The following is a 113,970-nucleotide window of genomic DNA, read 5'->3' as shown; positions in this document are numbered from 1 at the left end:
GCCAGGCGTTTGCGGCCAGACCAGCGACACCGTCTCGGCGAGATCGCCGACATAGTCGTAGGAATAGCCGAACAGCACCGGGTCCATGCGTTCGATGACCAGCGTGCGCAGCATGGCCGGCTTGACCGCGGCAATCCTGAGATCGCCGGTGATGGCCGCCAGCGCCAGGCCGCGATCGGGATCCTCGACGCTGCGGAAATAATCGGTCAAAAGCGTCAGCTTGCCGTTGCGCGACGGCGTCAGCACCAGGCGGTCGAGAAGTTCGGCGAAGCGGTTCATGGCGATGAGGACCGCATGAAGGGGAGAGGTCTGCGCGAGGCACCCCCCTCTGTCCTGCCGGACATCTCCCCCTCCAGGGGGGAGATCGGATGTTGTGACGGCTTTCGCCAATCCTTAACGCAGAAGCAAGGGCGCAGCCGCCAAAACTGCCAATCTCCCCACTCGAGGGGGAGATGTCCGGCAGGACAGAGGGGGGCGCCGTAGGGCGCGGCGTCGATGGATGTCATCCTCAATCGCCCTCGTCCTCGTAGCCCACCAGATGCAGCGGTCTGGCCGCTATCCCTTCCAACTCGCACCAGCGCACCAGCGCTTCCTCTCGGCCGTGCGTGACCCAGATTTCCTCGGCGCCGGTCTCCTTGATGGTGATGATCAGTTCGTCCCAGTCGGCATGGTCCGAGATGATCAGCGGCAGCTCGACGCCGCCTTGCTTGGCGCGCTGGCGGATGCGCATCCAGCCCGACGCGAAGCACGAGATCGGATCGGGAAAGCGCCGCGCCCAGCGGTCGGCGAAGGCCGATGGCGGGCCGACCACGATGGCGCCGGCGAAATCCTGCTTGGCACCGCTCTCCACCGTCGCCGGCTCGAGTTCGCCGAGATCTATGCCTTGGCTCTGGTAATATTCGCTGAGCTTGGCCAGCGCGCCATGGATGTAGAGCGGCTTGTCGTAACCGGCGTCGCGCAGCAGCCGCATCACCCGCTGCGCCTTGCCCAGTGCGTAGGCCCCGACCAGATGCGAACGCTCCGGGAATTGCGCCGCCGATTTCAAGAGGCGGGCGATCTCTTCCGTGTCGGGCGGATGGCGAAACACCGGCAGGCCAAAGGTCGCCTCGGTTATGAAGACGTCGCAGACGACCGGCTCGAATAGTGCGCAGGTCGCGTCCTTCTGCCGCTTGTAGTCGCCGGAGGCGACGATGCGCCTGCCCTGGTGCTCGACCGATATCTGCGCCGAACCCAACACATGGCCGGCCGGATGAAAGCTGACATCGACGCCGTCGATGGCAATCGTCTCGCCGAACGCAGCTGCCTGCGTCGTCCCGGCAAAGTCCTCGCCATAGCGCAGCCCCATGATATCGAGCGTCTGCTGTGTCGCAAGCACCGAGCCGTGGCCGGAACGCGCATGGTCGGAATGGCCGTGCGTGATCAGCGCCCGGTTCACCGGCCGCACCGGGTCGATGAAGAAATCTCCCGGCGGGCAATAGAGGCCTTCGGGCCGGGGATGAAGCAGGTCGCTGGCGCGCATGATGCCAAGATAGGATATAATTCCGCTGCGGGAAGCCTGTTGCCCGAGACTGCTGACTCCCGGGCGAAGCCTGCTCAATTCGGTTCAGCTTCGGCATGCTTTGCTCTACAGAGATGGTGGCCGGCTACCCTGCCGGTGGAACCATCATCATGAAACCGCTTCAGACCTCGTCGGGCGACCCGAACGCCGATCGCCGTGCAGATTATGCCGAAATGCTCTTTGCCTCCGGTGATCACACTGCCGCGGCCGAGTTGCTGCTCGGCGCGCTGGAACTGGCGCCGCAATGGGCAATGGGCTGGTTTCGTCTCGGCGAGATGCAGGAGGCATCAGGCAGGCTCGATCTGGCGGCGCAGGCCTGGACGACGTCGATGAAACTCGATCCGGCCGATCGCCAGGGCGCGGCTCTCAAACTGCAGCTGATCGGCAAGGGTCCGGCCTCGATGGCGCCGCCCAGCGCCTTTGTCGAGACGCTGTTCGACCACTATGCCGAGACGTTCGAGGAGATGCTGGTCGGTAAGCTCGACTACCGGCTGCCCGAGGTGATCGACGCCGCCATCCGCAAGGCAAGGCCGGGCCGCTTCCGCCTGGCGCTCGACCTGGGCTGCGGCACCGGACTGATGGGCGAGAGGCTGAGGCCGATCGTCGACCGGCTGGAGGGCGTCGATATCTCGGCAAGGATGCTGAGGAAAGCGCGGGAAAAAAATATCTATGACGCGCTGACAAAAGCGGATTTGCAGGATTTTTCCTATTCGGGCGACAAGGCCGATCTGGTGATGTCGGCCGATGTGCTGATCTACATCGGCGGGCTCGAAGGTTTTGTGGGAACGGTCGCCGGCCTGCTCGCCGAGGGCGGCCTGTTTGCCTTTTCCGTCGAGAGCCTGACGGATGGCGGCGACCTGGCACTGCAGCCGTCGCGGCGCTACGCTCATTCGGATGGCTATGTCAGGCGGACCCTCGAGGCCAACGGCCTCTCGATCGTGGCGTTGGAGCCAACAAGCATCCGCCAGGATCGCCGCGAGCCCGTCAAAGGCCTGGCCGTCGTGGCACGGAAGGCGGACGCGGCTTGAAGTCTGATGATACTCGGTGATTCCGACACTGCTTTGTACTGCTGCGAAAAAGTCCGATTTGCGTGCGCGATTGATATTTGCGATCTGGTCGCATCAGGGCGGAATACCAGAAGGAGCACTTCGATGCGCTGGAAGATGATGATCTTGGCGTCTTGCCTGGCAACCGCCGGCTGCGTCGGCAATTCAGCGTCCGAGCGGCAGGACGCCAACATCGAATCCTCGCTGCAATATGACAGCGTGCCATGCGATCAGTTGCTGGCGCAGCGCAACGGATTGGCGCAGCGATATAATCTCCCGACCACCGCCAAGCCGACCTTCTCCAATCCCGCCATGGGATTCGGCCCGTTCACGCCCGACATGCGCTCCAAGGCCCAGCGCGACAGCGACAAGGCGTCAGGCGAAATCGATGCCATGAACCGGTCCATCGGCCGCCGCGACTGCGGCAAGCCGGACAAGCAGACGAAGTTCGCTCTACCCGGCTGATGACCAATCGTCCATCTTGCTAGGATCCATCCGGTGAAGCTCTCGGACCTCGGCGATCGCATCTGTATTTTGGGGCCGTCCAACAGCGGCAAGTCGACGCTTGCCGACGCGATCGCGCGCAAGCGTGGCCTGACGCTTATCCATCTCGATCTGCTCTTTCATCTGCCCAACACGGATTGGGAGCAGCGTCCGAGGGACGAGTTCATTGCCTTGCATGACGCCGCGATCGCCGGTGAGCGGTGGGTGATGGACGGAAATTACTCGGTCTGCATGCCGCAACGCTTTCAGCGCGCGACGGGATTGATCCTGCTGGACATCTCCACCTCGGCAAGTCTGCTGCGTTATTTCAGGCGAACCCTGTTCGAGAGGGAGAGGCGCGGTGGCTTGGAAGGCGGGCGCGACAGCATCAAATGGGACATGATCCACCACATCGCCGTGGCCACGCCGAAAAACCGGCAGAGATACAGGGCGATGTTGGAGCGGATCGACCTGCAGAAGCTGCAGCTGTCTTCGGTTCGGGCGATCAAGAAATGTTTTCAGGACTGGGACTTGGCCAGGTGACGACAATGTCTGGTTAATATCCCGCCTTGCGGTCCACCAGATTGTCGAGCTTCTCGCCGCGCTCGAAAGCGTCCATCTGGCGCAGCATGATCGGCGCCAGGTGCACGGGATCGGAGGTCGCCGCGGCATGCGGCGTCACGAACACTTTCGGATGGCGCCACAGCGGACTGGTCTTCGGCAGCGGTTCGACCTCGAACACGTCGAGGCTCGCTTCCTTCAGCGTACCGTCGTCCAATGCCCGCACGATGTCGGCGTCCTTCTGCAGGCGCCCACGCCCGGCGTTGATCAGCACCGAGCCGCCAAGTCCGTTGCGCTTGCGCAACTCCTTCAGCACGCCGTAATTGATGATGCCTTGCGTATCCGGCGTCAACGGCAGAAGCACCACCAGAATGTCGGTGGCATTGAGGAACGGGATCAGGCCTGCTTCGCCGGAATAGGTTGCCACCCCGTTCATCGGCCGGTCGCTGCGCGACCAGCCATTGACCGCGAAGCCGAGCGACAGAAGTACCGAGGCCGCGGCCCGGCCGAGACTGCCGAGACCCATGATGCCGACGGAAATGTCGCCGGCCGGCCTCTGTTGCGGTTCGTGCCAGATCTTCTTTAGCTGCTGCGACCTGTAGAGCAGGCCCTGCCGATGATGGTCGAGCACCCGCCAGACGACGTACTCGGTCATGTACTGCGTGAGGTTGTCAGCGACGACCTTGACGATCGGCACGTCGGGCAGGCCGGGATCGGCGAAGATATGGTCGACGCCGGCGCCGATCGAGAAGATGGCGCGCAGATTGGGCAGCGACGACATCAGGTTGGGCTTGTGCTTCCAGACCACCGCATAGGTGATCGAGGGATCCTTGGCGCCGTCCGGCTCCAGCACCACCTCGCGCTCGGCCGACAACAGGTCGCGCCAGCGCTGCGGATGAAAGCCGGTGACGGCAAGCAGGATACGGCCTTTTTCCATCGCGGTTCGTTCAGTCCTTCCTTATGCGGATCACTCGCTGACCACGCCTGTCGGCGCCGTCTCGATCTTGAAGGCGGCCGAGATCAGCGCCCGAGTATAGTCGGTTTGCGGATTTCCAAAAATCTGTTCGGACGGGCCGGCTTCGACGATCTGGCCGTTGCGCATGACGATGACGTCGTTGGCCAGCGCCCGGATGACCTTGAGGTCATGGCTGATGAAGAGATAGGCAAGGTCGTGCTTGGCCTGCAAATTGCGCAGGAGATCGACGACCTGCGCCTGCACGCTCATGTCGAGCGCCGATGTCGGCTCGTCCAGCATGACGAAGCGCGGGTTGAGCACCATGGCGCGCGCGATGGCGACACGCTGGCGCTGGCCACCGGAAAATTCGTGCGGATAGCGGTTTCGGGTCGCCGGGTCGAGGCCGACTTCCTTCAGCACGGCGGCCACCTTGTCGTCACGCTCGTCGGGCGACAGCTTCGGCTCGTGGATCTTCAGGCCTTCCTCGATGATCTCGGCAATCGACATGCGCGGGCTGAGCGAACCGAACGGGTCTTGGAAGACGATCTGCAGTTCGCGCCTGAGCGGCCGCATGGCGTTGAAGGTGAGCTGGTTGATGTCGCGGCCGTTGAACTTGATGGTTCCGGTCGACGAGATCATGCGCGCCAGCGCCAGGCCGAGCGTGGTCTTGCCGGAACCGGATTCTCCGACCACGCCCAGCGTCTGGCCGGCGCGCACCGTGACGTCGATGCCGTCGACCGCCTTCACATGATCGACAGTGCGCCGGAAGAAGCCCTGCTTGATCGGAAACCAGACCTTGATGTCCTTGCCGGTCATGACAGGCTTGGCTTCGGCATTGGCGGCTGGTGGCTTGCCTTTCGGCTCGGCCGCCAGAAGATGACGCGTATAGGGGTGCTGCGGGCTGGCGAAGATGTCCTTGGTCGGTCCGGTCTCGACGATCTTGCCCTTGGTCATCACGCAGACCCGGTCGGCGATCTTGCGTACGATGCCGAGGTCATGAGTGATGAACAGCATCGACATGCCCTTGCGGCTTTTGAGGCCCGCGAGCAGTTCGAGGATCTGTGCCTGCACAGTGACGTCGAGCGCCGTCGTCGGCTCGTCGGCGATCAACAGTTCCGGCTCGTTGGCGAGCGCCATGGCGATCATGACGCGTTGGCGCTGGCCGCCCGAAAGCTGGTGCGGATAGGCATCGAGCCGTTTTTCCGGATCGCGGATGCCGACCTCTTTCAGCAGGGCCAGCGTGCGCGCCTTGGCCGGACGGTCGCTCATGCCTTGATGCAGCTTCAGGATCTCGACGATCTGGTGCTCGATCGTGTGCAACGGATTGAGCGAGGTCATCGGCTCCTGGAAGATCATGGTGATCTTGTTGCCGCGCACCTGCCGCAATTGCTTCTCGCTCATGGCCAGCAGGTCGGCGCCCTGGAACAGGATCTTGCCCGATGGGTGGCTGGCGCTGGGGTAGGGCAGCAGCTTCAGCACCGACAGCGCCGAGACCGATTTGCCGGAGCCGGATTCGCCGACAAGCGCCACCGTCTCGCCCCTGGCGATGTCGAACGAGATATGGTCGACGGCGACAGACTGGCCGCCGTCCTGGCTGAAGGCGACGCTGAGGTCCTGGACGCTGAGCAAGGGGGCTTCGCTCATTTGAACGTCTTGCGCGGATCGAAGGCGTCGCGCGTCGCCTCGCCGACAAAGACCAGCAGCGACAGCATCAGCGAGATGACGACGAAGCCGGATATGCCGAGCCAAGGCGCGTTGAGGTTGCGCTGTGCCTGCTTGAGCAGTTCGCCGAGCGAGGCGGAGCCGGGCGGCAGGCCGAAGCCGAGATAGTCGAGCGAGGTCAGCGTCGAGATAGATCCGCTCAGCAAAAAGGGCAGGAAGGTCAATGTCGCCACCATCGCGTTGGGCAGCAGGTGCCGGAACATGATGGTGCGGTTGCGCACGCCGAGCGCGCGCGCCGCGTTGACATATTCGAAGTTGCGGGCGCGCAGGAACTCGGCCCGCACCACGCCTACCAGCGCCACCCAGGAGAACAGCAGCATCAGGCCAAGCAGGATGAAGAAGCCCGGCGGCAGGATGGCGGCGACGATGAGCAGCAGATAAAGCACGGGAATTGCCGACCAGATCTCGATGAAGCGTTGGAACAGCAGATCGGTCCAGCCGCCGAAATAGCCCTGCAACGCACCGGCGCCGACGCCGATCAGCGCCGAGCCCGCGGTCAGGATCAGGCCGAACAGCACCGAAATGCGGAAGCCGTAGATGACGCGCGCCAGCACGTCGCGCGCCTGGTCGTCGGTGCCGAACCAGTTCCAGTTGCCGACATTGCAGGCCGGGTCATCGGCTCCTTGTGGATATTGGTTGCAGCGCGTCTTGGCGTCATATTCCCACGACGGCTTGGCGGGTGCCGCTTCGGGAATGGCGTTGTTGACGGTCTGGTAGGAATAGCGGATCGGCGGCCAGATCATCCAGCCATGGGCATTGATCTCGTCCTGGATCACCGGGTCGCGATAGTCAGTGACTGCATAGAAGCCGCCGAATTTTTCCTCGGGGTAAGCGACCATCACCGGGAAAAGGATTTCGCCCTTGTAGGAAGCGATGATCGGCTTGTCGTTGGCGATGAATTCGGCAAACAGCGACAGCACGAACAGAACGAGGAAAATCCACAGCGACCAGTAGCCGCGCCGGTTGGCCTTGAAATTCTGCAGGCGACGCTTGTTGAGCGGCGACAGGAACGGCCGTGGGAGCCGCTCCGGCAAGACACCGGCGGTAACGCTTGCCTCCGACATCAGACGTCTCTCCGCTCGAAATCGATGCGCGGATCGACCCAGGTGTACATCAGGTCGGACAGCAGCCCGACGAACAGGCCAAGCAGCGAGAAGATATAGAGATTGGCGAACACCACGGGATAGTCGCGCTCGACCACCGACCGGAAGCCGAGCAGGCCGAGCCCGTCGAGGGAAAAGATGTTCTCGATCAGCAGCGAGCCGGTGAAGAAGGCCGAGATGAAGGCGCCCGGGAAGCCGGCGATGACGATCAGCATGGCGTTGCGGAAGACGTGCCCATAAAGCACCTGCCGTTCCGACAGGCCCTTGGCGCGCGCCGTCACCACATACTGCTTGCGGATTTCCTCCAGGAACGAGTTCTTGGTCAAAAGCGTCGTCGTGGCGAAGGCCGACAGCACCAGCGCCGTCAGCGGCAAGGTCATGTGCCAGAAATAATCGGCAATCCTGGCCGGCCAGGACAACTGGTCCCAATTGTCGGAAACGATGCCGCGCAACGGGAACCAGTCCCAGAACGAGCCGCCGGCAAACAGCACCATCAAAAGGATGCCGAACAGGAAGCCCGGAATGGCATAGCCGACAATGACGACGCCGCTGGTCCAGACGTCGAAGGGGCTGCCGTCCTTCACAGCCTTGCGGATGCCGAGCGGGATCGAGATCAGATAGGACAACAACGTGATCCAGAGTCCGATCGAAATCGACACAGGCATCTTCTCAAGGATCAGGTCGAGCACGGAAATATCGCGGAAATAGCTGTTGCCGAAATCGAACCTGGCGTAATTCCACAGCATCATGCCGAAGCGTTCGAGCGGCGGCTTGTCGAAGCCGAACTGCTTCTCCAGCTTCTTGATGAATTCGGGGTCGAGACCCTGGGCGCCGCGATATTTCGAACCGACATCGCCGGCAGCATCGAAATTGGAGCCGCCCGCGTCGCCGCCACCACCACCGAGGCGGTCGCTGCCGCCCTGGTTGGTCAGCTTGGCGATGACCTGCTCGACCGGGCCGCCAGGCGCGAACTGGATGACGGCGAATGATATCGCCATGATGCCGAACAGGGTCGGGATCATCAAAAGGATACGGCGCAGTATATAGGCGCCCATCAGGCCTCGCGTCCTGCTCGTGCGAACATCTCAGCCTTTGCCAATTTTTGCCGCCTTGCCCTTATCGAACCACCACAGCGTCTCGACCGGAAAGTCGAAATCGGGCTTTTGCTCGACAAAGCCGAACATATCCCAATAGGCGACGCGGTGATTCGCCAGATAATATGTTGGAATCCAGTCTAGCCGCGCGCGCAAGACCCGGTCGAGCGCCCTGAGCGCGGTGACGAGTTCTGCGCGGCTTTGTGCCTTGCCGGCCGCCACGATCAGCGCGTCGATGGCCTTGCTTTTCGTACCCGGATAATTGCGCTGTCCCGGTGTATCAGCCATCCGGGAATCATAGAGCATTTCCAGCCCGTCATCAGTCGGTGTCGCTCCGATCGACCAATGCAGCATGTCGAGATCGAAGTCGAAATCGCTCTGCCGCTGTTCATATTGCGCTGAATCGACTTGCCGGATCGATGCGTCGATTCCGATCGCCTTCATATTCTCGGACCAAGGGGTATAGATGCGAACGATGCCGTCATCCTCCGCCAGCATTTCAACCCGCAGCCGCTCACCCTTGTCGTTGACGAGAAAACTGCCCGCACGCTTCCAGCCGGCTTGCGCAAGCAATCGCGAAGCCTCGCCCAGCTGCTTGCGGTCATGGCCCGATCCGTCTGAGAGGGGCTGCGTTACGGCTTCACCGAAGACCTCTGGCGGCAACTCGGCCCTGAACGGCTCCAGCAGGGCCAATTCCTCGGGCGAGGGCAAGCCCTCGGCTTTGTAGTTCGAGCGTTCGAAATTCGATTGAGCGCGTTCGTAAGAGCCGTAAAACAGCGCCCGCTTCATCCATTCGAAATCAAAGCATCTGGCGATCGCCCGTCGCACCCGTTCGTCCCGGAACTGCGGGCGACGCTGGTTCAAAGCGACGCCCTGCATGTCCGGGGTCTTCTCGCCGGGAAATTCCCGTTTGACGACCTTGCCGTCCTTCAACGCTGGAAAGTCGTATCCGGTCGCCCATACACGCGCGGTGAATTCCTCGCGAAAATGCGTGTCACCTTTCTTGAACGCTTCGAAGGCCGCCTGCCGGTCGAGATAGAAATCGATGCGGATACGGTCGAAATTGTACAGGCCGCGGTTCACCGGAAGATCGCGGCCCCAATAGTCGGCCACGCGGTCATATTCGACAGTCTGTCCGGCCGCCACGCGCCCAATTCTGTAGGGTCCCGAGCCAAGCGGCGGTGTCATCGTCGAGGCATCGAAATTGTTGGCCGAATAAAAGGCCTTGGACACGATCGGCATACCCACGACCGCCAGGATGTTTTGCGCCGACTGTTCGCCATTGAAGGTCAAGGCAAGGGTGACGGGATCGACCGCGACCGCTTCCGTCATATGCCGCAGCGCCTTGGAAAGGTTCGGGTGGCCTTGGTCCTTGTAAAGTTTCAGCGCGAAGGCGACGTCCTCGGCGGTCAGCGGCGAGCCATCGTGGAAACGCGCTTGCGGTCGAAGCGCGAAGCGGAAGCCGTTGCGGTCTTGCGACAGCGTGACGGACTCGGCAAGCAAGCCGTAGACCGCATCCGGCTCATCGAGCGCGCGGGTCATCAGGGAATCGAAACAGAGTTCGGCGCGCGGCGGTGCCTCCCCTTTCAACACCAGGAAATTCAGTGTGTTGAAAGTCAGGAAGCTCTGATTGAGGGTTGCGTTGGGCGGCGCGAAATTCATCTGGCCGCCCTTGGGCGCGTCCGGATTGACATAGTCGAAATGGGGGAAATCAGGCTTGTATTTGAGATCGCCGAAGGCGGACAGACCGTGCAGCTTGGTGCCGGTCGCTATGTTTGCGAAGGCTTTGCCCGGCATGAAGGCGGCGGCAGCGGCGGCGCCGCCCAAAGCCAGGAAATCGCGGCGGGGCAGCACCGCCATCAATTCAGACCCTTGTACTTGGCCGCCAGCGCTTTTTCCTTGTCGAGATCAACCCACCAGGAATCGATATCGGCGCCCACATAGGCAGGCTGCTTGTCGGGGAACTTGAACTTGTTCCAATAGGCCAGCCAGACCGCGGAACGGTAATATTGCGGCACCACATAGAAGTTCCACAGCAGGACGCGGTCGAGTGCGTGTGTGGCGGCGACGAGATCATCGCGATCGGTGGCGAAGATGATGCGATCGACCAGCGCGTCGACGATTGGATCCTTGATGCCCATCAGGTTGCGCGAACCAGGCGCATCGGCCGCCTTGGAACTCCAGAAATCGCGCTGCTCGTTGCCGGGCGAATCCGACTGGCCGAACAGACCCGTCACGACATCGAAATCAAAGTTGTTGACGCGGTTGATGTACTGCGTCTGGTCGATGATGCGCAGAGTAGCGTCGACGCCGATCTTGCGCAGGTTGGCTATATAGGGGCTGGCGATCACCTGGTCTGTGTCATTCCAGCCGAGGATCTCGAACTTGAACGGTGCGCCTGTCTTGGCGTTGACCATCTTGCCGCCCTTGATGACCCATCCGGCCTTGGCGAAGAGATCGACGGCCTGCTTCAGGTACTTTCGCTCCGCTTGCGGAGAGTCGTAGACAGGCAGCTTGAATTCCTGGGTGAAGAGTTCCGGCGGCAGCTTGTCCCGGTATTTTTCCAGGATTTCCAGTTCCTTGCCCTGCGGCAATCCGCTGGATGCTAGTTCGGTACCCTGGAAATAGCTTGATGTTCGGGTATTGAAACCAAAGAACAGCGTACGATTCATGCTTTCGAAATCGAACGGTATGGTCAGTGCTTCGCGGACCAGCCGGTCTTGGAACAGCGGCCGCCTCTGGTTGAGAGCAAAGCCCTGCATCGGCTGTGGCGAGTGGGTCTGGAAGTCCTTCTTGATGACGTCGCCGGCCTGGATGGCCGGGAAATTATAGGCCGTCGCCCATTTGCGGGAACTGTATTCACGGTTGATGTCTTCCAGACCGCCCTTGGTGAAGGCAAGCCAGGCGGCATTGTCGTCGAGGATGTAGGTGTATCGGCGCGTGTCGAAATTCTCGCGGCCGACCTTCACCGGCAGCTTGGCCGCCCAGTAGTCCGGTACGCGCTGCCAGACGATCTCCGAACCCGGCTTGAAGCTGGCGATCTTGTAGGCGGCCGAGCCGAGCGGGATTTCCAACGTCGGCCTGGTGACGTCGCGCTTCTTGCCGCTGGCGTCCGTGCCTTCCCACCAGTGTTTCGGCAGCACGGCAAGGTCGCCCATGATCTTGGGCAGTTCGCGGTTGCCCTTCTGGTTGAAATGGAATTCGACCTCGCGGTCGGAGATTGCCACCGCATCGGTGACGTTCTCGAAATAGCGGCTGTATTGCGGGCTGTTCGCCTTCAGCACCTTGAACGACCAGATCACGTCGTCGACGGTGATCGGCTGGCCGTCATGCCATTTGGCGCGCGGATCGAGCCGGTACGTCGCCGAGGAATAGTCAGCCGGGTATTTGTAGGCGTCGGCGATCAGGGGATGGCTGACGCTGCCCTCATCGGTCGCCTGCTCCATCAGCGTGTCGTAGAGCAGCCCGCCGCCGAATCCGACGAGGCCCGCCGCCGGCGATCCCTGGACGATATAGGGATTGAAGCTGTCATAGGTGCCAAGCAGCACCGAACTCAGCGTGCCGCCCTTGGGCGCGTTCGGATTGACGTAATCATAGTGCTGGAAATTATCGCCGTATTTGGATTCGCCGATCAGCGATGAGGTGGTCCGCCACTCGTCGGCCCGGGTTGCCTGCAACCCCGCCGCCAGCAGGGCCGCCGCCAACAACGACTTGAGAAGCGTTCGGCCAACCGTCATGCACTATCCTCTTCGCCATGCCTGCGGATCATCCAGACGCAATCTAGATGATTTGACGCTCGTGAAAACCGCCATGCGCGGCTTTGTCGCCGCACCATGCTTTTTCCCTAACGAAAAAGCCGGGCAGAACCCGGCTTTTTCAAGATGACCACGGTATTTCCGGTTATTTTGACGGTGCGGCCGGCGCAGGCGCGGCGGGAGCGGCAGGCGCAGCCGGTTTCGCCGGAGCGGCTCCATCGGCGGGCTTGGCCGGCGCGCTGGCGTCCGCGGCGGCGCCCGGCGCCGGCAGCGGCTTGGGGTTGTCCGACAGCGTGCGCAGATAGGCGATGACGTTGGCGCGGTCTTCTTCCTTCGGCAGGCCGGCAAAGCCCATCGCCGTGCCCTTCACGTCCTTCTTCGGCGAGGTGATGAAGTGGTTGATGTTATCGTAAGTCCACTTCTCGGTGCCGCCCTTGGAATATTCCTTCATGCCGGCCGAATAGGCAAAGCCCTCGTGAGAGGCGACCGGACGGTCGACGATGTCCCAAAGATCGGGACCGACCTTGTTGGGGCCGCCCTTTTCACCGGAATGGCAGGCCTGGCATTTCTTGAAGATGGCAGCGCCCTGTTCGACGCTGGCCTTGGCCAGCAGGTCGGCGATCGGCGTTTCGGCCGCTGCCGGCGCAGCCGCGCCGCCTTCGGCAGGTTCGGTCGCCTCGATGGCGAAGCCGGGCTTTTCCGGCGCCGGCGAGGCAAACAGCGCGTCCGACACCAGGCCGACCGAGAAAACGACGAAGACAGTTCCGAGCAATCCGGCGAGCAGTTTGTTGACTTCGTTGGAATCCATTCGCCCCTTGCTCCCTTTTCCGGCGGACTGATCCGTCCATTCCGTCCGTCGGTATCGAGACCTGCCCTCCAGAGCCGGTCAAATCGGGCGGAAACTAGGTCTTTTGCTCGGGCGTTGCAACACCTATAAGGGCGCTGCCAGTGAGACCTTTTGCCACTTTTCCCCTCCTCGTTTCGGACGCCTGCCAGACCGATGTCCACCTTGATCCTGATACCGGCCCGCATGGCCTCGACCCGCCTGCCGGGCAAGCCGCTGGCCGATATATCAGGCGCGCCGATGATCGTGCATGTCGCCCGCCGCGCGGCCGAGGCCGGCCTCGGCCGGGTGGTGGTGGCGACCGACACGCAGAGCGTGGCCGAGGCGGTGCGCGCGCATGGTTTCGAGGCGGTGATGACGCGCATGGATCATGAGTCCGGCTCGGATCGTATCCACGAGGCGTTGGTTGCTCTTGATCCCCTGGGCAAGGTCGAAACGATCGTCAATGTGCAGGGCGACCTGCCGACCATCGACCCCGCCATCATCGCCGCCTCGCTCAGGCCGTTCGAGGACGCCACGGTCGATATCGCCACGCTCGGCGTCGAGATCGTCCGCGAGGAGGAAAAGACCAATTCCAACGTCGTCAAGATCGTCGGCTCGTCGCTCTCCGGCACGCGGTTGCGGGCGCTCTATTTCACCCGCGCCACGGCACCGTGGGGCGAGGGGCCGCTTTATCACCACATCGGTCTCTACGCCTATCGCCGCGCCGCGCTCGAGCGTTTCGTCGCGCTGAAGCCGTCGCCGCTGGAGCGCCGCGAGCGGCTGGAGCAGCTGCGGGCACTGGAAGCCGGCATGCGCATCGACGCCGAGATCGTCCAGTCGCTGCCGCTTGGCGTCGACACGCCGCATGACCTGGAACGCGCCAGGGAAATTCTTTCAAACTGAGATATCAGCATGCCTGAAAAGACCAACAGAATATCCTTCCAGGGCGAGCCGGGCGCCAATTCCGACACCGCCTGCCGCAACGTCTATCCCTCGATGGAGCCGTTGCCGTGCCCGACCTTCGAGGACGCGTTCAATGCCGTCGAGACCGGCAAGGCCGATCTCGCCATGATCCCGATCGAAAACACCATCGCCGGACGCGTCGCCGACATCCACCATCTTCTGCCCGAATCGAGGATGCACATTGTCGGCGAATATTTCCTGCCGATCCATTTCCAGCTGATGGTGCTGCCCGGCGTCAGGCGCGACGAGATCAAGACCGTGCACACCCACATCCACGCCCTCGGCCAGTGCCGCAAATACATTCGCAAGAATGGCTGGAAGGGAGTAGTCGCGGGGGACACGGCGGGCGCCGCCAAGATGGTCTCCGAGGTCAAGGACCGCACCATGGCCGCGCTGGCCCCGGCGCTGGCCGCGACGCTCTACGGGCTCGACATCATCGAGGAGAATGTCGAGGACACCGACAGCAACGTCACCCGCTTCGTGGTCCTGACCAAGAGCAAGCAATGGGCCGAGCGCCCGGCACCCGACGTCAAGATGATGACGACCTTCATCTTCCGCGTCCGCAACGTGCCGGCCGCGCTCTACAAGGCCATGGGCGGCTTCGCCACCAACGGCATCAACATGACCAAGCTGGAGAGCTATCAGCTCGGCGCCTTCACGGCGACGCTGTTCTACGCCGACATCGAGGGCCACCCCGACGATCCGCTGGTCAAGCTGGCGCTGGACGAGCTTCGCTTCTTCTCGCGCGAAGTGCGGATCCTCGGCGTCTATCCGGCCAGTGAGTCGCGCGAGCAGTGGAAGGTGGCGGATTGAGCTACCAGCCCAGCGGCACGTAGTCGATTTCCATGAAGGTCTCGACCTCCGGTACCCAGCGGTCGCGCACGAAGGCGACATGATCGGGATGGTCGTTGTACCTGGTGTAGGCGGCCTGGTCGGCGAACTCCATCGAGAAGCCGAACCGATAATCGTTCTTGGGGCTGACCTGCCGCAATTGCTCGAAATGCGTGACGCCCCGGATCGCCGAGAGGATTTTCCTTGCATCGACGAGAAATCGCTTTTCCTCCAGCGAATGCGGCGGGTGCTTCAGCGTGAAGACGACTGTGTGACGGATCATCTGTCTCTCCTGCAATGACTTCGATATTCACAATTCGCTGTCGACCCAGGCGCGGATGAGGTGATGCGCGATGGCGCCTTTCGGCGGCGTCACCAGGGCGTGGGGGTGCGCACGATCCAGCATCAGGCGCACCTCGTCGCGCAAAAACCAGCGGCAGTCCTCCAACTCGTTGAGATCGGCCTGGATGTCTTCGTTGAGCGGCTCGCCGAAGCAGCCGATCATCAGCGAATAGGGAAACGGCCAGGGTTGGCTGGCGTGGTAGACGACGCGGCCGAGCCGTATTCCGGCCTCCTCCAGCGTTTCGCGGCGCACCGCCGCCTCGATCGTCTCGCCCGGCTCGATGAAGCCGGCAAGCGCCGAATACATGCCCGGCCCAAAATGCCGGCCGCGCCCGAGCAGGCACTTCTCCCGCGTCGCCGTCAGCATGATCGCCACCGGGTCGGTGCGCGGAAAATGCTCGGTGCCGCAATTGGGGCAATGGCGTTTGTAGCCACCCGCCCGCATCTGCGATTCGGTGCCGCATTTGCTGCAGAAGCGGTGGCTGGCGTGCCAGGCGAGCAGGGCCGCCCCTTGCGCCATCGCGCCGGCGGCGGCCTCGTCGATCAGCCCTTGCATATAGACCGAGCGGTAATCGATCGCCTTGACGGTTTCAGGCAACTGTTCGGCATCGATGCCGGCCAGGACCGCCAGCACCGGCCCCTGTTCGGAAAACCCGAGCAGGACGCCCTGGGTGAAGCAAGGGCTGAAGGGCTCGCTCTCGGCGACGCGGTACCAAGGGTCGAAACCGCCATCCGCCAGTTTCAGGTGGAGCCGGCCGCCATTCATCAAAAGCAGCCGTGTCGTCGGATCGGCCAGCGCTTTGTCGACCGAATCGTCTGCGCGGTTCTCGGATTGCCGGTCGATCGTGTTGCCGGCAAAGCCGACGAACTGGCTCGGCTCGCGCAGGGGCGCGTCAAACAGGCGGAAGCTCATAGGGACTCTGGTGCTTTGGGATGGACATGCTTGGGATGGACACGGGGAAGGCTTATAGCGCCGCCCTTATCGTTTCGGCAAACCGGCGCAGGTCGGAAGGCTCATAGGGCACGCGCAGGCCATGTCCCCACACGGGGCCGGGCCAGCCGGGGTCGCCCTCGGACCGTGCGATGATGTGGACATGCAGTTGGCGCACGATGTTGCCGAGCGCGCCGGTGTTGATCTTGGTGCAGCCGCTCACCTTCTTCAGCGCCTGCGCCACCATGTTGGTCTCGAAGGTCAGCATCGCCTGGTCGAGCGGCGTCATGTCGTGGATCTCCTCCGCGCCCGGCCGCTGCGGCACGAGGAGCAGCCATGGCCAGCGGCGGTCGTTCATCACCCGCAATTCGCACAGCCCAAGCCACATCAACTGCTCGCTGTCAGCCTCCAGCCGGGCATCCAGCGTGAATCCGGCCTTCAGGCCCGGCAGCATTGGCGTTTCCCTTGCTTTTCTTGGCTTCCTCAAACCTTGAACGCTAAAGCGGCTGCTTCGGGGCTGCAAGCGAATCTCGTGGTTGGCGGTGCCGATTTGCCTGCGCACTTGCATTTCGTCGCGCAATTGCCGATATGGACAGCGGGAGGTTGGTGGTGGACGATCCACTCGCCAACCGGGTCAGGTCCGGAAGGAAGCAGCCCTAACGAGCCCGGAACGGGTCATTGTTCCAGCCTCCCACCTCATCGGCCCTCCTCGCGACATTGACGACGCATTGCAGCGCGGGCGAGACTATGCGCAGGAATCGGCGCCCTTGGGCGGCCTTTTGGAGCTTAACGGGCGAATGAGCGAAGCCGGAAATTCGGGGCCCGATAGTCTGGCGACGGGCAAGGCCGCTGCCTATCGCGTGCTGGCGCGCAAATACCGTCCGTCGAATTTCTCCGAGCTCGTCGGCCAGGAGCCGATGGTGCGCACCCTCACCAACGCGTTTGCCACTGGCCGCATTGCCCAGGCCTGGATGCTGACCGGCGTGCGTGGCGTCGGCAAGACCACGACGGCGCGCATACTGGCGCGAGCCCTGAATTATAAAACCGCCACCGTTGACCAGCCCTCGGTCGACCTCGCCGTGCTTGGCGAGCATTGCCAGGCGATCATGGAAGGCCGCCATGTCGACGTCATCGAGATGGACGCCGCCTCGCACACCGGTATCGACGACATCAGGGACATCATCGAGCGCGTGCGCTATGCGCCCGTCTCGGCCCGCTACAAGGTCTACATCATCGATGAAGTGCACATGCTGTCCACGCAGGCCTTCAACGGCCTGCTGAAGACGCTGGAAGAACCACCGCCGCACGTCAAGTTCATCTTCGCCACCACCGAGATCCGCAAGGTTCCGATCACCGTCCTGTCGCGCTGCCAGCGTTTCGACCTGCGGCGCATCGACGCCGGCGCGCTGGTCGCGCATCTCTCCTCGATCGCCGGCAAGGAAGGCATTTCAGTCGACGATGACGCGCTGGCCATGATCGCGCGCGCCGCGGAAGGTTCCGCCCGCGATTCGCTCTCCATTCTCGACCAGGCGATCGCCCATGGCGCCGGCTCCGTCAGCGCCGAGGCCGTGCGCGCCATGCTGGGGCTCGCCGACCGTGCCCGCATCGTCGATCTGTTCGAATATGTGATGAAGGGCGATGTGGCGGCAGCACTCGGCGAATTCCGCGCGCAATACGACACCGGTGCCGATCCGGCCGCCGTGCTCACCGATCTGGCCGAGTTCAACCACCTCGTCACCCGTTTGCGCTTCGTGCCGACCGCCATGGACGATGCCTCGCTGTCGCAGGACGAGCGCCAGCGCGGCGCCGATTTCGCCAGGGCGCTGTCGGTCCGCGTGCTGTCACGGACCTGGCAGATGCTGCTCAAGGGCATTCCCGAGGTGCAGTCCTCCAACCGGCCGGTCAGTGCCGCCGAAATGGTGTTGATCCGGCTGGCGCACGCCGCCGACCTGCCGACATTGGACGAGGCGCTGAGATCGCTGGAGAGTGGTGCTTCGACGACTGGCGCGGCGCCGCGCCCGAACGGCGCGCCCGTGAACCCCGGCAATGGCGGTGCAGGCGGCAATGGCGCCAGCGCCGTGGCGCAGGCGCGCATGCCTGGCGGATCGGGCGGCGCGCAGACCATGCGGCTGGTCGAGGCCACGCCCGCTCCGGCCGCCTTCGTAGCGCCCCCGCAACCTGCGCCGGAGACGCAAGCCGTACCGCTGAAATCGCTGGCCGACATCGTTGCCCTCGCCGACGCGCAGCGCGACATCGCCTTCAAGGTGCTGGTCAAGCGCTGCATCCGTCTGGTGCACATCGAACCCGGCCGCATCGACGTCAGCCTGACCGATGACGCGCCCAAGATGCTGCTCAACGAGCTGACGACGAAACTGCGCGCCTGGACCGGCCGCAGTTGGCTGGTGTCGCTGTCGAAGGAAGACGGCGGCCAGACGCTGGCCGAAATGGAATCGACCAAGCGCGAAAACGCCTTCCTCGACGCCAGGAACGACCCGACCGTGGCCGCCATCCTGGCCCGCTTTCCCGGCGCCAAGATCATCGATGTGCGAATTCCCGATACCCCGGACGCCGACGCGACCGACGCCGAAATGCCGGTCGAGCCGCCGGCCGATGACGACGAACCCTGATATCCAGCACTAATCCGCAAAGGATCGGACCATGAAAGATCTTCTCGGCCTGATGGGCAAGGCGAAGGAAATGCAGGCCAAGTTCCAGGCCATGCAGGATGAGATCGCCACGGTCGAAGCCGTCGGCCAGGCCGGCGGAGGTCTGGTCAGCATCACGTTGAGCGGAAAGTTCGACATCAAGTCGCTGAAGATCGACCCGTCTTTGTTCAAGGAGGACGAGGTCGAAATCCTCGAGGATTTGATCCTTGCTGCGCACAATGACGCCAAGGCCAAGGTCGAGCAGATCATGCAGGAAAAGACCAAGGCGTTGACCGCTGGCCTGCCTATTCCGCCGGGAATGAAACTGCCCTTCTAGGCGTTCGGTGCGCCCGTGATCGGCGAGCCATCCGAAAGACTGATCGAGCAGCGTATCCGCAACAGGATCTATGAGATTCTGGAAATCCTCGCCGATTGCGATGCGGGTGTCGATCTCGTCGGCATCAAGGGCTACTTCAATCTCTTCGAGGATTTCGTGCACCGCCCGTCGATCGAGGCCGGCACGTCGGCGCTTTCGAAGGATGAACGCGCCATCGTGCTGGAAATCGCCGAGTTCCTGGAGGCGGCCTCCGAGACAAATCCTGATTTCACCAAGGCCGAGTTCATCGACAGCGACTGGCCGGGCAAGATCGCGCCGACGGCCAGGGAGGCGCGGACGCTGTTTCTCAGGCGGGGCCTGTTTTCAGACACGGTCGAAGAGATTGAACCCGGTTGGCCCGCAGCAATCGCCGCCGGGCGGTAGACTATTCTGGGAAGCCGTGGCGCGCTCTTCCCGGCAAAAGCGCATGGCGTTTACCCCAGCGGAATTGCGGCAAAACGAAGAAAAGGCGGTCATCGTCCGTGTGAAACGACGGCCCGATCCATCTGGAAAGCCTCGATTTGTGTCAATTCGGCAACAGTCCGCCGTTAATAACGTTTTGGCCATCATTTTGCCCGAAAGTGTCTCATTCTTGCCGCAGCCTGGGGGCGGGCATTGAAGTGAGAGGGTTACCTGTTGATAGCCACGCGATGGAAGACGCCGCTGTTGCTCGGCGTCGTCACGTCTCCCCTTTTCTTGGCCGCTTGCAGCCAGACCACCTCGCACGGCATGTCGGTCGCCAGCCTGACCGACGCCATCACGCCGAGCTTCCTGAGTTCGCGCGCCTACAGCCATACGCCCAAGGACAGGGAATGCCTGGAACGGGCGATGTTCTTCGAATCCAACCGGTCGAGCCGCGACGGCATGGTCGCCGTCGGCACGGTGGTTATGAACCGGCTGCGCTCGGGCAATCATGGCAGCACCATCTGCCAGGTGGTCGGCGAGCCCGGGCAGTTCGCGCCGGGCGTCATGACCAGGCCGATGAACTCGCGTGCAATGCCCGATGTCGAGGAGGCCGCCGACGCCGTGCTCAAGGGCGAGCGCAAGGCCAAGCTCAAGAACACGATGTATTTCCACACCGCCGGCCTGCGCTTCCCCTACAAGAACATGCACTACACCATGGTTGCCGGCGGCAATGCCTTCTACGAAAAGCGCGGCCGCAACTGGCAGCCGCTGCCGGATGAGCCGATGGTCGCGTCGGCCGAGCGGCCAGCCGCGTTGCCGGGAGTACCCGCGACGCGTGTCGCGTCCCTCGAGATGGCGCGCCCGGCCAAGGCGACCGCCCGCAATGCTCCGGCAGAACAGGTCTACATGACCGCAGCGGCGGAACCGGCGGCCAAGCCGTCGCCCGCCCGCACTGCCCCCGCGCAGCAGACCTATCTGACCGCATCCGCGGCGCCGTCGGCAAAGTCCGCGCGAGTCCAGGCGAAGCCGATCGAAATTGCGATGCAGGAGCCGATGGAAGAGCCTGATGCCGCCCGTTTTGGCGGAACCTTGAACAGCGGAACCTCGAACAAAAGGGTCATCTCCTCGGTCCAGGACGCTCCGCAGGAAGCATCGATGGGATTCCAGTCGACGCCTGAGAACACCGACGCCATAGGCGCGATGATCGTCAGCCAGGGTCGCCCGCTCGAAACCAACTGATTCTCGCATGGCAGCATGGCGGACCGTGCGTCGACAGGGATGTTTCAAACCGCTCTGAAAAATCCTAGATCAGTGCGATGTCCAAGCGAATCGCCGGTCCCGAGATCGAACGCCTGATCCAGCTTCTGGCCAAAGTGCCGGGGCTTGGCCCCCGTTCGGCCAGGCGCGCGGCGCTGCACCTGATCAAGAAGAAGGAACAATTGCTGTCGCCGCTCGCCGCCGCCATGGGCGAGGCCGCCGACAAGGTGCGCATCTGCTCGACCTGCGGCAATGTCGACACCTCGGACCCCTGCACGATCTGCACCGACCCTCGCCGCGATGCCGCCACCCTGATCGTCGTCGAGGACGTCTCGGATCTCTGGGCGCTGGAGCGGGCGGCGGCGATGAATGTTCGCTACCATGTGCTCGGCGGCACGCTGTCGCCGCTCGACGGCATCGGCCCCGATCAGCTCAACATCCGCTCGTTGGTCGACCGCATAGCCGGCGGCGAGGTCAAGGAGGTCATCCTCGCCGTCAACGCGACGGTCGAGGGCCAGACCACCGCGCACTATCTCACCGATCAGCTCTCCGGCTTCGAGGTCAAGATAACGCGTCTGGCGCACGGCGTGCCGGTCGGCGGTGAACTCGACTATCTCGACGAAGGCACGCTGGCCGCCGCGCTGCGCTCGCGGACGGCGTTTTGACCAGATCCGCGGAGGGGATGCGCACGATGATTACCTCTCCGCCAAAGCTGGTGCGAAACACCCCCCTCTGTCCTGCCGGACATCTCCCCCGCAAGGGGGGAGATTGGCTGTCATCTCTGCTTTCGCAAATCGCCAGCGTTGTAGGATTGGCTGCAAGGCCAAAACTGCCGATCTCCCCCCTTGCGGGGGAGATGTCCGGCAGGACAGAGGGGGGTGTGAAGGAACGCCAACCTCTCAGTTTGGCTTTGCTTTCCTTTCTGGCCGTACTCCTCGCCGTCTTCCTCACCATCCCCGCATCCGCCGCCAACATCGGCGACCAGTTCCGCGCATGGCTCCAATCCGACCTCTGGCCCGACGCCAAGGCGAAAGGCATTTCCAAAAGCACGTTCGACGCCGCGTTCAACGGCATCAAGCCCAATCTCGATCTTCCCGACCTTGTCTTGCCGGGCGAGAAGCCGAAGACGCCGCAAAAACAGCACCAGGCCGAGTTCGGTTCGCCCGGTGCCTATTTTGCCGAGAAGACGGTTCGTGCGGTGACATCGGGTGGACGCACCCGCGAAGCCGCCAATGCCCGCACGCTTGCCGCGGTCGAAAAGCGTTACGGCGTGCCGGGTGAAATCCTTCTGGCGATCTGGGGCCGCGAGACTGGATTCGGTGCGGCGAAGATGCCCTACGACGCCTTCGAGGTGCTGGGCACCAAGGCGTTCATGTCGATGAAAAAGGATTTCTTCCGCACCGAGCTGCTGGCGGCGCTGGAAATCGTCGAACGCGGGCTGGCCCCGGTCGGCGCGATGAAATCGTCGTGGGCCGGTGCGCTCGGCCAGCCGCAATTCATGCCGACCTCTTTCCTGAAACATGCCGTCGATTTCGACGGCGACGGCCGCGTCGACATCTGGAATTCGACGCCTGACGTGCTGGCCTCGATCGCAAATTACCTTGTCCATTATGGCTGGGTGAGGGGACGCGGTTGGGGTTTCGAGGTGACCGTACCTCAGAGCGTCTCCTGTTCGCTGGAAGGCCCGGACCAGGGCAAAAAGATTTCGCAATGGGCCGCCATGGGCATCAAGCGCGTCGGCGGCAAAGCGTTCCCGGCGAGCGAGCTGAGGACGGAAGGCTTCCTGCTGATGCCGGCCGGCCGCAGCGGCCCGGCCTTCATCGCCACCCCCAATTTTTACGTGCTGAAGGAATACAACACCAGCGACCTCTATGCGCTGTTCATCGGCCACGGCGCCGACCGCATTGCCCATGGCGATCAGAATTTTTCCGGTGGCTGGGGTCCGGTCGGCGATCTCCACCGCTCCGACATCGCCGCCTTGCAGAGGACCCTGGAAGCCAAGGGCTATGATGTTGGCAGCGCCGACGGCCTGCCCGGCTTCAAGACCCGCCGCTCGATCGGCAGATGGCAGGAAAAGAATGGTCAGGCGGCCACCTGTTTTCCTGATGCCGGTCTGGTCGCCGCGCTGAAATAGCTTCGAAATTTTAGCAGATTTTTCACGATCCGCAGCGTCATTTGGCCGGCGCATGCGTCGACACGCCGCCGTGCATTCTGCTCCACTGAGGCCGTCTCGCAAATCCTCGTTGCCGGGCCGGGTGTCGCCGGATAAGGTATTGACCAACTGGACAAAAACCACGACGTTGGTGGCTCAGAGGCTCTCGTCGAGCCTTGAAAGAACACCGTAACCCTGAGCCGGGAACTCAGGTCAACAAACAACAAAACAGGGAACAATCATCATGATGATGGAAAAGCTTGCTCTACGATCCCGCACCTTGCTTGCGGGCGCCGCCATGTCGGCGCTGCTTCTGGCCGGCGCGCCGGCTGGCGCGGTCACCCCCGCCGACACGCTTGTCGAAGGTTTTGCCATCGACGACATCATCTCGATGGATCCGGGCGAGGCGTTCGAGCTGTCGACCGCCGAAGTCACCGGCAACACCTATGACCTTCTTGTCCGCCTCGACCTCAGCGACACCTCAAAGGTCAAGCCCGATCTCGCCGAAAGCTGGACCGTCTCCGACGATGGCCTGACCTATATGTTCAAGCTCAAGCCGGGCCTGAAATTCGCTTCCGGCAACCCGATCAGCGCCGCCGACGTCGCCTGGTCGTTCGAGCGTGCCGTCAAGCTGGACAAGAGCCCGGCCTTCATCATCGATCAGTTCGGCATCAGCGGCGACAACGTCACCGAAAAGGCCAAGGCGGTCGACGACACGACCTTCCAGTTCACCGTCGACAAGGCTTACGCGCCAAGTTTCGTCCTGAACTGCCTGTCGGCCACCGTCGCCTCCGTTGTCGACGCCAAGCTGGTCAAGGAACATGTCGCGGCGGTGACGCCGAGCGCCGACTACAAATGGGATAATGACTTCGGCAATGCCTGGCTGAAGACAGGCTATGCCGGCTCGGGCGCCTACAAGCTGCGTGAATGGCGTGCCAACGAGGCGGTCGTCATGGAGCGCAACGACAATTATTACGGCGAAAAGGCCAAGCTCGCCCGCGTCATCTACCGCAACATGAAGGAAAGCTCGGCCCAGCGCCTTGCGCTTGAAGCCGGCGACATCGACGTTGCCCGCAACCTCGAGCCGAACGACCTCGACGCCATCGCCAAGAACGCCGACCTCACCACCACCAGCGCGCCGAAAGGCACCGTCTACTACATCAGCCTCAACCAGAAGAACCCGAACCTCGCCAAACCCGAGGTCCGTCAGGCCTTCAAATACCTTGTCGACTATGATGCCTTGAGCTCGACCATCCTCAAGGGCATCGGCGAAATCCACCAGACCTTCCTGCCCAAGGGCGTGCTCGGCGAACTGGACGAAAACCCGTTCAAGCTCGACGTCGCCAAGGCCAAGGAACTGCTGGCCAAGGCAGGCCTGCCCGACGGCTTCAGCGTCACGATGGATGTACGCACCGGCCAGCCGACCACCGGCATGGCGGAATCGATCCAGCAGACGCTCGGCCAGGCTGGCATCAAGCTGGAGATCATTCCGGGTGACGGCAAGCAGACGCTGACCAAATACCGCGCCCGCAACCACGACATTTATATCGGCAATTGGGGCCAGGACTATTTCGATCCGAACTCCAACGCGCAGACCTTTGCCTCGAACCCGGACAATTCGGATGCAGGCAAGTCCCACACGCTCGCCTGGCGCAATAGCTGGGACATTCCGGATCTGACCAAGGAAACGGAAGCGGCACTCCTGGAGAAGGATTCGGGCAAGCGCGCCGATATGTACAAGGATCTTGAGAAAAAGATTCTCGACACCAGCCCCTTCGTCATCATCCACCAGCAGCTGGAAGTCGCGGGTCTGCGCAAGAACCTCAAGGGCTTCGCGCTCGGTCCGAGCTTCGACACCAACTTCGTCGGGCCGGTTTCCAAGGAATAGTGTTCGCTGACACGCCGCATGAGCGCGATTGAAAACGAGGGCGGGCGCGGCAGCGCCCGCGCCGTCGCCCTTGCATCATCGCTCGGCCGTTTCCTGGTCATTGCGGTGACGACCTATCTTGGTCTTCTCGCGGTCACCTTCTTCATTGGCCGCGTCATCCCGATCGACCCGGTGCTCGCCGTTCTGGGCGACCGGGCACCCGCCAATGTCGTGGAGCGCACGCGCCGCGAGATGGGCCTCGACCTGCCGTTGATCGAGCAGTTCTATATCTATGTGAAACACGCGCTGAGCGGCGATTTCGGTATCTCGGTGCTGACCACAAATCCTGTCATGACCGACATCCGCCGCGCTCTTCCCGCGACGACGGAACTTGCGACATTGGGGACACTGATCGGCGCGCTGTTCGGTGTGCCGCTCGGGGTGCTGGCCGCGGTCAAACGCGGCAGTCTCATCGATCAGATCGTGCGCGTCATCGGCCTGATCGGCTATTCCGTACCCATCTTCTGGCTGGGTCTGCTGGGTTTGGTGCTGTTCTACGCCAAGCTGCAGTGGGTGGCCTTCCCTGCACGGCTCGACATCGTCTACGAATACACTTTCACGCCGATCACCGGTTTCTACCTGCTCGATTCCGCGATGCAGGGACAGTGGGACGTCTTTTACGACGCCTTCCGTCACATCATCCTGCCGGCCTCGCTTCTCGGCTATTTCTCGCTCGCCTATATCAGCCGCATGACGCGATCGTTCATGCTCAATGAGCTCGCCCAGGAATATGTCGTCGCGGCGCGCGCCAAGGGCCTGTCGGAAACGCGCATCATCTGGGGCCACGCGTTGCGCAATGCCGCCGTGCCGATGGTGACCGTGATCGCGCTGTCCTATGCCGGGCTGCTCGAGGGCTCGGTACTCACCGAGACCGTCTTCTCCTGGCCGGGCATCGGCCTCTACATCACCAACTCGCTGCAGAACGCCGACATGAACGCGGTGCTCGGCGGTACCATCGTCATCGGCTCGGTGTTCATCGGAATCAACCTTCTGTCCGACCTGCTCTACCGTGTGCTCGACCCGAGGACCAAGACAGGATGAGTAGAGGTATTTCGGGCTTGGCTGCGGCTAGTCACCCTCACTCCGGCCCTTCGGGCCACCTCTCCCCCTGCCCGGGGGAGAGGAAAAGGCGGTCGCATGCTTGGTTCCTTTCCTCTCCCCCGTCGAACGGGAGAGAGGTGGTCTGGGAAGCAGACCGGAGTAGGGGTCTACAGCTTCAAGGGGCATCGTCATGACCGTCTCCGACGCCCGCCCGTTCTCCCGTCGCGCATGGTTGCTGTCGGAGCGGCCGGCATCGCGCATGCAGGCAAGGCTCGGCCGCGCCTATGTCGCGTGGCGGCGCTTTTCCGCCAATCGTCTGGCCTTTGTCGGTCTGCTGATCATCATCGCCCTGCTGCTCGTCGCCGCACTTGCCGGTATGCTGGCGCCGTATTCGCCGACCTTCGGTGACCTGAAGAACGCGCGGCTGCTGGCACCGAGTGCGCAACACTGGTTCGGCACCGACGACCTCGGCCGCGACATCCTTTCGCGCATTCTCTACGGTTCGCGTTGGACCCTCTATGTGGTCATCCTGGTCGCCATCATCGCGGCTCCCATCGGTCTTCTGGTCGGCACCGTCGCCGGCTATGCCGGCGGCTGGACCGATGCCATCCTGATGCGCATCACCGACATCTTCCTCGCTTTCCCCAAGCTGGTGCTGGCGCTGGCCTTCGTCGCCGCCCTTGGCCCCGGCATCGAGAACGCCGTGCTCGCCATCGCCATCACCTCCTGGCCGCCCTATGCGCGCATTGCGCGTGCGGAAACGCTGACCGTGCGCAACTCGGACTACATCAAGGCAGTGCAACTGATGGGCGCCTCGCCTTTCCGCATCGTGCTGCGCCACATCATGCCGCTCTGCATCTCTTCGCTCATCGTCCGCGTGACGCTCGACATGGCCGGCATCATCCTGACGGCCGCGGGCCTCGGCTTCCTCGGCCTTGGCGCGCAGCCGCCGCTGCCGGAATGGGGCACGATGATCGCTTCGGGCCGCCGCTTCATCCTCGACCAATGGTGGGTGGCCGGCGCGCCTGGCTTCGCCATCCTCTTCGTCAGCCTCGGCTTCAACCTGCTTGGCGACGGCCTGCGCGACGCACTCGACCCCCGGAGCGGTGACCAATGAGCGGCCAGACGGGGACACTGCTTGAGGTGGATGATCTGCGGGTCACCTTTCCGACCCGTACCGGCATGATCGAGGCGGTGCGCGGCGTCTCCTTTTCGCTCGGCCGCGAGCGGCTCGGCATTGTCGGGGAGTCCGGCTCGGGCAAGTCGCAGACGGGCCGCGCCATCATGGGCCTGACACCGCCGCAGGCCCGGATATCGGCCAGCAAATTGACCTTCGACGGCATCGACCTGCTCGGCGTCTCGCCACGCCAACGCCGGGCGCTGCGCGGCAACCGCATCGCCATGATCCTGCAGGATCCGAAATATTCGCTCGACCCGGTGATGAGCATCGGCCGCCAGATCGTCGAGACTTTGCGCACCCATGAAAAGGTCGGCAAGGCCGAGGCGCGCGAGCGCGCGCTGGCCATGCTGGAGGCGGTGCAGATCCGCGACCCCAAACGTGTCTTCGACCTGCATCCGCACGAAGTGTCCGGCGGCATGGGCCAGCGCGCCATGATCGCCATGATGCTGATCGCCGGGCCGGAAATGATGATCGCCGACGAGCCGACCTCGGCGCTTGATGTCACGGTGCAGCTCGACGTGCTCGGCATTCTCGACAGGCTGGTCGCAGAGCGCGGCATGGGGCTGATCTTCATCTCGCACGACCTGCGCCTGGTCTCGTCCTTCTGCGACCGCGTCATCGTCATGTATGCCGGCAAAGTGGTCGAGCAGCTCAAGGCTTCGGAACTCAGCCAGGCGCAGCATCCCTACACGCGCGGCCTGCTCAACTGCATGCCCAAGATCGGCGCCGACCGTCACCCGCTGCCGGTGCTCGACCGCAAGCCGGAGTGGGCGGCATGACTTCCGCGATTGCCGTCGACAGGCTGGAGGTGCTCTTCGACCGCTTCCGCGCGTTGAAGGGCGTCAGCCTCGATGTGCAGCCGGGTGAATCCTTCGGCCTGGTCGGTGAATCCGGCTCAGGCAAATCGACATTGCTGCGAGCCATAGCCGGCCTTGCGCCGGTCGCATCGGGCAGCATCACCGTCAACGGCAAGACGCTCGGCACGCGCCGCGACAAGGCTTTTTACCGCGAAGTGCAGATGGTTTTTCAGGATCCGTATGGCTCGCTGCATCCGCGCCAGACCGTCGACCGCCTGCTGCAGGAGCCGCTTGCCATCCACGGCTTTGCCGATGGCGAAAGGCGGATTGAACGCGCACTCGACGAGGTCGGCCTCGGCAACGGTTTTCGCTTCCGTTACGCGCACCAATTGTCGGGCGGCCAGCGCCAGCGCGTGGCGATCGCGCGCGCGCTCATCCTCGAGCCCTCGATCCTGCTGCTCGACGAGCCGACCTCGGCGCTCGACGCCTCGGTGCAGGCCGAAGTGCTCAACCTGCTGGAGGAAGTCCGTCGCCGGCGCAAGCTGACCTTCCTGATGGTCAGCCACGACCTCGCCATCATCACCCACATGTGCGAGCGGCTGATGGTGATGCAGGGCGGCGAGGCGGTGGAGAATCTGGTGGCGAACGACCTCGTCGAGCGCCGCGTGACGAAGGATTATACGCGCAACCTGCTCAGGGCGAGCGACGGGTTTGTGAGAACCGCCTCCGAGCAAGTTTGACGATAGTTGTCCGACGCAAAGTGTATTTCCCGCCTCAGACCGTTCCGCTTTCCGGCAGGACCTCACCCTGTTGCGCTTCGCCTAGCGCCGCGTCTTTCGGCTCCTTGATCCTGAACCACGCCACATAAAGTGCCGGCAGGAACAGCAGCGTGATTGCGGTACCCGCAATGATGCCGCCCATCATCGCGTAGGCCATCGGCCCCCAGAACACTTCGCGGGCGATCGGGATCAGGGCCAGGCTGGCCGCGGCGGCGGTCAGTGCGATCGGCCGCATGCGGTGCTCTGTCGCTTCGATGACGGCGGCCCAGCGATCCCTGCCCTCGGCGACAAGGTCCTCGATCTGCACGATCAGAATGACCGAGTTGCGGATCAGGATGCCGATCAGCGCCAGCACGCCGAGGATGGCGACGAAGCCGAGCGGCGCGCCGCTTGGCACCAGGGCCGCCACAACGCCGATCAGGCCCAGCGGCGCCACCGCCACCACCAGGAACAGGCGCTGGAAACTCTGCAACTGCACCATCAGGATGGTCGCCATGACGAACAGCATCAGCGGCACCACGGCCGCGATTGGTCCCTGGCTCTTGGCGCTTTCCTCGACCGAGCCGGCGGTCTCGACCGAATAGCCAGGCGGCAGCTTGGCGATGAAGGCGTCGACCGACGGCTTCAACTCGTTGACGACGGTCGCCGGCAGTACGTCGCCAACCAAGCCGGCGCGCACCGTGATAGTCGGGATGCGGTCGCGCCGCCAGACGGTGGGCTGCTCCAGATCGTAGCGAAAATTGGCGACCGCGGCGAGGGGGATTGCCTCGCCATTGCCGGTCGGCAGCTGGATGTTCTGCAGCGTCTCGATCGAGCCGCGCTCGGCTTCGCGCGAACGTGCCACGACGTTGATGAGGTATGTCGCGTCACGCACCTGCGTGATCGTCGCGCCGCCCACCGTGCTGTTCAGCGTGCTGGCGATGTCGGACGAGGTGATGCCGAGCTGGCGCGCCTTGTCCTGCAGCACGTCGACCCTCAGCACACGCTGCGGTTCATTCCAGTCGAAGGTCGGTGCTGCGAGCTTCGGATTGGCTGAGATCACGCCGGCGAATTGCTGCGCCAGTTCTCGAACCGTCCGGATGTCAGGGCCGCCGACGCGGTACTGCACAGGCCGTCCAACCGGCGGTCCGAGCTCAAGCGGCTTGACGAAGGCGTCGGTGCCGACAAACTCCGCGCGCAGCAGCTTCTCCAGCGCCGGCTTCACCCGGTTGCGTGCCTCGATGCTCTTGGTGACGATCACCGTCTGGCCGAAATAGGGATTGGCCGGCTGCACGTCATAGGCCAGCACGAAGCGCACCGCGCCCTGACCGATATAGGAGGAAAAGTGGTCGATGTCGGGATTGCCGACCAGCGCCCGCTGTTCGAAGCGCTCCATCTGGTCGCGCGTTTCGGCAATCGAGGAGTTCTGTGGCAGGTTCCAGTCGACGATCAGCTCCGGCCGATCGGAAGGCGGGAAGAACTGCTGCTGGACGAACCCGAAGCCGGCGATCGAGGCAGCGAACAGAAGCACGGTCACGATGATCGTCAGCCAATGCCGGCGCACCGAGCCGACAAGCACGCGCCGGAACAGTGACGTGAAGCGGCCCGGCCGGTCGTGATGCTTGGTCTTCATTGTCGCCGGCAGGATGGTGACGCCGAGCAGCGGCGCGAACAGCACCGCCACGATCCATGACACCAGCAGCGATACGGCGATGACGACGAACAGCGTGAAGGTGTATTCGCCGGCAGCACTCGAGTTGAGCCCGATCGGAATGAAGCCTGCGACCGTCACCAGCGTGCCGGTCAGCATCGGGAAGGCGGTCGAGGTGTAGACATAGGTCGCCGCCTTGCGCAGATTGTCACCAACCTCCAGCCGCGCCACCATCATTTCGACCGCGATCATCGCATCGTCGACCAGCAGTCCGAGCGCGATGATCAGCGCGCCCAGTGAAATGCGCTGCAGCGATATCCCCAGATACTCCATGACCGTGAAGGTGATGGCCAGCACAAGCGGGATCGACAGCGCCACGACGAAGCCGGCGCGCATGCCGAGGCTGATGAACGACACCGCGAGTACGATGGCCACCGCCTCGAACAGCGCATGCGTGAAACCTGAGACCGCCTCCTCGACGATGACAGGCTGGTCGGCGACCAGATGCACGCCGACGCCGACCGGCAAGTCGGCCAGCACCTTGTTCATCTCCTCGTGCAGTGCCTCGCCGAATTTGAGCAGATTGGCATTGGGCTTCATGCCGATGGCAAGCCCGATCGCGTTTTGGCCGTTGAAGCGGAACAAGGCCGTCGGCGGGTCGACGTAACCGCGTGTGATCGTCGCCACGTCGCTCAGCCGGAAGAACCGATCGTTGACGCGCAGATTGATGGCGCGCAGGCTCTCCTCGGAAGTGAATTGGCCGCCGACGCGCACGCTGATGCGCTCCGGCCCGGACTGGATCACGCCGGACGGCGTGATCGCATTCTGCGCCTGCAGGCTGGCGACGATTTGCTGCTGGTTGAGGCCAAGCGCCGCTATCTGGCGCGTCGAGAATTCGAGATAGATGGCCTCGTCCTGCGCGCCGACCAGATCGACCTTGCCGGCATTGGGCACGGTCAGGATTTTTGTCCTGATATCCTCCACATAGTCGCGCAATTGACGTTGTGTCAGCCCGTCTGCGGTGAAGGCATAGATGTTGCCGTAGACATCGCCGAAGCGATCGTTGAAGAACGGGCCCTGCACGCCTTGCGGAAACTGCGCCTTGATGTCGTTGACCATGTTGCGCACCTGAAGCCAGTTCGGCACGACGTCGCGCGCCTTGGTGGTGTCCTTCAGGTTGACGAAGATGACAGTCTGGCCGGCTGTGGTGACTGATTTGGTGTAGTCGAGGCTGTCGAGTTCCTCGAGCTTCTTCTCGATGCGGTCGGTCACCTGCCGCACCGTCTCGTTGACCGATGCGCCCGGCCAGTTGGCCTGGATGATCATCGTCTTGATGGTGAAGGCTGGATCTTCCTCGCGGCCGAGATTGAGATAGGAAAACACGCCGGCCACCACGAAGACCAGCATGAAATACCAGACCAGCGAGCGGTGGTTGAGCGCCCAGTCGGAGAGGTTGAAGCCTTTCATGAGGCCCCTCCCTCGGGCACTTTGACTTTCTGGCCCTCGCTCAGGTTGTGGACGCCCGCCGTGACGACGCGCATCCCGGCCTCGAGCCCTTCGGCCACCGTGAAGGTGCCGCCGGCCTTCGACGCGACCTTGATGTCGCGCATGCTCACGCTCGATGTCTGTGGTTCGACGATCCACACTTTTTCGGAACCATTCTTGTCGAGCAAGGCCGAGATGGGCAGTTCGATCGTTGGTACGACCTTGGTCATGCGGGTCGCCGTTACCGTCGAGCCGAGCCTGAAGGCCTGCGGCGGATCGGTCAGCGTCAGCTTGACGCGGCGCGTTCGGGTCGAGCCCTCGGCCTGGGGCGCGATCTCGCGCAGCTTGGCCTCGGTCTGGATTGTCGGCAGCGACTGCAGGATGACCTGGAACGGCGTGCCGGCCGTTAAGTCGCCGGTCAACTGGTCGGGAATGTCGACGACTGCCTCGCGCGGGTCCGAGCGCGCCACGGTGACGACCGTCTGCCCGGGTGAGACCGTCTGGCCGACCTCGGCACCGACGGCGGTGACGACGCCATCGAAATCCGAGAACAGCCTGGCATAGCCGAGTTGCTCCTGGGATTTGGCCAGCGAAGCCTTGGCCCGCTCGACACTGGCTTCCGCGGCTTTGCGTGCCTGCTGCGCGGCATCGAAGACCGATTGCGACGTATTGGCAGACGTGAGCAACTGGCGCTGGCGCTCCTCGCTGGCGGCGGCATTGGCGAATTGCGCCTCGGCATTGGAGAGTTCGGCCTTGGCCGCCTGGACGGCCAGTTCCAGCGCGGTTGGGTCGAGTGCAGCGATCGTCGCGCCCTTGCTGACGATGTCGCCGACCTTGACGTCGCGCGAGACGACGCGACCGAGCAGGCGGAAGGCAAGATCGGCGCTGACCTGCGGTTCGACCGATCCGGCGAAACCGAAGGTTTGCGTGGTGCGCGGCTCGACCACCACCGACAACACCGGCCGGACGATCTCCGGCGGCTTCTCGTCCGATTTCGAACAGGCGGCAAGCGCGGCAAGGCCAAGCAGGACGGGTAGCAGCCGCTTCATTGCGCCGCTCCCGATATCTCGACCGTCTGGCCGGGGCTGAGCAATTGCCCGCCTGACGTAACGACGCTCTGGCCTTCGTTCAGTCCCTTGGCAATGACGACGGTACCCGAATCGAACGCCAGCACCTCCACCGGCGTCGTCGCGACTGCCTTGGACGCGGGATCGACGATCCAGACCGCCGGTTTGCCGGCGCTGGATGTCAGGGCCTGCCAAGGCAACAGGATCGCCTTCGCCGGCTTGGCGCCGACCGAGCCGATCACGGCTGCCCCGAGCGGCATGCCGGCGGGCGTGTCGGGAATGGCGACCTTGACCCTTATCGAGCCTGAAGCCGGGTCGACCGCCGGCGAGATTTCGCGCACCTTGCCTGTTGCCCTGACCTGCGGGTCGGACAACAGCGTGATCGTCACCGCCGGAGAGGCCGGCGTCCTGGCGACCAGCGTCTCCTGCACATTGAACACCGCGTCGCGGTCGCCATCCTCGGCGACGGTGAAGACGGTCTGCGCCGCCTGCACCACCTGGCCGGTTTCGACCTGCCGGGCGGTGATCACGCCGGCCGCACCGGCCTTGAGTTCGGTGAAGGACAGGTTCTGCTGGGCATTGGTGAGCGCGCTCCGCGCGGCATCGACGCTGCCTTGCGCCACCTTCAGCGTCTGGTCGGCCACGTCATAGTCGCGCCTGGTGGTGAAGCCCTGGGCAAGCAGCGTCTTTTGCCGCTCGAAAGTGGCCGCGGCCTGTGTCAATTGCGCCTGCGCGGCATCGAGATCGGCCTGCGCCGAACGCAGATCGGATTCCTGCTCCTGCGGATCGATGCGGGCAAGCACTGTCCCCTGATCGACATGCTGGCCGACATCGACAAGCCGCTCCGCGACGCGTCCACCAACCCGGAACGAAAGATTGTTCAACGTACGCGCCGCGATCACCCCGGTCAGCGAGGTTCTCGGCGCATAATCGGCCATCGCCACCGTCTCGGTGCGCACCATGACCGGCAGCTTTTTTTCCGCCGCCTCCTGCTTCTGGCAACCGGCGAGCAGCACCAGGGCCGTGCAGGCGAGAATCGAAGCGGCTGGACAAGACAAAGCGGCTGGACAAGACAAAGGGCTGGGAGTTTTGGCGGATCGCGGCGAGATGGACGATGTCGCGTTCCTGCTCATGGTTCCCTCGCTCGCGCGCCGGTCGCTGATCGCGATCCCCTCGCGGATATCGGGAGGATAATCGATCCCGAAGAAAAGGAAACCGGTGTATCGCCGGACTGGTTAAGTCAGGCCCAATCGACCCGGTGACGGTGCCGACTTGAGGAAAGTCTGAAATAAGGCCAGAAGGGGAATTCAACGACATCAAACAGAACGGGCGCCGGCCCGGTGAGGGATATCATGAAGAACTCCGCCATTTCCGAACGCAAGAACCAGTCGATCTCGCGCGGCGTCGGCATGACCACGCAGATCTATGCCGATCGGGCTGAAAATTCGGAAATCTGGGATGTCGAGGGCCGCCGCTATATCGACTTCTCCTCGGGCATCGCCGTCGTCAACACCGGCCACCGCCATCCCAGGGTGATCGAGGCGGTCAAGGCGCAACTCGACCGCTTCACCCACACCTGCCACCAGGTCGTGCCTTATGAAAGCTATGTGCGGCTGGCCGAACGGCTGAACGCCATGCTGCCCGGCAAGTTCGAGAAGAAGACCATCTTCGTCACCACCGGCGCCGAGGCGGTGGAGAATGCCATCAAGATCGCTCGCAACGCCACCGGCCGCCAGGCCGTCATCGCCTTTGGCGGCGGCTTCCACGGCCGCACCTTCATGGGCATGGCGCTGACCGGCAAGGTCGTGCCCTACAAGGTTGGCTTCGGAGCCATGCCGGGCGACGTCTACCACGTGCCGTTCCCCGTGCAACTGCATGGTGTCTCGGTCGCCGATTCGCTGGCCGCGCTCGACAAGCTGTTTAAGGCGGATGTCGATCCGGCCCGCGTCGCCGCGATCATCATCGAGCCGGTTCAGGGCGAGGGCGGCTTCTACGACGCGCCGCGTGAACTGCTGACGGCGCTGCGCAAGCTCTGCGACCAGCACGGCATGCTGCTCATCGCCGATGAAGTGCAGACCGGCTTTGCCCGCACCGGCAAGATGTTCGCCATGGACCACCATGAGGTGGCGGCCGACATCACCACCATGGCCAAGAGCCTCGCCGGCGGCTTCCCGCTGTCGGCGGTCACCGGCCGCGCCGAGATCATGGATGCGCCTGCTCCCGGCGGCCTCGGCGGCACCTACGGCGGCAGCCCGATCGGCGTCGCCGCGGCACATGCGGTTCTGGATGTCATCGAGGACGAAAAGCTCTGCGACCGCGCCAACACGCTGGGTGCGAGGCTGAAGCAGCGTCTGCAGTCGATCCGTGACGACGTGCCCGAGATTGTCGACATCAGGGGTTTGGGCTTCATGAACGCCGTGGAGTTCAACGATGTCAAGAAAGGCCTGCCGTCGGCCGAGATCGCCAACGCGATCCGCCTGAAGGCGCTCGACAAGGGCCTGATCCTGCTGACCTGCGGCGTCTATGGCAACGTCATCCGCTTCCTGGCGCCGATCACCATCCAGGACGAGGTCATGAACGAAGCGCTCGACATTCTGGAAAGCTCGATCCGCGAAGTCTGCGCCGCCTGAAAAGGCGGCGCCTCATTTCTCCTGACGGCTTGCATCAAAGCTGGTGAACGTGCCGTCAGGAGCTCGGATTCTGCAACCAGGCTGGGATGTCCATTTTGGCGTGTAGCACTCGCCACACATCGATATGATCGGCCTGCTCAAGATAGAAGATCAGATATGGGTAGCGCTTGAGTTGCACACTACGAAGACCAGGCAATCCGATTTCGTAGCCATATCTCAAATCTCAAAGAGCCCGATGCCGGATGGTCGGCGATCAGTTTGTAGGCGTTTTGAAGATCGTCGACATAGCCCAACGCTGTATGAGAACCAACTTCGCGCGCATAATAATCAACAGCGTTCTCGATATCTCGCAGAGCAAGGTTTCGAGGAATAATCGCCTTTGCGGCCACCTAATTTATTGGCCTTGGGCTCGTTTTCGCAGCAAGGCGAAATAGTCATCGTCAATGGGAGCGCCCGGCGCGGAAGATGCGCCTTCGAGGAGCAAACCGCGCAGAAGCTGACGATCCTGATCGTGGTGGATCAATTCACGCACATACTCGCTGCTTGTGCCATAGCCGCGGTCCGTCACTTGCTGATCGACAAAATGCTTCAAGCTGTCCGGCAGCGAGATATTCATGGTGCTCATTCGGGCATTTTATTGCCTATGACAAAACTTGGAAATCCTACGCACGGGCCTTGGCTGGCTCCATGTTCTGGAATGCCGCCAGTGCCGCCTTCAGCCCGTCCGGGCCTGCGGCCACCATCTGCGGCGTCGGCGAAAAACCGGCGCCGAGCATCTTGCGGCCAAGCATGTGGTCGCCAGGGCGGTTGACGGATTCGATGCCGAGCAGGCGGTCGCCGGCATAGTGGTAGATCGAGAATTTGTTGTCGGGCAGGTCGCCCAGAACGACATGGTTGTCGCCGCCGGCGGTCAGGCCGACCATCTGCAATTTAATGTCGCCAATGTCGGACCAGAACCATGGCACCGCCGAGTAGGCGTCGGTGTGACCGGCAATTGTCCGGGCGGCAAGTCGCGCCTGGTCGGTGGCGTTCTGCACCGATTCCAGCCGCACGTCGCCGCCGGTGAACCAGTGCTGGTAGGAGGCGGCGTCGCCGATGGCCAGAATCTCCGGCACCGAGCTGCGCATCTGGTGATCGACGCGAATGCCGTTGGCGACATGAAGGCCCGCGGCTTGCGCCAGTTCGACATTCGGCACGGCGCCGATGCCGACCACGACCATGCGCGCCGGCAGCCTTTCGCCTGACGAGGTGATCGCGGCCGTGACATGGCCGTTTTCGCCTTCGAGCCTTGAAATCGAGGTTCCGGTGAGGATGCGCACGCCTGTCGCTTCCAGCCTTTGCCGGACATGGCTCGCCACCATCGGCGCCACGGCGCGTCCGAGCAGCCGGTCGACGGCTTCGACGACCGTCACGGTGCGGCCGGCCGCCCGCAGCGTCGCGGCGATCTCCAGCCCGATGAAGCCGCCGCCGAGGATAACGACGTCTTCGCTCCGCGCGCTCAACTCCCGGATCAGCCGCGCATCGGCCAGCGAGCGCAGCGACACCACGCCGGATAGATCCGCGCCGGGCAGCGGCAGGGCGCGCGGGCGCGATCCGGTCGCCAGGATCAGATGGTCGAAGGCAAGTGCGCCGCCGCCGGCAATGTCGAGACTATGGCGGCCGGCATCGATGCGCTCGATCCGCATCCCCGGCCGGTAGTCGATGGCGCTACCGGTGTAGAACGTCTCGCCCCGAAGCGGTTGAGGCTTGGCCTCGGCATCCTTGATGAAGGTCTTCGACAGCGGCGGCTTGTGGTAGGGCAGTTCGTTCTCGTCGCCGACCAGGATCACCGGCCCGTCATAGCCATCCTCGCGCAGGCTGGCGGCCGCCTGCACGCCCGCATGACCCGCACCGACAATGACCACGCCGTTCTTCATCGCATTCCGATCCCGCTCGATCCTAGGACGTCTCGCCAAGTGGCGATTGTCTGGCGCCGCCGCAAGGGAGGTTTGCGGGTCGCACCCGGGACGGCGGCTGTCAATCGTACAGTTCGGTGCAAATGCCCGCGCAACGGCGCATAAAGTTGACTATTGCAGTTTAGAATAATTCTAAACTATTGTTTCGATTGGGTTTTCCAGCAATTCCCATTGACTTTCATCGGACTCGAAGCTTTAAGGAGGCTCGCGCATTGGCGCATCCCTTTGATGTCTGGGCCTTGAACCCGTTCGATTGGAGGCATTTTGGTGTCTGTCTTCCCCGAGCCGCGCGATCACGCGGCATGTCTTGCGCCCAATGGCATGAATGTGGCCTGGCGCGGGTTGGCGCGCGCGCCGCTTAGAAAATTTCCGAGGAACTGGAGAGCGATAATGACAGCACGATATGGCGGCAGGCTGGCGGCGATCGGCGCCACGGCGCTGCTGACGGCAGCGGTATTCGTGCTGCCTGCCAGGGCGGAAACCGACGCGAAGGCGGTCATCAAGACTTACGCGGATATCGGGCTTGCCAAATATGAGGATTCGCTGACCACGGCGCAGGCGCTCGACAAGGCGGTCGACGCACTGCTTGCCAACCCGTCGGCGGAAACGCTCCATGCTGCCCGCGACGCCTGGAAGGCGGCGCGCGTGCCCTACCAGCAGACCGAGGTCTACCGCTTCGGCAACAAGATTGTCGATGACTGGGAAGGTGAGGTGAATTCCTGGCCGCTGGACGAAGGCCTGATCGACTATGTCGCCAAGAGCTACGGCACCGAGTCCGATGCGAATTCGCTCTATACCGCCAATGTGATCGCCAACAAGGAGATCGAGATCAACGGCAAGAAGGTCGATGCGTCGAAGCTTTCGCCGGAATTCCTGTCCGGCACGCTGCAGCAGGCCGGCGGCGTCGAAGCCAATGTCGCCACCGGCTATCACGCGATCGAATTCCTGCTCTGGGGCCAGGACCTGCACGGCACCGGCCCGGGCGCCGGCGAGCGCCCCTACACCGACTACGATCTCAAGAACTGCACCGGCGGCAATTGCGACCGCCGCGCAGAGTACCTGAAGTCGGCGACTGGCCTTCTGGTCTCCGACCTGCAGAAGATGGTCGACGACTGGAAGGAAGACGGCGCCGCGCGCAAGAACCTGCTCGATGGCGAGCCGAACACCGCCATTTCGGTGATCTTCACGGGCATGGGCTCGCTCTCCTACGGCGAACTGGCGGGCGAACGCATGAAGCTCGGCCTGTTGCTGCATGACCCGGAAGAGGAGCATGACTGCTTCTCCGACAACACCTACAATTCCCATCTCTATGATGCCGTCGGCATCCGCGCTGCTTACCATGCCAGCTATACCAGGCTTGATGGCACCGTCGTTTCAGGTCCCTCGGTGTCCGATATGGTCAAGGTCGCCGATCCGGCGATCGACAAGGAATTGACTGATAAACTCGATGTCACCGTCGCCAGGATGGAGGCGATCAAGGCGCGCGCCGAGGCCGGCGAGGCCTATAACCAGCAGATCGCCGAAGGCAATACGGCGGGCAATGCCACCGTTCAGGCGGCGATCGACGCGTTGATCGACCAGACCAAGTCGATCGAGCGCGCGGTCGGTTCGTTGAAGTTGAACGCCATTGCCTTCGAAGGTTCCGACAGCCTCGACGCACCCGACAAGGTGTTCAAGTAGGCCTACCCAAGCCAAACGGCGCCGCACCGGCGCCGTCAGCCAGAGCGACGAAATGCTGATCTGCCATTGCAACATCATCACCGAGAAGGAGATCGAGCAGACGATCATCGGCCTGCTGGATCAGGATCCCTGGCAGCTCATCGTGCCGGCGAAAGTCTATCACGCCATGCACAAACGGGGTCGGTGTTGCGGCTGCTTCCCAAATGTGGTCGAAACGATCATTCGGGTCACCGAGAACTACCACGCCCGCTCGCAGGCGAGCGGCGTGGACATCGTTTCACATCTGGATCGCGTCAGAGGCCTGCGCGTCCAATACGGGAGCAGAACCCATGAAAGGCGAACCACAGGTCATCGAGCGGCTTAACGAGGCTCTTTTTCTGGAACTCGGCGCCGTCAACCAATATTGGGTGCATTTCCGTCTGCTCGAGGATTGGGGATACGCCAAGCTGGCCAAGAAGGAGCGTGCGGAATCGATCGAGGAGATGCACCACGCCGACAAGCTCGTGGCCCGCATCATCTTCCTTGAAGGCCATCCCAACCTGCAGTCCGTGGCGCCGCTGCGCATCGGCCAGAACGTCAAGGAAGTGCTCGAATCCGATCTTGCCGGTGAATATGACGCGCGCACTGCCTACAAGCGCTCGCGCGAAATCTGCGATGAAGCGGGCGACTACGTATCGATGAAACTGTTCGAGGAACTGCTGACCGACGAAGAAGGCCACATCGACTTCCTCGAGACGCAGCTCGACCTCCTGGCCTCGATCGGCGAGGAGAAGTACGGCCAGCTCAACGCCGCATCGGCGGACGAGGCGGACTAAGGATATGCGGGAATGCGGCGCCTCTTAGACGTCCTGCGCCGCTTGCGGCGGGCCAAGGGCCCGCTGCGCCTTCGGAAAACGCCAGCCATACCGGCTGGTCGGCATGGCCTTATTCTCGTGCTGGCGCTGACATCCTCCGCGATCGCCGGCGACTTTCAACCGGCTGGCCTCGCCACCACGCGCACCGATCTCACTGCCAAGGATCAGGCGCGCGTCACCGCCGTCAGCAGGCCGACCAAGGACTTCTCCAAACCCGAGCCTTTCGAACTGATGCAAGGTGGCGCCGGCACCTCGCGGAAGGACGTCAGCCGTGATTCCTTCTCGCAATCCTCGGCCAACATCAGCTTCGAGGAAGAAGGCACCTTCAAGCTCGGCAACGCGCTTTTCCGCAAGAACTGGGTGTCGTCGCCATCCTCGACGCAGGCCTCGGATGGGCTTGGGCCCCTGTTCAACGAACGCGCCTGCCAGAACTGCCACCTGAAGGATGGCCGCGGCCGGCCGCCGCAAGGCGATGCCGGCACCACCTCGATGTTCCTGCGGCTGGCGCGTGACGCACGCAGCGCGGAAGAGAAGGCGGCGCTCGCCGACCATAGGCTGCTCAATCTCCCGGACCCGGTCTATGGCACGCAGTTGCAGGAACTGGCCGTGCCTGGCCTCAAGGGTGAAGGCAGGATGCGTGTCGACTATAAGGAACGTAAGGTGGAACTGACGGACGGCACCGTCATTTCCCTGCGCAAACCCACCTACGCGGTCGACGATCTTGCCTATGGACCGCTCGATCCGCGCACCACGCTGTCGCCGCGCCTGACGCCGCCGATGATCGGCCTTGGCCTGATCGAACAGATTGCGCCGGCCGACATTCTGGCCCATGCCGACCCGGACGACAGGGACGGCGATGGCATCTCCGGCAAGCCGAACATCGTGCGTGATGGCCCGAGCGGCGAGCTGACGCTTGGCCGTTTCGGCTGGAAGGCGCAGGCGGCGTCGATCCGCCAGCAGGCCGCGGATGCCTTTGCCGGCGATATCGGCATCTCGACGCCGGAAGAGCCGAAACACTCGGGTGATTGCACCGCCGCGCAGGAAAAATGCCTCGCAATGCCAAACGGCGTGCAGGCGCGCCTCGGCCCGGCCGAGGCGCCGGCGCCGGTAATGGATCTCGTCACCTTCTATTCACAGAACCTGGCTGTGCCGGCGCGGCGCGGCCTCGCTTCGCCTGATGTGCTCGCCGGCAAGAAGGTCTTTTACGAAATCGGCTGCGTCGCCTGTCACACGCCGAAATTCGTCACCCGTCGCGATGCGCCTGACAAGGCGCAGGCGTTCCAGTTGATCTGGCCTTATTCCGATTTCCTGCTGCACGACATGGGGCCGGATCTTGCCGATGGCCAGGCCGTGGGCGAGGCGACCGGCAATGAGTGGCGCACCCCGCCGCTATGGGGCATCGGCCTCACCGAAACGGTCAACGGCAATTCCTTCTATCTGCACGATGGCCGTGCGCGCTCTTTGGTCGAGGCTATCCTGTGGCATGGTGGCGAGGCGCAGAAGGCGCGCGACCGCTTTGCCGCCACCGGCGCCATCGAGCGCGATGCATTGGTCAAATTCCTGGAGTCACTTTGATGCCGAAGCGTTTCGCGCTGGTCCTCGTTCTCCCATTGACCCTGCTGGGGGCCTTGCCCGCATCGGCCGCGATGAAAGCCTCTGACGTCATCCAGCGCGCGATCGACGGCTTTATCCGACCGGCCTATGAGGACCTGCACCAGCATACGGAAGCCCTCGTGAAAGCGATGCACAAGCTCTGCGAGGCGCCGTCGCAAGGGGAGCTTGATGCGGCGCGGGCCGAATTTTCGGCCACCATCCATGCCTGGTCATCGGCCGAGATCATCGGTTTTGGGCCGATCAAGGAGAACAACAGGCTGGAGCGCATGCTGTTCTGGCCGGACCGCAAGAGCATCGGTCTGAAACAGGTTCAGGCGGCGTTGTCGGACAAGGATCCAGCCGCCACCGACCCTGTCCAGCTTGCCGGCAAGAGCGTTGCCATGCAGGGACTCGGCGCGCTGGAATTCGTGCTTCACGGCGACGGCGCCGATGTCTTGACGGGCAAGGACGAACCCTATCGCTGCGCCTATGGCGAGGCTATTGCCGGCAATATCGAGACCATCGCAGCGGAGGTCAGCGCGGCCTGGAACAAACCGGACGGTTTCGCCGCACTCTGGGCCAATCCGGGGCCGCAAAATGCGCTCTATCGTGATGGCAACGAGGCGGTCACCGAACTGGTCGGCGTCTTCATCAACGAGCTGGAAATGGTCCGCGATGTGCGCCTGAAGGGTTTTCTGGGCGCCGGACCCAACGCCGACAAGCCAAAACAAGCGATCTACTGGCGTTCACAAAACACCACCAAAGCGCTGGCTGGAAATCTGGCCGGCGTCGATGCGCTGTTCCAGGTGTCGAAGCTTGGCGACGCGCTGCCGCCGGATGCGCATTGGATGGCGGACTCGATCCACATCCAACTGGTCAACGGCGTGGCGACCGCCAAGGCCGTCCAGGGCCCGATCGACAAGGCGCTCGCCGATCCGGCGCTACGCGAAAAACTCGAGCATTTCGCCCTGATCACCTCCAGCCTGTCGACCTTGATCGGCACCAGACTGACCGCCGAATTCGGCCTGACCGCCGGCTTCTCGTCGCTGGATGGGGACTGAGCATGAAGAGATTGCTCATCGACCGCCGCGATTTCTTGAGGGCCGCCGGCATCGGCTTCGCCGCCGCCGTGACGCCCTCCGTCTGGGCAAACACGCTTGCTGCTGACGCGGTCTTCGCCACCGCCTTCGTCAAGCGCGACGGCAGTTTTGGCGCTGCCGTTCTATCCGAGGCCGGCAAGCTTCTGCATGCGATCGACTTGCCCGATCGCGGCCATGACGTCACCTTCGATCCCATATCGAAGCGTTCGGTGGTCTTCGCCCGCCAGCCCGGCACCTTCGCCGTCGTTTTCGACCACACGGGGCGCGACGCTCCGCAAACCATCGCCAGCATCACCGGCCGGCACTTCTTCGGTCACGGCGTGTTCTCGCCCGACGGCGCTCTGCTCTACGCCACCGAGAACGATTTCGACAACGCGGCCGGCGTGGTCGGCGTCTACGATGCGCGGGCGAAATTCAGTCGCATCGGCGAATTCCCGACCTACGGCATGGGTCCGCACGAACTTCTGCTGCTGGGCGACGGCAAGACGATCGCGGTCGCCAATGGCGGCATCGAGACCCATCCCGACTATGGCCGCGCCGAGCTTAACATTGCGACGATGAAACCCTCCTATGTCCTTGTCGACCGCGTCACCGGCGACCTGGTCGAAAAGCACGAATTACCGGCTGCACTGCACCAATTGTCGATCCGCCACATGGATACCGACCAGACCGGCGCCGTCTGGTTCGGTTGCCAGTACCGGGGCCCCGGCACCGATCGTCCGCTGCTGGTTGGGCGGGCGGCGCGGGGCAAGGAGTTGGCTTTGCTCGACATGCCGCAGGACGTGCTGTCCGGTTTCCGCAACTATATCGGCTCGGTCGCCACCAATCCTGTTGCCGGTACCGTCGCCGTCTCCTCGCCGGAAGGTAATTCGCTGGTCGTGATTGATGCGGGCAGCGGCCGGGTCGTCTCCTCCAGCGCGCTGGTAGAGGTCTGCGGCGTGGCGCCCGACGGGGCCGGCTTCATGGCCACCACGGGTGCCGGCGAGATCATCGAGGGCAATGGTGGGACGCGGTCGGAACCGGCCTATGTCTGGGACAATCACATGCTGCGCATAGAGCAGGCGGCATAAGCCGTTCTGCCAGGCCAAACCGAAGCCGCTTAACAAATTGTGCACTATACCCTTGCGGTTGCGCGCTATGGCGGGCACAGGGAATTGTTTCTCGAACCGGTCGTTTCATGAAAGTTCTCGCCATCGACTGTGCCGCCAGCCTCTGCGCCGCCTGCGTCTACGACGCGGCGGTCGGGCGGGAGCTCGGCCGTTCGGTGCTCGATCTGGGCAAAGGCCATGCCGAGCACCTGATGGCCGTCATCGCCGAAGCGTTGAAGGCCGGTGCGACCGACTACGCCGGCCTTGGCGCCATTGCCGTTTCCGTTGGCCCCGGCTCCTTCACCGGCCTGCGCGTCGGTGTGTCGACCGCGCGCGGCCTGGCGCTGGCGCTCAAGGTGCCGGCAATCGGGGTGACGACCGTCGAGGCGCTGGCCGCCGAGGCGGCCACCGCATTTCCAGGCCGTGCCGTGCTGGCGGCGCTCGATGCCGGACGCGAGGAAATCCATGCCGCACTCTATGATGAAATGTCAGTTTTGACTTACGGTCCGGCGGTGGCCACGCTTGCGAACGCGGTAGCCATGGCGTCGGAGCATTCCGCGGTGCTCGCCGGTACGGCAGCGACGCTGATCGCTGAAGCGGCCGGCCGCACCTTCGACATCGGGCCTCGGACAGCAACCGCCGACATCCTCACCTACGCCCGGCTGGCTGCCGCAAAGGGACAGGGCGAAAGGCCGAAGCCGCTTTATCTGCGCGGTGCCGATGCCAAGCCACAGGCCGGATTTATACTTTCGAGGCAAAGACCATGATCCCGAAAAGTGGAAGCCGGTTTTCGCGGACAAACGGTCCCGTTTGTCCACAGATCATGGTCAGGCGAGAAAACGAGAATTGATGCGTATACCCTTTCTTCAATCGCGTCGCCGGGACTACGCGCTCGAGCCGCTCAGGGTCACCGACAGCCCCGCTGTCTCGGTGCTGCACCGCGAGGACTTTGTCCGCCCATGGACCGACGGTGAGTTCGCTGCCTTGCTCGAACAGGACACCGTCTTTGGCTATGCCGCGCGCGAAACCGGGCAGGGCGACAAGCCGCCTGTTGGCTTCGTACTCGCCCGGCTGGCCGCGGGCGAGGGTGAAATCCTGACCGTCGCGGTGGCGCGATCGCATCGCCGCCAGGGCCTGGGCTGGCAGTTGATGGACGCGGTGCTGCGCGAACTGCATTCGCAGCGTGCCGAAGCCCTGTTCCTCGAGGTCGATGAGACCAATGCCGCCGCGATCGCCCTCTATCGTCGGCTGGGTTTTCGGGAAGTCGGCAAGCGCCCGGATTACTACAAGTCGCCTGATCGCGGGCCGACCGGCGCGCTTGTCATGCGCCGCGATCTTCGCTAGCGAGGGATCGGGTAGGGCCAGGACATATGATCGGAAAAATCAGGATTTTCCTGGCGCTGGGCCTTGTCGTCGCCGGGTCGCTGGTTCTCGTGCCGCTGCAGATCCTGTCGATGAAGACGGGCTGGTGGCCGGAAGCCTTCGTCCTCAAGATCTGGCACAGGCTGATCATCCGGGCGCTCGGCATGCGCGTTCATGTCAGGGGAACGCTGTCGGCCAAGCGGCCCTTGCTGGTGGCCTCCAACCACATTTCCTGGACCGACATCATGGTGCTGGGCTCTTTTGCCGATGTGAAGTTCATCGCCAGGGCCGACATGGAAGGCTGGCCGCTGATCGGCATGCTGTCGAAGCTGCAGCGCACCGTCTTCATCGAGCGCGAGCGCAAGCGCTCCTCGGGCGACCAGGCCAGCGAGATCGCCAATCGCATGGCCAAGGGCGATGCCATGGTGCTGTTCGCGGAGGGGTCGACTGGTGACGGCAATGTCGTCCTGCCCTTCAAGAGCACCCTGTTCGGCGCCGCCTCGATGGCGATCTCGGAAGGTGCCGCGCAGGAAGTATTCATCCAGCCGGTGGCGATCGCCTACACGCGGCTGCACGGCGTGCCGCTTGGCCGCCGCCACCGCCCGATCGCCGCCTGGATCGGCGACGAAGACCTGATGCCGCATCTCAAGGTGCTGATGGCCGAGGGCGCCCTCGACGTGGAGGTGCATTTTGGCGAACCGATCGCCTTTGCCAAGGGTTCCAACCGCAAGGAAACGGCCAAGCTGATGGAAGGCCGGGTGCGCGAGATGATGCAGGCGGCCCTCGCCGATCCGCTCCCGAGCCGTTAGCCGCTGGCATGCGCCGGCTGACGCATGCCAGAATCGTCTGTTTTTTGTCACGGAAAGGCGTTAGAAGCCGCCGGATGGACTTGAACACGATTGAAAGCGACGACATCGGCACCGTGGCCGGACAGCCGGCGGTGCGCACCACGGCAGCGAAGAAGGTCTTCATCAAGACCTATGGCTGCCAGATGAACGTCTATGATTCGCAGCGCATGACCGATGCGCTGGTCGCCGACGGCTATGCCGCGACCGATGCCATCGGCGAGGCCGATCTGGTGCTGCTCAATACCTGCCATATCAGGGAAAAAGCCGCCGAAAAGGTCTATTCGGAACTTGGCCGCATCCGTGACATGAAGGCCGAGCGCGCCAGCGCCGGCCGCGAGATGCTGATCGGCGTCGCCGGCTGCGTGGCGCAGGCCGAGGGCGCCGAGATCATCCGCCGGTCGCCGGCCGTCGACCTGGTCATCGGGCCGCAGACCTATCACCGTCTGCCCGACGTGCTGGCGAGAGTGCGCGGCGGCGAGAAGATCGTCGAGACCGAATACGCCATCGAGGACAAATTCGAGCATCTGCCGCAGCCTAAGCGTGCCGAGGTGATCAAGCGCGGCGTCACCGCCTTCCTCACCGTCCAGGAAGGCTGCGACAAGTTCTGCACCTTCTGCGTCGTGCCTTATACCAGAGGTTCGGAAGTGTCGCGGCCGGTGGCGCAGATCGTCGCTGAGGCCGAGCGCCTGGCCGAGGCCGGGGTGCGCGAGGTGACGCTGCTTGGCCAGAACGTCAACGCCTGGCATGGCGAGGGCGAGAACGGTCAGGAATGGGGTCTAGGCCGCCTGCTGTTCCGGCTGGCCGGAATTCCCGGCCTGGCGCGGCTGCGCTATACCACCAGCCATCCGCGCGACATGGACGACGAACTGATCGCGGCGCACCGGGACCTGCCGTCGCTGATGCCCTATCTGCATCTGCCGGTGCAATCCGGCTCGGATCGCATTCTGAAGACGATGAACCGCAGGCATACTGCGCGGGACTATCTGGCGCTGCTCGACCGCATCCGTGCTGCCCGCCCCGATATCGCGCTGTCGGGCGACTTCATCGTCGGTTTCCCCGGCGAGACGGAAACCGATTTCGAGGCGACCATGGAACTGGTGCGCCAGGTGAACTACGCCTCGGCCTTCTCGTTCAAATATTCGCCGCGTCCCGGCACGCCGGGCGCCGACATGCCCGACCACGTGCCGGAAGCGGTCAAGGATGAGCGCCTGCAGCGCCTGCAGGCACTGCTGTTGAAACAACAGCAGGATTTCGGCTTGAGTTTGGTCGGCAGCACCATAGATACATTGATCGAGAAGCCCGGCCGCCAGGCCGGCCAGAAGGTTGGTCGCTCGCCTTGGCTGCAGCCGGTTATTGTTGATGAAATGGCCGGCGAAATCGGTGACATTATCAAGGTGCGAATCACGAAGACGGGCTACAACAGCCTGTTCGCCGAATTGGCCTGAGGGTCTCGGCAGATGAGGAGAGACGGTTGAGCGCAGCGGAGCTGAAGAATCTGCCCCCGGTACCGGCATCCGGGGCTTCTGACATGGCGCACATCGTTCTGACTTTCGACAACAACAAGCTTGCCAGCGCCCTTTACGGCCAGTTCGATGAAAACCTCGCCCGGCTGGAGCAGAAGCTCGGCGTCGACATCCGCTCGCGCGGCAACCAGTTGACCATCAAGGGGTCCGCTTCTGCCGCCGAACAGGCGCGCCGCGCCTTGGACAATCTCTACGGCATCCTGCAGAAGGGCGTCGATATCGGCCAGTCCGATGTCGACGGTGCCGTTCGCATGGCTGTCGCCGCCGATGATCAGCTCACGCTGCCGACATTGGAGCGCAAGGGCAAGGTCTCCGCCGCCCAGATCGCTACCCGCAAGAAGACCATCTATGCCCGCTCGCTGAACCAGGACGCCTATATGCGGGCGCTGGAGCGGTCCGAGCTGGTGTTCGGCATCGGTCCGGCCGGCACCGGCAAGACCTATCTGGCGGTGGCGCATGCGGCGATGCTGCTCGAGCGCGGTATGGTCGAACGCATCATTTTGTCGCGACCGGCCGTCGAGGCCGGCGAACGGCTGGGCTTCCTGCCGGGCGACATGAAGGAGAAGGTCGATCCGTATCTGCGCCCGCTCTATGACGCGCTCTACGACATGATGCCGGCCGACAAGGTCGAGCGTGCGATTGCCGCCGAAGTGATCGAAATCGCGCCGCTTGCCTTCATGCGCGGCCGTACGCTGGCGCATGCCGCCGTCATTCTCGACGAGGCGCAGAACACCACGCCGATGCAGATGAAGATGTTTCTCACCCGTCTCGGCGAGAACTCGCGCATGATCGTCACCGGCGATCCCACCCAGATCGATCTTCCCCCGAGCACCAAATCAGGCCTGGTCGAAGCCTTGCGTGTGCTCGACGGCGTGGCAGGCGCGGTAACCGTGCGCTTCAACGACGTCGACGTCGTTCGCCATCCGCTGGTGGCCGAAATCGTCAGGGCCTATGACCGGGACACCAAGCTGGCGCGTGGCCTTGGCGCCGAGAATTGATGTGACGATGCGGCCTCATGCCTGAGGACAGCACATCCGGCGGCGGGAGCTTTCCGGTTCCCGTCGAGATCGATATATCGATTGAGGCGGGCAACTGGCCCGATGAAGCAAGCCTGACGCGGCTGGTCGATCGCGCGGTTCACGCCGCCTTCGCCGAGACCGGTGTGACGGGTCGTTCCGAACTCAGCATTGTTTTTTCCGACGATGCCCATGTCCGTACCTTGAATGCGGACTGGCGCGGCAAGGACAAGCCCACCAACGTCTTGTCTTTCCCGGCTTTTCCGCATGTGAAGGGTGGTCCGCTGCCGCCGATGCTCGGCGACATCGTGCTTGCCGCCGAAACCGTGGCGCGCGAGGCGGCACTGGAAGACAAGCCGCTGGAGAACCATATCTGCCATCTCGTCATCCATGGCCTGCTGCATCTCATGGGTCATGATCACGAGACCGACGCCGAGGCCGAGGAGATGGAAGCCATCGAGCGCGCCGCGCTTGCAAGGCTTGCCATTCCCGATCCCTACGCGTAACTAAAAAGATCAATTGACCGGACGACGATGAACGACAAACCAGAGACTGCCGCCCGCCCCGATGCCGGCAGTGCGATCAAGGCTTCCGATACGTCGGAAGAGGGATCAAGTCCCAGTACCGTTACCGCTGGTGTTGCCAACACCGGCAGCGCCGCCATCGGCCCGTCGCCTGCCGGTCCCTCCCTGTTCAACCGCGTGCTGGGCCTGTTCCGGCAACGCAACGGCACCAGCCTGCGCGAGGAGATCGCCGGCGCGCTCGCCGAAACGACAAGCGATGTCGAATCCTTCTCGCCTGGCGAACGTGCCATGCTCAACAACATCCTGCGCCTGCGCGAAGTGCGCGTCGAGGACGTCATGGTACCGCGCGCCGATATCGAGGCGGTCGAGATCGCCACGACGCTTGGTGACTTGCTTGGCATGTTCGAGCAATCCGGCCATTCCCGCATGCCGGTCTATTCCGAGACGCTCGACGACCCGCGCGGCATGGTCCATATCCGCGACGTGCTGGCCCATATCACTAAGATTGCGCGCGTCAGGAAGGGCCGCACGACCCGTAAAACGCCCGTCGCCACGGTTCTCGATCTTGCCCAGGTCGACCTCGCGCGCACCATCGGGGAGCTCAACCTGATCCGCCAGGTCCTGTTCGTGCCGCCGTCGATGCTTGCTTCCGACCTGATGGGCCGCATGCAGACGACGCGCACGCAAATGGCCCTGGTCATCGATGAATATGGCGGCACGGACGGCCTCGTCTCGCTCGAGGACATCGTCGAGATGGTGGTCGGCGACATCGAGGACGAGCACGACGACGACGAGCCGATGATCACCCAGACCGGTGACGGCGTGTTCATCGTCGACGGCAAGGCCGAGATCGACGAGGTCGCCAAGATGATCGGCGAGGATTTCGCCGCGGGTGAACATGGCGAATATGTCGACACCATTGGCGGCATGATCTTCAACACGCTCGGCCGCGTGCCGGCGCGCGGCGAGGTGGTGCAGGCCATTCCCGGCTTCGAGTTCCATGTGCTCGACGCCGATCCGCGCCGCGTCAAGCGTGTCCGCATCGTGCAGAGCCAGAAGGGCGAGCGCCGCCGGCGCGCCACGGCGCGCACCGAACAGGCCTGAAAAGCTGCCGCGCCATGACGGTCGAGGATCCGTTCAAGCATCCGGTCCTCGGTTCTGGCGTATTCTACCGCGACCCGCGTGCGGCGCTGGATTGGCTCGAAGCGGCCTTCGGCTTCGAGCGCAGCATGGTGGTCGGCGATGCCGATGGAAAACTGGTCCATGCCGAGATGCGGTTCGGGGATGGCTACATCATCGTCGATTCCGAATGGGCCGATCACGTCGCGAGCCCCGCATCGGTCGGCGGCAAGAACACGCAGTCGGTCTATATCAGGCTGAGAGACGGCCTGGATGCACATTGCGAGCAGGCCCGCGCGGCCGGTGCTGCCATAATCCAGGAGCCGGCGGACCAGTTCTACGGCGAACGCCAGTATCGGGCGCGCGATCCTGAAGGCCATATCTGGACGTTCACGCAACCAATCCGTTCTGTTTCCCGTGAAGAGGCCGAGCGGTTGGGTGGCTTGCGCATCGAAGGCTGGCACCGGTAGAGCGCAGCCGGGTGGTGGCGCCGGCGTTTGGATTGCAGGCCGCGGCCTGATAAATCTTGCGTCCTGATTCTAGCGACTCGGAAGTATTCATGGTGCGCCTTGCCGGTCGGATAATTCTGCTCTGGGGCTGGCGCCGCGCGCTGGTGGCCTTTTTCGCCGGGGCGCTGGCGGTGCTGGGCCAGGCGCCTTACGATTTCTTCGCCGCCTGTTTCATTTCGTTTCCGGTGCTGGTCTGGCTGCTCGACGGCGCGACCGGCGAAGCCTCCGGCAGCCTGTTGCGGCGCCTGCGGCCGGCCTTCGCCGTCGGCTGGTGGTTCGGCTTCGGCTATTTCCTCGCCGGCCTCTGGTGGATCGGCTCGGCGCTGCTGGTCGAGGCCGACGACTTTGCCTGGGCGCTTCCCTTCGCTGTGGTCGGCATTCCTTTCGCGCTCGCATTTTTCTATGGCTTCGCAACGATGGTCGCCCGGCTCCTGTGGAGCAGCGATATCGGCCGTATCGCCGCCCTTGCCTTCGGTTTTGCGCTGGCGGAGTGGCTGCGCGGTTTCCTGTTCACCGGTTTTCCCTGGAATGCCGTCGGCTACGCGGCGATGCCTGTACCTATTTTGATGCAGAGCGTCTCGGTGACCGGCATGATCGGCATGAACGCGCTCGCGGTCTTCCTTTTCGCACTGCCGGCGCTGCTGGCGACGCGCCGGCATCTTCGGCTGGGCGCCACGCTGTTTGTCATACTCGCCGCAGCCCATGCCGGCTTTGGCTATGTCAGGCTCACGGCCCCCGAAAGGCCGGCGACGCGCAGTCTCGATGTCCGCATAGTCCAGCCTGCCGTCGACCTGTCGGAAAAGTGGGACGCCTCGGTGCGTGACCGCATCTTCGCCACCTTGCTGGGCCTGTCCGCCAAGGCGCCGGACCCAGGTCACGAAAAACCGCAACTGATTCTCTGGCCGGAAACTTCGGTGCCGTTCCTTTTCACCGAGCGCCCCGATGCCTTGACGGCGCTGGGCGACATGCTGGGCGACGGCCAGATGCTGATCGCCGGCGTCGTGCGTGAAGAGGGCGGCTCGGCCGCCAGCGCCGACAGCCGCTACTACAACTCCGTTGTGGCGATCAACGACAAGGGCGAAATCGCCGATGCCGTGGACAAGGTCCATCTGGTGCCGTTCGGCGAGTACCTGCCTTTTGCCGACCTGCTCGGCCGTTTCGGCATCGAACAGCTCGTCGCCGGGCCGTTGACGTTCACGGCCGGCAACGAGCGTCATCCCATCGCGCTGCCGGGCGGCATTCGTGCCCTGCCATTTATCTGTTATGAGGTGATCTTTCCCGATCTGGTGGCAGTTGACGCTACGTCAGCGCAGCTTATTGTGAACGTTACCAATGATGCGTGGTTCGGCGACACGCCGGGACCGTATCAGCATTTCAGGCAGGCTCAGATTCGCGCGGTGGAGAACGGATTGCCCTTGTTGCGTGCTGCCAACAACGGCATCTCGGCCGTTGTCGACACGCATGGCCGCGTCGTCGATGCGCTGGCGATCGACGCGCGCGGGGTCATCGATGTGAAGGTGCCTGTTTCCGAACAGACGGTGATTTCGCCCAACCAGCGGCGCATTAACGGAATGCTGATCATGTTGCTGTTTGCGCTGGTAGGGCTGCTGTTGAACGTAAGGCAAAAGCTACGGGTGAATTGACAGTTGGCACATTAGAAACTCATACTGTACGGCCTGAAAATTTCTCGAAGCCGGTGGATCGTTCTGTTGGGGCAGTCGCCTCCGGCTTTGTTTGGGCAGGAAAAAACACAAAGCCGAAAAAATTCGGCGAGGAAAAAATGACAGAAGAAAACAAGAAGAAACCCAATCCCATCGATATTCACGTTGGAAGTCGGGTTCGGCTTCGCCGCAATATGCTCGGAATGAGCCAGGAAAAGCTGGGCGAGAATCTCGGCATCACGTTTCAGCAAATCCAGAAATATGAAAAGGGTACCAATCGCGTCGGTGCCAGCCGTCTGCAGGCGATAGCCTCGATACTCGGCGTGCCCGTCGCCTTCTTTTTCGAGGATGCGCCGGGTCAGGAGTTGACGGCCAACCGCGGCTTTGCCGAGGATAGCTCGATGGCTTTCGCGGTCGAATTCTGCGGCAGTCCCGAAGGGCTTCAGCTCAACCGGGCCTTTGTCAAGATCGCCGACGTCAAGGTGCGCCGCAGGATCATAGACCTGGTGAAATCGCTCGCCGAGGGCGATCTCGACTGATCGGCGATGCGCTTCGCACCGGCGGCGTGCACCGCCGGTGGCACAAGATATCGCTTCCGACATTCAGGCCAGACCCGCGGCAACGCTTGACGAGCAGCGCTCCGCACCGCTAACACGTGGCGCGCCAAAATCGGCAGCCTGCCGATCGTTTTTCAAGAGGGGACACCCGTGACGCGGCAGAACTACTTCTTTACCTCGGAATCCGTTGCCGAGGGCCATCCGGACAAAGTCTGTGATAGGATCTCCGACGAAATTGTCGATCTGGTCTATCGCGAAGCCAAGAAGACCGGCATGGACCCGTGGAAAGTCCGTGTCGCCTGCGAGACGCTCGCGACCACCAACCGTGTCGTCATCGCCGGCGAGGTGCGCGTTCCCGAGACACTCTTGAAGAAGGACAAGGCCGGCAACGTCCTCAAGGACGCCGCGGGCCATCCGGTCGTCAATCCGGCGAAGTTCAAATCCGTCGCCCGCAAGGCGATCCGCGAGATCGGCTACGAGCAGGCCGGCTTCCACTGGAAGACGGCCAAGATCGAGGTGCTGCTGCATGGCCAGTCGCCTGATATCGGCCAGGGCGTGGACAACGCCGCCGACCGTCAGGGCGAGGAAGGTGCCGGCGACCAGGGCATCATGTTCGGCTATGCCTGCCGCGAGACGCCGGACCTGATGCCGGCGCCGATCTACTACAGCCACAAGATCCTTGAGCTTCTGGCCGCCGCCCGTCACGAAAACAACGGCGAGGCTGGCAAGCTCGGGCCGGACGCCAAGAGCCAGGTCACAGTCCGCTATGTCGACGGCAAGGCCGCGGAGGCGACGCAGATCGTGCTGTCGACCCAGCATCTCGATTCGAGCTGGGATTCCAAGAAGGTCCGCAAGGTCGTGGAACCCTATATCCGCGAGGCATTGGGTGACCTCAAGATCGCTGACGACTGCATGTGGTACATCAACCCGACCGGCAAGTTCGTCATTGGCGGTCCGGACGGCGATGCCGGCCTGACCGGCCGCAAGATCATCGTCGACACCTATGGCGGCGCGGCTCCCCATGGCGGCGGCGCCTTCTCCGGCAAGGACACCACCAAGGTCGACCGGTCGGCCGCCTATGCGGCGCGCTACCTGGCCAAGAACGTCGTGGCGGCGAAGCTCGCCGACCGCTGCACCATCCAGCTTTCCTACGCCATCGGCGTCGCCCAGCCGCTGTCGGTCTATGTCGACCTGCACGGCACCGGCAAGGTCGATGAGGCAAAGCTCGAGGACGCGCTGCGCACCGTGATGGACCTGTCCCCGTCAGGCATTCGCCGTCATCTCGATCTCAACAAGCCGATCTACGCCAAGACGTCGTCTTACGGCCATTTTGGCCGCAAGGCCGGCCGTGACGGATCTTTCTCCTGGGAAAAGACAGATCTCGCCAAGGCGCTCAAGGATGCTGTCGCGGCCTGATCGCCACGACAGACCACGCGACCCAGATGAGCCAGCAAGACAGGCCAAGCCGTACGACCGAAGCCTTCTTCGGCCGTCGGCGCGGCAAGCCCGTTCGCCCGCAGCAGGCGGCGGCCCTGGAAAGCGGCCTCGGCGCCTACCGGCTCGATCTGACGGCTGAAGCGCCGTCGGAATTGCGAACCTTGTTCAAAACCGAGGTTTCGGAGGTTCGGCTCGAGATCGGCTTTGGCGGCGGCGAACATCTTCTGCACCGCGCGACCGAGGCGCCGACGATCGGCTTCATCGGCGTAGAACCCTTCGTCAACGGCATGGCCAAGATGATGATGGCGGTGCGGGCAGCGCCGCTGGCCAATCTCAGGGTCTACGACGACGACGCCACCCAGTTGCTTGACTGGCTGCCGCCGGCCTCGCTCGACGGCATCGACCTTCTCTATCCCGATCCCTGGCCGAAGAAGAAGCACTGGAAGCGGCGTTTCGTCAGCCCGGTCAATCTCGACCGTTTCGCGCGCGTCCTGAAGCCGGGCTCGAAATTCCGCTTCGCGTCGGATATCGACACTTATGTGAACTGGACCTTGCTGCATTGCCGAGCGCATGGCGCCTTCGCATGGCAGGCGGATGAGGCGGCGGACTGGCATCGCTCCTATGAGGGCTGGCCCGGCACGCGCTATGAGGCCAAGGCCATTCGCGAGGGTCGCCGGCCGGCCTATCTTACCTTCATCAGGACGTAAGCCCGCCCGACCGGCAACGGCTGCGGCAACTTGCCGTGAGCCGGGATCATCGATAAATCGCCGCGATCCCAGCGGCTCAATACATCCCTAACTTCTGCATTCTCCGGCCCTGTAGCCATGCTGTCCGTGCCATCCCCAGCCTCCATTGGCTGGGGATGAGAACCGGACAACTCATGTGCTACCTAATCCGGACAATTCATGTGCTTACGACAGGCCGGCACTGCGGGCTTGAAACACCAGCCCGGATCGTTTATATCGACGTCAAATTCTTGGTCGGGATGACGAAGAGTGGGTCCACCCGGTCCCGCTCTTTTTTATTACCTGCCGATAGGTTCGAAACGAACAACAGGCAATTGATGACTGCAACGGCAAGCGAAGGTGACGACCGCATCATCCGCGAAAGCGGCATCGATGCGCGCATTGCGCTGATCGTCCAGCCGGTGCTGCGCGGCATCGGTTTTCGCCTCGTGCGCGTGCATCTGTCCGGCCAGAACGGGCTGACGCTGCAGATCATGGCCGAGCGTGAGGACGGCACCATGACCGTCGAGGATTGCGAAGAGGTCAGCCGCGCGGTGTCGCCGGCGCTCGACGTCGATGATCCGATCGAAAAGGCGTATCATCTCGAAGTTTCCTCGCCCGGCATCGACCGGCCCTTGGTGCGCAAATCGGATTTCGTGACCTGGACCGGTCATCTGGTGAAGATGGAGACATCGGTCGTCGTCGCTGACCGCAAGCGTTTCAAGGGCAAGATCGCCGAGGCCGGTGAGAGCGACGTGCTGATCGAGCGCGACAAGGCGGCCTATGGTGAGGAGCCCACGGTGCGCGTGCCCTATGACACCATTGCCGATGTCCGGCTGATCCTGACCGACGACCTCATTCGCGAAGCGTTGTCGAAGGACAACAGGGCGCGCAAGGAAGCCAAGAGACGCCGCGGTGAACCGGACGACGATGTGTCCGAGGGTGCGGAACCGGACGCCACGGAAGAACACGAACAGGAAATTTGATTGAGCTGCCGGGCGCAAAGGTCCGGCGAACAGGCTCGGGAGAAAGAACATGGTTGTAAGCGCCAACAGACTTGAACTGCTGCAGATTGCCGATGCGGTCGCGCGTGAAAAGTCGATCGACAAGTCGATCGTCATCGCCGCCATGGCCGATGCGATCCAGAAGGCGGCACGCTCGCGTTATGGCCAGGAGACCAACATCCGCGCCGACATCAACCCGAACACCGGCGAGATGAAACTGCAGCGGCTGATGGAAGTGGTCGAGAAAGTGGACGACTACGCCACCCAGATCGCCATTTCCTCGGCCCGTGAGCGTAATCCCGATGCCCAGCTCGGCGATTTCATCGCCGAGCAGCTGCCGCCGATGGATTTCGGCCGTATCGCCGCCCAGTCGGCCAAGCAGGTCATCGTGCAGAAGGTGCGCGAGGCCGAGCGCGACCGCCAGTATGATGAGTACAAGGACCGTATCGGTGAGATCGTCAACGGCACCGTCAAGCGCGTCGAGTACGGCAACGTCATCGTCGACCTCGGCCGCGGCGAGGCGATCATCCGCCGCGACGAGCTGATCCCACGCGAAAACTACAAATACGGCGACCGTGTCCGTGCCTATGTCTACGACGTGCGCCGCGAGCAGCGCGGCCCGCAGATATTCCTGTCGCGCACCCATCCGCAGTTCATGGCCAAGCTCTTCACCATGGAAGTGCCGGAGATCTATGACGGCATCATCGAGATCAAGTCGGTCGCCCGCGACCCGGGCTCGCGCGCCAAGATCGCCGTCATCTCGCGTGATAGCTCGATCGACCCGGTCGGCGCCTGCGTCGGTATGCGCGGCAGCCGCGTCCAAGCCGTCGTCGGCGAATTGCAGGGCGAGAAGATCGACATCATTCCGTGGTCGCCTTCGGCCGCCTCCTTCATCGTCAATGCACTGCAGCCGGCGGAAGTCGCCAAGGTCGTGCTCGACGAGGATGCGGAGCGCATCGAAGTGGTGGTTCCCGACGATCAGCTGTCGCTGGCCATCGGCCGCCGCGGCCAGAACGTGCGCCTTGCCTCGCAGCTCACCGGCTGGGACATCGACATCCTGACCGAGGCCGAGGAATCCGAGCGCCGTCAGAAGGAATTCGTCGAGCGCTCGGCGCTGTTCATGGAAGCGCTCGATGTCGACGAGATGGTCGGCCAGGTGCTGGCTTCCGAAGGCTTCACCAGCGTCGAGGAAGTCGCCTATGTCGATGCCGGCGAGATCGCCTCGATCGACGGTTTCGATGAGGATACCGCCTCTGAAATCCAGACCCGCGCCCGCGAGTATCTGGAGAAGATTGAGGCCGAGCACGACGAGAAGCGCAAGGCGCTGGGCGTTTCGGATGATCTGCGCGAGATCCCCGGCGTCACCACCGCCATGATGGTGACGCTCGGCGAGGACGGTGTGAAGACGATCGAGGATTTCGCCGGCTATGCCGCCGACGACCTCACCGGCTGGAAGGAACGCAAGGACGGCGAGACCAAGGTCTATCCCGGCGTGCTGGCCAATCACGGCGTTTCGCGCGCCGATGCCGAGCAGATGGTTCTGGCCGCTCGCCTCAAGGCCGGCTGGATCACCGAAGACGAGCTTGCGGCCGAAGAAGAAACGGCTGACGAAGCCGTTGGTGCGTGAGGTGAAACCGCATCGCACACAACCCGCCCTTGGACGAGATGAACGATCGCACCTGCATCGTCACCCGAAAACAGGCCGAACCGGATGAACTGATCCGGTTCGTCGTCGGTCCGGATTCGGCCGTCGTTCCCGATCTCAAGAGAAATCTGCCCGGCCGTGGTTGCTGGGTGAGTGCCGACCGCCTACATATCGAGAAGGCGGCGGCCAAGAACCTTTTTGCCCGCGCCTTTAAGGCACAGGTGGTCGTGCCGCCCGATCTCGGTGGCATGGTCGACGGGTTGCTCTCCAGATACGCTCTGGGCATGCTGGGCCTTGCCCGCAAGGCAGGCGCGATTTCGCTCGGTGCTACCAAAGTCGAGAGCGCGGTGCGCGGTGGGCTGGCGCTTTTCGTGCTCCACGCGACCGAAGCGTCCGACGATGGCGTGCGCAAGATCAGCCAGGCGCGGCGGGCGACCGTCCATATCGGCGGCCCTTCCATCCTTGCCTACAAACTTTTCTCCGAGGTCGAGTTGAGCTTGGCATTGGGGGGTACAAATGTGATACATGCTGCCGTCCTCGCGGGAGACGCGGGTAAGGCGGTCCAGAAGCGCATGGTTGCGCTCGACCGATATCGGGGCGGAACCCCGGACGATCTTGCAATGCTTGCGGCCGTTGCTGACGAAGATGATGCCGCAGAGGATATGGAATGAACGATACGAAATCGGGCGACGACAAGACGTTGAGTGTTACACCGAAGAAGACCTTGACGCTGAAGCGCCCCGGCATGGAACAGGGCACTGTGCGCCAGAACTTCTCGCACGGCCGTACCAAGTCGGTCGTGGTCGAGACCAAGAAGCGCAAGTTCTCGCTGCCCGGCGACAAGCCGGAGCCGGCTGCGGCTCCGCCTGCGCCCGTCTTCACGCCGAAGCCGGCAGTCGTGGCGGCACCTGTCGTGCAGGAAGCGCCCAAGGCACCGCCCCCGCCGCCGCCTCCGGTCGAGCGCAGCGGCATGGTTCTGAACGAACTGTCGCGCAGCGAAATGGAAGCGCGCCGCAAGGCGCTCGAGGGCTCGAAGGTCCGCGAGGTCGAAGACCGTCAGCGCGCAGCCGACGAGGCCAAGCGCCGCGCCGAGGACGAAGAGCGCCGCAAGCGCGAACGCGAGGACTCCGCACGCCGCCAGGCCGAGGAAGAGGCCCGGTTGCAGACCGAGGCCGAATCGCGCCGTCGCGCCGAGGAAGAAGCACGCCGCCGCGCACCGCAAGCCGCTGAGTTGGCGACCGCCGACGAGGAGGAAGGGGCCAAGCCGAAGCGGGCGACCGCCGGTGCACCGGTGCGCCGCCTGGTCACGCCCGAAGTGGCACGCCCGGCCAAACCCACCAAGAGCGAGGAAGACCGCCGCCGTGGCAAGCTGACACTGAATTCCGCGTTGTCCGACGAGGATGCGCGGGCCCGTTCGCTGTCGTCGATGCGCCGCCGCCAGGAGAAATTCAAGCGCGCGATGCACAATGAACCGCGCGAGAAGGTCATGCGCGAAGTGATCCTGCCCGAAACCATCACCATCCAGGAATTGGCGCAGCGCATGTCCGAGCGTGCTGTCGACCTGGTCAAGTACTTCATGAAGCAGGGCCAGATTCTGAAGCCGGGCGACGTCATCGACGCCGACACGGCCGAGCTGGTGGCCACCGAATTCGGCCATACGGTCCGCCGCGTCGCCGAGTCGGATATCGAGGAAGGCCTGTTCAATATCGCCGATCGTCCGGAAGACCTCGTGTCGCGTCCGCCGGTCGTCACCATCATGGGCCACGTCGACCACGGCAAGACGTCGCTGCTCGATGCGATCCGCAACGCCAATGTCGTTTCCGGCGAGGCCGGCGGCATCACCCAGCATATCGGCGCCTATCAGGTCGAGAAGAACGGTCAGAAGATCACCTTCATCGACACGCCTGGCCACGCCGCATTCACGGCGATGCGCGCCCGTGGCGCCCAGGCCACCGACATCGCCATCCTGGTGGTGGCGGCCGACGACAGCGTCATGCCGCAGACGATCGAATCGATCAGCCATGCCAAGGCTGCCGGCGTCCCGATCATCGTGGCGATCAACAAGATCGACAAGCATGATGCCGATCCGCAGAAAGTGCGCTCGGAACTCTTGCGTCATGAAGTCTTCGTCGAATCGATGGGCGGTGAAGTGCTGGACGTCGAAGTGTCGGCGACCAAGGGCACCAATCTCGACAAGTTGCTCGAAGCGATCCTGCTGCAAGCCGAAATCCTCGACCTCAAGGCCAACCCCGACCGCACCGCCGAGGGTGTCGTCATCGAAGCGCAGCTCGACAAGGGCCGTGGTCCCGTCGCCACCGTGCTGGTGCAGACCGGCACCTTGATGCCTGGCGACATCCTTGTCGCCGGCAACGAATGGGGTCGCGTGCGCGCGCTGGTCAACGATCGCGGCGATCAGATCAAGGAAGCGCCGCCGGCAATGCCGGTCGAGGTGCTCGGCCTTCAGGGAACCCCGCAGGCCGGCGACCGCTTCGCCGTGGTCAACAACGAAGCCCGTGCCCGCGAGATCACCGAATATCGCCAGCGTCTGGCGCGCGAGAAGGCGGTGGCCAGGCATGCCGGCCAGCGCGGCTCGCTCGAACAGATGATGTCGCAGCTGCAGACGAGCGGGTTGAAGGAATTCCCGCTGGTCATCAAGGGCGACGTGCAGGGTTCGATCGAAGCGATCAATGCTGCCCTGGACAAGCTCGGCACCGATGAAGTGCGTGCGCGCATCGTCCATTCCGGCGCCGGCGCCATCACCGAAAGCGACGTCTCGCTGGCGGAAACGTCGGGTGCGGCGATCATCGGCTTCAACGTGCGCGCCAATGTGCAGGCGCGCGCCGCGGCCGCGGCCGCGGCCATCGAGATCCGCTACTACTCGATCATCTACAACCTGGTGGATGATGTGAAAGCGGCTCTGTCGGGCCTGTTGTCGCCGGAGCGTCGCGAGACCTTCATCGGCAATGCCGAGATCCTCGAAATCTTCGACATCACCAAGGTCGGCAAGATCGCCGGCTGCCGTGTCACCGAAGGCAAGGTCGAACGTGGCGCGGGCGTACGCCTGATCCGCGACAACGTCGTCATCCACGAAGGCACGCTGAAGACCCTGAAGCGTTTCAAGGACGAGGTTTCGGAAGTCCCTGGCGGCCAGGAGTGCGGTATGGCCTTCCAGAACTACGAGGACATGCGCGTCGGCGACGTCATCGAGTGCTTCCGCGTCGAGATGGTGACCCGCACACTCTGAGTTCGAGTGGCTCGTCGATACCGGGCGGTGGTCGAAAGACCGCCGCCTCAGTGCTATTGAGAATGACCGTTTGAGACATGCGGCACGGTTCCATCCCGCGCCTCACGCTTTCAGGATTGAGAAAAATGCCCCGTTCCACGACATCAAGTCCATCCCAGCGCATGCTGCGCGTCGGCGAGCAGGTGCGCCATGCGCTCTCCGAAACCTTGCAGCGTGGCGAGATCATCGACCCGTTGATTGAAAACTCGGTTGTTTCGGTCTCCGAAGTGCGCATGTCGCCCGATCTCAAGATCGCCACCGCCTTTGTTTCTCCGCTCGGCGCCAAGGACGCCGACGCGGTGATCGAGGCGCTGAACAAGCATGCCAAGTTCGTGCGCGGCCGCGTCTCCGGCGCGCTCAGGCAGATGAAGTACATGCCGGAATTCCGCTTCCGGCTGGATACGTCCTTCGACAATTTCGCCAGGATCAACGATCTGCTGAAATCGCCCGAAGTGGCGCGCGATCTGGATAGCGACGACAATAAGGAAGAAGAATAATGGCGCGTCGCGGCAAAAAAAAGGGCCGGCCGGTCTCCGGCTGGGTGGTCCTGGACAAGCCGGTCGGCATGGGCTCGACCGAGGCCGTGTCCAAGATCAAATGGCTGTTCCAGGCCGAAAAGGCCGGCCATGCCGGCACGCTCGACCCTCTTGCCTCCGGCATGCTGCCGATCGCGCTCGGCGAAGCCACCAAGACCGTGCCCTACGTGCAGGACGGCGCCAAGGTCTATCGTTTCATCGTTGCCTGGGGCGATGAGCGTTCCACCGACGATCTTGAAGGGCCGGTGACGAAGAGCTCCGAGTTGCGCCCGGCGGAAGCCGAGGTGCGGGCGCTGCTGCCGAAATACACCGGCGTCATCATGCAGACGCCGCCGCAATTCTCGGCCATCAAGATTGCGGGCGAGCGCGCCTACGACCTCGCCCGCGAAGGCGGGACGGTCGACATACCCGCGCGCGAGATCGAGATCGGCCGGCTCGATATTGTCGAGCACAAGCCGGACCAGACGATTTTCGAAGTCGAATGCGGCAAGGGCACGTATGTGCGTTCGCTGGCCCGCGACATGGGCCGCGACCTCGGCTGCTTCGGCCATATCAGCGAGCTGCGCCGGGTCGAGGTCGAGCCGTTCACGCCGGAGGATTTCGTCACCATCGCCGAACTCGAGGCCGCCCGCTTCGGCGCGCAAGGCGAGGACAAATCGGACCCAGAAGCAGATCCTGCTGACGCGGTGGAAGTGCCGATCGATTTCGGCGCCATCGACGGGCTTCTCGTCGACACGTCAGCGGCGCTCGACTGTCTGCCGCAGATCGCCATCAGCGATGACGCGGCGACAAAGATCCGCCTCGGCAATCCGGTCATCATCCGTGGCCGTGACGCACCGGTGGAGGCGGAAGAGGCCTGCGCGACGTCACGCGGCAAGCTGGTCGCCATCGGCGCCATCGAGCAAGGCATGTTCAAGCCCAAGCGGGTCTTTGCCGGGTGACCGGTCTGATCTCCATGGCGGCATGGGCACGGAGCTTGCGGAACAGCGGATAGTGAAGGCGGTTCGCGAAGCTCGTTCTACTTTTCTTGTGTGCAGATTAAGTGCATGATCCGATCATGACAGACCTTCTTGAAAAAGCCGTTGCCGTGGCAAGGGTCCTTTCTCCGGCCATGCAAGATGAGATTGCTCGCGCCATGCTTATGCTTGCTGCCGAGGAGTCGGAGCCGGTGCCTTTGACGCCTGATGAGCGTGCGGCTATTGCGAGATCGCGATCGGCTGCTGCACGCGGCGAATTTGCAACCGACGACGAGGTGCGTGCTATGTGGGCCAAGTACGAACTGTGAAGGTTCGCTTCACCAGTCCGGCCCTTGCTGACCTGAAGAATATCGTTGGACCACATCAATGTTCATTCGCCGCGAGGCGCCCATCGTGTCCGGCTACGCATCAAGCTTTTGTTGGAGCGGATTGCGGGTCAGCCATTTCTTGGCAAGCGAACGGACGATCCTGCCATCCGTCGTCTCGCAACCGTCCCCTATCCCTATCTAATTTTTTACGAAGCGGCTGACGAAGAAATCATCGTTCATGCCGTACGTCATGGTGCCCGATCGCCATGCCAGGTCAATCATAGGCATTCGATCATACGCATTTATGGCAAAAAAGCAGGTTTCGACGGGTGGTGGCATGGCGAAGGCCGAGGTGGTGAAAAAACGGGCGCCGGTGAAGACGAGGCGGCCGCCTGTCGGCGCCTCGCCCGGCACGCTGATCGCCGATCCGGCGGCGCGGCGCTCCGAATTGCGGCTGACCCTGATCTCGCCGCAGAAGTTCAAGACGATCGACAATGCCAGCATCGACGATGTCGAGGCCAATTGCCGGAAATGGCCGGTCATCTGGCTTGACTGCACCGGCCTCGCCAACATCCAGTTGATCGAGGAGATCGGTCGCATCTTCAGCCTGCATCCGCTGGCGCTGGAGGATGTCGTCAATACCGGCCAGCGGCCGAAAGTCGACTTCTTCGAGGATCACGCCTTCGTCGTCATGCGCATGATCGACGATGTCACGTCGCATCGCTACGAACAGATCGCTCTCTTCCTGGGCGAGAACTTCGTCGTCACCTTCCAGGAACGCGAGGGCGATCCGTTCAATCCGGTGCGCAAGCGCATCGAGAGTTCGGCGCCCAACCGGTTGCGCACGCGCGGCGCCGACTATCTCGCCTATGCGCTGATCGACGCCATCGTCGACAGCTATTTTCCGCCGATCGAGGCCGCCGGCGACCTTGTCGACAGCATCGAGGACCAGATGTTGCATTCGACGCACAAGCACCAAATGCGGCAGTTGCACGAATTGCGGCGCGATGCCAACGTCCTGAAAGGCGTGCTGTGGCCCATGCGCGATGCGTTGGCCACGCTGATCCGTAACGACGTGGCCTATGTCGGAGCCGAGACCAAGGTCTTCCTCAACGACACGCTCGACCATTCGCTCAGGCTGATCGAACTGGTCGAGACCCAGCGCGACATGCTGACGGGCCTGATCGAAATGCACCTGTCGCTGAGCCAGGCCCGCACCAACGACGTCATCTCCTATCTCACCATCGTCTCGGTCATCTTCATGCCGCTCACCTTCCTGGTCGGCATCTGGGGCATGAATTTCGACCCCGCGAGCTCGCCATGGAACATGCCGGAGCTGAAGGCGTACTACGGTTATCCGTTGTCGCTGCTGTTCATGGCTGCCGTCGCTGTCGGGCTGATTGCATTCTTCAAATGGAAGAAATGGCTTTGACTGGGATTAGACCTGCCATTTGAGCGTCAAAAGCCGGCTTGTGAATTGGGCTGGTGTTTTTCGGGGAATTGCACTATATGCGCCGCAGCATAGCGCCTTGACGCTTTGCATGCACGGCCCCTGCTGGACGACATCCCGGCTGTGGGCGACCCGTTTCCTCAAACAGATAAGGAAAAACACGATGTCGATTACTGCCGAGCGCAAACAGGAATTGATGGGTGAATTCGCAACCGCCAAGGGCGATACCGGTTCTCCGGAAGTCCAGGTAGCCATCCTTTCCGAGCGCATCAAGAACCTGACCGACCATTTCAAGGACCACAAGAAGGATAACCATTCCCGCCGTGGTCTGCTCGCTCTCGTGTCCCAGCGCCGCAGCCTGCTTGATTATCTCAAGCGTAAGGACGACACGCGCTATCAGACACTGATCGAGAAGCTCGGTCTGCGCCGTTGACGAATTGACCGGCGGACTTTCCCAGGAAGTCCGCCGGTCACGCATTCTGCCAGTCGTATCGGCTGGCCAGACCCGGTTTCGAGCGTGCAGAGGGCCACTCGAAACCGCCCATGGACGGTCATGGGGCAGGATTGCAGGACGCTCGTGCGCGCTCGCCGCGCTTAAATCATCCGAGCTTCCCGTTGTCTTGCCCGTGGCTGCCCGAGAAAGGAAGCCAGGGAAAGGGCATCCGCGCACCGTGAAACGGCGCGCCCCTTTCCGCTTATTAAGGACAAGACATGTTCAATCACCACAAAGTGGAAATCGAATGGGGCGGCCGTCCGCTCATCCTCGAAACCGGCAAGATCGCGCGCCAGGCTGACGGCGCGGTGCTCGCCACCTACGGCGAGACCAAGGTTCTCGCCACCGTCGTTTCGATGAAGGAGCCGAAGCCCGGCCTCGACTTCTTTCCGCTGACCGTCAACTACCAGGAAAAGACCTATGCCGCCGGCAAGATCCCGGGCGGCTATTTCAAGCGCGAAGGCCGTCCGAGCGAAAAGGAAACGCTGGTTTCCCGCCTCATCGACCGCCCGATCCGCCCGCTCTTCGCCGCCGGCTACAAGAACGACACCCAGATCGTCGTCACCGTCGTCCAGCATGATCTCGAAAACGATCCGGACATCCTGTCGATCGTTGCCACCTCGGCCGCTCTGACGCTCTCCGGCGTTCCGTTCATGGGCCCGGTCGGCGGCGCCCGCGTCGGTTACATCAACGGCGAATATGTGCTGAACCCGCATGTCGACGAGATGCAGGAATCCAAGCTCGACCTCGTTGTCGCCGGCACCGCCGACGCCGTGCTGATGGTCGAGTCGGAAGCCAGGGAACTTGGCGAAGAGCTGATGCTCGGCGCCGTCATGTTCGGCCACAAGGGTTTCCAGCCGGTCATCGACGCCATCATCAAGCTGGCCGAAGTTGCCGCCAAGGAGCCGCGCGACTTCACCGCGCCGGATTATTCCGCACTTGAGGCCGCGATGCTGAAGATCGTCGGCGACGAGCTCAGCGATGCCTACAAGAACGTCGACAAGCAGAAGCGTTATGCCGCCGTCGACGCCGTCAAGGCGAAGGTCAAGGCAGCGTTTGCCCCCGCCGAAGGCGAAGACGCCAAGTACACCTCCGAACAGATCGGCTCGGTGTTCAAGGAGCTCCAGGCCAAGGTCGTGCGCTGGAACATTCTGGACACCGGCGCGCGCATCGATGGCCGCGACCTCAAGACCGTGCGCAAGATCGTCTCCGAAGTCGGCGTCCTGCCGCGCACCCACGGCTCGGCGCTGTTCACCCGCGGCGAGACCCAGGCGCTGGTCGTTGCCACGCTCGGCACCGGCGAGGACGAGCAGTATGTCGATTCCTTGACCGGCATGTACAAGGAGAAGTTCCTCCTTCACTACAACTTCCCTCCCTACTCAGTCGGTGAGACCGGCCGCATGGGATCGCCCGGCCGCCGCGAAATCGGCCACGGCAAGCTCGCCTGGCGCGCCATCCGTCCGATGCTGCCGAGCGCTGACCAGTTCCCCTACACGCTGCGCGTCGTCTCGGAGATCACCGAGTCCAACGGTTCGTCGTCGATGGCTACCGTCTGCGGTACCTCGCTGGCGCTGATGGATGCCGGCGTGCCGCTGGCCAAGCCGGTCGCCGGCATCGCCATGGGCCTGATCAAGGAAGGCGAGCGCTTCGCCGTGCTCTCCGACATCCTTGGCGACGAGGACCACCTCGGCGACATGGACTTCAAGGTTGCCGGCACCGAAGGCGGCATCACCTCGCTGCAGATGGACATCAAGATCGATGGCATCACCGAAGAGATCATGAAGATCGCCCTCGGCCAGGCCAAGGACGGCCGCCTGCATATCCTCGGCGAGATGGCCCATGCTCTGACCGGCGCCCGCCCCGAACTCGGCGAGTTCGCGCCGCGCATCGAGGTCATGCACATCCCGACCGACAAGATCCGCGACGTCATCGGTTCGGGCGGCAAGGTCATCCGCGAGATCGTCGAGAAGACCGGCGCCAAGATCAACATCGAGGACGACGGCACGGTCAAGATCGCTTCCTCGAACGCCAAGGAGATCGAGGCGGCGAAGAAGTGGATTCACACCATCGTTGCCGAGCCGGAAGTCGGCGAAATCTACGAAGGCACGGTCGTCAAGACCGCCGACTTCGGCGCCTTCGTCAACTTCTTCGGTCCGCGTGACGGCCTCGTCCACATCTCGCAGCTTGCCAACGACCGGGTCGCCAAGACCTCGGACGTCGTCAAGGAAGGCGACAAGGTCTGGGTTAAGCTGATGGGCTTCGACGAGCGCGGCAAGGTCCGCCTGTCGATGAAAGTCGTCGACCAGGCCACCGGCAAGGAAATCGCGCGCGAGAAGAAGACAGAAGGCGAAGAAGACGCCGCCTGAGCGATCTGACGGCAAATGAGGCGGGCGCGGCTTAGGTCGCGCCCGTTTTTGTGTATGGAGCACGGCTATGTCCGCTGAAGCGCTGAAGACGCTTTTTCATCCGTTCGATGCCGAGGCTCTTTCCCCACCGCGCAAGGGCGAGCACATCCTCTTCATTGGCGCCGAACCCGGCCTGCGCTTGCCGCCGGCTTTCGAGGCCACGCTCAATCTCGTACAGGGCTTCCGGCCGTATTTCCGTGCGCTGCAGGCGGCGGGCTTCACGGTCACGCCGCAATCGACCGGCGACGGTTTTGATGCCGCGCTCGTGCTCGCCGGCCGCCATCGCGGTCAGAACGAACTGCGCATCGCCGAGGCTTTTGAACGCGTGGTCGAGGGTGGATTGATCGTCATTGCCGGTGGCAAGGAGGATGGCATCGCCAGCCTGCGCAAGCGCGTCGGCGATCTCGCGCCGCTTGATGGCCACATGCCGAAATATCACGGCATCGCCTTCTGGCTGCGCCGCCCGGCCGACACGCAAGCCGCCGCCGCGCTTCGCGCCGCCAATCCCGCCTTGCTGGTTGGGGAGCGGTTCCACACCGCACCCGGCATGTTCTCCTTCGATCGTGTCGATGCCGGTTCAAAACTGCTGGTCGAGAACTTGCCCGGCGATCTGCGTGGCAGTGCGGCCGATTTCTGCGCCGGCTGGGGCTATGTGGCGGCGGAGATGGCCGCCCGCTCGCCGGGCTTGTCGGCCCTCGATCTTTACGAGGCCGATTTCGATGCGCTGGAGGCGGCCAGGGGCAATCTCGGCAACACCGTGGCGCAGGGCTTCTTCTGGATGGATCTGCTCGCCGAGCCTGTCGAGCGCCGTTACGACGTCATCGCCATGAACCCGCCCTTCCATCGCAGCCGTGCGGCGGAGCCGGAGATCGGTGCCGGCATGATCCGCGCGGCAGCCAAGGCCCTGAAGCCCGGTGGACGCCTGTTCATGGTCGCCAACCGGCAGCTTCCTTACGAGCCGGTGCTGTCGGCCGCCTTTGCCAGTCATGCGGAGCTTGCCCGCGACGGCATGTTCAAGGTGTTTGCCGCCAGTCGCTGAAGCGCGTTGGCGATGGCTCGCGCTGCCTTGCCTGATCAGCCGATGTCATTTGCAAATTTGCTGAAGAAGACGCCGGCTATAGCGGAAATTGCGACGCTTGGAATGGCGGCTATTGCGAGCACGCCCGTAAGGTCGATGTAGTGATCCCACGCGTCAGGTGGAGGGGGAGGAGAGACGAGCGCCAATCCTCCCCACAAAACCACATTCAGCAAGGCACAGCCGACAAAGCCAATTACCCATGCTTTTCTGGTACGGGGTCGAAGTGAAGCAAGCGAGACAAAGACACCGAGAACGAGCAACCCAGGACCATGGCTTGCAGCGTACGCTGCCCAAAAATCCGATATGGCTAGGCGTCGGGCCCAGGGCCGAACCAATGCAAGCAGCAAGAGCGCGCTTGGCACGGAGACCATCATAGTGCCGAGACAGCCGTAAAGAAGGGGATATTGCTTCAATAGAATTTTATACTCCAGGCATCACGAAATCTGAACAAGGCGACGAGGGCGTCAGATTTCGGTGGCCCTCAATGCAGGTTGGCGACGCGCCTCATGTCGTCGGCGACATGCCCGTCGCCAACGCTGATCTTGAGCGGTGCTGGCCGGCCGAACAGGTAGCCCTGCACCACCTCGCAGCCGGCGGCCCGCAGCAGCGTCGCCTGGCTTTCAGTCTCGACGCCTTCGGCGATGATGCTGACGCCGAGCGCCCGCGACAACCCGACAATGGTCGACACGACCGCGCCGGAGCTGGCATCGGTATCGATGCGGCTGACGAAGGAACGGTCGATCTTCAGCTTGCCGAACGAGAAGTCGATCAGATAGCTGAGATTGGAATAGCCGGTGCCGAAATCATCGACGGCGACCGAAATGCCCATCTCGGCAAGTTCTTTCAAGATTATGGCCGCGCGGTCGCGGTCCTGCATCATCGCCGTCTCGGTGACTTCCAGTTCCAGCCGTGACGGCTTGATGCCGGTGGCCCGCATCGTGTCGCGCACTATGCCGACGAAGTCCTTGGTCATGAACTGGACCGGCGAGATGTTGACGGCGACGAAACAGTCGTCCGGCAGATGGCGGGCATCGCTGCAGGCCTTGCGCAGAACCCATTCGCCGATCGGGTTGATCATGCCGGTCTCCTCGGCGATCTGGATGAACTCCATCGGCGGGATCATGCCGCGTTCGGGATGCTTCCAGCGGATCAATGCCTCGTAGCCGACGATGCGGCCGGTCGGGAGATCGAGCTGCGGCTGATAGTGCAGGTCGAAATCTCCGCGTTCAAAGGCGCTATGCAGCTCGGATTCGACCCATTGGCGATGATCGGCCACGCGTCCCATCTCGCTGTCGAAGACCGACCAGTTGCCAACCCCTCTGGCACGCGCATTCTGCAGCGCCAGGTTGGAGCGCCGCAGGATAAGGACCGGATCGATACCGTCCTTGGGCATCGCCACAATGCCGACCGACAGGCTCACCGATTGCTGGTGGCTGCCGAGCTCATACGGCTCCATCATCTCGTCGATGAGCCTCTCGACCATGCTTTCCAGGGTTCCCTGGATCAGATGGTCCGGGAGCAGCACCGCGAACTCGCCGGCCCCGATGCGGCCGATCAGGGCGCGCGCGGGCACGCAGTCGTGCAGCCGCCTGGTGAAGGCGCGGATCAGTTCATCGCCCTGGGTGTAGCCGATAGCGTCGTTGATCTGCTTGAACCGGTCAATGTCGATGTCGATCAGGAACACCGGTTCCCCGGTGCGGCTTGTCGCGGATGCCGCCTCGGCGATCTTGCCGACCATGGCCGGGCGCGCCAGCAGTCCGGTCAGCTTGTCGAAATGGGTTTCGTTGAAGACGAAATCCGCCGATTCATCGATGCCGGCGAAGAAGGACATTGCCGCCACCGATGCCGCCAGCGCGCAAAGCGCGGCCATCACCGAGACCATCATATCAGCCGATATGCCGGCAAACCCGTCGCCGAGACCGTGCTTCAGGCCCCAGATGCCGAGGACGAAACTGCCAATGCCCGAACTTGCTATCGTGAGCAGTCGGAACACGGGTGTTCGCTTCGGGTTGCTGATGCCAGGCATGAAAAGGTCCCCAGATGGGGAGCTCTATAGCGGAAATCCTCTTAAAATGAGTTTCCGCGAATGAATCCAATTTTACTGGAGAGGATTATTTTCTTTACTGGCAAAGGACCCCACTTGGGGACGCTTCAGTCACGCCCGCCATCCGTCTGCTTCAACTCATCGAGTGTCGGCATCGAGACGATATGATAGCCGGAATCGACATAGTGGATTTCGCCGGTGACACCGGAAGCAAGGTCGGACAGGAGATAGAGCGAGGAGCCGCCGACCTCGTCGATCGTCACCGTCCGGCGCAACGGCGAGTTGCGCTGCTGGTAGGAGAACATGTGGCGGGCGTCGGAAATGCCGGCGCCGGCCAGTGTGCGCACCGGACCGGCCGAGATGCCGTTGACCCGGATGCCGCGTGGGCCGTAGTCGTTGGCGAGGTAGCGCACGCTGGCCTCGAGCCCAGCCTTGGCGACCCCCATGACATTGTAGTTCGGCATGACGCGGACCGAGCCGGCATAAGTCAGCGTGATCATCGAGCCGCCGGCAGTCATCAGCGGCGCGGCGTTGCGCGCCACTTCGGTGAAGGAATAGCAGGAGATCACCATGGTTCGGACGAAATTGTCCCGGCTGGTGTCGGCATAGAGGCCTTTCAATTCGTTCTTGTCTGAAAAGCCGATGGCATGGACGACGAAGTCCAGTCCGCCCCACGCCTTGCCGAGCGTCTCGAACGTGGCGGCGACCGAAGCGCTGTCCTCGACGTCGCAGGGAACGACCAGCGAAGCGCCAAGCTTGTCGGCGAGCGGCTTGACGCGGCGGCCGAAAGCCTCACCCTGATAGGTGAAGGCGAGTTCCGCCCCATGTTCGGACAATTTCCGGGCGATTCCCCAAGCAATCGAATGATCGTTGGCGACACCCATGACAAGCCCGCGCTTGCCCTTCATCAATCCGTCCATGGCCGGCAAATCCTTATATAAAAAGCTTGGCCTTATGCGGAATAGCGCTGGAAAACGAGCGTCGCGTTGGTGCCGCCGAAACCGAAGGAATTCGACAGAACGGTGTCGATCCCTGCGTTGTCGATGCGCTTGCGCACGATCGGCATGCCCTCGAATTCCGGATCGAGCGTCTCGATATGGGCGCTTTCGCCGATGAAGCCGCCTTGCATCATCAGGATCGAATAGATGGATTCCTGCACGCCTGCCGCGCCCAGCGAATGGCCGGTCAGCGACTTCGTCGACGTGATGAACGGCATCTTCTCGCCGAACACTTCACGGATCGCGCCCATTTCCTTGGAATCCCCGACCGGCGTCGAGGTGCCGTGGGTGTTGATGTAGTCGACCGGCGTGGAAACCGTCGCCAGCGCCTGGCGCATGCAGCGGACCGCGCCTTCGCCCGAGGGCGCGACCATGTCGAAACCGTCCGAGGTCGCGCCATAACCGACGATCTCTGCGTAGATCTTGGCGCCGCGCGCCTTTGCATGTTCCAACTCTTCCAGCACCAGCACGCCGGCGCCGCCGGCAATGACGAAGCCGTCGCGATTGGCGTCATAGGCGCGCGATGCGGTCGAGGCCCTGTCGTTGAACTTCGACGACATGGCGCCCATGGCGTCGAACAGGTCCGACATCGTCCAGTCGAGATCCTCGTGGCCGCCGGCAAAGACCATGTCCTGCTTGCCCCACTGGATCAGCTCGTAACCATTGCCGATGCAATGCGCCGAGGTCGAGCAGGCCGAGGAGATCGAATAGTTGACGCCATGGATCTTGAACCACGTGGCCAGCGTCGCCGACGCGGTCGACGACATCGCCTTCGGCACCGCGAAGGGACCGATGCGCTTGGGGCTGCCGTTCTTGAGCGTGGTTTCGGCCGCCTCGACGATGGTGCGGGTGGAGGGGCCGCCCGAACCCATGACGATGCCGGTGCGCTCATTGGTGATATCGCTCTCGCCGAGACCGGCATCCGCGATCGCCTGGTCCATGGCGACGTGATTCCAGGCCGCGCCCTGGCTCAGGAAGCGCATCGCGCGGCGGTCGATCATGGCGGAAGGGTCGAGCGTCGGCGCGCCCCAGACCTGGCAGCGGAAGCCATGCTCGGCAAAGGAATCGGAAAAGCTGATGCCGGATCTGGCATCATGCAGCGAGGTCTGCACCTCGTTGGCATTGTTGCCGATCGACGACACGATGCCGAGGCCTGTGACTACGACACGTCTCATTCGCAACTCCTTCCAGGGATGCTGGCCAATGGGCGGGCCAGGGCTGCGGTCAAGCGACCGCCGACTGCTTTGACAGGCCGACCTTCAGGTCCGTCGCCGCATATATGGGCTCGCCATCCGCCTTCATCCAGCCATCAGCGATGCCGAGCACCAGCCGGCCGCGCATCACACGCTTGAAATCCACGCCATACTCGACCTTCTTGACCGATGGCGTGACCATGCCCTTGAACTTGACCTCTCCGGTCGACAGCGCCATTCCCCTGCCGGGTTCGCCAAGCCAGCCGAGGTAAAAACCCGTCAATTGCCACAGGGCGTCCAGGCCGAGGCAGCCCGGCATGATCGGATTGCCGATGAAATGACAGGCAAAGAACCACAGGTCGGGCTTGATATCGAATTCCGCGCGGATGAAACCCTTATCGAAGGCGCCGCCGGTCTCGCTGACCTCGGTGATACGATCGAACATCAGCATCGGCGGGTAGGGCAGCTGGGCATTGCCCTCTCCGAACAGCTCGCCGCGGGCGCAGGCCAGCAATTCTTCGTAGTCGTAGCTGGATTTCGAACCCGCCATCAATTTCATCCCCATATCGTCCGGGCGGTAGCGCGCCCTTGTCGTTGGTGTCCTAACACAATCTGTTTCAGGCCGGAAACCGGCGTTTGCGCTTAACCCGCCAGTCCGCCCGGGTCAATGCGCGCTATTGATCGCATTCGGGCGACAGAATATATGTCAACAGGGGTCCGGTTTCGGCAGACATTCATCTTTTTGCCATTCTGGGCATGTCTTGAAGCGGGACTGTGAGCTTGGAAGACCAGATGGACCGGGGCTGCCGGAAGGAAAATGTCGCTGTGGACAAGCGGGTACGTGAAGCCGGCCTGAGGCCGACGCGTCAGCGCATTGCGCTGGCCGACCTGCTTTTCGCGAAGGGCGACCGCCATTTGTCGGCTGAGGAGCTGCACGAGGAGGCGCAGGCCGCCGGCGTGCCGGTGTCGCTGGCCACCGTCTACAACGCCCTTCACCAGTTTACCCAGGCGGGGCTGCTGCGCATCCTCGCCGTCGAGGGTTCCAAGACCTACTTTGACACCAACACCTCCGACCACCATCATTTCTATATCGAAGGCGAAAACAGGATATTCGACATCGCCAACGGCCCGGTCACGGTCACCAATCTGCCGGACCCGCCCGAAGGCATGGAAATCGCCAATGTCGATATCGTGGTGAGGCTGCGTCCCAAGCGTCCGGAATGACCGGCGAGGCCGGAATAATTGGCCAGGGCCAGGACAATCAGCCAGGCCGGAATAATCGGTCTGGCCCGAATAATTGGTCTGGCCCGAATAATCGGTCTGGCCCGAATAATCGGTCTGGCCCGAATAATCGGTCTGGGATGAAGCCCCTCGATTGGATGGTCCGGCTCGAATGGGCTGTCGTGGCGGCGGTTGCGGTCGTCTTCTATGGCGCGACAGGTGTCTCCTGGTGGCTCTTCGCGTTGCTCATCCTGGCGCCGGACCTCTCGATGCTGGGTTATCTCGGTAGCCCGCGCATCGGCGCCATCGCCTACAACGCCTTGCACACCCTGATCGTACCGGTGCTTCTGCTGCTTGCCGGGCATCTCGCCGGCAGTGCGGTCGGCAGCGCCATCGCACTGATCTGGATCGCCCATATCGCGATCGACCGTGCACTGGGTTACGGCTTGAAGCTGTCGACAGGATTTCAGGACACCCATCTTGGCCCAATCGGGCGCAAACGCGAGACGTTCAGTCCTTGACCCGCTCGCCCGGATAAGCGCCCCAGACGACCGACTGGGCAAGCCAGCCGGTGTGGCCGTCGAGCGTCATTTCGCACCACTGGCCGTCGCAGGACTTGATCATGCCCATCACGCCGGGTTCGACGATCGCCACCACCCTGGCATCCTTGTCGGGACCTTTCAGGAGATTGATCTGGCCGCCCTTGCCGCGCTGCCAGGGCGCGATGATCGCTGTGCGCCGGCCCGAAAGCAGCGACTGGTTGATCCATCCTTCCGAGCCGTCGGCGTCGCGCACCCGCCGCCATGTATCGAACTCCTGGATGATCTCCATCGGCAGGCCAGCCTTCATATACATCCAGTCGACGGAATAATTGGCGCCGGGGCCGACGCGCGAGTTGACGCGGCCGGATTTCAGGCTGACGAATCGCGGCAGTGGCAGCCCGCTCGGTCCGAGCGTGATGGCGCTCTGGGCTGGGGCGGCCGCGCTCTGCGCGCCGGCAAGCGGAGAATAGAGGAGAGCGCCGAGAAATGCTGCGCTGAGGGCCAGGCGAAGCGACGCGAAACCAGACACTTTCGTTCCTTTCGGCGCCGGCCCGACGGCTGCGGCACCCCTTTTTCTTTGTCTTCGGCGGCACCGCTTGTTACATGGGTAAATCGGCTACCGCGACCAGCTTTCAGTTTCGCCGGTCTTGGTTAAAGAGGTCTCAACGAGGGAAACAATGCCAGGCAAAAAGAAGCCTCTCGTGGTCATCACGCGAAAGCTGCCCGACCCGGTCGAGACCCGCATGCGCGAACTGTTCGACGCAAGGCTGAATGTCGAGGACAGGCCGATGACGCAGCCGGAACTGGTCGCTGCGGTCAAGGAAGCCGACGTGCTGGTACCGACCGTGACCGACCAGATCGATGCCGCACTGATCGCCCAGGCCGGCGACAACCTCAAGCTGATCGCCAATTTCGGCAATGGCGTCGACAAGATCGACGTGGCGGCGGCGGCCAAGAAAGGCATCACCGTCACCAACACGCCCAATGTGCTCACCGAAGATACCGCCGACATGACCATGGCGCTGATGCTGGCCGTACCGCGCCGGCTGGCGGAAGGCGCCAGCGTGCTTACCGGCGACAAGAAATGGGCTGGCTGGTCGCCGACCTGGATGCTTGGCCGGCGCATCTGGGGGAAACGGCTCGGCATTGTCGGCATGGGCCGCATTGGCACCGCCGTTGCCAAGCGGGCCAAGGCTTTCGGCTTGTCGATCCACTATCACAACCGGCATCGCGTTCTGCCGGCGGTCGAAGATGGACTGGAGGCGACCTATTGGGAGAGTCTCGACCAGATGCTCGCCCGCATGGACATCATCTCGGTCAATTGTCCGTCGACGCCGGCGACCTTCCATCTTCTGTCAGCACGGCGGCTGGCGTTGCTGCAGCCCACCGCCTACATCGTCAACACCGCCCGCGGCGACATCATCGACGAAGAAGCTCTGGTCAAGCTGATCCAGGACGGCAAGATCGCCGGCGCCGGCCTCGACGTTTACGAGCACGAGCCGGCCCTGAACGGCAAGCTCTTGAAGCTCGCCGCCAGGAACAAGGTCGTGCTTCTGCCGCATATGGGCTCGGCCACGCTCGAGGGCCGTATCGACATGGGCGAGAAGGTCATCATCAATATCCGCGCCTTCGTCGATGGCCATCGCCCGCCGGACCGCGTGCTGCCGCTCAGAACCTGAAACCCGTCCAGGCGTCGGCTCGCCGTTTATGAGATCGTTTTGCGCATGGTGATGGAAGTCGGCCTGTCATAACCCTCATGCGCCGTCCGTTCGGTCTCGCGAAAGCCAAGCCCGGCAAAGGCGGCATGATTTGCGGTGAGCTCGATCCTCGTCTCGAGCTCGATGGCGGCCTTGCCGCGGCTGCGGGCCAGGTCCTCGACCGCTTGCATCAGCCGCCGGCCAATGCCTTGCCCTTGGCGGTCCGGGGCGACGGCGAGCTTGCCGATATAAAAACCGTCAGCCCGTTCAAGAGCAAAAACGCAGCCCACGATTCTGTCGTCGCCGTCGAGTGCCAGAAAGCCCGTCTCCCGCAGGGCCTTGGCGCGGAGCGCATCGACTGTGAGCAGGTGAGCCGACGACGGCGGGTCGATGATGCCGTCCATGAAGGCGAAGGCACGCATGATGAGGGCAAGCACATCATCCCAGCGGCCGAAATCGGCCGGCATCTGCGTGATCGAAACATGTTCCAAGATCAGCGTCTCTTGTAGCGGATCGTCTCGAAGCGCGCGGCCAGCGCATCATAGAGCAGCAGCCTGCCGATCAGCGGCTCGCCTATGCCGGTCACCAGCTTGATCGCCTCCATTGCCTGCAGCGTGCCGATGACCCCGGTCAGTGCGCCGAGCACCCCGGCCTCCGCACAGGACGGCACCAGGCCCGGCGGCGGGGCTTCGGGAAACAGATCCCGATAGCTCGGGTTTGGCTTGCCGTCGCTGCCGCTTTCGAAAGGCTTCAGCACGGTCACCGAGCCGTCGAAACGTCCGACGGCTGCATGCACCAGCGGTTTCCCTTCGGCCGCGCAGGCATCGGCCACCACATAACGCGTCTCGAAATTATCGGACCCATCGACGACGATATCGTACTTGGCGACGAGGGCAGGGGCGTTCTCCGCGGTCAGCCGGAATGTGTGCGTTTCGACTGATATGTTGGGATTGATACGGGCGATCGCCGCCTCGGCGCTCTGGGTTTTCAGCATGCCGATCGTATCGGTGCCATGGATAACCTGGCGTTGCAGGTTGGAGAGCGAAACTGTGTCGTCGTCGATCACGCCGAGCGTTCCGACGCCGGCCGCGGCGAGATATTCAAGCACCGGCGCACCGAGCCCGCCGGCGCCGATCACCAGGACCCGCGCCTGCTTGAGTTTCTGCTGGCCCGCGCCGCCGACCTCCGGCAGCACGATGTGGCGGGCATAACGTTCGATCTCGTCGGCGGTGAGCGCAGTGGTCATATCAGGACCATATAGCGGCCGAAAAACCTTGTCAGGGGTCTTCGGTTGGCCCAACCGTGCCATGGTCGACCGTCAGGAACTGCGCGCGGCCATGCAGGCTGGAAAACAGCGCCGCATCGGTTCCCGTCATGAAAGCCTGGCAGTTCAGTTCCTCCAGGATCGAGAACAGTGCCGCGCGCCGTCCGGCATCGAGGTGCGCCGCGATCTCGTCGAGCAGCAGGATCGGCGTCAGGCCGGACATTTCGCCGGTCAGCCGGGCATGCGACAGCACGATGCCGACCAGCAGTGCCTTCTGTTCGCCGGTCGAGCAAAGTTCGGCCGGCATGGCCTTGGGCCGGTGCCGGACCACGAGGTCCGAGCGGTGCGGGCCCTCGAGGGTGCGTCCGGCGGCACGGTCACGGTCTCGGCCATCGGCAAGCGCCCGCCGGAACCGCTCCTCGACATCGACCGCCGGTGCATTGGCAATCTCGGCCTCCAGGTCGCCCGAAAGGCCGATATCGGCCTGCGGAAACGGCCCCGTGTCGGGCAGCCTGCCGATCATGGCGGCCAGCAGCCGCACCATTTCGGCGCGCGCCGCGGCGATCGCCACGCCGGTCTCCGCCATCTGCGTCTCTATCGCCTCGAACCAGCCGGCATCGCGTGAGCCTTCCGTCAGCAAACGGTTACGGCCCCGCATCGCCTTCTCATAGTCGAGCGCACGCTGGCCGTGTCCGGGATCGATCGCCAGCACCAGCCGGTCGAGAAAGCGCCGGCGATCCGCGGCCGGTCCGGTGAACAACGAATCCATTGCCGGCGTCAGCCACACGACCCGCAGCCACTCCAGCATGTCCTCGGCCCGGGCGGCGGCTCCGTTTATACGCACCCGCCTGCCGCTCTCCGCCGTGTCGCCTCCGGAAATGCCGGTGCCGATCTCGACCTCGCCGTAAGGTCCATCGAGCCGGGCATGCAGGGCAAAGCCGCCATCGCCACCTTCACGGGCCACATCTCCGTAAGGCGCGCGGCGCAAGCCGCGCCCTGGGGTCAAAAAGGAGATCGCTTCGAGGAGATTGGTCTTGCCGGCACCATTGTCGCCGGAAAAGACCACGGCGCCCGGAGCAAAATCTATCGCCAGGCTTGCGTAGTTGCGAAAATTGGTAAGCGTAAGCTTACTTATGTGGGTTTGTGCCGGCAACCGCTATCCGCCTGTGGAAGTCACCGCAACCAATATCCGCCGCCGGTCGTATCGTCAGGCGACGCCGGTCCGGCTATACCCGCATCGGCATCAGCACGTAAAGCGCGGTCTCGTCGGCCATGTCGTGGATCAGCGTTGGCGAACCGGCATCGGCCAGCATGAATTTGGCTTCCGTGCCGGTCAGCTGCGCGGCGACATCGAGCAGATATTTCGCGTTGAAGCCGATCTCGATCGGGTCGGACGAATAGTCTGCAGCCAGTTCTTCCGTGGCGCTGCCTGAATCCGGGTTGTTGACGGCAAGCGTCACCTGGCCTTCGCTGATCGACAGCTTCACCGCGCGGCCGCGTTCGGAAGAGATGGTCGAGACGCGGTCGACCGCGGCGGCGAAGCTCTGGCGGTCGAGGATCAGCTTCTTGTCGTTGCCGGTCGGAATGACCCGCTGATAGTCCGGGAAGGTGCCGTCGATCAGCTTCGAGGTCAGGACGACGCTGCCGATGGTGAAGCGGATCTTGGTGTCGGACAGTTCGGTGGTCACGGCGACATCCGGATCGTCGACCAGCTTCTGCAACTCACTCACCGTCTTGCGCGGAATGATGATGCCCGGCATGCCCTCCGAACCCGCCGGCGCGTCGATCTCGGCGCGCGCCAGGCGGTGGCCGTCGGTTGCCACCGACCGCAGCTTCAGCTTGCCACCGACTTCATGCGTGTGCAGGTAGATACCATTGAGATAGTAGCGCGTCTCCTCGGTGGAGATGGCGAACTGCGTCTTCTCGATCAGGCCCTTCAACGCCACCGCATCGAGACGGAAAATATGCGAGAAGGATCCCGCCGAAAGCTCGGGGAAGTCGGATTGCGGCAGGCACTGCAGGCGGAAGCTGGAGCGGCCCGACGTAACCGTCATGGCGTTGCCGTCCTCATCCGTCTTCAGCATCACCTCGGCGCCGTCTGAAAGCTTGCGCACGATGTCATAGAGCAAGTGCGCGGGGACGGTCGTCGCGCCGCCGCGCTCCACCTTGGCGGGCGTCGCTTCCGTCACCTCCAGGTCGAGGTCGGTGGCCTTCATTTCGAGGCTGGCGCCTTCGGCGCTGAGCAGCACGTTGGACAGGATCGGTATGGTGTTGCGCCGTTCGACCACGCGGTGGACGTGGTTGAGCGACTTCAGGAGATTTGACCGTTCCAGGATAACACGCATGACGAAACAGGCTCGCTTGAATGAATGAACGGGTCTCCGGCTACCGGCGCCCCGCAAAAGGTCTGAACAGGCTTCAGAATCTACGCAAACTGACAGGAAAAAACCAGTGAGCGCAAGCCCGCGCCACCGGTTCGGGCCGGTTACGCGGGCTTTCTGGGGATAAAGCTGGCCAACCCTGCAAGCGGGCCGTTCTGGGCTGGTCAGGCCTGGTCGTTGATCAGCCTTCTCAGCAATTCCAGTTCCTGCGCCAGCGTGTTGTCATTGCCGGACAGGTCCTCGATCTTGCGCACGGCGTGCAGCACCGTCGTGTGGTCGCGGCCGCCGAAACGCCGCCCGATCTCCGGCAGCGAGCGCGGCGTCATCACCTTCGACAGGTACATGGCGACCTGCCGCGGCTTGACGATGGTGCGCGTGCGCCGGTTGGACAGCAATTCCGTCTTCGAGACGTTGTAGTGGCGCGCGACGATGCGCTGGATGTCCTCGATGCGGACCCGCTTCGGCTCGCCCGTGCGATAGATATGGCCGAGGATCTCGTCGATGCGGTCGATGGTGATCTGCGGCTCGAACGACTGGCGAAACAAGAGCTGGTTGAAGGCGCCTTCCAGTTCACGTCCGCTGCCGGTCACGGTGCGGGCAACGTGGTTGAGGATCTCTTCGGAAATGTCGAGTGATGCATCGTCGATCCTGGCTGTAGCCAGGCGCAGTTTGAGCATGCCGAGCCGCATGGCGAAATCGGGTGCCGACATTTCGAGCGCGACGCCGCCATTGAGGCGCGAACGGACCCGCGGCTCGAGCGATTCCAGCTCCGACGGTGGCCGGTCGGCCGCGACGACGACCTGCTTGGCGCTGTCGAGCAGCATGTTGATCAGATGGCAGAATTCATGCTGGATCGACTTGCCCTGCAGGAACTGCATGTCGTCGATGATCAGGAGGTCGATGTCGCGCAGCTGCTCCTTGAGCGTCAATGCGTTGTTGTCGCGGATCGCCGTGGCGAAGCGCCACATGAAATACTCGGCGGTGAGATAGACGACGCGCGACTTCGGGTTCTGCTTCAGCGATTCCGCGGCGATGGCTTGCAAGAGGTGCGTCTTGCCGAGCCCGACGGTGGCATGCAGGAAAAGCGGATTGAAGCGCACCGCGCTCGACTGAGATTCCGCCACGGCCTTTGCGGCGGCGAAGGCGACGCGGTTCGAGGGCCCTTCGATGAAGGAGCCGAACGTGTAACGCGGATCAAGCGGTGATCCCAGCACATTGTGGCGGAACTCGCTCTCGACCGGCACACCCGGACGCGGCACGGGAGACCGCTCCACCCTGCCTGGGCTGACCGTGCCGGCGGCCAGCGCCGTCTGCGTCTGCCGCGTCATCTTGCGCGCCGGCGCCAATTCCGGTTCGGGCTGGCTGCGCCCCTGACGGGTCGCGGTGCGCACGACGATCTCGATCTTGAGAAGCTCGGGATCCTCGTGCTTCCACAGCTCGGAAATGAGATCGTGGTAGTGGCCGTTGATCCACGAGCGCAGGAACGCGGTGGGCACGGAGATGCGGACAATGCCCTTGGAAGCTTCCGCGACTTTCATGCGGCCGAACCAGCTGGAATAGACTTCGGTTCCCAGGCGCGCCTTCAACTGGGCCTTGACCCGGTCGAACTTCTGTTCCGCGTCGCTGGAGACCGCCATCTCGTTTGCTCCGGTCAAAGTTCCAGGAAATGGGAGGTCGCCCGTAAGCTCCCTTTCGATGCCGCTCTGCATGATCGAGTTCCTTGCCTTTCTGTACCTGTTTTTCGCTGGGGATGCGCCTCCTGCATCCTTTTTCCAGCGACCGTGTCTTCGCTACGATGCCCGTTGCCGCCGCCGGCAATGAACGTCGCCCACCATCCAAGGGAACCGGTGCCGGCTCATGGAAGCCAGCCCGCGTTGGGTATGTCAGGGCAATACAACACCGTCCGGCGAAAGAGCGCCGGCGCGCCGTCCTACCTGCCATGTCTAGTTACGCCAGTCCCCTACCGTATCGAAAAAGAGCAAACCATCCCCGTCCGCGGACTTGATCCGCGTCGCAAATCCCGCCAATTTAAGCTGGCCGCGTCAGACTGGTTAAGGGCCAGAGGCCCGTCTCTTTCGATAGATCGACATTACCGAAATCGCTGTGGATAGGGCAAGGCCACGTCTAACGGATTTTTAAGGAATCTGGTTACCTCGGGCGGGTTGGAGCGCCATGCCGCAGTGCTGTATTTTGACAAAGCCATTGTGATTCAAACCCTTTTCCGACGAATATGAAAAAGCCGGACCGGCGCGAAATTTTCTGAAATAATTCACTTGACAGCCAGTTGTCCTCCCGTCCCTTCGGCGCGTTGTGGACAAGCTGTGGATGACCGTCGCTAACTATTGGAAAAGTATCAGTTATTTCTGATGGACATGGTTTTTTAAGTCGACGCTTTTCAAGCGTTCCGATCATCAGTGGGCATGAATGTGCCGGCAAACCATTTCGAACTGTGGACTCTGCATTTGCAGTTGTTTCCGGCTATTCTTTTTAAGTACTTGCCGGCAAACGAAAAAACCCGGCGCGATCGGCCGGGTTCGAAGAAGATCGTCCTGAGAAGGCGATGTCAGGCCGACAGCACCTTGAGGCGCTGGGCGAGGCGCGACACCTTGCGGGATGCCGTGTTCTTGTGGATCACGCCCTTGGTCGCGGCGCGCATCAATTCCGGCTCGGCAGCCTTGAAGGCGGCCTGTGCGGCGGCCTTGTCGCCCGAGGCGAGTGCCTCCTCGACCTGGCGGACGTAGGTGCGGACACGCGAGCGGCGGTTCTTGTTGATCGCCGCGCGGCGGGCGATCTTGCGCGTTGCCTTTTTGGCCGAGGATGTGTTGGCCATGATGCCTCTCTTCTGATCTGGTCGGCGCACGCGGCGTGCCGCAGGGCGCAAAAAACAAACGGGCAGCCACGGGGCCGCCTCGGTTGGTGCGGCTTATAGTTCAGCTTTTCCGGCGCGTCAACGCCGCCTGGCGTTCTTTTTGGCCAATGCCACGGGTTTCGGTCGCTGGCCCCCTACGCCTACCGGTTGGTGAAATTCGGCTTCCGTTTTTCGGTGAACGCCGCCATGCCTTCCTTCTGGTCTTCGAGCGCGAAAAGCGAATGGAACAGGCGGCGTTCGAAGCGCAATCCTTCGGCAAGCGTCGTCTCATAAGCCCGGTTGACGGCTTCCTTGGCCATCATCACCGACGGCAGCGAGAAATCGGCGATTTTGGCCGCCGCCTTGACGGCCTCCTCGACCAGCTCGCCGGCCGGAACGACCCGCGACACAAGGCACGAACGTTCGGCCTCGGCGGCATCCATCATCCGGCCGGTCAGGCACATGTCCATCGCTTTCGATTTACCGACGAACCGGGTCAGGCGTTGCGACCCGCCCATGCCGGGAATGACACCGAGCGTGATCTCCGGCTGGCCGAATTTGGCCGTGTCGGCGGCAATGATGAAATCGCACATCATCGCCAGTTCGCACCCGCCACCGAGCGCATAGCCGGCCACCGCCGCGATGATCGGCTTTCGCGCCCGCGTGAACTCTTCCCAGCCGACGAAGAAGTCCTGGCTGTAGGCATCCGCATAGGAGATTGCCTGCATCTCCTTGATGTCGGCACCCGCGGCAAAGGCCTTGTCGGAGCCGGTAACAACCATGGCGCCGATGCCAGGATCGGCACAGAAAACATTCACGGCTGCGACGAGTTCGGCGAGGATCTGGGAATTCAACGCGTTGAGCGCCTTTGGCCGGTTCAGCGTGATCAGTCCGACCTTACCGCGCATCTCGGTGATGATCGTCTCATAGGCCATTGGCTGTTCCTCCTTTGCTCGACACCGGTCTAGCTCACGTCTGACAGGTCCGGCAATAGAAGGTCGAGCGACCGCTCTGCACGATACGTTCGACATGGCCGCCGCAGCCAGGCTTGGGGCAAGGCTCACCCTCGCGGTCGTAGACGGCGAAGGAATGCTGGAAATAACCCAGCGATCCATCGGTGTGCATATAGTCGCGCAGTGAAGACCCGCCGGCCGCGATGGCATCTGATATGACCGAGCGGATCGCCTCGGCGAGGCGTTCGCTTTGTTCCCTGGCCTTCTTGCCTGGCCTGGCGATGGTGCCCGCCTCGCGTAGCGGTGACAGGCCGGCGCGCCAGAGCGCCTCCGAGACATATATATTGCCTAAGCCGGCGATCAGCCTCTGGTCGAGAAGCGCTGCCTTGAGCGGCGATCTGCGGCCTTTCAGCAACGAGGCAAGCAGAACGCCGTCCAGCGCATTGCCGGTCGGTTCGACGCCCAGTCCGGCGAGCATCGGATGCGTCTCCGGCGGCTCCTGCGCAAACAGCATGAAACCGAAGCGGCGCGGATCGTTGAAGATCACACGTGACCGCCCGCCGGCCGCGGAAACGACATGGAACACTACATGATCGTGCGCCGCGCTCTTCGAGCGCTCATGGTGGAACACGCCAGGTGTCTCGCCGGCGTCGCCGGTCTCGATGCGAAAGGAGCCGGACATGCCGAGATGGCAGATCAGCACCTGACCGCCCAGCATATGCATGGTCAGATATTTGGCCCGCCGCCCAAGCGCCGTGATCGTCCTGCCGGTCAGCCGCTCCGAAAACCGTTCGGGGAAGGGGAACCGCAGGTCGGGCCGTCTCATCTCGACCTCGGCCAGGTGGGCACCTTCCAGGACCGGCTGCAGACCGCGCCGGACCGTTTCGACTTCGGGTAATTCAGGCATGGCCGCCAATCGAGGCATAAAAGGATATGCCGTTGCGGCCGCGCGTCAGCGCGAGATGTTCGGCAACGGTCTCGCCGATATCGGCAAATGTCGCCCTAAGCCCTATGTCGCCGCCTTTGAGGCCGGGTCCAGTGCCGATGACCGGAATGCGCTCACGCGTATGATCGGTGCCGCGCCAGGTCGGATCGTTGCCGTGATCGGCGGTCAGGATGAGAAGGTCGCCCTGCTTCAGCTTCGCGAATGCCTCCGGCAGTCTCCGGTCGAAGGCCTCGAGTGCGGCGGCATAACCGGCGACGTCGCGGCGATGGCCGAATTCGGTATCGAAATCGACGAAATTGGCGAAGACGAGGTCGCCGTCGGTGGCCTCGTCCATCGCGACCAGCGCCTGGTCGAACATGGCCATGTTGCCCGCGGCCTTGCGGACTTGCGAGATCCCGCGATGGGCGAAGATGTCGCCGATCTTGCCGACGGCGATGACGCGGCTGCCGCGCGCTGTCAGCCGGTCGAGCAATGTCGGCTCGGGTGGCGGCACGGCGTAGTCGTGGCGATTGTAGGTTCGCTCGAACGTGGCTGATGTCTCGCCGACGAAGGGGCGCGCGATCACCCGTCCGATCCTCAACGGGTCGACCAGCCGGCGCACCACCTGACACAATTCATAGAGCCGCTCCAGGCCGAAATGGACCTCATGCGCGGCGATCTGCAGGACGGAATCGACCGACGTGTAGCAAATCGGCTTGCCGGTGCGGATATGTTCCTCGCCGAACCGCTCGATGATCTCGGTACCTGGCGCATGGCAATTGCCGAGAATGCCGGGCACCTTGCCCTCGCGGATGATCGCCTCGGTCAGGTCGGCCGGGAAGGCGGGAACCGTGTCGGGGAAATAACCCCAGTCGAAGCGCACCGGCAGGCCTGCGATCTCCCAATGGCCGGAAGGCGTGTCCTTGCCGCTCGAAATCTCTTGCGCCGCGCCATGGAAGGCATTGGCGAGCAGGTCTGTCCCGAAATGCGTAAACCCCAGTCCTGTCGCGGTCTCGGCCGCCTTGCCAAGTCCCAGCGATGCCATATGGGGGACGAACAGCGGTCCCTGACGAAGCCCTTCGCGATCCGCGCGCCCTTCGGCGCAGGCTTCGGCGATGTGCGCCAGCGTGTTGGCGCCGGCATCGCCATAGCTTTCAGCGTCGGCCGCGCCGCCGATGCCGAAGGAATCCAGGACGAAGAGGAAAGCACGCGCCATCGGGTCATTTGTTGCCAGTGTGGACACCCAGACATAGGGTTCCGCGGCGGCCTTGGCAATTCGGAAACCAAACGGCAACGGCTTGGCGCGATAGTCAAGTCCATGTCGCCCAAAAGTGCGCAGCGGTTTTGGGATGACGACAGGGACAAGCTAGGAATCAATGTCGCCCAAAGTACGCAGCGGTTTTGGGGATAACGACATGGCTAGGGATCCATGTCGCCCCAATGTGCCTGGGCGGTCTTGGCAACGAGATTCACACAACGATCAGGTGTTGTGACGAGGGATTCATGGACGGAACAAGAGGCGGGACGGTCCTGTCGACTGCGCTCAAGGCATGGACCGCCTTCGTGGCTGTAAACGCGTTCTGGTGTGAACCGGTGTGGGCAGACTGGCGCGATGATATAGGCACATTTCGCATCGGCATCGTCGCCGAGCCCGGCGCCGGCAACACCGTTCCGGGGCTGGCGGTGTTGACGCAAGCCTTTACCAATGCGCTCGGCATGAAGGTCGAGTTCGTCGTTGCCCGCGATTATGCGGCACTGATCGAGGGACAGGCCAATGCACGGATCGAATACGCCATCTATTCGGCGACCGCCTACGCCACGGCGCGGCAACGCTGCGGATGCATCGAGCCGCTCGTGGCTCCGGTCGATTCCGACGGTGTGGCCGGCATCCGCTCGGTACTGCTGACCAGGGATGGCAAACTGCGCGGCTTGGCCGAAATGGAGACCCACCGGGTCGCCATATCGCCGCCGGATAGCGTCGGCGGTTCTCTTTTGCCCTTGGCGGGGTTGGCTGCCGAACAGGTCGAGATCGCCGAAGATGCACGGTTTCTTGTCCATGCCCCCTCGGCGTCGGCGGCCGAAACCATGCTCGTCGACGGCGAGGCCGACGCCATGTTCGGCTGGGTGAGGGCAGCGGCCGACGGCCAGCCGCGGCTGTCAGGGGGCACGCAGGCAAGGCTCGAGGCATCGGGCCTTTCGGCGTCGGCCCTCCAGGTGGTGTGGACGTCGGGTCTGCTGAGATACGGTCCCCATGCGGTGCGCAGCGATCTCGATCCGGAAGCCAAGCGTCGGCTGACCGTGTTCCTCACCAACCTCAAATCGACGACGCCGGATGTCTACGATCTTCTGGAATCGAAGCATGCCGGCGGCTTCATGCCCGTGGTTTCAAAAGATTATGCCACGGCGGAGGCCGTCGTGCGCCTGGTGTCGGCCGATGGTGGGCGGCGATAAGGTTTTCAGCAGTCGCCGCAAGGAATCGTGACGCTCCTGCGGGGGCGCAGATAATACGTTTCGCCCATCGGGATCGCCGTTGTGAGAGATGGGGTCATTCCAAGCTTCTGCGGGCTGTCCGTCGTCCAGCCGATGATCGGCAAATAGTTGAGATTGCTCTCGACGCGGATGAGGAACGTGCCGGGGACCTTGAGCGTTGCCGGAACCGTGGTGGTCGCGGGCAGGGTGGTGGCGACACTGTAGACGCCATTGACCACCTTGCGCGACCACATCACGTTCACCTTGGGCGTGGCATCGGTGGTGACCTGTATGGCGGTGATGGTGATGTTCGGCGTCGAGCGGTTGTAGGGTTGAAGGGTTACGCTGCCGATCTTCATGATGGCATCGAGGTCCGCCTTGACGATGCTTGGCTGTTGCGTCACGAGATCGGCGACCATGCTGCCGACACGGCTGACCTTCTTGCTTGTCTCTATGGCCTGCGAAGCCTCCAAGGTCATGAAATACATGACCAGCAGGATAGGCGCGATAAGCGCGAACTCGACCGCCGCGACGCCGCGGCGATTGGACCAGAACCTGACCGATTTGCCCCAGAGCCGTGCAATTCCCAGATGTGCCCCCGCACGCATCATACTCGTTGCCTTTTTTCTTGTTGGTGCTTGCGTGATAGTCTCAATTGTCGAACGGCTCGTTCTGCCAGGTCACTGAAGCGAAATGCAGGGTTTTGTTACCCCCCATCGACTGCGCCATCAGGTCGGTCATGATCGGCCATTTGTAAAAGACCCGCAGCATGTTCTTTGATTCCGCCGCACCCGCCGTGACGGCAAAGGGCACATCGGCGCCGCTGTTCGTCAGCTTGATGTCACCGCCCTGAATCCTGAAGCCGGCCAAAGCCGCGTCGGAGAACGCCGTGTACTGGCGAAGATCGACGCTCAACTGATTGGGACAATCCTGGGAAACGATGATTTCCAGCTTGTCGCAGATCATGTTCTTCAAACTATCTCCGGCGATGTCGGCGGCCCTCAACTGGCCGGTGCGCAGCCGGCGTGCGACATCGTCCGTGATGTTGGCCATCACCTCCTGGCTGGCAAACGAGATGCAGCTTTCGAGGATGGCGAACACCAGGAGTGCGAACGGCATTGCAAGCAGCGCGAACTCCAGCGCCGTGCTGCCGCGCCGGTCGCGCACGAAGCGCCTGAAAGATCTGGTGCGCTCCATCTTGTGCTGACCTGTCGAGCTGAATTCCATGCTCATGCGATGTTCCTGCCATCCCTGGACGGTGCTGACAGGTCTACTAGCGCAAACCAATTGAGGTCCGGTTTGAATGATCGTTAAAGTCGGCGCGGGCGTTTTAACCAGGCGGTAACCTGGGCCATGGCGCACTCCGTGCAGCCTATTTGCTGAGGTTCATCTCGGCTTCGGACGATTTCTCCGCCTCGCTCTTATACGAGCTTTCGCAATAGGGTGTGCACGACATGGTCTGGACATCCGCGCGCCGGTAAATGCGAACCGACGAGGCTGCCTGGCGGACCACGGTAACCTGTGCGTCGACGATCGGGCTGCCGTCCGGGTCGAGAACGACGAGATTGGTGACACCGAAACCCTTGCCGGTGAGTACGATCGTCGAGGCATCCTGGACGGAAGCGTCGGCGATTGCCGGGTTACCCACGACGATCGTATCGGCGGGGCGCGACAGTTTCACGATCTTAGCCTGATTCATGGTGACCTCGATGTCGGCGCCAGCCCTGGCGGTCGTAATCAAGCTGGCGGCGACAAGAAGCGCGGCAATCAGGATTGAGGATTTCGGCACGGCCATCAAGGCGCTCCACGCAAGCGGACTGTTCAACGGAACATGAACGAGATTGGTGAACCAACGGTTAAGTCGGCTTGCCGCCGGATGTGGCGGTCGGCATGGCTACCGGCATGGCCGGATGCGCGCAGGGCCCGCAAGCTTCCGCAAGCCCTTGCCTTTTACGGCGTTGACCCGCGAAACGGAATATTAGCCAGCGCTTAGTGTAGAGTTAACCACGCACTCGCTTCGAGCCGGGAAAGGAATCGGTAAGGCTGTTTATTAAGCCGATTGAAAGAGCTTCTCCCTAGATTGGCAGCATCCGATCAACCATCACAGAAGTTGACGGAAGTGCTGTAACACGTGGAGTAGGAGCTCTCGAATGTCTAATCTCATCGCACGTTTCGTGAAGGACGAATCCGGCGCGACCGCCATCGAATATGGTCTGATCGCCGCTCTCATCGCGCTCGCCATCATCACCGGCGCCGGCGCCCTCGGCAATGCAATCAATGCCAAGTTTACCACTATCGGTACCGCGATGAACACCGCAGGCAGCGGCAGCTAATCTGTCGTATTGCTGAACACTCGGACTGCATTCTGAACAAGGGCCGCCGCGTTGCGGCCCTTGTTCTATGCCGCTGCCAATACCAGTCGTCTTTCGTTCCGGGCCTCATCAATCGTTAATCGAACATGCCTAGATTGAGCCCCCTGGAATCCGACAATAGGCATAGCCCCGATGCTTGAAGCCCTGATCTTCGTCGTCTTTCCGTTTTGCATGCTGTTTGCCGCGATCTCCGACATGCTGTCGATGACGATCGCCAATCGCGTGCCGGTGCTGCTTGTCGTCGTCTTCGCGCTGGTGGCGCCGCTGACGGGCATGGAATGGGCGGCTTACGGCTGGCATTTCGCCGCTGGCGCCATTGTCCTGGCCGTGACATTCGGTCTGTTCGCCTTGGGTGGCATGGGCGGTGGCGATGCCAAGCTGCTGGCCGCCACGGCCGTGTGGATGGGGCTCAACGTCCATCTCGTCGAATATCTTGTCGCTTCGACAATCATCGGCGGCCTTCTGACGATCGCGATCCTGTTTTACCGGAAATCGCCTCTGGCGATGTTCACCGGACGCAATCCATTCCTGCGTCATTTTGCGGAAGAATCAGCCGGTGTTCCCTACGGGATCGCGCTCGGCCTGGGTGGCCTGCTGACCTATCCCGATTCCCCCTTGATGGTGTGGGCGCTGGCAAGGCTGGCGAGCTGAATTCATTAAATTTTCGTCGGCCGACATGCCTTGCACGCCGGCTTTGCGGAGCGGCGGCCCAGCATTTCCGCGCCTCACGGCGCGATCCGTTCTAATTTATATAAACCTTAAATTAATCACGATCGTAAGCATTGCATTAACCTTGTTTTGACGATTGCCGCTGCAAAGTCCGGCTTGGCTAGGTGGTTTGCCAAGGGCGAGGGTTCGGACAGATGCCAGCATCCCGATTGATTATTCTGAGCGTGGCGGTGGCCGCGGCGGGCGGTGCTGGCTATGTCGCGAAAAACATGGTCGCCCCGCCGCCTCAGGTCGTCGTCGATTCTGGCCCTCAGGCGCCCGCGGTGGCCCTGCAGGACGTGCTTGTGCTCTCGGGCGATGTCGCAATGGGCAACGCGCTCGAGAACAACATAGGCTGGCAATCCTGGCCTGCTGACGGCATCAACGCGAATTTCATCACCAAGGCCACAGCTCCCGATGCCCTGGAGAAGCTGAAAGGGTCGATTGCCCGTGTGCCGATGTATGCCGGCGAGCCCGTGCGGCGCTCCAAGCTGATCGGCGAGGGACAAAGCTTCATGTCGTCCATCCTGCCGTCCGGCATGCGGGCGGTCGCCACGACAATTTCGGCGGACACTTCGGCCGGCGGCTTCATTCTTCCCAACGATTTCGTCGACGTCATCATGACCCGCAGGGCCGATGCCAACACCGGGGCCGGCTTCAGCACCGAGACCATCCTGAAGAATATCCGTGTCCTGGCAATCGACCAGACCATCCAGGAAGACGAGGAAGGCAAGAAGACCAGGGTGGGCCAGACCGCCACGCTGGAGCTGACACCCAAACAGGCGGAGATCATCACCGTCGCCCAGCAGATGGCGGATCGCCTGACGCTGGCGCTGCGGGCGATCACGGACACCCAGGAAAAGAATGTGGACGAGGCCGACTATCTCGTTTCCGGCAATGGCCGCCGGGGAACGGTGAGGCTGATCAAGTCGGGCGAAGTCTCCGAAGTAGGGGCAAGGAAATGAGGCTAAGCGCTAAACTGCCGGCAATCGTCGCCACGGCACTCGGCCTTTTGCTCGTCGCAGCGAATGTGCAGGGCGTCGAGGCGAAGAGCACGCAGGTGTCTGCCACGACAGCCACCCAGCGCGTCAAGCTTGGCCTCAACAAGTCGGTGGTCATAGACCTGCCGAGCGATGCCTACGACATTCTTGTCGCCAATCCCTCTGTCGCCGATGCGGTGACCCGCACCGCAAGGCGCATCTACCTCTTCGGCAAGGCGGTCGGCGAAACCAACATCTTCGTCTTTGGGCCGAACGGCGAACAGATCGCCAGCCTGGACCTGGCCATCGAGCGCGACGTCGCCGGCCTGGAGGACTATATCAGGCGCTTCATTCCGACCTCGGCCGTCAAGGTGGAACTGCTCAACGACAACGTGGTTCTGACCGGTACCGTGGATACCCCCCTGGATGCCAAGCGCGCCGAACAGCTGGCAAATATGTTTGTGTCCGGCGGTGAAGCGACGACGGGACAATATTCGCAGACCGCCGCCGGCGGCTCGGCCCAGAGCGGTGTCGACATCAACAACCCGGACCAGGAGCGCCGCACCAGCCAAATCGTCAATCTGCTGCAGATCATCGGAGACGATCAGGTCACGTTGAAGGTGACGGTCGCCGAAGTCAGCCGCTCCGTGATGAAGCAGCTCGGTGTCAACATGGTCGGCAGTGGCGGCAGCAACGGCATCAGCTATGGCGCGCTCAGTGACCCTTTCACTGGTCTCGGGAAGCCATTGTCGAACGCGGGCCTAAGCATCGGCTCCTCCGCACTCCAGGCATATATAAACGCCATGGAGCAGTCGGGGGTCATGAAGACGTTGGCCGAACCGACCCTGACCGCCGTATCTGGTGAGAAGGCGACGTTCAGGGTCGGTGGCGAATACAACATGGTGACCAACGTCTCCGCGAATGTATCGCAAGACAACCAGACCGGCTTGAAGACCTATTCCGTCGAAAAGGTCGAGTACGGAATCGGATTGGAATTTCTGCCGGTGGTTTTATCGCCCGGCCGGATAAGCCTGAAAGTCAGGACCTCGGTTTCCGAGCCGACAACCGAGGGGTCCGTCTCGGCATCCACGGACAATCAGAGTATCGGCATGAATGCCCTGTCACTGCGCAAGCGTCTTGCCGATACGACGGTCGAACTGCCCTCGGGCGGCTCCATGATGATCGCCGGCCTGGTTCGCGACGATGTCAGGCAAGCCGTCAACGGCTTGCCTGGACTGACAAAGATTCCTGTGCTCGGCGCGCTCTTCCGCAGCAGGGATTTCGTGCGCAACGAGACCGAGCTCGTCATCATCATCACGCCCTATCTGGTGAAACCCGTGGCACGCAACGATCTCGCCAAGCCGGACGACAATTTCAACCCTCCGAGCGACGGGGCGGGCATGTTCCTTGGGCGTGTCAATCGCGTCTACGGCACCATGCAGACCGACAGGCCCAATGGCCGCTATCACGGCGTTGTCGGCTTCATCTACAAGTGAACGGGAAAGCAGACATGTCTCAGTCAGCATTGAAGGCAAGGACCATGGCGATGCGCTCCGGCCGTTCTCGGATAAGCCTGCGAGCCCTTCCGATCATGGCGGTGGCGGTATCGGCTCTGCTGGCTGGTTGTGCCCACCGCGACAGCATTACCGTCGGCGCCATCCCCGACGACTATCGCACCAATCATCCGATCGTCATCGCGGAGAAGAACCAGAAGATCGATCTTCCTGTCGGCGCTGGCGACCGCGGCATGACCGGCTCGCAGCGCGACACGCTCCTGGGTTTCCTCGACGGTTATGACAAGAGTGCCGCTCCGGCATTGACGATCCAGATTCCAAGCGGATCGGCCAACGAAGTCGCGGCGACCGCAGCCGGCCACGATTTCGCCCGGCTCGCGGTCGCCGCGGGGATCAAGCGCGACCGGGTCGTCGTGGTCTCCTATCAGGCTGGATCGAGCGAGGCATCAGCCCCGGTTCGCGTCTCCTACATCGCGGTGAGGGCACAGACCGACAAATGCGGACGTTGGCCCGCCGACCTGGTGGAAACGTCGGAGAACAAGCACTACGCCGATTTCGGCTGCTCCTATCAGAACAATCTTGCCGCCCAGATGGCCAATCCAGGCGATCTTCTCGGGCCGCGCAAGTCTACTACCATTGATGCGGCAAATCGCAGCAAAGCCATCGGTGTCTACCAAGACAGGGGCATTTCGGAGGAACTACTCGGCAACTCGGAAGTGACTTACTAAGCCGCCTCGGAAAGAAGCGACGCCACGAACAGGCCACGGAAAGAGCATGACCATGAGCAACCTTGCCTATGACGCCACCGTGGAGGCCGGTGACACCTCGCCGCAGGACGTCGCCGCGATGCAGGCGTTGCGGCCGGTTCCGCGTATTTCGATCCAGGCATTCTGCGAGACGGAGGGCGTTGCCAATCCGGTCCAGCGCGCCGGCGAGGACCGCCGCATGACCAAGGCGCACCTCAAGGTCCATATGGGCGGCGTTCCCACCGCCATCGAGTTCTATCAGTCGGCGCCGACACCGAACCTGATCCTGCTGGAATCGCGCAGCGAACCCAAGCAACTGTTGGAGCAACTCGCCCAGCTCTCGGAATACTGCGATCCATCCTCGAAAGTGGTGGTGATCGGTCACTACAATGATGTTGGTCTCTATCGCGAACTCATCCGCTCCGGCATCTCCGAATACGTCATCGCGCCGGTCTCGATGGCCGACGTCGTCAGCGTCGTGTCGTCGATCTTCGTCGATCCGGAAGCTGAACCGCTTGGCCGCTCGGTCGCCTTCGTCGGCGCCAAGGGCGGCGTCGGCTCCTCCACGATCGCCCACAATGTTGCCTGGGCAATGTCCTCCCTGTTCAAATCCGAGGTCGTTGTCGCCGACCTCGATCTCGCCTTCGGCACCGCCAACATCAATTTCGATCAGGATCCGGCCCAGGGCATCGCCGAGGCCGTGTTCTCGCCCGAGCGCGTCGACGAAGTCTATCTCGACCGGCTGCTGACCCAATGCGCCGAGCATCTGTCGCTGCTCGCGGCGCCCTCGACGCTGGAACGCGTCTACGACTTCGATCCCGATGCCTTCGCGCAACTTGTCGATACCGCGCAGCGCAGCGTGCCGATCCTTGTGCTCGACGTTCCCCATGTATGGACGGGATGGGCCAAGAACACGCTGGTCAAGGCCGACGAGGTCGTCATCACGGCAACGCCGGAACTGGCCAATCTGCGCAACACCAAGAACCTGGTCGACATGTTGAAGCGGCTTCGCCCGAACGATCCGCCGCCGAAATTAATCATCAACCAGGCCGGCGTGCCCAAGCGGCCGGAGATATCGCCGTCCGATTTCGCCGAGCCGCTGGGCCTGACACCGATGTCGGTCATCGGCTTTGATCCCTTGCTGTTCGGCAATGCCGCAAACAACGGACGCATGCTGGGCGAGATGGATGCCAAGAACCCGGTTGTGGCCACCATCAACGAGATTGCTCATGTGCTGACCGGCCGCAGCGAAATCAGGGCGAAAAAGAAGGCTGGCCTGGGCAGTCTGCTCGGCAAGCTCTCGCGCAACAAGAAGTGACGCAATGGGGTCGGTAGTCGGTCATGTTCGGTAAAAGAGGCAACGACGACGGCAATCGGTTCACGCCGGAATTTCGCCAGCCGGCACCGGTCGCGCCGGCCGCCACGGTCTCGGCGGACACCGCGGTTCTTGCCCGGCCCGCGGCCACGCCTCAGCCGAGCGCGCCTGTCGCGCCACCGGCCAGGCGCGCGGTCGAGGCGCCGCCGATGGCGCCGGAACCGAGGAAAGGCCGCGAAAAGAGCGAAACCTACTACGATACCAAGAGCCAGGTTTTCTCGGCCCTCATCGATACGATCGACCTGTCGCAACTCGCCAAGCTCGATCCCGAAAGCGCCCGCGAGGAAATCCGCGACATCGTCAACGATATCATCGCGATCAAGAACTTCGCGATGTCGATAGCTGAGCAGGAAGAACTGCTCGAGGACATCTGCAATGACGTGCTCGGCTATGGGCCGCTCGAGCCGTTGCTCGCGCGCGACGACATCGCCGACATCATGGTCAACGGGTCCAAGAACGTCTACATCGAAGTCAACGGCAAGGTCGAACAGACCAACATCCGCTTCCGCGACAACCAGCAGCTGCTCAACATCTGCCAGCGCATCGTCAGCCAGGTCGGCCGCCGCGTCGACGAATCCAGCCCGATCTGCGACGCCCGTCTTCCCGACGGGTCGCGCGTCAACGTCATTGCGCCGCCGCTGGCCATCGACGGCACCGCGCTCACCATCCGCAAATTCAAGAAGGACAAGCTGACGCTCGACCAACTGGTCAAGTTCGGCGCCATCTCTCCGCAAGGGGCCGAAGTTCTCAAGATCATCGGCCGTGTCCGCTGCAACATCGTCATCTCGGGCGGCACCGGCTCCGGCAAGACGACATTGCTCAACTGCCTGACCAACTACATCGACCGTGATGAGCGCGTCATCACCTGCGAGGACTCGGCCGAACTGCAACTGCAGCAGCCGCATGTCGTGCGCCTGGAAACGCGTCCGCCCAACCTTGAGGGCGAGGGCGAGGTGACGATGCGCGACTTGGTCAAGAACTGCCTGCGCATGCGTCCCGAACGCATCATCGTCGGTGAAGTGCGCGGACCCGAGGTCTTCGACCTCCTGCAGGCGATGAATACCGGCCATGACGGCTCGATGGGAACGATCCACTCCAACAGCCCGCGCGAATGCCTGAACCGTATCGAGTCCATGATCGCCATGGGCGGCTATTCGCTGCCGCAGAAAACCGTGCGCGAAATCGTCGTCGGCTCCATCGACGTGATCATCCAGGCGGCGCGCCTGCGCGATGGATCGCGCCGCATCACCCACATCACCGAAGTGATCGGGATGGAGGGCGACGTCATCATCACGCAGGATATCGTCCTCTACAACATCAAGGGCGAGGACGCCAACGGCAGGCTGCTGGGTGAACACGTCTCGACCGGCATCGGCCGCCCCCATTTCTGGGAGCGGGCTCGATACTATGGCGAGGAGCAGCGTCTCGCCACAGCGCTCGAGGCTATGGAGAAACGTGCTGACTGACGCATCCGCAGGCGTGAAGGTTCTGGTCGATGTTTGGAATTGACGGCACCGTATTGGCATTTGTCGTGCTCGCCGGCTTCAGCGCCGGCGCGGTCGCCTATGCATTCCTGTTCACCCAGATCAGCAATGAGAAACAGGCCGGAAAGCGGCTTGAAACGATCAAGGCCGCCGAGACGGACCGTTCTGTCGTCAAGGCGACCCGTGACCGCGCGGCGGACGCGGCCAAGCGCCGCAAATCGGTGCAGGATTCACTGAAGGAACTCGACGAGAAGCAGAAGACCAAGGACACCGCCGTCAAGAAGCCGCCGCTGAAAGCCCAGCTTCGCCAGGCTGGGATGAAGGTGCCGATCGAGCGTTTCTATATCTATTCGGCCATATTCGGCCTCGCGCTGGCAATCGTCGCGTTCATGGCCGGAGCGCCGATGATTGTCTTGCCCGGTGTGCTGCTCGCCGGAGCGCTCGGCCTGCCGCGTTGGTTCGTCTCCTTTCGTCGTACCCGCCGCGTCAAGGCATTCCTCAACGAATTTCCAAACGCGCTCGACATCATCGTGCGGGCGGTCAAGTCCGGCCTGCCGCTGAACGATGCCATACGCCTGATCGCCAATGAATCGCCTGAACCCGTGAAGGCCGAGTTTCGCCGGATAGTCGATTCGCAGCAGATGGGCCTGTCGATCCCCGACGCGACCTTGCGCATGCCCGAAACCATGCCGTGCACCGAGGCGAGTTTCTTCGGTATCGTCATCCAGATCCAGTCGCAGGCCGGCGGCAATCTCTCCGAGGCGCTGGGTAACCTTTCGCGCGTGTTGCGCGACCGCAAGAAGATGAAGGCCAAGGTCGCGGCACTGTCGATGGAAGCGAAAGCATCCGCCGCCATCATCGGCGCCTTGCCTTTCATCGTCGCCTTTCTCGTCTATCTCTCCAGTCCCAACTATCTGATGCCGCTGTTCACGACCAGCGTCGGCCATTTGATACTCGGTTTCGCCGCCGTCTGGATGTCGATCGGCATCTTCGTGATGCGCAAGATGATGAACTTTGAAGTCTAGGGCCGCGGCATGACCGAACAAGCCATCAAATCACTGACGGATCCCAGCTTCCTGATTGCGCTGCTGGTCGCTATCGCCGTGTTCGCAACCGTCTTTACGCTGCTCCCGGCGCTTGGTGGAAACCAGCTCAAGGCGCGCATGAAATCGGTCGCGCTGGAGCGTGATGAGCTTCGCGCCAAGCAGCGCGCGCGGCTTGCGACAGAGGCCGATCGCCGCCGCAAGGGTCTGCGAGAGGAACAGTCGATCGGCATGCGCAACATTGTCGACCGGCTCGATCTGCGGCGTGCGTTGGCCGACGAGGCCACCTTGCAAAAACTCAAGGTTGCCGGCTTTCGCGGGCAGAATCCGCTAACGCGTTTTCTGTTCTTCCGCCTGGTGCTTCCTTTTGTCGGCTTCGCGCTCGGTCTGTTCTATATTTTCGTGCTCGGAGGATTGCCCGACAAGCCATTGGTGGTCCGGCTGTTCGTTTGCGTCCTGGTTGCCTATGGCGGCTTCTACGCGCCGGTCCTCTACGTCAACAATCGCGCGACCAAGCGCAAGCAGTCGATCCAGATGGCGTGGCCGGATGCGCTCGACCTGATGCTCATCTGCGTGGAGTCCGGCATGTCGGTGGAAGCCGCGTTGCGCAAGGTCGCCGACGAGATCGGCGCGCAGTCGGTGGCCCTGGCGGAAGAATTCATCCTGACCAACGCCGAACTCTCCTATCTGCAGGAGCGTAAGCAGGCTTACGAGAACCTGGCCAGCCGCACGGGGCTGGAATCGGTCAAGTCTGTGTCGCAGGCGCTTGTCCAGGCCGAACGCTACGGTACGCCGGTAGCGCACGCGCTACGCGTGCTCGCCGCCGAAAGCCGCGACATGCGCATGAACGCCGCCGAGAAAAAGGCGGCCGCCCTGCCGCCCAAACTCACCGTGCCGATGATCTTGTTCTTCCTGCCGGTGCTGTTTGCCATCATCCTGGGGCCGGCGGGCATCCAGGTCAGCCAGCGCGGTATCTTCGGCGATCATCCCGGGGCGGCCGCGTCGACCAGCCAGTAACCAACGCAGAATCCGTCTGCGGAAACAAAAAGCCGCGCTGCAATCGAGCGCGGCTTTTACGATTTGCGGTAAGCCCGCGGCGATCAGTTGGTGGCGGTTTTCGCCGGCTTTGCCTTGTCCTGGTCCTTGAGCTGGCTCCAGGCGTTCTGCTGGGCCAGCATCTGCCTGAGATAGGCGACGTTGGCCTGGGCCTGTTCGGGCGAAAGTTCCTGCGAGGCGATCTTCTCGGCTTCGTCGAAACGACCCTGCAGGCCGACGACGAGCGCCAGGTTCTGGCGCACCCGGCTGTCGGCGTTCGACTGCTGGGCGGCCGACCGCATATAGGTCTCGGCGGTGCGCAGATCCCCTTCCAGCACATAGGACATGCCGAGATTGGAAAGGATCGAGGGCTCGTTCGGCTTGAGTTCGAGGGCCTTGCGGTAGAGTTGGCGCGCCTCGTCCTTCTGGCCGGTCTGATCGAGGATGGCCGCCTCCGCCGACACCAGCCTCCAGTCCGGATATTCCGGCGTCTGTGCGCGGCGCACCGCATCGAGCGCCGCCTCGAACTGGCCGTTGGCGGCCAGCGCCTTGCCATAGGCGGCGAGTACGTCGCGGTCCTTGGGATAGGCGATCGCCAGCTTGCGCATCACGGCAAGCGACTGGTCGGCATCCCCGTCCATCTGCAGCGCCGCCGCGAAATTGGTGGCGATACGCTTGTCGGTGGGGTTCCTCGCATAGGACTGGCCAAGAGCGGCCGTGGCATTGTGCAATTCTCCCGCCGACATCGTCTCCAGCGGCTTGCCGCCGGTGCGTCCGATCGAGCCGGTGGTGAGCTTGTCGGTTGCGCATCCCGCGACACCTGCCGCGAGCGCCAGCATGAATGCCGTGGTGATGAGCCGCTTTCCCCGGATGTTTATCGTGCGGTTGGTCGGCATCGGCACCCTGGGCCTCCATTCATGCGCGTGGCCATTGCGTGGCCATCTTCCCTCCAGCAGAAATATTCTGTTAACCCTAACGGAGGGTTAAGAAACGCCGACTCGGGCGAGTTCGGCAGGAGAAACGTCTGATGTCCGTGGAACTGGTCGAGAACAAGCTGAAGAACCCGCTGCCGATCCATCTGGTCGCCAGGGACGGCCTGGACGCGGCCGGTCTGTCGCCGTCTATTGTCGCTTGGGCCAAGGCAAACGGCTTTTCCGGCGAGGCCGGCAGGACGCTGGCCGTGCCCGGCGAGAACGGCACACTCGCGGGCGCCATGTTCGGTCTTGGCGTCGGTGAGGGCGCGCTCGGTCTGGGCGCGCTGTCGAAAACCCTGCCGGAAGGCGACTGGCACTTCGCCTCGGCGCCGGCCGAGCCTGAATTGGCGGCGATCGCGCTGGCGCTCGGCGGCTATGTCTTTACCCGCTATGGCAAGAAGCCGGGCAAGGCGCTGCGCTTCGAATTGCCGGCCGGCGTCAATGCGCAGCGCGTTCGCCGCATCGCCGACGGCGTTTTCCTGACGCGTGACCTCGTCAACACACCGACCAGCGATATGGGGCCGGACGATCTGGAGCGGGCAGTGCGGGTCCTGGCTGGGACCCACAAGGCCGAAGTCTCCGTCATCAAGGGCGACGACCTGCTCGCACAGAATTTCCCGATGATCCACGCCGTCGGCCGTGCATCGTCCGATGCGCCGCGCCTGATCGACTTAACATGGGGGCAGCAAGGCGCGCCGAAGGTGACTTTGGTCGGCAAGGGTGTCTGCTTCGATACGGGCGGCCTCGACATCAAGCCGTCCTCGGGCATGCTGTTGATGAAGAAGGACATGGGCGGCGCGGCCAACGTGCTTGGCCTGGCCTCGATGATCATGGCGGCCGGGCTCAAGGTGCGGCTGCGGGTGCTGATCCCCGCGGTCGAGAATTCGATTGCCGGCAACGCCTTCCGCCCGGGTGACGTGCTGGCGAGCCGCAAGGGCATATCAGTCGAGATCGGAAATACGGACGCGGAAGGGAGGCTGGTGCTGGGCGACGCGCTGGCGCTTGCCGACGAAGAGGAACCGCAGCTCCTGGTCGACATGGCGACCCTGACCGGAGCAGCCCGCGTCGCGCTGGGTCCCGACCTGCCGCCCTTCTACACCGATGACGAGGCGTTTGCCGCGGAGCTGGCGGCCGCCTCCATCGCGGTCGAGGATCCGCTGTGGCGCATGCCGCTGTGGCGGCCCTACGACGCGAGACTGTCGTCGAAGATCGCCGACATCAACAACGTCACCACGGACGGTTTCGCCGGCTCGATCACCGCCGCGCTGTTCCTCAAGCGCTTTGTCGAGAAGTCGGCAAGCTGGGCGCATTTCGACATCTTCGCCTGGAACCCCGCCGATCGCCCCTACGGCCCTGCCGGTGGCGAGGCGCAAGGCATCCGGGCGTTGGAGCGGATCATCTCGACGCGCTATGGCTGATGCGCAAGCAGAGCCGGCAAATTGCAGAAACTGAAACGGAACCGAAACAATTTGCCGTCATGCTGGCGCGATGTCGATTGCGATGCGCCCCAGCCAGGCCTTGCGACTGTGGCAGCAAGTGATGCTGTCGCAGGTGCGCGAGGATGCGCCCGATCTCACCATGCGCCAGACGGCAATCCTGTTCACCATCTATCTCGATCCGCCGCCGCACACCGTGCGCGGGCTTGCCGCCCGCCTCAACGTCACCAAGCCGGTCATCACGCGCGCCCTCGACACGATGGGCGCGCTGAAGCTGGTGTCGCGCCACCGCGACGAGCTCGACAAGCGCAACGTCCTGATCAAGCGCACTGTCGAAGGCGCGCTCTTTGTCGAGCGCTTCGGCGATGGTATCATTGCCAAGGCCCACGAACTGCCGATCTGAACAATTTTCCTATCTAACTGGATTGCCGATTTGACCGCCCACGACCCCCGCCTGCACGCTTTCCGCTCCGATCTCGCCGATGCCAGGTTGAAAGGTGAGGTCGCTGCCGACCGTTTCGTAGCGGGCCGGCCAGCGCGGATTTCGGTTCCGGTGGCAGATATCCGCAAGGCGCCGACGCTGGATTCGGGCGTCAACACGCAAGCTCTGTTCGGCGACGATGTCCTGGTTTTCGAGGATAGAGAAGGCTGGGCCTGGATCCAGGCCGAGCGAGACGGCTATGTCGGCTATGTCGCCGACGCCATGTTGGGCGAGCGGGACCATGCGCCCACCCATATCGTCTCGGTGCCGCGCACGTTCCTGTATCCCGGTCCCGATCTGCGCTTTCCGATTGCCGGGCAATTGTCGATGGGATCGACGGTAACCGTGACGGGTGCCGCCGAAACGCGCGGCACGCACTATGCACTGCTGCCCTCCGGTGAAGCCCTGATCGCTGGCCATCTGCGCCCGATCGGCGAAGTGGCCGGCGACTATGTGTCCGTGGCCGAGACGTTTCTCGGCACGCCCTATCTCTGGGGCGGTGTTTCCGGCTTCGGCATCGATTGCTCCGGCCTGGTGCAACTGGCCATGCGCATGGCCGGCGAGGAGGTGCTGCGCGATTCCGACATGCAGGCCGTGTCGGTCGGCGAACCGCTTCAGCCCGGCCCCGATTTTACGGGGCTGCGACGTGGCGACCTTGTGTTCTGGAAAGGCCATGTCGCCATCATGACCGATGCCGAGACCATGATCCACGCCAACGGCCACACCATGTTGGTGTCGCGCGAAGGTCTGAAGGAAGCCATCGCCCGCATCGGTTATCTCTATGGCGCGCCGACAGGGTTCCGGCGGCCGTAAGGTTTTCGATCCCCTTTTGTTCCGATTCTGCTTGGCGATTGCGCGCCGCCGCGCTACCTCTGGCGGGTGACCGAGCTGCCGCGCCTCGCCGACCAGAATGCCGCCGTCCTCTTGCCCGAGCCATTCGTAAAATGGTTCGGCGAGAAAGGCTGGTCGCCGCGCGCGCATCAGATCGAACTCCTGGCGAAGGCCCAAGCTGGGCAATCGGTGCTGTTGATCGCGCCGACCGGCGCCGGCAAGACGCTGGCCGGCTTCCTGCCGTCGCTGACCGAACTGGCCGTCAGGCCGAGGCGAAAACCAGGCCAGGCGCGGCGCGGTATCCACACGCTGTATATCTCGCCGCTGAAGGCATTGGCCGTCGACATCGAGCGCAATCTCGGCAAGCCGGTCGAGGAGATCGGTCTGCCCGTCACCATCGAAACGCGCACCGGCGACACCCCCGCCCACAAGCGCCAGCGCCAGAAGCTTGCGCCGCCCGATATCCTGCTCACCACGCCGGAGCAACTGGCGCTGCTGATCGCGGCAGGCGATGCGAGGCGCTTCTTCGAGGACCTGCGCTATGTCGTGCTCGACGAGTTGCATTCGCTGGTGACGTCCAAGCGCGGCCATCTGCTGGCGCTTGGGCTGGCGCGGCTGCGCAGCTTCGTCCCTGGCCTGCAGACGATCGGCCTGTCGGCGACGGTGGCCGAGCCGGACGAATTGCTGCGCTGGCTGGTCAGCCAGAACCCGCCGGGTGATATGGCGGAATTGATCACTGTGACGGGCGGTGCGAAGCCCGAAATCTCGATCCTGGATTCCGAGGAGCGCGTGCCGTGGGCGGGGCACTCGGCGCGCTACGCCACGCCGGAAATCTACCGCGAAGTCAAGCGCCACAAGACGACCTTGCTGTTCGTCAACACCCGCAGCCAGGCGGAGCTGCTTTTCCAGGAGTTGTGGCGGGTCAACGAGGACACCTTGCCGATCGCCCTGCATCATGGCTCGCTCGACGTCGCCCAGCGCCGGCGCGTCGAAAAGGCGATGGGCGAAAACGCGCTGCGCGCCATCGTAGCCACCTCGACGCTCGATCTCGGCATCGACTGGGGCGATGTCGATCTGGTCGTGCATGTCGGTGCTCCGAAGGGCGCCAGCCGGCTGGCGCAGCGCATCGGCCGTGCCAACCACCGCATGGATGAGCCGTCGAAGGCGATCCTGATTCCCGCCAACCGTTTCGAGGTGCTGGAATGCCGGGCAGCACTCGACGCCAATTATCTCGGCGCGCAGGACACGCCGCCGCTGGTCGATGGCGGGCTCGACGTGTTGGCGCAGCATGTGCTCGGCTGCGCTTGCGGCGCACCGTTCCGCGCCGACGACCTGTATGAAGAGGTGCGAACTGCGGCACCCTATTCAGGCCTCGATCGTCCGACATTCGATCGCGTCATCGATTTCGTCGCCACCGGCGGTTACGCGCTGAAGAACTACGAGCGCTACGCCCGCATCCGCTTGAACAAGGATGGGATGTGGCGCGTATCCAATCCGCGTGTCGCCCAGCAATACAGGCTGAATGTCGGCACCATCATCGAGGTGCCCGCGCTCAACGTGCGTTACGTCAAGGCCGGCAGCAAAGGCTCGGCGTCGCACGGCGGCCGCGTGCTCGGCAAGATCGAGGAGGCGTTCCTCGAAACTCTGACGCATGGCGACACCTTCATGTTCGCCGGCAAGGTGCTGCGCTTCGAAGGCATCCGCGAGAATGAATGTTTCGTCTCGAACGCGCCCGGCAGCGACGCCAAGGTGCCCTATTATGGCGGAGGCAAGTTTCCGCTCTCGACCTACCTTGCCGAACAGGTCCGCATCATGCTGGACGATCCGCAGCGCTGGAAGAAGCTGCCGGAGCAAGTGGCCGACTGGCTGCGGTTCCAGTCGGACAAATCGATGCTGCCCAAGCGCGACGATTTGCTGATCGAGACCTTTCCGCGTGGCAACCGCCATTATCTCGTCGCCTATCCCTTCGAGGGCAGGCTGGCGCACCAGACGCTTGGCATGCTGCTCACCCGTCGCCTCGACAGGGCGGGCGCCAGGCCGCTCGGCTTTGTCGCCACCGACTATGCGCTCGCCATATGGTCGCTGGGCGACATGGGCGCCATGTTCAAAGCCAGGAAGCCTTCACTCGGCGCACTGTTCGACCAGGATATGCTGGGCGACGATCTCGAGGCCTGGCTGGCCGACAGCTGGCTTCTCAAGCGCACTTTCCGCAATTGCGCGTTGATCTCGGGCCTGATCGAAAAACGCCACCCCGGCCAGGAGAAGAGCGGCCGCCAGGTCACCGTTTCGACCGACCTGATCTACGATGTGCTGCGCAGCCATGAGCCGGACCACATCCTGCTCCAGGCGACGCGTGCCGATGCGGCGACCGGCCTGCTCGATGTCAGCAGACTTGCCGACATGCTCTCGCGCATCCAGGGTAGAATCATGCATAAGGCGCTCGAACAGATTTCGCCGCTTGCCGTGCCGATCATGCTCGAGATCGGCAAGATGCCGGTGAACGGCGAGGCCGATGAAACGCTGCTGATGGATGCGGCGACGCTGGTCGAAGAGGCCATGGGGCCTGGGATGATTGACGAATGAACTTTTCGCTGGCGTGCGCATCGCTGATCGCCGAGGCCGACCTTGTCGGCATCGCTGGCGAGCGCGCGGTCTGCGATCCACGCGGCGTGCTCTATTTTCCCGAGCTCGGGCTGCTGACAGTATCGGACCTGCATCTGGAGAAGGGGTCGTCGCTGGCAAGGCGCGGCACGCTGATCCCACCCTACGATACCGGCGCGACCCTGCTGCGGCTGCAGGCGGTGATAGCAGACTACCAGCCGTCGATCGTCATCAGCCTGGGTGACTCCTTTCACGACGGCGGCGGCGCCGAACGCATGCATTCGAGCTTTCGCGAACGGCTGGAAGCGTTGATGGCAGGCCGTGACTGGTTCTGGGTCGCCGGCAATCACGACCCGGAAGCGCCCGCGGACCTGCCCGGCGAGACCGTGCGGGAACTGGCCATAGGCTCGCTGCTGTTCCGGCATGAGCCATCGAAAGTGCGGGTTGAGGGCGAAATATCGGGCCACCTCCATCCCTGCGCACGCATCGTGCAGCAAGGCCGTTCGGTGCGCAGGCGCTGCTTTGCCGGCGATGGCGGCCGCATGATCATGCCGGCCTTCGGTGCCTATACCGGTTCGCTCAACGTGCTTGACCGCGCCTATGCCGGGCTGTTTCGCCTGGAAACGTTGATGGCCTACTTGCTGGGCGCCGACCGCATCTTCGCGATTTCAGGCTCGATGCTGAAGCCGGGCTGAGATCTATCGTCCGTAATAGAGCATGACCGTGTGCTTGGCTTCGGCGAAGAACAGCCAGCGCTCGACCAGCAGGCCGGCGAACTGGGCGATCGCGGCGAGCGCCGACAACACCGCCGCAAACGGCCACGGCAAGGCTAAGGCGGCGATCAGCAACAGGATCGGTAAACCGAAGGCCAGCGCCTGCGCGATCCGGCGCAGCTTCGCGCTGTGCTTGCGCGCGATGCGGAAGCCCATTTCCTTGAGCAGGTAGTTTTCCTCGGTATGCGGCCATTCCAGGGAATGCACCATGCCGCCGGCGAGCCCGGTCGCGGTGTTGGCGTTGGTCTCGATTTCAAGCTGGTCGTTGTGGCGCCAGGTCGCCAGTTTCCAACCCCAGCCAAGCAAGGTGAGCAGTACGGAAGCTGCGAGGAGAATAGTCGAGCCGAGCGCAAAGCCTTGCAGCAGGGCGTTCACAAGCACACTGCCGCTCATCGCCGAGAAGATGAGGTAACCGGGCAAGGTATAGGGGCTGTGCCACTGGACAATCGGCTTCAGCGAGGCATAGATCATGCCGGTCATGCACACGGTGGCCATGGCGCCGACGGTGGCCAGAACGCCCGCGGCCGCCACCCAGCCGTCGAGGCGGCCAAGGAAGATCCAGCCGATCCCGAAAAGGCCCGCGGGAATGAAGGTGGCGACCGAGGCGACGCCTTCGCGCGACAGCCATGAGCTGCGCCATTGCGAGAACGCCCGCCAGGCACGTTCGGGCCTGCCGAGATGGCCGGTCGACGACAACAGGCCGGCGGCGATCAGGCCGAGCGCCAGCCCCATGCCGACGAAGCCCGGCCAGAAATCGGGCGCGATGAATCCGAGCGGGCCGAGCACGCCGAGCAGCGCGAGCAGCCCATAGCCGGCACCCGTGGCGGTGGTGAAGAAGACGACCGAAAAAGCTGGATGCATGGATGGTCAGCTCGAAAGCATGCGGTCGACCCAGCCGAGGAAACCGCCCTCGGCCCGTACCGGCTCCAGCGCGGGAGCGGCCGCCGATGCGGCGCGCTGTGTGTGAGCGCGCGGCGGCAGGTATTTGTTGGTCGGGCGATAGCCAAGTTCCGGCATCAGGTCGACACCGCCGCGCTCCGCCACCAGTTGCGAAACGGGGGATTGGGGATCGCCGAGGTCGCCGAAATGCCGGGCGCTGGTCGGGCAGGCGGCGACGCAGGCCGGAACGCGGTCCCCTTCGGCAAGATTGTCGTTATAGATGCGGTCGACGCAGAGCGTGCATTTCTTCATCACGCCGACATCCGTGTCGAATTCGCGCGCGCCGTAGGGGCAGGCCCAGCTGCACAATTTGCAGCCGATGCACTTGTCCTCGTCGATCAGTACGATGCCATCGGAGGCCCGCTTGTAGGAGGCGCCCGTCGGGCAGACGGTGACGCAGGCCGGCGTCTCGCAATGCAGGCAGGAGCGCGGGAAGTTCACCGTGCGCCCCCCCATCTCGGTGATGTGCTCGTAACTGTGCACGCGGTTGAACCAGACCCCGTCGACATTGCCGCCATAAGGGTCGATGTCGGTCAGCGGCGCCATGTGGCCGCCGGTGTTCCACTCCTTGCAGGCGGTGACGCAGGCCTGGCAGCCAACACAGGTGTCGAGGTCGATGACGAGGCCAAGCTTCTTGCCGCCTGGATTTGGAAGACAGGTCATTCGGCCGCCTCTCTTGCCTGCCGGAACCCGGCGCCGAAAGTGAGCTTGTCCGGCGAGGGCTCGAAGTGCGGTGGCTGGTGAAAACGCTCAAATTGCGGTTCGGTGAAGCCGGCCTCGTCAGCCGCGCATTTGACGATGCGCACGCGCAGATCGAACCACGCAGCTTGTCCCGTGACCGGATCGGAATTTGAATAGCGTTTGCCGCTGGCGTCAGCAGAAGTCTGGTCACCGATGATGTGGTTGAGCAGGAAGCCGCGATTGCTCTCGGCGGCATCGTCCTTCAGCCCCCAGCTGCCGCGCCTTTTGCCGATCGCGTTCCAGGTCCAGACAGTGCTTTCGTTCACCCCGTCGACCAGCTTGATCTGCCCCTTCACCTTGCCGTTGATGCTCTCGATCCACACCCAGTCGTCGTCGGCGAGGCCGAGGCCGGCTGCGGTCCGGTGATGTACGAACAGCCGGTTCTGGCTGGTGATCTGCCGCAACCACGCGTTTTGCGAACCCCAGGAATGGTACATGTGCATCGGCCGCTGCGTCAGCGCGTGCAGCGGATATTTTCCAAGGTCGACGGCCGCTTCCTCGAAGGGTATGTACCAGAACGGCAGCGGATCCATATAGGTCTCGACGCGCTCGCGCTGCGTCTGCGGCGGCACCACCAGGCCATGTCCGCGCGCGGCCAGCCGAAAACGTTGCATCGGTTCGGAATAGAGCTGGAAGACGATCGGCTCGGCCTTGGGGATGAAGCCCAGTTGCACCGCGAAATCGAGATAGGAGCGGTTGGCCATCTTGTAGTAGCGCTGGTCATCGGCGAAGTCGTGGTGCCAGAAACCGCCATTATCGATATAGCGTTGCAACTGGTTGGGGTTGACTTCGCCCATGCCGATCGAGGTTTCATCCTTGCCGCGCCAGCCAGCGAGCGGGCCGATGCCGGGCGTGCGTTCATGATTGACGATGTAGTCGGCGTAGTCGCGGTACGTCGCCGAGCCGTCGTCATCGACGAAGCCGGGTAAGCCAAGCCGTGCGCCGAGTTCGATCAGCACCGACTGGAACGGTCTGACGTCGCGGTCGGGCTCGACGACCGGATGGCGGATGGCGTCGCCCGGTCCGTCGGCATGGCTGATCGGGCGGTCGAGCAGGCTGATGCAGTCATGACGCTCGAGATAGGTGGTGTCGGGCAGGACGAGGTCCGCGAACGGCACGGTCTCGGAGTAGTAGGCGTCGGAATAGATGAAGAAGGGGATCCTGTAATTGCCCGCTTCATCATGGTCCGTGAGCATGGCCATGGTCTCGACCGTGTTCATCGAGGAATTCCAGGCCATGTTCGACATATACATCATCAGCGTGTCGATCTTGTACGGATCGCCCGCCCAGGCGTTGCGGATGACGGTGTGCATCAAACCGTGCGCTGCAAGCGGCGAATCCCAGGAATAGGCCTTGTCGATGCGCAGCGGCGTGCCCGCTTCGTCGACCAGCAGATCATCGGGTCCGCAGACGAAACCGAGCGGCATGCCGTCGAGCGGCGTCATCGGCCTCACGTCCTTGCCGCAGGGCTTCGGGCCCGGCGGGGCGGATCTGGGGTAGGGCGGCTTGAAGCGGAAGCCGCCGGGAACATCCACCGTGCCCAGCAGAACCTGCAGCAGGTGAATGGCGCGACAGGTGTGAAAGCCGTTGGAATGGGCCGAGATACCGCGCATGGCGTGCATCGAAACCGGCCGTCCCTTGATCGTCTCATGCCGGCGGCCCGCCCAGTCGGTCCATGCAACCGGCAGTTCGATTGCCTTTTCGAAGGCGACGTGGGCCAGTTCGGCGGCGATCCGGCGGATCGTTCCGGCGGAGATGCCGCAACGCTCCGCGACCGCATCAGGTGCGTAGCTCTCGTCGAGATAGCGGTCCGCAATGAGCTGGAACACCGGAACGCAGCGGCGGCCATCGACATCGTAGCTGCCGGTCAGTGCCGGTTTGGCGTCGGCATCGGTGGCGCTCACCGGACGCTTCGCCACTCTGTCCCATGCCAGCGGATTGCCGTCGCTGTCGCGCACGAACAACCCGTCATCGGCCGCGCCAGGTTTCTGAATGACCAGGACATGCGCGTTGGTGTAGCGGAGCAGATAATCGAGATCGACGCGGCCGGCCTTCAAGAGTTCGTGGATCAGCGCGAACACGAACAGGCCGTCGGTTCCGGGCCGGATGCCGATCCAGTCGTCGGCGATCGCATTGTAGCCGGTCCGGCACGGATTGATCGAGACCACCTTGGCGCCGCGCGCCTTGAGCTTGCCCAGCCCGATCTTGATCGGGTTGGAGTCATGGTCCTCGGCGACGCCGAACAGCATGAAGTATTTCGTGTTGTCCCAATCGGGCTCGCCGAACTCCCAGAACGAGCCGCCGATGGTGTAAAGGCCTCCGGCCGCCATGTTCACCGAACAAAAGCCGCCATGGGCTGCGAAGTTAGGCGTGCCGAACTGGCTCGCCCACCAGCCTGTCAAGGATTGCGACTGGTCACGCCCGGTGAAGAAGGCGAGTTTTTTAGGCTCGGTCCGGCGGATATTCGACAGCCGCTCGGTGGCGATCGAGAAGGCTTCTTCCCACTCGATCTCGCGGAACTCGCCCGAGCCGCGTGGGCCGGTGCGCAGCAATGGCTTCTTCAGCCTGGCCGGGCTGTAGTGCTGCATGATGCCGGAGCTGCCCTTGCCGCAGATCACGCCGCGATTGACCGGATGATCCTTGTTGCCGTTGATGTAGCGGATCTTGCCGTCCTTGATATGCACGTCGATGCCGCAGCGGCAGGCGCACATGTAGCAGATCGTCTTGGCGATGCTGTCGGAAACGTCAGGCGAGGTGTCGACCCCGTCGCCTTCGTCGGGAGCTCGCGTGTCGGCAAGCTGGCGTTGCGAAGGGGCTGAATTGGCGCCGCGCGGCGGTCCTTGCATCATGATCCCATGCTGCTCGCGCGGCCGGCGGATTTGGCTCGCGTCTTCGGCCCGGGGCCGCACATGTAATGCTCTTCCGGGTGATATCGATCACCGGCCAACCGCCGTCGGATGCCGCGGGTCCAATGCGCAAGCAGGGATCTGAACCGCCCGATCATTTTATCCTTCGCGATCCACTGGCGAATTTTTTCTAACTTCTTCCGAAAAAGTAGAATAAAGCTATCGATCCGTCTAATCAGTTGTTCTTGTAAATTCGATCGATATTGGTTCTTAATGCGCGCATGACCCTGGATCAGTTGCGCATTTTCGTCGCCGTCGCCGAGCGCGGCCACATGACCAAGGCGGCCAAGCTCCTGGGCATTTCCCAATCGGCCGCGTCGGCGGCTATTCGCGCGCTGGAAGAGCAGCACGGCGTCCATCTGTTCAACCGCGTCGGCCGCAACATCGAGCTGGCCCAGACCGGCCACCGGTTCCTGCCCGAGGCCAAGGCCGTGCTGGAGCGGGCCGCCGCCGCCCGCAATGTGCTGGAACATGTTTCGCAGACGGTCGCCGGCAGCCTCTCCATCGCCGCCAGCCTGACCATCGCCAGCTACTGGCTGCCGCGCCGGCTGGCCTCTTTCCACGAGGCGCATCCGGCCGTCAGGCTTAGCGTCACCATCGGCAACACAAGGCAGGTCGAGGCCAGTGTGCTCGATGGAACCGCCGATCTCGGCCTGGTCGAAGGGCGCACCGAATCCGACATATTGCGCCGCGCCAAGGTCGATACCGACCGGCTGATGCTGGTCGTTGCCAGCTCTCATCCCAAGATCGCCGAAATCGCGCCGGGCCGCCCCGACATCACCGGCCTGCGCTGGATCATCCGCGAGGGCGGCTCGGGTACACGCGAGGTGCTGGAGGATCTGGCGCGACGCGAGGGGATTTCGCTTGCCGACCTCAGGATATTCCTGGTGCTGCCCAGCAACGAGGCGGTTCGCCAGGCCGTCGAGGCGGGCGCCGGCGCGACCATCATTTCGGAGCTCGTCGTCGGGCGCGCGGTCGCCGAAGGGAGCTTGAGAGCCGTGCCGATCGAATTGCCGAAGCGCGACTTCGCCATGATCACCCATCGCGACCGTCAGGCAAGCCTGGCCCAGATGGCGCTGAAGGCGCATCTGGCCGAGGAGATGAACGGGTCAGGGTAGGATCAGCCGAACTTCCGCTGCGCGTCGAGCGCCAGGCCAAGCCCGACCGATCCGAACATATCGCCGTCGATGACGGAAGCCTGCGGCACCAGCGACAGGATTTCCCGCCTTGCCAGCGGAATCGCCGTCGATCCGCCGGTCAGGAACACCGCGGTGATGTCGGACGGCTTGACTCCGGCGTCGCGGATGGTCTGCGCCACCGTCTCGGTGACCCGCTCGATATCCCGGGCGATCGTGGCCTCCAGCCCGTCGCGCGTGATCCCGGCGGCGAATGCCACGTCCGGCAGCTTCACCGCCACGTCCGCCGATGACCTGTCGGTCAGCTCTATCTTGGCTTTCTCGACCAGTGCCGCCAGAGCGTGCCCGTAGCGGTGCTCGACGATGTGGATGAAACGGTCGACCAGGTCGGCGCGCACGGCCTCGTAGCGGATCTGGCGCAGATGCGTCATCGCCTTGGCGGTGTAGACCAGGTTGATGCGCTGCCATGTGGCGAGATCGATGAAGTAACTGGCCGGCAGATTGCGTTTGCCGTCCTTGGTCGCGGAGAGGTAGCCGAGCTGCGGCATGACATGGGCGATGCTCAGCAGCCGGTCGAAATCGGTGCCGCCGATATGGATGCCGCGGCTGGCCAGGATGTCGTCCTTGCGGTCGGTCGATCGCGAGCGCTCCGGCGAGACCCGCACGATCGAGAAGTCCGACGTGCCGCCGCCCATGTCGATGATCAGCGCCAGTTCCTCGCGCGTCACCTTCTGCTCGTAGTCGAGCGCCGCTGCGATCGGCTCGAACTGGAAGGCGATATGTTTGAAGCCCTGGGCACGGGCAGCCTTCTCGAGTTCGCCTTGCGCCTCCGCGTCGGCTTGCGCATCGTCGTCGACGAACTGCACCGGGCGGCCGAGTACCACGCTCTCCACCACGCCGCCGGCGTCCTCCTCCAGCCGCGTCCTCAGATGACCGATGAACAGGCCGATAATGTCGATGAAGCCGATCTGGCGCGCCTTGATACGCGTCTTCTCGTGGGCGAGCGAACTGCCGAGCACGCTCTTCAAAGAGCGCATCAGGCGGCCTTCGATGCTGTCGGTATAATCGCCGATCGCGCGACGGCCGAAATAGGTGTGGCCGTCCTCGAAGTTGAAGAACACGGCACTTGGCAAAGTGGGTTGTTCGCCCTCCAGCGCGACCAGCCGCGCCTTGCCGTTCCGGACCACGCCCACCGTGGAATTGGACGTGCCGAAGTCGATGCCGCCGAATGCCTGATGCATTGCAGCCTCCTGTCATTGTTTCACGGCGGCAAAACAGCGGCGGCGCATCGCGCTGTCGTCCGGGACCGCTCTTGCGAATTGTATGTGCGTGTTTGCCCCTGGGCTGGGAGGCGGCGGTTTATCGCATGGCGGGGAAAAGGGGAACCCCTCTTTTCCCGCAGCATCAATCTTTGCGGAACACCAGCCGGCCGAGCCAGCCCGTCACCATGGCCAGCGATATGGCGAATACGCCGTAGAGGAACGAATAGTCGTGGGCAACGCGGAAGATCGATTGTTCGAAGCCCGATTTGCGGATTTCGAGTTGCGCCGAACTCTCCGTCACGAAGAGGCCGCTCTTGAACAGGAACGCGCGCGCCTTGTGCGTGCCGACCGACACATTAGGCGCGAGCCTGACGGTGGCGCGAAACAGGTTCTGCGACAGGAATTGCACGCCGCCGACATTCTCGCTGTAGAGGCCGGCGGCGGCCTTGCGCTCGCGCAGCGCCGCCGTGAACTCCTCGATCGTCGCCGGACTGTCACCGGCATCGGCGGGCTGCATGTAAAGGTTGGAGGCGCCAAGCGACAGTTGCTTGTAGCTATTGGGTTCGGTGATGTCCTGCAACGGCCGCGTCGTCGCCACAGAATAAGACACCGGCACGTTCTCGAAGGTCTCGGAATCCAGATTGACCCAGACGCCCAGCACCCGGTCCTTGCGGCGCACCACCACCGGTTTTGGTGGCCCTTCGAGCACGACGATGACGTCGTAACGGCCCTGGCGTGCCACCAGCGGGTCGGGATTTTCCAGCGAACCGAAAATGGTCAGGTCGGCGCCGGAAAAGCCGGCGGTGATCGACACCGCGTCGGTGGAGAGACCGATCTGGATGCCTTCCGTCACCGGCGTTTGCGCCTTCGCCGGCGCGGCGGCGGTCAGGGACAGGAGAGCGACGGTTGCGAGCGCTTTCAGGCCATTCATCAGTTGAGGCCCGCGCCGGACAGCGAATAAAGGTTGGGTGGCGTGACGAACAAATCGGTAGCGAGCCGGATCGCCACCGCCAGCACCAGCAGCGCCAGCAGGGCTCTCAATTGCTCGCCGCGTAGCCGCTGGCCGGCCTTGGCGCCATATTGTGCCCCGGCCACGCCGCCGGCCATCAAGAGGAAGGCCAGCATCACATCGACGGTCTGGTTGGTGGTGGCGTGAACCAGCGTCGTGTAGGCGGAGGTGAAGATGATCTGGAACAGCGAGGTGCCGATGACGACGTTGGTCGGCACTTTCAACAGATAGATCAGCGCCGGCACCATGATGAAGCCGCCGCCGACGCCCATGATCGACGACAGGAAGCCGATGCCGGCGCCAAGCCCGAGCACCGGAATGACACTGACGAACAGTTTCGACGCGCGGAAGCGCATCTTCAGCGGCAGGCGGTGGATCCAGTTGTGCTGGCCGGATTTCTTCAGCACCGGTGCCGCCCCGCTGCGCGTGGCGCGCAGCGCGTTGATGCTTTCGACCAGCATCAGCCCGCCGACGGTGCCGAGCAGCACGACGTAGAGCAGCGAGATGAACAGGTCGAGCTGGCCGAGCCTGCGCAGGAAGCCGAACACGTAGATGCCGGCGGTGGACCCGACGATGCCGCCGGCCAGGAGCACGCCGCCGAGCTTGAAGTCGAGTGTGCCTCGCTTCATGTGCGAAAGGACGCCGGAGACGGAAGAAGCGATGACTTGGTTGGCGCCGGTGGCGACCGCGATCGCCGGGGGGATGTTGTAGAAGATCAAGAGCGGTGTGATGAGGAAGCCGCCACCCACCCCGAACATGCCCGACAGAAAGCCCACCGCGGCGCCCATGGCCAGCAGCACGAAGACGTTGACGGAAAT

At 63.1% G+C, this 113,970-nt stretch carries 107 protein-coding genes, 1 other RNA gene and 1 pseudogene (2 of these 109 running past the window's edge); 67 read left to right on the top strand and 42 right to left on the bottom strand.

All coding sequences use genetic code 11. The annotated features are described in order from the left end of the window. Together O7B34_RS02930 and O7B34_RS02925 are read right to left on the bottom strand one after the other, a co-directional pair. Positions 1-279, bottom strand: the beginning of a protein-coding gene (locus tag O7B34_RS02930) for a cisplatin damage response ATP-dependent DNA ligase (RefSeq protein WP_337144792.1). Its footprint begins 1,323 nt before the window's first position; the window shows 279 of its 1,602 coding nt (coding positions 1-279); its start codon is at positions 277-279; its stop codon lies off the left edge, out of view. Positions 280-508: 229 nt separating this feature from the next. Beyond that, the gene (locus O7B34_RS02925) at positions 509-1,519 is read right to left on the bottom strand and encodes a ligase-associated DNA damage response exonuclease (protein WP_337144791.1); all 1,011 of its coding nucleotides are present in this window, start codon (positions 1,517-1,519) and stop codon (positions 509-511) included. 149 nt (positions 1,520-1,668) lie between these two features. Here O7B34_RS02925 and O7B34_RS02920 point away from each other — a divergent pair, with 149 nt between their 5' ends. The 3 genes from O7B34_RS02920 to O7B34_RS02910 all read left to right on the top strand — a co-directional run bounded on the left by O7B34_RS02920 (position 1,669) and on the right by O7B34_RS02910 (position 3,630). Beyond that, a complete protein-coding gene (locus tag O7B34_RS02920; RefSeq protein ID WP_337144790.1) occupies positions 1,669-2,586 on the top strand; it encodes a class I SAM-dependent methyltransferase in 918 nt (305 codons plus the stop codon). Positions 2,587-2,709: 123 nt separating this feature from the next. Next, on the top strand, positions 2,710-3,069 hold the full coding sequence (locus O7B34_RS02915; protein ID WP_337144789.1) for a hypothetical protein: 360 nt from the start codon (positions 2,710-2,712) through the stop codon (positions 3,067-3,069). A 33-nt stretch (positions 3,070-3,102) separates the two neighbouring features. Continuing rightward, positions 3,103-3,630 carry an AAA family ATPase gene (locus O7B34_RS02910; RefSeq protein WP_337144788.1) on the top strand — a complete coding sequence of 176 codons (528 nt, stop codon included), beginning with the start codon at positions 3,103-3,105 and terminating at the stop codon, positions 3,628-3,630. A gap of 13 nt (positions 3,631-3,643) precedes the next feature. Here O7B34_RS02910 and O7B34_RS02905 read toward each other — a convergent pair whose 3' ends face one another. The 7 genes from O7B34_RS02905 to O7B34_RS02875 form a co-directional block, all read right to left on the bottom strand. Then, positions 3,644-4,585 carry a 2-hydroxyacid dehydrogenase gene (locus tag O7B34_RS02905; RefSeq protein ID WP_337139182.1) on the bottom strand — a complete coding sequence of 314 codons (942 nt, stop codon included), beginning with the start codon at positions 4,583-4,585 and terminating at the stop codon, positions 3,644-3,646. Positions 4,586-4,615: 30 nt separating this feature from the next. After that, the gene (locus O7B34_RS02900) at positions 4,616-6,247 is read right to left on the bottom strand and encodes an ABC transporter ATP-binding protein (RefSeq protein ID WP_337130093.1); all 1,632 of its coding nucleotides are present in this window, start codon (positions 6,245-6,247) and stop codon (positions 4,616-4,618) included. Continuing rightward, on the bottom strand, positions 6,244-7,389 hold the full coding sequence (locus tag O7B34_RS02895; protein ID WP_027142082.1) for an ABC transporter permease: 1,146 nt from the start codon (positions 7,387-7,389) through the stop codon (positions 6,244-6,246). The genes O7B34_RS02900 and O7B34_RS02895 overlap by 4 nt, the downstream gene beginning before the upstream one ends. Beyond that, a complete protein-coding gene (locus tag O7B34_RS02890; RefSeq protein ID WP_027142081.1) occupies positions 7,389-8,483 on the bottom strand; it encodes a microcin C ABC transporter permease YejB in 1,095 nt (364 codons plus the stop codon). Before O7B34_RS02890 ends, O7B34_RS02895 begins: the two co-directional genes overlap by 1 nt. 30 nt (positions 8,484-8,513) lie before the next feature. Beyond that, entirely contained in the window at positions 8,514-10,382 is a 1,869-nt protein-coding gene (locus O7B34_RS02885) for an extracellular solute-binding protein (protein ID WP_337144787.1), read from the bottom strand. After that, positions 10,382-12,259, bottom strand: coding sequence for an extracellular solute-binding protein (locus O7B34_RS02880; protein ID WP_337144786.1), 1,878 nt, complete (start codon positions 12,257-12,259; stop codon positions 10,382-10,384). Before O7B34_RS02880 ends, O7B34_RS02885 begins: the two co-directional genes overlap by 1 nt. Before the next feature lie 163 nt (positions 12,260-12,422). Beyond that, a complete protein-coding gene (locus O7B34_RS02875; protein WP_337144785.1) occupies positions 12,423-13,085 on the bottom strand; it encodes a c-type cytochrome in 663 nt (220 codons plus the stop codon). A 192-nt stretch (positions 13,086-13,277) separates the two neighbouring features. Here O7B34_RS02875 and O7B34_RS02870 point away from each other — a divergent pair, with 192 nt between their 5' ends. Both O7B34_RS02870 and O7B34_RS02865 read left to right on the top strand, forming a co-directional pair. Next, positions 13,278-14,006: a 3-deoxy-manno-octulosonate cytidylyltransferase gene (locus O7B34_RS02870; RefSeq protein ID WP_337144784.1), complete on the top strand. Its 729-nt coding sequence runs from the start codon at positions 13,278-13,280 to the stop codon at positions 14,004-14,006. Positions 14,007-14,015: 9 nt separating this feature from the next. Next, positions 14,016-14,879: a prephenate dehydratase gene (locus tag O7B34_RS02865; RefSeq protein ID WP_337144783.1), complete on the top strand. Its 864-nt coding sequence runs from the start codon at positions 14,016-14,018 to the stop codon at positions 14,877-14,879. Position 14,880: 1 nt separating this feature from the next. Here O7B34_RS02865 and O7B34_RS02860 read toward each other — a convergent pair whose 3' ends face one another. Genes O7B34_RS02860 through O7B34_RS02850 form a run of 3 tightly spaced genes read right to left on the bottom strand, consistent with a single transcriptional unit; the run spans position 14,881 to position 16,624 of the window. Further along, positions 14,881-15,180: a Dabb family protein gene (locus O7B34_RS02860; RefSeq protein WP_027142075.1), complete on the bottom strand. Its 300-nt coding sequence runs from the start codon at positions 15,178-15,180 to the stop codon at positions 14,881-14,883. Between the two features lie 27 nt (positions 15,181-15,207). Further along, positions 15,208-16,152, bottom strand: coding sequence for an NAD(+) diphosphatase (gene nudC / locus O7B34_RS02855; protein ID WP_337144782.1), 945 nt, complete (start codon positions 16,150-16,152; stop codon positions 15,208-15,210). Between the two features lie 52 nt (positions 16,153-16,204). Continuing rightward, entirely contained in the window at positions 16,205-16,624 is a 420-nt protein-coding gene (locus tag O7B34_RS02850; RefSeq protein ID WP_337144781.1) for an HIT family protein, read from the bottom strand. A 144-nt stretch (positions 16,625-16,768) separates the two neighbouring features. On the opposite strand from O7B34_RS02850, the gene ffs reads away from it, so the two are divergent. From ffs to O7B34_RS02790, 12 genes are all read left to right on the top strand, one after another. Next, positions 16,769-16,865, top strand: an RNA gene (gene ffs / locus O7B34_RS02845) — signal recognition particle sRNA small type. Positions 16,866-16,967: 102 nt separating this feature from the next. Then, positions 16,968-18,797: a DNA polymerase III subunit gamma/tau gene (locus O7B34_RS02840; RefSeq protein WP_337144780.1), complete on the top strand. Its 1,830-nt coding sequence runs from the start codon at positions 16,968-16,970 to the stop codon at positions 18,795-18,797. Positions 18,798-18,828: 31 nt separating this feature from the next. Then, entirely contained in the window at positions 18,829-19,152 is a 324-nt protein-coding gene (locus O7B34_RS02835) for a YbaB/EbfC family nucleoid-associated protein (RefSeq protein WP_337144779.1), read from the top strand. Positions 19,153-19,167: 15 nt separating this feature from the next. Beyond that, positions 19,168-19,575 (top strand): hypothetical protein, encoded by a 408-nt coding sequence (locus tag O7B34_RS02830; RefSeq protein ID WP_337144778.1) that lies wholly within the window; start codon positions 19,168-19,170, stop codon positions 19,573-19,575. Between the two features lie 252 nt (positions 19,576-19,827). Continuing rightward, entirely contained in the window at positions 19,828-20,835 is a 1,008-nt protein-coding gene (locus O7B34_RS02825) for a cell wall hydrolase (protein WP_337144777.1), read from the top strand. Between the two features lie 77 nt (positions 20,836-20,912). After that, positions 20,913-21,518, top strand: a complete 606-nt coding sequence (gene recR, locus O7B34_RS02820; protein ID WP_337144776.1) for a recombination mediator RecR — start codon at positions 20,913-20,915, stop codon at positions 21,516-21,518. Between the two features lie 191 nt (positions 21,519-21,709). Further along, positions 21,710-22,987: a lytic murein transglycosylase gene (locus tag O7B34_RS02815; protein ID WP_337144775.1), complete on the top strand. Its 1,278-nt coding sequence runs from the start codon at positions 21,710-21,712 to the stop codon at positions 22,985-22,987. Positions 22,988-23,249: 262 nt separating this feature from the next. Beyond that, complete coding sequence (locus O7B34_RS02810) at positions 23,250-24,893, top strand: ABC transporter substrate-binding protein (protein WP_337144774.1); 1,644 nt, start codon at positions 23,250-23,252, stop codon at positions 24,891-24,893. An 18-nt stretch (positions 24,894-24,911) separates the two neighbouring features. Then, positions 24,912-25,973: an ABC transporter permease gene (locus O7B34_RS02805; protein WP_337144773.1), complete on the top strand. Its 1,062-nt coding sequence runs from the start codon at positions 24,912-24,914 to the stop codon at positions 25,971-25,973. 190 nt (positions 25,974-26,163) lie between these two features. Next, positions 26,164-27,090 carry a nickel transporter permease gene (gene nikC, locus O7B34_RS02800; protein ID WP_337144772.1) on the top strand — a complete coding sequence of 309 codons (927 nt, stop codon included), beginning with the start codon at positions 26,164-26,166 and terminating at the stop codon, positions 27,088-27,090. Continuing rightward, positions 27,087-27,932 (top strand): ABC transporter ATP-binding protein, encoded by an 846-nt coding sequence (locus tag O7B34_RS02795; protein WP_140507699.1) that lies wholly within the window; start codon positions 27,087-27,089, stop codon positions 27,930-27,932. The genes nikC and O7B34_RS02795 overlap by 4 nt, the downstream gene beginning before the upstream one ends. Beyond that, entirely contained in the window at positions 27,929-28,690 is a 762-nt protein-coding gene (locus O7B34_RS02790) for an ABC transporter ATP-binding protein (RefSeq protein WP_337144771.1), read from the top strand. The genes O7B34_RS02795 and O7B34_RS02790 overlap by 4 nt, the downstream gene beginning before the upstream one ends. A gap of 34 nt (positions 28,691-28,724) precedes the next feature. Here O7B34_RS02790 and O7B34_RS02785 read toward each other — a convergent pair whose 3' ends face one another. Genes O7B34_RS02785 through O7B34_RS02775 form a run of 3 tightly spaced genes read right to left on the bottom strand, consistent with a single transcriptional unit; the run spans position 28,725 to position 34,044 of the window. Next, the gene (locus O7B34_RS02785) at positions 28,725-31,826 is read right to left on the bottom strand and encodes an efflux RND transporter permease subunit (protein WP_337144770.1); all 3,102 of its coding nucleotides are present in this window, start codon (positions 31,824-31,826) and stop codon (positions 28,725-28,727) included. After that, positions 31,823-32,893 (bottom strand): efflux RND transporter periplasmic adaptor subunit, encoded by a 1,071-nt coding sequence (locus tag O7B34_RS02780; protein WP_337144769.1) that lies wholly within the window; start codon positions 32,891-32,893, stop codon positions 31,823-31,825. Before O7B34_RS02780 ends, O7B34_RS02785 begins: the two co-directional genes overlap by 4 nt. Next, positions 32,890-34,044, bottom strand: a complete 1,155-nt coding sequence (locus O7B34_RS02775; protein WP_442920934.1) for an efflux RND transporter periplasmic adaptor subunit — start codon at positions 34,042-34,044, stop codon at positions 32,890-32,892. The genes O7B34_RS02780 and O7B34_RS02775 overlap by 4 nt, the downstream gene beginning before the upstream one ends. A gap of 219 nt (positions 34,045-34,263) precedes the next feature. Here O7B34_RS02775 and O7B34_RS02770 point away from each other — a divergent pair, with 219 nt between their 5' ends. Next, positions 34,264-35,541, top strand: coding sequence for a 4-aminobutyrate--2-oxoglutarate transaminase (locus O7B34_RS02770; RefSeq protein ID WP_337139232.1), 1,278 nt, complete (start codon positions 34,264-34,266; stop codon positions 35,539-35,541). 55 nt (positions 35,542-35,596) lie between these two features. Here O7B34_RS02770 and O7B34_RS02765 read toward each other — a convergent pair. The 3 genes and pseudogenes from O7B34_RS02765 to O7B34_RS02755 all read right to left on the bottom strand — a co-directional run bounded on the left by O7B34_RS02765 (position 35,597) and on the right by O7B34_RS02755 (position 37,457). Then, a pseudogene (locus O7B34_RS02765) lies at positions 35,597-35,930 on the bottom strand (type II toxin-antitoxin system RelE/ParE family toxin). Between the two features lie 5 nt (positions 35,931-35,935). After that, positions 35,936-36,166 (bottom strand): ribbon-helix-helix domain-containing protein, encoded by a 231-nt coding sequence (locus O7B34_RS02760; RefSeq protein WP_337144767.1) that lies wholly within the window; start codon positions 36,164-36,166, stop codon positions 35,936-35,938. A 37-nt stretch (positions 36,167-36,203) separates the two neighbouring features. Beyond that, positions 36,204-37,457 (bottom strand): NAD(P)/FAD-dependent oxidoreductase, encoded by a 1,254-nt coding sequence (locus tag O7B34_RS02755; RefSeq protein WP_337144766.1) that lies wholly within the window; start codon positions 37,455-37,457, stop codon positions 36,204-36,206. A 429-nt stretch (positions 37,458-37,886) separates the two neighbouring features. Between O7B34_RS02755 and O7B34_RS02750 the strand changes: the two genes are divergently transcribed. From O7B34_RS02750 to O7B34_RS02605, 30 genes are all read left to right on the top strand, one after another. Then, positions 37,887-39,176: an imelysin family protein gene (locus O7B34_RS02750; protein WP_337144765.1), complete on the top strand. Its 1,290-nt coding sequence runs from the start codon at positions 37,887-37,889 to the stop codon at positions 39,174-39,176. A 52-nt stretch (positions 39,177-39,228) separates the two neighbouring features. Continuing rightward, positions 39,229-39,540, top strand: a complete 312-nt coding sequence (locus tag O7B34_RS02745) for a (2Fe-2S)-binding protein (protein ID WP_140507681.1) — start codon at positions 39,229-39,231, stop codon at positions 39,538-39,540. After that, positions 39,506-39,991, top strand: coding sequence for a bacterioferritin (bfr, locus tag O7B34_RS02740; RefSeq protein WP_027142053.1), 486 nt, complete (start codon positions 39,506-39,508; stop codon positions 39,989-39,991). Before O7B34_RS02745 ends, bfr begins: the two co-directional genes overlap by 35 nt. Positions 39,992-40,003: 12 nt before the next feature. After that, entirely contained in the window at positions 40,004-41,605 is a 1,602-nt protein-coding gene (locus tag O7B34_RS02735) for a di-heme oxidoreductase family protein (RefSeq protein WP_337144764.1), read from the top strand. Next, positions 41,605-42,684, top strand: a complete 1,080-nt coding sequence (locus O7B34_RS02730) for an imelysin family protein (RefSeq protein WP_337144763.1) — start codon at positions 41,605-41,607, stop codon at positions 42,682-42,684. The genes O7B34_RS02735 and O7B34_RS02730 overlap by 1 nt, the downstream gene beginning before the upstream one ends. Before the next feature lie 2 nt (positions 42,685-42,686). Continuing rightward, positions 42,687-43,793, top strand: a complete 1,107-nt coding sequence (locus O7B34_RS02725) for a DUF1513 domain-containing protein (RefSeq protein WP_337144762.1) — start codon at positions 42,687-42,689, stop codon at positions 43,791-43,793. Between the two features lie 107 nt (positions 43,794-43,900). Next, entirely contained in the window at positions 43,901-44,578 is a 678-nt protein-coding gene (gene tsaB / locus O7B34_RS02720; protein WP_337144761.1) for a tRNA (adenosine(37)-N6)-threonylcarbamoyltransferase complex dimerization subunit type 1 TsaB, read from the top strand. Between the two features lie 82 nt (positions 44,579-44,660). Beyond that, entirely contained in the window at positions 44,661-45,155 is a 495-nt protein-coding gene (rimI, locus tag O7B34_RS02715) for a ribosomal protein S18-alanine N-acetyltransferase (protein ID WP_027142048.1), read from the top strand. A gap of 26 nt (positions 45,156-45,181) precedes the next feature. Further along, on the top strand, positions 45,182-45,982 hold the full coding sequence (locus O7B34_RS02710) for a lysophospholipid acyltransferase family protein (protein ID WP_337144760.1): 801 nt from the start codon (positions 45,182-45,184) through the stop codon (positions 45,980-45,982). Between the two features lie 74 nt (positions 45,983-46,056). Further along, on the top strand, positions 46,057-47,466 hold the full coding sequence (gene miaB / locus O7B34_RS02705; RefSeq protein WP_337144759.1) for a tRNA (N6-isopentenyl adenosine(37)-C2)-methylthiotransferase MiaB: 1,410 nt from the start codon (positions 46,057-46,059) through the stop codon (positions 47,464-47,466). 83 nt (positions 47,467-47,549) lie between these two features. Further along, positions 47,550-48,542: a PhoH family protein gene (locus tag O7B34_RS02700; RefSeq protein ID WP_027142045.1), complete on the top strand. Its 993-nt coding sequence runs from the start codon at positions 47,550-47,552 to the stop codon at positions 48,540-48,542. 17 nt (positions 48,543-48,559) lie between these two features. Then, positions 48,560-49,066: an rRNA maturation RNase YbeY gene (gene ybeY / locus O7B34_RS02695; protein ID WP_337144758.1), complete on the top strand. Its 507-nt coding sequence runs from the start codon at positions 48,560-48,562 to the stop codon at positions 49,064-49,066. A gap of 27 nt (positions 49,067-49,093) precedes the next feature. Next, on the top strand, positions 49,094-50,188 hold the full coding sequence (locus O7B34_RS02690; protein ID WP_337106199.1) for a hemolysin family protein: 1,095 nt from the start codon (positions 49,094-49,096) through the stop codon (positions 50,186-50,188). 14 nt (positions 50,189-50,202) lie between these two features. Beyond that, positions 50,203-50,673 carry a VOC family protein gene (locus O7B34_RS02685; RefSeq protein WP_337144757.1) on the top strand — a complete coding sequence of 157 codons (471 nt, stop codon included), beginning with the start codon at positions 50,203-50,205 and terminating at the stop codon, positions 50,671-50,673. Positions 50,674-50,762: 89 nt separating this feature from the next. Continuing rightward, the gene (gene lnt, locus O7B34_RS02680; protein ID WP_337144756.1) at positions 50,763-52,355 is read left to right on the top strand and encodes an apolipoprotein N-acyltransferase; all 1,593 of its coding nucleotides are present in this window, start codon (positions 50,763-50,765) and stop codon (positions 52,353-52,355) included. A gap of 137 nt (positions 52,356-52,492) precedes the next feature. After that, entirely contained in the window at positions 52,493-52,912 is a 420-nt protein-coding gene (locus tag O7B34_RS02675; protein WP_027142040.1) for a helix-turn-helix domain-containing protein, read from the top strand. Between the two features lie 168 nt (positions 52,913-53,080). Then, positions 53,081-54,346: a methionine adenosyltransferase gene (metK, locus tag O7B34_RS02670; protein ID WP_140507658.1), complete on the top strand. Its 1,266-nt coding sequence runs from the start codon at positions 53,081-53,083 to the stop codon at positions 54,344-54,346. Between the two features lie 26 nt (positions 54,347-54,372). Continuing rightward, positions 54,373-55,074, top strand: a complete 702-nt coding sequence (trmB, locus tag O7B34_RS02665; protein WP_140746512.1) for a tRNA (guanine(46)-N(7))-methyltransferase TrmB — start codon at positions 54,373-54,375, stop codon at positions 55,072-55,074. Positions 55,075-55,430: 356 nt separating this feature from the next. Then, on the top strand, positions 55,431-56,078 hold the full coding sequence (gene rimP / locus O7B34_RS02660) for a ribosome maturation factor RimP (protein ID WP_337144755.1): 648 nt from the start codon (positions 55,431-55,433) through the stop codon (positions 56,076-56,078). A gap of 49 nt (positions 56,079-56,127) precedes the next feature. Further along, positions 56,128-57,723, top strand: coding sequence for a transcription termination factor NusA (gene nusA / locus O7B34_RS02655; RefSeq protein ID WP_027142036.1), 1,596 nt, complete (start codon positions 56,128-56,130; stop codon positions 57,721-57,723). 38 nt (positions 57,724-57,761) lie between these two features. Further along, positions 57,762-58,412 carry an RNA-binding protein gene (locus O7B34_RS02650; RefSeq protein WP_337144754.1) on the top strand — a complete coding sequence of 217 codons (651 nt, stop codon included), beginning with the start codon at positions 57,762-57,764 and terminating at the stop codon, positions 58,410-58,412. Continuing rightward, positions 58,409-60,985 carry a translation initiation factor IF-2 gene (gene infB, locus O7B34_RS02645; protein ID WP_337144753.1) on the top strand — a complete coding sequence of 859 codons (2,577 nt, stop codon included), beginning with the start codon at positions 58,409-58,411 and terminating at the stop codon, positions 60,983-60,985. Before O7B34_RS02650 ends, infB begins: the two co-directional genes overlap by 4 nt. Before the next feature lie 125 nt (positions 60,986-61,110). Beyond that, on the top strand, positions 61,111-61,521 hold the full coding sequence (gene rbfA / locus O7B34_RS02640) for a 30S ribosome-binding factor RbfA (RefSeq protein WP_027142034.1): 411 nt from the start codon (positions 61,111-61,113) through the stop codon (positions 61,519-61,521). Further along, entirely contained in the window at positions 61,521-62,501 is a 981-nt protein-coding gene (gene truB, locus O7B34_RS02635; protein WP_337144752.1) for a tRNA pseudouridine(55) synthase TruB, read from the top strand. The genes rbfA and truB overlap by 1 nt, the downstream gene beginning before the upstream one ends. Positions 62,502-62,617: 116 nt before the next feature. Continuing rightward, entirely contained in the window at positions 62,618-62,845 is a 228-nt protein-coding gene (locus tag O7B34_RS02630) for a hypothetical protein (RefSeq protein WP_337144751.1), read from the top strand. A gap of 45 nt (positions 62,846-62,890) precedes the next feature. Next, positions 62,891-63,397, top strand: a complete 507-nt coding sequence (locus O7B34_RS02625; protein WP_337144750.1) for a type II toxin-antitoxin system RelE/ParE family toxin — start codon at positions 62,891-62,893, stop codon at positions 63,395-63,397. Further along, positions 63,294-64,277 carry a magnesium/cobalt transporter CorA gene (corA, locus tag O7B34_RS02620; RefSeq protein WP_337144749.1) on the top strand — a complete coding sequence of 328 codons (984 nt, stop codon included), beginning with the start codon at positions 63,294-63,296 and terminating at the stop codon, positions 64,275-64,277. The genes O7B34_RS02625 and corA overlap by 104 nt, the downstream gene beginning before the upstream one ends. A 109-nt stretch (positions 64,278-64,386) precedes the next feature. Continuing rightward, positions 64,387-64,728 (top strand): 30S ribosomal protein S15, encoded by a 342-nt coding sequence (gene rpsO, locus O7B34_RS02615; RefSeq protein ID WP_280940095.1) that lies wholly within the window; start codon positions 64,387-64,389, stop codon positions 64,726-64,728. A 278-nt stretch (positions 64,729-65,006) separates the two neighbouring features. Continuing rightward, complete coding sequence (pnp, locus tag O7B34_RS02610) at positions 65,007-67,154, top strand: polyribonucleotide nucleotidyltransferase (protein ID WP_337144748.1); 2,148 nt, start codon at positions 65,007-65,009, stop codon at positions 67,152-67,154. A gap of 67 nt (positions 67,155-67,221) precedes the next feature. Beyond that, complete coding sequence (locus O7B34_RS02605; RefSeq protein WP_337144747.1) at positions 67,222-68,232, top strand: class I SAM-dependent methyltransferase; 1,011 nt, start codon at positions 67,222-67,224, stop codon at positions 68,230-68,232. Positions 68,233-68,752: 520 nt separating this feature from the next. Here O7B34_RS02605 and O7B34_RS02600 read toward each other — a convergent pair. The 4 genes from O7B34_RS02600 to fabA form a co-directional block, all read right to left on the bottom strand. Then, positions 68,753-70,297, bottom strand: coding sequence for a putative bifunctional diguanylate cyclase/phosphodiesterase (locus O7B34_RS02600; RefSeq protein WP_337144746.1), 1,545 nt, complete (start codon positions 70,295-70,297; stop codon positions 68,753-68,755). A 125-nt stretch (positions 70,298-70,422) separates the two neighbouring features. Next, positions 70,423-71,235: an enoyl-ACP reductase FabI gene (fabI, locus tag O7B34_RS02595; RefSeq protein ID WP_027142026.1), complete on the bottom strand. Its 813-nt coding sequence runs from the start codon at positions 71,233-71,235 to the stop codon at positions 70,423-70,425. A gap of 32 nt (positions 71,236-71,267) precedes the next feature. After that, a complete protein-coding gene (fabB, locus tag O7B34_RS02590) occupies positions 71,268-72,488 on the bottom strand; it encodes a beta-ketoacyl-ACP synthase I (RefSeq protein WP_027142025.1) in 1,221 nt (406 codons plus the stop codon). Positions 72,489-72,537: 49 nt separating this feature from the next. Continuing rightward, the gene (gene fabA / locus O7B34_RS02585; protein WP_027142024.1) at positions 72,538-73,056 is read right to left on the bottom strand and encodes a 3-hydroxyacyl-[acyl-carrier-protein] dehydratase FabA; all 519 of its coding nucleotides are present in this window, start codon (positions 73,054-73,056) and stop codon (positions 72,538-72,540) included. Positions 73,057-73,298: 242 nt separating this feature from the next. On the opposite strand from fabA, the gene irrA reads away from it, so the two are divergent. Together irrA and O7B34_RS02575 are read left to right on the top strand one after the other, a co-directional pair. Further along, the gene (gene irrA / locus O7B34_RS02580) at positions 73,299-73,730 is read left to right on the top strand and encodes an iron response transcriptional regulator IrrA (protein ID WP_027142023.1); all 432 of its coding nucleotides are present in this window, start codon (positions 73,299-73,301) and stop codon (positions 73,728-73,730) included. A 137-nt stretch (positions 73,731-73,867) separates the two neighbouring features. Then, positions 73,868-74,248 carry a DUF4260 domain-containing protein gene (locus O7B34_RS02575; protein WP_337144745.1) on the top strand — a complete coding sequence of 127 codons (381 nt, stop codon included), beginning with the start codon at positions 73,868-73,870 and terminating at the stop codon, positions 74,246-74,248. Here O7B34_RS02575 and O7B34_RS02570 read toward each other — a convergent pair. Further along, positions 74,238-74,798, bottom strand: a complete 561-nt coding sequence (locus O7B34_RS02570; RefSeq protein WP_027142021.1) for an SH3 domain-containing protein — start codon at positions 74,796-74,798, stop codon at positions 74,238-74,240. The two genes, O7B34_RS02575 and O7B34_RS02570, sit on opposite strands and share 11 nt — an antisense overlap. A 148-nt stretch (positions 74,799-74,946) precedes the next feature. Here O7B34_RS02570 and O7B34_RS02565 point away from each other — a divergent pair, with 148 nt between their 5' ends. Further along, positions 74,947-75,948 (top strand): 2-hydroxyacid dehydrogenase, encoded by a 1,002-nt coding sequence (locus O7B34_RS02565; protein WP_140507642.1) that lies wholly within the window; start codon positions 74,947-74,949, stop codon positions 75,946-75,948. 26 nt (positions 75,949-75,974) lie between these two features. Here O7B34_RS02565 and O7B34_RS02560 read toward each other — a convergent pair whose 3' ends face one another. The 9 genes from O7B34_RS02560 to O7B34_RS02520 form a co-directional block, all read right to left on the bottom strand. Then, positions 75,975-76,433: a GNAT family N-acetyltransferase gene (locus tag O7B34_RS02560; RefSeq protein ID WP_337145187.1), complete on the bottom strand. Its 459-nt coding sequence runs from the start codon at positions 76,431-76,433 to the stop codon at positions 75,975-75,977. 26 nt (positions 76,434-76,459) lie between these two features. Beyond that, complete coding sequence (locus O7B34_RS02555) at positions 76,460-77,212, bottom strand: molybdopterin-synthase adenylyltransferase MoeB (RefSeq protein ID WP_337144744.1); 753 nt, start codon at positions 77,210-77,212, stop codon at positions 76,460-76,462. Between the two features lie 31 nt (positions 77,213-77,243). Beyond that, on the bottom strand, positions 77,244-78,383 hold the full coding sequence (gene recF / locus O7B34_RS02550; RefSeq protein ID WP_337144743.1) for a DNA replication/repair protein RecF: 1,140 nt from the start codon (positions 78,381-78,383) through the stop codon (positions 77,244-77,246). Positions 78,384-78,456: 73 nt separating this feature from the next. Beyond that, positions 78,457-79,575 carry a DNA polymerase III subunit beta gene (dnaN, locus tag O7B34_RS02545; RefSeq protein ID WP_027142016.1) on the bottom strand — a complete coding sequence of 373 codons (1,119 nt, stop codon included), beginning with the start codon at positions 79,573-79,575 and terminating at the stop codon, positions 78,457-78,459. Between the two features lie 200 nt (positions 79,576-79,775). Then, entirely contained in the window at positions 79,776-81,320 is a 1,545-nt protein-coding gene (gene dnaA / locus O7B34_RS02540) for a chromosomal replication initiator protein DnaA (RefSeq protein ID WP_337144742.1), read from the bottom strand. Positions 81,321-82,174: 854 nt separating this feature from the next. Continuing rightward, the gene (gene rpsT / locus O7B34_RS02535; protein WP_027026587.1) at positions 82,175-82,441 is read right to left on the bottom strand and encodes a 30S ribosomal protein S20; all 267 of its coding nucleotides are present in this window, start codon (positions 82,439-82,441) and stop codon (positions 82,175-82,177) included. 179 nt (positions 82,442-82,620) lie between these two features. Next, positions 82,621-83,394 carry an enoyl-CoA hydratase gene (locus tag O7B34_RS02530; RefSeq protein WP_337144741.1) on the bottom strand — a complete coding sequence of 258 codons (774 nt, stop codon included), beginning with the start codon at positions 83,392-83,394 and terminating at the stop codon, positions 82,621-82,623. Between the two features lie 34 nt (positions 83,395-83,428). After that, the gene (gene mutM / locus O7B34_RS02525; RefSeq protein WP_337144740.1) at positions 83,429-84,319 is read right to left on the bottom strand and encodes a bifunctional DNA-formamidopyrimidine glycosylase/DNA-(apurinic or apyrimidinic site) lyase; all 891 of its coding nucleotides are present in this window, start codon (positions 84,317-84,319) and stop codon (positions 83,429-83,431) included. Next, positions 84,312-85,553 carry a phosphopentomutase gene (locus O7B34_RS02520; RefSeq protein WP_337144739.1) on the bottom strand — a complete coding sequence of 414 codons (1,242 nt, stop codon included), beginning with the start codon at positions 85,551-85,553 and terminating at the stop codon, positions 84,312-84,314. The genes mutM and O7B34_RS02520 overlap by 8 nt, the downstream gene beginning before the upstream one ends. A 314-nt stretch (positions 85,554-85,867) precedes the next feature. On the opposite strand from O7B34_RS02520, the gene O7B34_RS02515 reads away from it, so the two are divergent. Beyond that, a complete protein-coding gene (locus O7B34_RS02515) occupies positions 85,868-86,788 on the top strand; it encodes a phosphate/phosphite/phosphonate ABC transporter substrate-binding protein (protein ID WP_337145186.1) in 921 nt (306 codons plus the stop codon). A gap of 5 nt (positions 86,789-86,793) precedes the next feature. Here O7B34_RS02515 and O7B34_RS02510 read toward each other — a convergent pair whose 3' ends face one another. From O7B34_RS02510 to O7B34_RS02500, 3 genes are all read right to left on the bottom strand, one after another. Beyond that, positions 86,794-87,417, bottom strand: coding sequence for a TadE/TadG family type IV pilus assembly protein (locus O7B34_RS02510; RefSeq protein WP_337144738.1), 624 nt, complete (start codon positions 87,415-87,417; stop codon positions 86,794-86,796). 40 nt (positions 87,418-87,457) lie between these two features. After that, positions 87,458-88,039, bottom strand: coding sequence for a TadE/TadG family type IV pilus assembly protein (locus tag O7B34_RS02505; protein WP_337139298.1), 582 nt, complete (start codon positions 88,037-88,039; stop codon positions 87,458-87,460). A 139-nt stretch (positions 88,040-88,178) separates the two neighbouring features. Then, on the bottom strand, positions 88,179-88,601 hold the full coding sequence (locus O7B34_RS02500) for a pilus assembly protein N-terminal domain-containing protein (RefSeq protein ID WP_337139300.1): 423 nt from the start codon (positions 88,599-88,601) through the stop codon (positions 88,179-88,181). A gap of 355 nt (positions 88,602-88,956) precedes the next feature. Here O7B34_RS02500 and O7B34_RS02495 point away from each other — a divergent pair, with 355 nt between their 5' ends. The 9 genes from O7B34_RS02495 to O7B34_RS02455 all read left to right on the top strand — a co-directional run bounded on the left by O7B34_RS02495 (position 88,957) and on the right by O7B34_RS02455 (position 98,045). Next, on the top strand, positions 88,957-89,139 hold the full coding sequence (locus O7B34_RS02495; RefSeq protein ID WP_140507625.1) for a Flp family type IVb pilin: 183 nt from the start codon (positions 88,957-88,959) through the stop codon (positions 89,137-89,139). Positions 89,140-89,310: 171 nt separating this feature from the next. Further along, complete coding sequence (locus O7B34_RS02490; RefSeq protein ID WP_337139302.1) at positions 89,311-89,829, top strand: A24 family peptidase; 519 nt, start codon at positions 89,311-89,313, stop codon at positions 89,827-89,829. Positions 89,830-90,041: 212 nt separating this feature from the next. Further along, positions 90,042-90,851, top strand: coding sequence for a Flp pilus assembly protein CpaB (gene cpaB / locus O7B34_RS02485; protein WP_140507621.1), 810 nt, complete (start codon positions 90,042-90,044; stop codon positions 90,849-90,851). Further along, positions 90,848-92,362: a type II and III secretion system protein family protein gene (locus tag O7B34_RS02480; protein ID WP_337144737.1), complete on the top strand. Its 1,515-nt coding sequence runs from the start codon at positions 90,848-90,850 to the stop codon at positions 92,360-92,362. Before cpaB ends, O7B34_RS02480 begins: the two co-directional genes overlap by 4 nt. Positions 92,363-92,376: 14 nt before the next feature. Next, positions 92,377-93,108, top strand: coding sequence for a CpaD family pilus assembly protein (locus tag O7B34_RS02475; protein WP_337144736.1), 732 nt, complete (start codon positions 92,377-92,379; stop codon positions 93,106-93,108). Between the two features lie 46 nt (positions 93,109-93,154). Continuing rightward, positions 93,155-94,444 (top strand): AAA family ATPase, encoded by a 1,290-nt coding sequence (locus O7B34_RS02470; RefSeq protein WP_337144735.1) that lies wholly within the window; start codon positions 93,155-93,157, stop codon positions 94,442-94,444. A gap of 23 nt (positions 94,445-94,467) precedes the next feature. Then, entirely contained in the window at positions 94,468-95,967 is a 1,500-nt protein-coding gene (locus tag O7B34_RS02465) for an ATPase, T2SS/T4P/T4SS family (protein ID WP_337106224.1), read from the top strand. 29 nt (positions 95,968-95,996) lie between these two features. Next, entirely contained in the window at positions 95,997-97,010 is a 1,014-nt protein-coding gene (locus O7B34_RS02460) for a type II secretion system F family protein (protein ID WP_337144734.1), read from the top strand. Between the two features lie 9 nt (positions 97,011-97,019). Then, on the top strand, positions 97,020-98,045 hold the full coding sequence (locus tag O7B34_RS02455) for a type II secretion system F family protein (protein WP_337139316.1): 1,026 nt from the start codon (positions 97,020-97,022) through the stop codon (positions 98,043-98,045). An 83-nt stretch (positions 98,046-98,128) separates the two neighbouring features. On the opposite strand, the gene O7B34_RS02450 is transcribed toward O7B34_RS02455, so the two are convergent. Next, positions 98,129-98,959 (bottom strand): tetratricopeptide repeat protein, encoded by an 831-nt coding sequence (locus O7B34_RS02450; RefSeq protein WP_337145185.1) that lies wholly within the window; start codon positions 98,957-98,959, stop codon positions 98,129-98,131. Between the two features lie 131 nt (positions 98,960-99,090). Between O7B34_RS02450 and O7B34_RS02445 the strand changes: the two genes are divergently transcribed. The 5 genes from O7B34_RS02445 to pdeM all read left to right on the top strand — a co-directional run bounded on the left by O7B34_RS02445 (position 99,091) and on the right by pdeM (position 105,081). Further along, positions 99,091-100,455 (top strand): leucyl aminopeptidase family protein, encoded by a 1,365-nt coding sequence (locus tag O7B34_RS02445; RefSeq protein WP_337144733.1) that lies wholly within the window; start codon positions 99,091-99,093, stop codon positions 100,453-100,455. Positions 100,456-100,525: 70 nt separating this feature from the next. Further along, entirely contained in the window at positions 100,526-100,876 is a 351-nt protein-coding gene (locus O7B34_RS02440) for a MarR family winged helix-turn-helix transcriptional regulator (protein WP_015319324.1), read from the top strand. A gap of 30 nt (positions 100,877-100,906) precedes the next feature. Next, the gene (locus O7B34_RS02435; RefSeq protein ID WP_337144732.1) at positions 100,907-101,767 is read left to right on the top strand and encodes a C40 family peptidase; all 861 of its coding nucleotides are present in this window, start codon (positions 100,907-100,909) and stop codon (positions 101,765-101,767) included. Positions 101,768-101,833: 66 nt separating this feature from the next. Continuing rightward, positions 101,834-104,368: a ligase-associated DNA damage response DEXH box helicase gene (locus tag O7B34_RS02430; RefSeq protein ID WP_337144731.1), complete on the top strand. Its 2,535-nt coding sequence runs from the start codon at positions 101,834-101,836 to the stop codon at positions 104,366-104,368. Further along, complete coding sequence (pdeM, locus tag O7B34_RS02425) at positions 104,365-105,081, top strand: ligase-associated DNA damage response endonuclease PdeM (RefSeq protein WP_337144730.1); 717 nt, start codon at positions 104,365-104,367, stop codon at positions 105,079-105,081. Before O7B34_RS02430 ends, pdeM begins: the two co-directional genes overlap by 4 nt. Before the next feature lie 3 nt (positions 105,082-105,084). On the opposite strand, the gene O7B34_RS02420 is transcribed toward pdeM, so the two are convergent. Genes O7B34_RS02420 through O7B34_RS02410 form a run of 3 tightly spaced genes read right to left on the bottom strand, consistent with a single transcriptional unit; the run spans position 105,085 to position 109,688 of the window. Beyond that, entirely contained in the window at positions 105,085-106,020 is a 936-nt protein-coding gene (locus tag O7B34_RS02420) for a dimethyl sulfoxide reductase anchor subunit family protein (protein WP_337144729.1), read from the bottom strand. A 6-nt stretch (positions 106,021-106,026) separates the two neighbouring features. Beyond that, complete coding sequence (locus O7B34_RS02415) at positions 106,027-106,761, bottom strand: 4Fe-4S dicluster domain-containing protein (protein WP_337144728.1); 735 nt, start codon at positions 106,759-106,761, stop codon at positions 106,027-106,029. Next, positions 106,758-109,688 (bottom strand): molybdopterin oxidoreductase family protein, encoded by a 2,931-nt coding sequence (locus O7B34_RS02410; protein WP_337144727.1) that lies wholly within the window; start codon positions 109,686-109,688, stop codon positions 106,758-106,760. Before O7B34_RS02410 ends, O7B34_RS02415 begins: the two co-directional genes overlap by 4 nt. 278 nt (positions 109,689-109,966) lie before the next feature. On the opposite strand from O7B34_RS02410, the gene O7B34_RS02405 reads away from it, so the two are divergent. After that, the gene (locus tag O7B34_RS02405) at positions 109,967-110,863 is read left to right on the top strand and encodes a LysR substrate-binding domain-containing protein (protein WP_337144726.1); all 897 of its coding nucleotides are present in this window, start codon (positions 109,967-109,969) and stop codon (positions 110,861-110,863) included. A gap of 2 nt (positions 110,864-110,865) precedes the next feature. Here the strand turns inward: O7B34_RS02405 and O7B34_RS02400 are convergent, their stop codons facing one another. The 3 genes from O7B34_RS02400 to O7B34_RS02390 all read right to left on the bottom strand — a co-directional run. Further along, on the bottom strand, positions 110,866-112,122 hold the full coding sequence (locus O7B34_RS02400; protein WP_337144725.1) for an Hsp70 family protein: 1,257 nt from the start codon (positions 112,120-112,122) through the stop codon (positions 110,866-110,868). A gap of 163 nt (positions 112,123-112,285) precedes the next feature. Further along, positions 112,286-113,074, bottom strand: a complete 789-nt coding sequence (locus tag O7B34_RS02395) for a TIGR02186 family protein (protein WP_337144724.1) — start codon at positions 113,072-113,074, stop codon at positions 112,286-112,288. Next, positions 113,074-113,970, bottom strand: partial view of a sulfite exporter TauE/SafE family protein gene (locus O7B34_RS02390; RefSeq protein ID WP_027141986.1) — the 3' portion only. 27 nt of this gene lie beyond the right edge of the window; 897 of the gene's 924 nt are visible here — the last part of the coding sequence; its start codon lies beyond the right edge, outside the window — the gene reads right to left on this strand; it ends in the stop codon at positions 113,074-113,076. The genes O7B34_RS02395 and O7B34_RS02390 overlap by 1 nt, the downstream gene beginning before the upstream one ends.

It is taken from the genome of Mesorhizobium sp. Cs1299R1N3 (genome assembly GCF_037179625.1).
Lineage (GTDB): Bacteria > Pseudomonadota > Alphaproteobacteria > Rhizobiales > Rhizobiaceae > Mesorhizobium > Mesorhizobium salmacidum.
Note: the sequence above shows the minus strand (reverse complement) of the source record. Positions and strands in the feature narration are given on the sequence as shown.

Coding starts and splice junctions, on each gene's coding strand:
- O7B34_RS02555 (WP_337144744.1), bottom strand. CDS start 77,212: ATGACCACTGCGCTCACCGCCGACGAGATCGAACGTTATGCCCGCCAC.
- O7B34_RS02690 (WP_337106199.1), top strand. CDS start 49,094: ATGAACGACAAACCAGAGACTGCCGCCCGCCCCGATGCCGGCAGTGCG.
- O7B34_RS02890 (WP_027142081.1), bottom strand. CDS start 8,483: ATGGGCGCCTATATACTGCGCCGTATCCTTTTGATGATCCCGACCCTG.
- mutM (WP_337144740.1), bottom strand. CDS start 84,319: ATGCCTGAATTACCCGAAGTCGAAACGGTCCGGCGCGGTCTGCAGCCG.
- O7B34_RS02850 (WP_337144781.1), bottom strand. CDS start 16,624: ATGCTGCCGGGCCTGAAGGCCGGATTCACGCTGGATGCCCGGCTGGAG.
- O7B34_RS02865 (WP_337144783.1), top strand. CDS start 14,016: ATGCCTGAAAAGACCAACAGAATATCCTTCCAGGGCGAGCCGGGCGCC.
- O7B34_RS02450 (WP_337145185.1), bottom strand. CDS start 98,959: ATGCCGACCAACCGCACGATAAACATCCGGGGAAAGCGGCTCATCACC.
- O7B34_RS02495 (WP_140507625.1), top strand. CDS start 88,957: ATGTCTAATCTCATCGCACGTTTCGTGAAGGACGAATCCGGCGCGACC.
- rbfA (WP_027142034.1), top strand. CDS start 61,111: ATGCCCCGTTCCACGACATCAAGTCCATCCCAGCGCATGCTGCGCGTC.
- O7B34_RS02815 (WP_337144775.1), top strand. CDS start 21,710: ATGTCCGGCAGGACAGAGGGGGGTGTGAAGGAACGCCAACCTCTCAGT.
- trmB (WP_140746512.1), top strand. CDS start 54,373: ATGAGCCAGCAAGACAGGCCAAGCCGTACGACCGAAGCCTTCTTCGGC.
- O7B34_RS02685 (WP_337144757.1), top strand. CDS start 50,203: ATGACGGTCGAGGATCCGTTCAAGCATCCGGTCCTCGGTTCTGGCGTA.
- O7B34_RS02565 (WP_140507642.1), top strand. CDS start 74,947: ATGCCAGGCAAAAAGAAGCCTCTCGTGGTCATCACGCGAAAGCTGCCC.
- O7B34_RS02400 (WP_337144725.1), bottom strand. CDS start 112,122: ATGCATCAGGCATTCGGCGGCATCGACTTCGGCACGTCCAATTCCACG.
- O7B34_RS02840 (WP_337144780.1), top strand. CDS start 16,968: ATGAGCGAAGCCGGAAATTCGGGGCCCGATAGTCTGGCGACGGGCAAG.
- O7B34_RS02900 (WP_337130093.1), bottom strand. CDS start 6,247: ATGAGCGAAGCCCCCTTGCTCAGCGTCCAGGACCTCAGCGTCGCCTTC.
- O7B34_RS02710 (WP_337144760.1), top strand. CDS start 45,182: ATGATCGGAAAAATCAGGATTTTCCTGGCGCTGGGCCTTGTCGTCGCC.
- infB (WP_337144753.1), top strand. CDS start 58,409: ATGAACGATACGAAATCGGGCGACGACAAGACGTTGAGTGTTACACCG.
- O7B34_RS02925 (WP_337144791.1), bottom strand. CDS start 1,519: ATGCGCGCCAGCGACCTGCTTCATCCCCGGCCCGAAGGCCTCTATTGC.
- O7B34_RS02880 (WP_337144786.1), bottom strand. CDS start 12,259: ATGACGGTTGGCCGAACGCTTCTCAAGTCGTTGTTGGCGGCGGCCCTG.
- O7B34_RS02465 (WP_337106224.1), top strand. CDS start 94,468: ATGTTCGGTAAAAGAGGCAACGACGACGGCAATCGGTTCACGCCGGAA.
- ybeY (WP_337144758.1), top strand. CDS start 48,560: ATGCCTGAGGACAGCACATCCGGCGGCGGGAGCTTTCCGGTTCCCGTC.
- O7B34_RS02500 (WP_337139300.1), bottom strand. CDS start 88,601: ATGGCCGTGCCGAAATCCTCAATCCTGATTGCCGCGCTTCTTGTCGCC.
- O7B34_RS02835 (WP_337144779.1), top strand. CDS start 18,829: ATGAAAGATCTTCTCGGCCTGATGGGCAAGGCGAAGGAAATGCAGGCC.
- O7B34_RS02600 (WP_337144746.1), bottom strand. CDS start 70,297: ATGCCTGGCATCAGCAACCCGAAGCGAACACCCGTGTTCCGACTGCTC.
- O7B34_RS02725 (WP_337144762.1), top strand. CDS start 42,687: ATGAAGAGATTGCTCATCGACCGCCGCGATTTCTTGAGGGCCGCCGGC.
- fabA (WP_027142024.1), bottom strand. CDS start 73,056: ATGGCGGGTTCGAAATCCAGCTACGACTACGAAGAATTGCTGGCCTGC.
- O7B34_RS02420 (WP_337144729.1), bottom strand. CDS start 106,020: ATGCATCCAGCTTTTTCGGTCGTCTTCTTCACCACCGCCACGGGTGCC.
- O7B34_RS02805 (WP_337144773.1), top strand. CDS start 24,912: ATGAGCGCGATTGAAAACGAGGGCGGGCGCGGCAGCGCCCGCGCCGTC.
- fabB (WP_027142025.1), bottom strand. CDS start 72,488: ATGAGACGTGTCGTAGTCACAGGCCTCGGCATCGTGTCGTCGATCGGC.
- O7B34_RS02860 (WP_027142075.1), bottom strand. CDS start 15,180: ATGATCCGTCACACAGTCGTCTTCACGCTGAAGCACCCGCCGCATTCG.
- O7B34_RS02530 (WP_337144741.1), bottom strand. CDS start 83,394: ATGGCCTATGAGACGATCATCACCGAGATGCGCGGTAAGGTCGGACTG.
- O7B34_RS02760 (WP_337144767.1), bottom strand. CDS start 36,166: ATGAGCACCATGAATATCTCGCTGCCGGACAGCTTGAAGCATTTTGTC.
- O7B34_RS02770 (WP_337139232.1), top strand. CDS start 34,264: ATGAAGAACTCCGCCATTTCCGAACGCAAGAACCAGTCGATCTCGCGC.
- O7B34_RS02745 (WP_140507681.1), top strand. CDS start 39,229: ATGCTGATCTGCCATTGCAACATCATCACCGAGAAGGAGATCGAGCAG.
- O7B34_RS02650 (WP_337144754.1), top strand. CDS start 57,762: ATGAACGATCGCACCTGCATCGTCACCCGAAAACAGGCCGAACCGGAT.
- O7B34_RS02875 (WP_337144785.1), bottom strand. CDS start 13,085: ATGGATTCCAACGAAGTCAACAAACTGCTCGCCGGATTGCTCGGAACT.
- O7B34_RS02505 (WP_337139298.1), bottom strand. CDS start 88,039: ATGAGCATGGAATTCAGCTCGACAGGTCAGCACAAGATGGAGCGCACC.
- O7B34_RS02410 (WP_337144727.1), bottom strand. CDS start 109,688: ATGATGCAAGGACCGCCGCGCGGCGCCAATTCAGCCCCTTCGCAACGC.
- bfr (WP_027142053.1), top strand. CDS start 39,506: ATGAAAGGCGAACCACAGGTCATCGAGCGGCTTAACGAGGCTCTTTTT.
- O7B34_RS02605 (WP_337144747.1), top strand. CDS start 67,222: ATGTCCGCTGAAGCGCTGAAGACGCTTTTTCATCCGTTCGATGCCGAG.
- O7B34_RS02920 (WP_337144790.1), top strand. CDS start 1,669: ATGAAACCGCTTCAGACCTCGTCGGGCGACCCGAACGCCGATCGCCGT.
- O7B34_RS02775 (WP_442920934.1), bottom strand. CDS start 34,044: ATGAGCAGGAACGCGACATCGTCCATCTCGCCGCGATCCGCCAAAACT.
- miaB (WP_337144759.1), top strand. CDS start 46,057: ATGGACTTGAACACGATTGAAAGCGACGACATCGGCACCGTGGCCGGA.
- O7B34_RS02395 (WP_337144724.1), bottom strand. CDS start 113,074: ATGAATGGCCTGAAAGCGCTCGCAACCGTCGCTCTCCTGTCCCTGACC.
- lnt (WP_337144756.1), top strand. CDS start 50,763: ATGGTGCGCCTTGCCGGTCGGATAATTCTGCTCTGGGGCTGGCGCCGC.
- truB (WP_337144752.1), top strand. CDS start 61,521: ATGGCGCGTCGCGGCAAAAAAAAGGGCCGGCCGGTCTCCGGCTGGGTG.
- O7B34_RS02440 (WP_015319324.1), top strand. CDS start 100,526: ATGTCGATTGCGATGCGCCCCAGCCAGGCCTTGCGACTGTGGCAGCAA.
- O7B34_RS02735 (WP_337144764.1), top strand. CDS start 40,004: ATGCGGCGCCTCTTAGACGTCCTGCGCCGCTTGCGGCGGGCCAAGGGC.
- O7B34_RS02560 (WP_337145187.1), bottom strand. CDS start 76,433: ATGCCGGCCGATTTCGGCCGCTGGGATGATGTGCTTGCCCTCATCATG.
- O7B34_RS02790 (WP_337144771.1), top strand. CDS start 27,929: ATGACTTCCGCGATTGCCGTCGACAGGCTGGAGGTGCTCTTCGACCGC.
- O7B34_RS02795 (WP_140507699.1), top strand. CDS start 27,087: ATGAGCGGCCAGACGGGGACACTGCTTGAGGTGGATGATCTGCGGGTC.
- O7B34_RS02755 (WP_337144766.1), bottom strand. CDS start 37,457: ATGAAGAACGGCGTGGTCATTGTCGGTGCGGGTCATGCGGGCGTGCAG.
- O7B34_RS02895 (WP_027142082.1), bottom strand. CDS start 7,389: ATGTCGGAGGCAAGCGTTACCGCCGGTGTCTTGCCGGAGCGGCTCCCA.
- pnp (WP_337144748.1), top strand. CDS start 65,007: ATGTTCAATCACCACAAAGTGGAAATCGAATGGGGCGGCCGTCCGCTC.
- O7B34_RS02780 (WP_337144769.1), bottom strand. CDS start 32,893: ATGAAGCGGCTGCTACCCGTCCTGCTTGGCCTTGCCGCGCTTGCCGCC.
- O7B34_RS02810 (WP_337144774.1), top strand. CDS start 23,250: ATGATGATGGAAAAGCTTGCTCTACGATCCCGCACCTTGCTTGCGGGC.
- O7B34_RS02785 (WP_337144770.1), bottom strand. CDS start 31,826: ATGAAAGGCTTCAACCTCTCCGACTGGGCGCTCAACCACCGCTCGCTG.
- O7B34_RS02490 (WP_337139302.1), top strand. CDS start 89,311: ATGCTTGAAGCCCTGATCTTCGTCGTCTTTCCGTTTTGCATGCTGTTT.
- O7B34_RS02480 (WP_337144737.1), top strand. CDS start 90,848: ATGAGGCTAAGCGCTAAACTGCCGGCAATCGTCGCCACGGCACTCGGC.
- O7B34_RS02915 (WP_337144789.1), top strand. CDS start 2,710: ATGCGCTGGAAGATGATGATCTTGGCGTCTTGCCTGGCAACCGCCGGC.
- O7B34_RS02885 (WP_337144787.1), bottom strand. CDS start 10,382: ATGGCGGTGCTGCCCCGCCGCGATTTCCTGGCTTTGGGCGGCGCCGCC.
- dnaN (WP_027142016.1), bottom strand. CDS start 79,575: ATGCGTGTTATCCTGGAACGGTCAAATCTCCTGAAGTCGCTCAACCAC.
- rimI (WP_027142048.1), top strand. CDS start 44,661: ATGCGTATACCCTTTCTTCAATCGCGTCGCCGGGACTACGCGCTCGAG.
- cpaB (WP_140507621.1), top strand. CDS start 90,042: ATGCCAGCATCCCGATTGATTATTCTGAGCGTGGCGGTGGCCGCGGCG.
- dnaA (WP_337144742.1), bottom strand. CDS start 81,320: ATGCAGAGCGGCATCGAAAGGGAGCTTACGGGCGACCTCCCATTTCCT.
- O7B34_RS02700 (WP_027142045.1), top strand. CDS start 47,550: ATGGCGCACATCGTTCTGACTTTCGACAACAACAAGCTTGCCAGCGCC.
- rpsO (WP_280940095.1), top strand. CDS start 64,387: ATGCACGGCCCCTGCTGGACGACATCCCGGCTGTGGGCGACCCGTTTC.
- O7B34_RS02750 (WP_337144765.1), top strand. CDS start 37,887: ATGACAGCACGATATGGCGGCAGGCTGGCGGCGATCGGCGCCACGGCG.
- O7B34_RS02460 (WP_337144734.1), top strand. CDS start 95,997: ATGTTTGGAATTGACGGCACCGTATTGGCATTTGTCGTGCTCGCCGGC.
- O7B34_RS02445 (WP_337144733.1), top strand. CDS start 99,091: ATGTCCGTGGAACTGGTCGAGAACAAGCTGAAGAACCCGCTGCCGATC.
- fabI (WP_027142026.1), bottom strand. CDS start 71,235: ATGGACGGATTGATGAAGGGCAAGCGCGGGCTTGTCATGGGTGTCGCC.
- O7B34_RS02520 (WP_337144739.1), bottom strand. CDS start 85,553: ATGGCGCGTGCTTTCCTCTTCGTCCTGGATTCCTTCGGCATCGGCGGC.
- O7B34_RS02475 (WP_337144736.1), top strand. CDS start 92,377: ATGTCTCAGTCAGCATTGAAGGCAAGGACCATGGCGATGCGCTCCGGC.
- nikC (WP_337144772.1), top strand. CDS start 26,164: ATGACCGTCTCCGACGCCCGCCCGTTCTCCCGTCGCGCATGGTTGCTG.
- O7B34_RS02575 (WP_337144745.1), top strand. CDS start 73,868: ATGAAGCCCCTCGATTGGATGGTCCGGCTCGAATGGGCTGTCGTGGCG.
- nusA (WP_027142036.1), top strand. CDS start 56,128: ATGGTTGTAAGCGCCAACAGACTTGAACTGCTGCAGATTGCCGATGCG.
- tsaB (WP_337144761.1), top strand. CDS start 43,901: ATGAAAGTTCTCGCCATCGACTGTGCCGCCAGCCTCTGCGCCGCCTGC.
- rpsT (WP_027026587.1), bottom strand. CDS start 82,441: ATGGCCAACACATCCTCGGCCAAAAAGGCAACGCGCAAGATCGCCCGC.
- O7B34_RS02455 (WP_337139316.1), top strand. CDS start 97,020: ATGACCGAACAAGCCATCAAATCACTGACGGATCCCAGCTTCCTGATT.
- rimP (WP_337144755.1), top strand. CDS start 55,431: ATGACTGCAACGGCAAGCGAAGGTGACGACCGCATCATCCGCGAAAGC.
- O7B34_RS02470 (WP_337144735.1), top strand. CDS start 93,155: ATGACCATGAGCAACCTTGCCTATGACGCCACCGTGGAGGCCGGTGAC.
- O7B34_RS02730 (WP_337144763.1), top strand. CDS start 41,605: ATGCCGAAGCGTTTCGCGCTGGTCCTCGTTCTCCCATTGACCCTGCTG.
- pdeM (WP_337144730.1), top strand. CDS start 104,365: ATGAACTTTTCGCTGGCGTGCGCATCGCTGATCGCCGAGGCCGACCTT.
- O7B34_RS02405 (WP_337144726.1), top strand. CDS start 109,967: ATGACCCTGGATCAGTTGCGCATTTTCGTCGCCGTCGCCGAGCGCGGC.
- O7B34_RS02675 (WP_027142040.1), top strand. CDS start 52,493: ATGACAGAAGAAAACAAGAAGAAACCCAATCCCATCGATATTCACGTT.
- nudC (WP_337144782.1), bottom strand. CDS start 16,152: ATGAGCTTCCGCCTGTTTGACGCGCCCCTGCGCGAGCCGAGCCAGTTC.
- recR (WP_337144776.1), top strand. CDS start 20,913: ATGTCCAAGCGAATCGCCGGTCCCGAGATCGAACGCCTGATCCAGCTT.
- O7B34_RS02905 (WP_337139182.1), bottom strand. CDS start 4,585: ATGGAAAAAGGCCGTATCCTGCTTGCCGTCACCGGCTTTCATCCGCAG.
- O7B34_RS02870 (WP_337144784.1), top strand. CDS start 13,278: ATGTCCACCTTGATCCTGATACCGGCCCGCATGGCCTCGACCCGCCTG.
- O7B34_RS02510 (WP_337144738.1), bottom strand. CDS start 87,417: ATGATGCGTGCGGGGGCACATCTGGGAATTGCACGGCTCTGGGGCAAA.
- O7B34_RS02415 (WP_337144728.1), bottom strand. CDS start 106,761: ATGACCTGTCTTCCAAATCCAGGCGGCAAGAAGCTTGGCCTCGTCATC.
- irrA (WP_027142023.1), top strand. CDS start 73,299: ATGGACCGGGGCTGCCGGAAGGAAAATGTCGCTGTGGACAAGCGGGTA.
- O7B34_RS02630 (WP_337144751.1), top strand. CDS start 62,618: ATGACAGACCTTCTTGAAAAAGCCGTTGCCGTGGCAAGGGTCCTTTCT.